This window comes from Staphylococcus auricularis, from assembly GCF_001500315.1.
Classification (GTDB): domain Bacteria; phylum Bacillota; class Bacilli; order Staphylococcales; family Staphylococcaceae; genus Staphylococcus; species Staphylococcus auricularis.
On the sequence record NZ_LLER01000007.1, the window covers coordinates 57,672 to 173,014 of the forward strand.

Consider the following 115,343-nt stretch of genomic DNA (forward strand, 5'->3'; position numbering starts at 1 on the left):
TGGCGATTCACTATAAAAATAACCTGTTGAGTTCGGCATCCATTTCTCAGGAGTTCGTAAATAATTCTGTAACCTCTTTATAGGAGTAGGATATAAACCAAAATGTATTTTCCATAATGTTTCTGTATCTAATGGACTTGCAGTAGAATCAATTGGGGTATTTTTATCTTCAACTCTTGTATAAATACTACCTGCATTGACTGTTTTGTTTTTTTTACTTTTTTGATCGGTTTCTGCTTTCTCCAGATAGTATGGTACATATCCTTTAGGATTTATTATAATGACATCTATTTCCTTTTCTTCATATTCAAATGTCATTAATGAGACCTTGGGGTGCCTACCCGCAGCAAATTTTTTTCCAGTAACAAATGATATTAATTCTTCTTGTTTTTTTCGGTTTGAATCACCTTCAATCCCCAGAATATGACCGTTATCTGCCACTCCTAAAATTAAATAGGCTTCTTGATTCAACAAGTTATTCGATAAACAAATTATATCATGTAATAATTCTGCTTTATCTTTATGATATTCTGCTTTAAAATCCCAATAACTCCCTTCTCTCTTTTCTTGTATTAAATTTATTATTTTATCCTTTAGCATCAAATTACTCTCCTTCTTTAAATTAATTATTCTATTTCAAAATCAATTCTTTATAGGTGAAGTTTATAAATTAGTAAAACTATCATTCATTACTTATTCAATCAATCTCTTATTCACATGCAAAACAAGAACAAATGTTCCCTTTATTACTGTTAATTCTACTTTATACTATAAATAATGTAAACATAACCAATAAAGCAAGTTTGAAAGGATAATTATTTTGAATTTTGAAAATTACAAATATTTTACTGGAAAAGATTTAATGCAGGAATGTAACTTGAGTGAAAAAATGTTTAAGAATAGTATGGATAAGCTTGAACGAGTTTATAAGTTAGATATAAACAGGTACAAATCAAACCCATCAGCAACCAATAGCGGTTACAGTTTTAACTTATTTGAATTAGAATTATTTAAAATTTTGCTAAATACTATTGAGGACTTTCCTGTTCCTACATCTGCTAAAAAATTTGATGACATAGATTTAAGAGAGGAGGCATTAAAGAAAAATAATAGTCAATTTATTAGCTATATTACTAATATCAGCGATTCAATTGATAATATTAAAAACGATGCATTAAAAGCGCAAATTTACGCATCTGAAAACTATTCTTATACTTTAGAATGGCTTAGTGCCCAGTCAAAATGTAATGATGCATTGTCTTCATTTTTTAATTATACAAATTCTCTAGATTTAGATAAGAGTTCAAAACTATATAGAAAATTAGCACATAGAATTGACGAGTTACTGTTTGAAACATTAATGGAAGATAATATGACATTTGATAATGACTTCAACTTCAAGCAACTATATAAAGTTCATCAATATAATAAAGAAAATAATCCCGAAAATTTTATTATATACAACCAAGTAGAACCTGATGATTCCAAGTGTTCGAATGTAAAGCATGAAGTAGCTAGATATATATCAAACGAACCAAGTATAGATGATTATAGTGAACGTACTGATAACAAATTATTAGATTTTTTCATTATTGATATATTAAACAAACTCTACCTTCCAAGTTTGAATAAAAGAATCAATCATAAAATTGTAACTTATGATATACAAAATGATGATGAAGCAAAAATCCGTGAAAAATTAAGAAAAAAAGAAATTGTAAAATATCCATTCAATGTTAATGGATACTTTCTCGGTATTGAAAACGACTTATTTTCTAACTATCAAAGAATTATTAATACTATAAACCGATATAAAAACAGCACTTATGAATTACAAAATTTTGAATCACGCATAGACAATATAATAAATAGCTCAAAGGCATTAATATCAAACGATAAGTTCCTCAATATTTATAAAGATTTTTATCTGTCATTGTCTAAATTTTCTAACCTATTTTATACTAATCGCCAATCCTATATTGATGATGGTATAAGTCCAAATCAAGTAGAGAGCTTCTTAAATGACTTGTATCGAATTCATTTTTTATTGGATAAATATTCATTTAATAAAGATATTGAGCCTCTTTCAAAAATAAACTTCACCGAATTAACGAACGCTTTCCACTTATTTGAAGAAATAAAATCTACTCAAATTAAAGACGAAATCGTCAGTAAACAAGTCAATGATTTATCTAGTTGGTCTATCGCAAAAGCTCTAAGTGAAACCTTAGATAATTTAAAATTTGAATAGCACTACCAAAGGAGGTCGTCCAATATTTTTGTTTATGGACGACCTCCTTATTTGCGTTTAATTCTCCTTTAATATGTATGTAGCAACACAAATTTAATGCTTATATAACAAAGGAGAGATTTATTATGAGTAACAACACCTTCGAGGAATATCCATACTGGTTAGATTCAACTGCATGGTATGAACTTATTCCAGCAAAGAACAAAAATGACGAAGATAAGATAATTCGATTATCTAGTCCAATCATCATAGAAAACAAATTTCTCGACCCTACTACAGGGGTTGAGAAATTGACTATCACGGATGGCAAAAATATTAAACGTATTGAAACGTCAGATATTCTAACTTCACAAAAGCTACCTGGATTAATTATGTTTAGCTTCAGCATCAATGAAAAGTACATTAAATCGTTAAGTAATGCCTTGCAATTAATGCGCCAATCACTACCACTGTCCTCATTGTATACAGGTGTTGGAGTCTTAAATACTGATAAAGGTATCGTCATTTCATTGGACGAACCTTATCTTTCAAATGAAATCAAACAGTCACAAGCTGACGAAATTATTTGCGAAACACAATATGATTTACAACCTAAAGGCACTTTTAAAGGCTGGTGGCAAATGTATCTTGATGAAGTAAAAGGGAACTTGTTGCTAGAGCTTGCCGTGGTATTTGGTGTTTCTTCTTTAGTGACTGCGTACTTAAAAGCAAAACATGAGGTTGAATTTGCAGGCACTATTTTCTCGTTTGTAGGCAACTCTAGTAGCGGTAAAAGTACTAGTGGTGCACTTTCAGCTAGTGTGGCGGGTAATGTAGACAAAGGCTCAAATACATTAATGAAATCACTTAACGGAACATGTAATGGAATAGAAAGTTACCTAAATGATAATCACGGTGTCCCTATTGTATTAGATGAGTTGTCCTCTTCCTCATTTCAAGATTCTACCGGACTTCTGTACAGTATTGCAGAAGGACTAGGACGACAACGTTCAGATATAAACGGCAAGGCTAAAGGTATCCGACATTGGGGAACTAGCATTATAGTAACAGGCGAACATAGTATTTTTAAAGACTCAGCAAAAAATGATGGGCTACGGGTTAGAACCATCGAAATTAACGAACATTTCACTAAAAGTGCTGAAAATGCTGATGCCATTAAAAAGGCAACATTAACTAATTACGGTCATGTGATGCCATTAGTCGCCGAGTACCTACTTAATCGTGAAGCAGAAGTCATTCAATGGTTCCGAACTGAGCATCAATGGTTCAAAACGCAACTAGAAAATGAAACGAGCAATACAGGTATCCGCATGTTTAAGCGCTACGCCACCATTACGACTTCAGCACTAATATTAGAACGTGTAATCGCGACACCTATCGATTTGAATGCAGTTAGAGACTACCTCATTAACTATCATTTAGATTCTGTTAGTGAAAGAGATCTGTCTTCCAAAGCTCTCGAAACTATCACCCAATTTGTGGCACAAAATAGAGGAAAATTCTCGGAAGACAATAAACTCTCAAATATGATCGAAAATTACGGGCTTATTGAACTGAAAGATGATCATATTCAAGTGAAAATACTGAAAGATGTTTTTAAACGCATGTTAGAAGAAAACCAATATCAAGATGTACAAAACGTCGTCAATTCACTGCGAAATAAAGGACATATTCAATCTGATCGTAACCGTAAAACAACTAAACGTAGTATCAAAGATGCAACGGGCAAATCAAAAACGATAGTATTCTATCATCTTAAATTGGATAAAGAACTTGCATCTATTTTTGGCTTAAGTTCCAATACAGAAACTTTCACACCACCGAAATTTGATGATAATACAAATCCAGATTTGCTTAATAATTTTATTAAACAAGCGAAAGAAAAAGAAGCAAGTGACGATTTAGAACTATAAATTTGAATATTATACCGCTACAACGCTCTATGCGTTGTAGCTCATTAAATCAACCGGAGGTATTAACTATGAATGTAGTTGCATTAGCACATAATATTACAGATGAAAGAGAAGACTACTTAGACGAACCTATTGATACTGTAAAAGCATATTGTAAAGAACATGGTTATAAAATCACAAAAGATTATAACGACGATAACCAATTAATAAATGATATTAAACTGAAGCACGTCAAACCTAAACGTATCGTCTTTTGGGGCATTTATGAAGATTATACTGAGTTGGAGCAAATCTGCTCAAAGCGAAAAATTGAGTTCATTACAATATTTCCAAAGTTGGTATAACACTTTTACTACTATCAAAGTCAATTAGGAGGAAGAATATGGACGAATTAATCACATTACTCGCTGATTTAGTGATTGAAGAAATCAATCACGCTGATGACTAAAGTTAATGCCCAACGCCTGATGGCGTTGGGCATATGCATAAATTCGTTCATAAATATATATTATCAATGTGGAAGGAGGAAATACGATGAAACAAGCAATAGGTTACTTACGACAGAGCACTACAAAGCAACAATCCCTAGCAGCACAAAAACAAACCATAGAGGCATTAGCCAAAAAACATAATATTCCATACATTACCTTTTATAGCGATAAGCAATCAGGACGTACTGATAAGCGGAATGGTTATCAACAAATTACTGAACTGATTCAACAAGGACAATGTGACGTATTATGTTGCTATCGTCTGAATCGACTTCATCGTAACCTAAAAAATGCATTAAAACTCATGAAATTGTGTCAAAAGTATCATGTTCATATCTTAAGCGTTCATGATGGCTACTTCGACATGGATAAAGCATTCGATCGGCTCAAACTTAATATTTTCATCAGCTTGGCCGAACTAGAATCTGATAATATAGGCGAACAAGTCAAAAATGGAATCAAAGAAAAAGCGAAACAAGGTAAAATGATTACAACACATGCACCCTTTGGGTATCACTATCATAATGGTACTTTCACAATAGACACAGTAAAAGCACCAACAATAGAAGCTGTGTTCAATTATTACCTTCAAGGTTATGGTTATAAAAAAATTGCGCAATACTTAGAAGCTGATGATAAATTCATTAATCGTAAGCCCTATCAAGTGCGTAATATTATCCTTAACCCTAATTACTGTGGCCGTGTTATCAATCAATACGGACAATATGAAAACATGTTCCCAGCTATTGTCAGTACAACGATATACGAAGAAGCTCAAGTTACCCGAACTCAGAAACAAGTCAAACGTAAGCCGTCAGAAAACCAACTCAAACAAAAAATCAAATGTCCTTATTGTGATTCAACACTAACTAATATGACCATTAGAAAAAAGAATCATACATTACGTTATTACGTCTGTCCCCAAAATTTGAATGCATCTCGTTTTGTCTGTGAATTCAAGGGGATCAACGCACAAGAATTAGAAACAAGTGTTTTAGCGACTTGTCAGGACTTCTTTCAAAATCAACAGCTCTATCCAAAAATAAACCATACTATTCAACAACGACTCAAAAAACAAAAAGACATAGAAGCTAAAAGTACAGTCACGCAAGAACAACTGATAGAAAAATGAGCCCAAGGCAAAATTGATGCAGAAACATTCAGAGAACAAACGCAATCATTTCGACAACAGTCAAAACCTATAACATCAATCCATACGCATCAAATTCAAAAAGCTTTACAAAATGTCATGCAACAACGTTTCACATTAAACATATTGTACCCTTACATTGATGAAATTCATATTACCAAAAATAAAACACTTACGGGTATCTATTTCAAAAACGAGCCCTTAAACATCGTCAATCAAAAAACGCAATCATCGATTGCTTAATCAGAAAGGATGAAAAAATATGAATGAAATGAAGAAGAAGAGAATCGGAGCGTACATTCGCGTGTCCACAGAGAGACAAGTAGAGGGTTATAGCATAGAGGGACAAATTACACAAATAGAGCAATATTGCCAATTTAATGGCTATGAACTTGTTGATATATATGCAGATCGAGGTATATCAGGAAAATCTATGAACCGTCCTGAATTACAGCGCATGTTAAAAGATGCTAAAAATGGAAAATTAGACTGTGTTATGGTTTATAAAACAAATCGTTTGGCACGTAATACTTCCGATTTACTTACAATCGTCGAAGAACTTCATCGCCAAAATGTTGAATTTTTTAGCTTGTCTGAACGCATGGAAGTCAAAAATTCAACAGGTAAGTTAATGCTCCAGATACTTGCAAGTTTTTCTGAATTTGAAAGAAATACAATTTTAGAGAATATTTACACCGGGCAACATCAAAGAGCTTTAGAGGGCTATTATCAGGGCAATCTTCCTTTAGGATATAATAACATACCTGATAATAAAAAAGAATTAATGATTAATCAACATGAAGCTAACATCGTTAAATATATCTTTGAATCTTATGCCAAAGGTCATGGTTACCGCAAAATTGCGAATGCACTCAATCATAAAGGTTATGTCACTAAGAAGGGTAATCCATTTAGTATTTCAGCTGTTACTTATATTCTCTCAAATCCATTCTATATTGGTAAAATTCAATTCGCAAAATACAAAGATTGGAATGATAAACGACGTAAAGGCTTGAATGATAAGCCAGTAATCGCTGAAGGTAAGCACGCCCCTATTATTGGCAAAAACTTATGGGACAAAGTACAAGCACGTAAAAAACAAGTAAGTGAAAAACCACAAGTGCATGGTAAAGGAACCAATCTATTAACGGGTATTATTCACTGCCCACAATGTGGTGCACCAATGGCAGCTAGTAACACAACGAACACATTGAAAGATGGTACCAAGAAGCGAATACGCTATTATTCTTGTAGTAATTTTCGAAACAAAGGCTCAAAAGTATGTTCTGCGAATAGTGTTAGAGCTGATGTTATAGAAAAATATGTTATGGATCAAATACTTGAAATTGTCAAAAGCGATAAAGTTCTCAAACAAGTTGTCGAACGTGTTAATCAAGATAGTCAAATTGATATAGCTGCACTTAACCATGATATCGCATATAAGCAACAACAATTTGATGAAATAAACACTAAACTAAAAAATCTAATTCAAACGATCGAAGACAATCCAGACTTAACATCTGCACTCAAACCAACTATTCATCAATATGAAACACAACTCAATGACATTACAAATCAAATGAATCAACTCAAGCACCAACAAAATCAAGAGAAACCATCTTATGATACGAAACAAATCGCTGCCCTATTACAACGAATATTTCAAAATATAGAATCCATGGATAAATCACAGCTCAAAGCTTTGTACCTAACGGTTATTGACCGTATTGACATTCGTAAAGATGAGAATCATAAAAAGCAATTCTACGTTACACTAAAACTTAATAATGAAATTATTAAACAACTTTTCAATGACACCCCACTCGACGAAGTGCTCCTCAGCACTTCGTCTTTATTTTTGCCTCAAACACTCTACTTTCAAATCTAATATCTATGTACTGTCCTTTCGTCATTCAATAACACCCATCTAACGAACCTTTTCAACATAATAACAAGTCACAACTCAATGTGAAGCTTATATTGTATGACGAAAGAACATCCCAAAATAAAATATGAACGGGATAGCAATGGGATTGGATAACTTCAAGTGACAGAAGGATTACGCAAGCGTAATCCCGAAATCCCATTATTATTTATAAATAAATAATATAAAAAAAAATAAGTCGTACTGACATCTACAAATCCAAATCATATATAAATATATAGCTATATTTCCCGAGAAATGAGCGGGATAACGGGATTTCCTTGTCATATCAACAATTGTTATGATTTTCGATTGGGATTTTCTCTTATTCCCACCGGGATCCGTAATAAATGACAAATCAAATATATATTATCTCAATGATGTATATGAATTACATCACTACCACAATATCTAGGAGGCAATGATATGGAAACAACCACCCAAGAACTCAAACAATATATAACTCGTCTATTCCAACTATCTAACAATGAAACATGGGAATGTGAAGCACTGGAGGAAGCAGCAGAAAATATACTTCCTACTCGTTTTGTAGAACATACTCCACTTGCGCATCTTACACTTGAAACTTATACCTACTATAACGATGAGCTACATGAGCTAAGTATCTATCCATTTCTAATGTACGCCAATAACCAACTCATCAGTATTGGTTATCTGGATCATTTTGATATGGACTTTCTGTACCTCACAGATACTAAAAATACGATTATTGATGAACGTCATCTACTAAAAGAGGGAGGGAATGACTATGAATAATTGGATCAAAGTGGCACAAATATCGGTTACAGTCATTAACGAAATAATTGACATCATGAAAGAAAAGCAAAATGGAGGAAAATAGTATGAAAATCAATCGATATATCACAAGAGGCATTAGTGAACACTTATCTCTAGACCTTCAAATCTTACTTTGGAATATGGTAAAAGAACGGGACAATCAACCTCATACAGATTACCTACACATTTTTAAACTGCAAGAAGATGAAAATATACTCACAATCACACATGAACAAGAACAACCCGCATACAAATTGGAATATCACTATACAAACTATATAAAAAATCAAAATGCATTACCTAAGAAAGTCTACGTCATCCGAGAAGATGATGTAGACGCTTTTTATTATGTGATGCTTTTGCCAGAAGAATACTAGAGGAGTGACGATATATGAATACAATCAAAAGTACGATCCACACAGAAGCTATATTTAGCGATGATGAACAACACCGATACTTACTCAAGAAAACATGGGATGAAAAGAAACCCGCTTGTACAGTGATAACGATGTATCCTCATTTAGATGGTGTATTATCACTCGATCTCACAACTGTTCTTATCCTCAACCAATTAGCTAATTCTAAACAATATGGCGCTGTATATCTTGTAAATCTATTCTCTAATATTAAAAGTCCAGAAAATCTCAAACACATCAAAAATCCATATGATGAGCACACTGATATTCACTTGATGAAAGCGATAAGTGAAAGTGACACAGTGATTTTAGCCTATGGTGCTTATGCGAAGCGATCTGTTGTCGTCGAACGTGTTGAGCAAGTGATGGAAATGTTGAAGCCTCACAAAAAGAAAATTAAAAAGCTCATAAACCCAGCAACAAATGAAATTATGCATCCACTGAATCCTAAAGCACGTCAAAAATGGACTTTGAAATAAAAGGAGGATTATCTATGAATCATGAAACCACTCAGTCAGACTGGCGAACGGTTGCTAGTTGTTTAGAATCGCAAAATTATATATCGATCGTAAAAGGACTAGTACACCACTTCACAACGATTGAAGATGAAGAAATACTTGATAAAATCTATGATGATTTTATAAATGATGACTCTATAACAACGGTACTTAACAATGATTTACAGACAATCATTAACCATTATCTATCAAAATAAAGTCTATACTACTTACAATAAAAATAGAGCATCCTTCACTTTGCGGTGAGGGATGCTCCATTAGTTTGTTTTTTACTAATTACTAGCCATAAGTTCTACTTGTTCTACAGTCATTTTTTAAATGATTATCTAACAGCTACGATCATTTTAACTTTAATCCTATAAGAAGGAGATTAATATGAAACTTAATCGATACACTACAAAAAGTATTATTAAAAATTCCTCCTCGATCTTCAAATCTTACTCTGAAACATGTTAAAAGAACAGAATAACCAACTTCAAACAGATTACCTGCATATTATTAGACTACAAGAAGAGTCTAATAAACTGTCAGTTACACATGAACAACATCGCTATCTACTTAAGAAAAAATGAGAAAGTGAAAAACAAACAATTACAATCATTACAATGTATCCACATTATGATGGGCTTCTCAACATCAACCTAACAACTCAGCTCATTATGAGCAAAGTTTCAAAAATGGAAGCGTTTGGTACAATCCATTTTGTGAACTTATATTCCAATATAACTACGCCAATCAATCTAAAACATTTGGAAAATGCCTATGATAAGCATACAGATATTCAAATTATGAAAGCAGTCAAAGAATCAGATGAAGTGATATTAGCTTGGGGCGCCTATGCGAAGAATCCAGTTGTTGAAACGAGAGTTAATGAAGTCTTAGAAATGTTGAAACCACATAAAAAGAAAGTGAAACTACTCATTAATCCAGTAACGAATGAAGTTATGCATCCACTCAACCCTATGGCACGCAATAAATGGACATATAAATAGAATTAATTAATTTTTTAAAAAAAGATTAGTAAAGCGGAGGAAGTTCTATTAATATAATTATATAGAATAACAATAATATTAAAAATAATTATTCGAATATGTAGTACATCAAAAATTAATAGTGAAAGGAATTGAATATTCTGAGTAATAGAATTAATTCTATAGGCAAAGGCATTGGAAAAGGCGTGTAAGCCACAGTATATTATTCAGTAGCTACTATTGGTGCAGCAATAGGCGTGATTTGGGAAACAACAAAAGATATAGGTATTATGAAAGACGCTCTAAATAAAATTTCTAATCAAGATTTAATAGAAATATATGAGATACACAAGAAAGATGTTGCTGATTATGATACTTATGTTGCTGCTAAATCATTACTAGAAGAAAGAGGCTTCTCTTATAATCACAAAACTAAGAAGTGGGAAAAATAATAAGGAGTGAAATAAATTTTCAGTACTGACTAATAACTAGTATTAAAAGAGTGAATTATCTCTATGATCCACTCTATGTATTTAAACTTAAAAAAATATAAAAAAAAGGAGAATTTATTATGAAAAAAATTATTAGGAGTATTGGCAGCAATTGCATTATTAGTAGTTATCGGAGCCGCAGGAGCATTTGGATGGAGTCAATACAAATCAATGGAATCAAAACAACAAGAATTAAAAAGTGAACAAAAGAAATTAGATAAAGTAGAGAAGAAAAAAAAAGAAAATAAAGATAATCAAAATCAATCAACAGACAACACACAAGAAGTAACTCAAGAAGATCAATCAAATGAAGTTAATCAAGATAATACAAACACATCAACAAATAATAATCAGGATCAATCAACAGAAAATTAAACAAATGATTCACAACCAAAAGGTGATGTGGGAATGGATACTGATCAGCAGCAAAAGAATATTGATGCAGCTAAAGCCGCTCAAGAGGAAGAAGGATATGTAACATATCCAACTGAAGACGAAGATATGAGCGAAGCATATGAAAGACAAAAAGAAATTTATGAAAAACAAGCAAGAGGAGAATTACCTCAACCAGGTGAAGGATTATAACTGAAAATTAAAATTAAAATATTAAAGGAGAATTTGAAATGAAAAAATTATTAAGTGTATTAGCTATATTAGCAGTATTAGCTATATTAGGATCGGCAGGTATTTTTGGTTATACAAAATACAAAGAGATGGAATTAAAACAGGAAAATTTACAATCTCAATTAGATGATAAAAATGATGAATCTGCTAATAATGAAGATTCTTATAGTGATCAAGAAAAAGTAAATGCAGATGAAGCGCAAACACAAGAAATTAATTCAACAGAAGAAAATGTAAGTGATGAACAACAAGTAACTAGAGATAATGTTTTTGATTATGCTATTGCAGCTGTAAATGAAGTGGGAGATGCTGATTTATTAAAGTTCCAAGAACCGGAATACAATGGTTCAGAATGGACAATTAATGCAAATAATAAATCAGGTGCTGGGGCTAACACCATTGTAGTTAAAGATGATGGAACAGTTCAAATATGGAATGGACCTAAGACATCTATGGACCATGAAACTAAAATTGAATTATAGTGAAAGCGATTAACAAACTCTACATCACTCGTAAAGGTGATGTAGAGCTTTCTTATCATATCAAGTTACTTTGCTATGAATACTAGTCGGGTTGAAAAATTATATGTAACATTCAAAACGTATTATGAAAATAAATGATATTCATTCATCACCAATAACCACAACGCTTACTTAAAACAAGATGAAACCATGAAAAATAATTTACCACAGTTATTATTATGTAAATGTATTACGAAGAGATCCTTACTCTAAGCTTAACGACACAATTAATTATGAACAAAATTCAGAAATGGATGAATTTGAATCAATCTATATTCTGATTTCACCCTACTTATTAATCTCCAAAATTTTGAAACCGTATAAACAAAAAGTTAACTGGCTCATTAACCCAGCAACCAATGAAATCATGCACCCCCTTAATCCGAAAGCACGTAGTAAATGGAGTTTGAAAGCATAACCAATATATGCAGGTCAATTATGACAGAATCAATATCGTTTCACTAAAAATGATAAAAACAGATATATTAAGTTATCTAAAAGATTGTATTCCCAGTCCTGAGGATGTTGCAGAAATTATACAATCATTTATTGTGAACTGTGACCTAGAACATCGCATTCTTATATGTATGAATAGAAAAATGAACCTCGTCATATTCAACCACTCCCTTTAGATTTATTAACCCAAAAGTGATACAAGCTAGCAATTACATTATAATATGTATGGATGATCAATTTTCCATTTATTATAGATTTCTTCAAATCTTTCAATCTCACCTTCACTATATATCTTTTTGGTTTTCAACCATTCAAAAAAACTAGGTAAAGAAGAATAATGCTTTGTACTTCTTGTTCTTGGATAATTTTGCCAATATACCTCAAATAATTCCTTACCTAAAAATTTAAATGGTCCATTACCTTCAATAAAATCATTAATATTGTTTGATTTAAAACTACCAATATTTTCCGTGTTACCTGATCCAGGTTTATCACCAGAAATTTTATGTTTTTCTTGTATAAAATACTTACTATTTATATATGGTGGTATAATATCTGCTATATTTTCAAATGAAGCTATTTGTCCTTCTATTGCATCAGGGTTTCGCTCATAAACAAAACCTATTACAAAATGATGCGTATATTGATCATATGGGAAACAAATGTTTTTAGTATTATTTCTCATAAAACTATTAAAAGAACCGAGAGTTATATTGTATTTTTTATTATACCTTTTTTATTTTTTTGCAAATAAGTTGTTTTTACATCAATTGCTATGTATTTTTTTACACCATTTTCAAAATATCCTATAGTAAAGTCAGGGTATATATTTTGACCTTCTGGTATGATATAATCGAGATTGTTTTTATCACAAAAGGATTTAATGCTAGGTGCTATAACTAATTCAAAAACCCTTCCAATTAATTTAGTATCTGTCCCTAAAGAATATACCTTACCAGTTTCATCAACTAAACCCTTTATATCCCATATAGGGTTTGAATTTGAAATTTCAACATTTAAATCTTTAATAAAGTTATCAAAATTATACATTTCACATTCCCTCCAACTATGAAAGCGAGTATGATATTATGAGTATAAATCAAAATTTTAATAAAGTCATCGTCCCACCAATAAAAATTCAAGGAATTAAAAGTAAATTAATTCCTTTTATTAATTCTTCAGTTAATTGGAAACACAATCAAGGAACTTGGATTGAACCATTTTTAGGTTCTGGAAGTGTGTTATTTAATATACAACCTTCTAAAGCAATTGTTGGTGATTCTAATCCACACCTCATAAATTTTTATAAAGATTTGCAAAGTAATAAAATAACTCCAGCAATGATACAAACTTTTTTATTCAATGAGGGTGCAAAATTAAAAGCTAGCGATGGCGCATATTATTATGAAGTAAGAGAAAGGTTTAATTCCTCTCCAAATTCATTAGACTTTCTATTTCTAAATAGAAGTTGCTTCAATGGCATGATTAGATTCAATAAAAAGGGTTACTTTAATGTTCCATTTTGTAAAAAACCTGACAGATTTCGACAAGCTTACATTACAAAAATCGTAAATCAAACAAAAAAAGTCAAACAATTAATACAAAATAATGACTGGACGTTTATAAATACAGATTGGGAAGATACAATTTCAAATGCAAGCCATAATGATTTTATCTATTTAGATCCTCCATATATAGGTAGAAGTACTGATTACTTTAATAATTGGACTGTAAATGAAGCAATGAAAATGGCACAAATAGTACAAAAAAGTAAGGCAGGTTGGGCATTATCAATGTGGAAATCTAATAAGTATAGATGCAACAACTATATAAATTACTGGGATGCTTATGAAGCAAATATAAATCATTTTTATCATTTGGGCTCTAGCGAAAAAAACAGAAATGAAGTAAATGAGGTTTTGCTCATAAAATATGGATACGAGCAACATGAATTTGACAAAATTACTGAAAACCTACAACTAAAATTCAAGATTTAACTTTTCTTTAGCTTTCGCCACATTTTAGAGAAACTTATTCGTTTGAATAAGTTTCTCTATTTTTTTTATAAAAACCGCATCATTTATGATATGCTTCTCCCTTCATAATCTTAAATGCACGATAGATTTGTTCTAGCAGAATCACGCGCATCATTTGATGTGGGAAGGTCATCTTACTAAATGAAAGGGCATAGTCACTGCGTGCTAAGACGTCTTGATGGATCCCATTTGAGCCGCCTATGACAAATACGAAATCGCTTTGGCCCTGAGTCATGCGTTGGTCTAAGTTTTGAGCAAGCTTTTCGGATGTCAGCATGTTTCCTTCAATCTCAAGTGTGATCACAGTTTGTTGTGGTTTTATCTTACCGAGTAGACGGTCCCCCTCTTTAGCTTTCACTTGTTCGATTTCTTTGTCACTCATATTTTCTGGCGCTTTTTCATCCGGAACTTCTATCAATTCCACTTTGGTGTATGCACTCAATCTTTTTTCATATTCTGCGATTGCTTGTTTCCAATATTTCTCTTTTAATTTACCTACAGAAAGTATCGTTATCTTCACTTTTGTGCCTCCAATTATGTAAAACAAGTAAGTTATTAGAGTTATCCACAAGTTGTACACTTGTTAACAGCTTTCCCTCTTATTATAGCAATAATGTATACAGATTATTAACTTATTTGGGGATTTTTAAGGATAAATAAGCTTTTTTGTTGTTTATTTGTGGATAACTCTGTGTATAATGTGGGTATTTTGCTGTGAATTGTGCACAACACTGAATAACTTTGTGCATAACTTACATGTTTTTGCGGTCTGTTTTACATAGTTATTCACAGGATTTACGTTTTCTATACATTTTTTACAGAAAAACAGCATTGTCTTCACGTTTTTTACTTAGTATGTTTATTCATTACTTATTATTTCAAATTTTCTCACCACCATTTTCGATAAATCACCTCTATACTGCGGTCACAATGACCTCCTTTTGTCCCGAAAAAAAGAGCCAGAAGTTAATTCTTCTGACTCGTCAAAAATGCGATTAGCACTCAATTTTAATAACTGAGTCTACCCGCTGTCTTATAATGTATAAATTGGAGTAGCCTCTGCTTTATCAGTATCACAAAGCAAGACTTCTTTATTTGTATCAATATCATGCTCATTGAGCACTTGACCGACACTCATGCGCGCTAAATCTTTCATATTGTTATCTTGAGATAAATGAGAGAGGTAAATACGTTTCGTATTTCCTGTGATAACATCCGTCATCGCTAGTCCTGCATCTTCATTAGACACATGCCCTGTGTCACTGAGTATACGTTGTTTCGTATTCCAAGGATAACGACACATGCGCAACATATCCACATCATGGTTGCTTTCAAACATAAAGCAATCACTACCCTGAATCATACCTTTCATACGGTCTGAGACATATCCTGTATCCGTTAAGATCGTAAATTTCTTATAGTTATTATGGAAAATATAAAACTGTGGATCTATCGCATCATGAGACACATTAAATGATTCAATATCAAATCCGGCGATATTTTGTGTTTCATATGGGTTAAAGATAAATTTTTGCTCCATAGGAATCTTATTATCTTTTTTCTCAATCGCTGACCATGTCTTTTCATTCGCATAGACAGGTAGGTGATATTTTCGAGCGAGAACGCCTAAACCTTTAATATGATCCACATGCTCGTGTGTCACTAGAATCCCGCTTAAATCTTCTATTTTTTTATCAATTTGCGCAAAGAGGCCTTCCATTTTCTTGCCGGTTAAGCCTGCATCCACAAGCAAGCTTCCTTTTTCACTTTCTACATAAGTGGCATTGCCTGTACTACCACTCGCTAACACACTCATTCGTATCAAGTAATTTCACCCTTTCTAGCCTTAAACAACGACATATATTTGATTTTTATACTACCGGCATACTTCCGGTTCACTTACTTGATTCTTTAACTATTCTATTATACCAGTATGTGTGTGCTATTTCTAAAATCTGCTACGGCGTCTTGTACTATTTTCGAAAAACCCTCACTACTCTTTCTCGTTAATTTTCCTTCACAACGTGGGGATCATTACCCACCGCTTCAACATAATAAGTGGTTGTCTTACCTTTATGTTTCACATCAATCGCCCAATTGGATTGAAGGACTTGTACATTAGGTTCTTTAACGACGGTGTAATAACCTAAATGGATATTGGATACTTCATCGTGACGTTCTAAATAACGATTAAAGTATAGTGTTTCAATTGCAGAACGTGCAGAGTTCACTTGTTCTGGTTCATTATTTTCACCATTTGAAGGCTTGATATGACTCATCAATGTTTGTTCAAAACGGGTTGCCTTACCATTTTCAATCTTGAACGTTAGACGTGCTTTACTATTATCCATCACTGGAAAGCCTTTGTGCACTTGTTCAAATACAGCTTCATCATCATTGATGCTTCTTAATTCATATGCCTTACCGTCATATATTTTATCGCGCACATACGCTTTAAGGTCATCTGTTTGGTCTTCGCTGACTTCAATCGTGCGATCGATATCGCCTTTGAGTGTAGTTCCGTCATTTTCTGTCGCCACTTTACTATGGCTCTTCGCATATTCTGAAAAATCGTTACTGCGAGCAGTGAGTAATTGGGTTTTTAGATTTTTCGTTGTAGGTAAATCACCCGGAATACTGATTTGTTCTTGTTTAAAATTGACTTTATTTTCTTGTTCACTGTCTTGAATATGAGACTGATTGACTTTATTCGCATAAATCACGATCAACATGATGTTGACTAAAATAAATACAAAGATAAATGCTGTCTTCGCGCGTTTCCAGTTCATTTATTTTAGCCCCCCATTTCCATCGTATTCGTGCCAGTCACCTTTATACTCGATAAACCAGCGTGGGATGAGTTCACTGTTACGTTGAATTTCAATATCGTTTTTATCAGGGTTATCGTTGATCGCATAACCAATCGTCATATTAGATACCGCTTCGAAGTTAATATTTGGGTTATTTGCGAGTGATGCACGTACTTTTTCTACCCCATCGAGTGTTTTCTCTTCGTCACCGCTATCGATGGTGATGTTCGTTTTCAACAGGGCACGGCTATAGCTAAAGATACCGTGGTCGCCCCAAGACACACGTAATGATTCTAAATCGTCTTCGTTAAATGTTGGACGGCCATTAAAGAACATTTGATACATCAGCTCACCGCTTTTGTCATCTTTATCAAAGAGACGGAAATCATCGGTAAAGCCGCCGTGATGGTTGATATAATCAAACGTACTTGGAATAACCTCTTTCATATTTTTCGAGCTGTTTCTGTCCTCAGATAAGTTTTTATATTGATATTTTTCACTTCGGTCGTTGTAGTTTGCGACGCCTGTATTATTATTGTACGTCGTCGTACCACTTTTCGCACTGCGCACCACCACAGAATCATTAAAGAGGATAGCGTTCATCGTATCCACACTAAAATGACTGTAAATCGTACGATATGATTTTAATTTTTGTTCTTCACTTGGCGCAAAAATGTGCGTCGCTTTATCTACAGTATCTTTATTCGTAATTATTTCCGCATACGGTTTCATTTTCTTGTCTAGGTTGTCGAGTGTATCGGAAAATTGAGTTGCTGATGCTGAGGATTTCATTTTCACCACATCATGACGGTCCTTACTAATCGCATACATTTGTAGTTTGCCGTTCTGATCCTCATTAATCAACAGACGGTTAAAGTTGAAGTCATTTGGCACTCTCGCCTCGATGTTCATCACTTGTCCGAGATACGTGGAGAGTGGCATGTCATAAGAAAAATCAAACACGACAAAGTCATCGCTCAAATCAGGAATAATCAAGTTATGCTCACTGTGCATATGTTGGGTATGCGTCACTTTCTGATCTTGAATGACTTTATTGATTTTTTTAACACTGTCACGATGTGCTTCCATCCCTTTAACGTCACCTTCATTAGAATGAATCAGTTGGTAAGGGGTGATGACTTCATCCATCGACACATTATTCGGTTTCCCAATCGTTTGAGACTGGTTCTCTGTTTTATCGTCTTCGGTCCGATCTACATCGGAGACATCTGGCGAGAAATTCCATGTCATATAGGTGAGGACGATGCTGAGAAGGACAAGTGCAATAAGTACGGCTGATTTAGCTATCTCTTTACTCGACATCCCAATCACCGTCTTCTATGACTTCACAAGGAAGTGTAATAAAGATTGACGTACCTTGTCCTTCGACACTATTCGCCCAAATACGTCCGTTATGTGCTTCGACAATTTCTTTAGAGATGGCAAGTCCAAGACCTGTACCACCCATTTTACGTGTACGTGCTTTATCTACACGGTAGAAACGATCAAAGATCTTGTTCACTTTGTTGAGTGGAATACCGATACCATTATCTTTGATGCGGATCGTCATACGGTTGTATAACGCATTTTGTTTCATGTGAAACTCAACGCGTTTGTCGCCGCGAGAGTATTTCATCGCGTTGGTGATAACATTATCAAACACTTGGGTCATCTTATCTGGATCGATTTCAGTGAAGATCGTATCATTTGGAATTTCACGTACAAATGTTGTATCTTTCGCTGACATTTCGTGGCGGTTAATAATTTTATTAATGAACATGTTGAAGTCGACAATTTCTTTAGTAATTTGATCTGATTCGTTATCCATTTTAGATAACTGTAAGAGATCGTTAACTAGTCGAATCATACGTTCAGTTTCTTCTCGTGTGACAGATAAGAATTGTGGTGCAATCTCTTCATCTTTCCAAGCACCTTCTTCAAGCGCTTCGATGTAACTATTCATGGATGTTAGTGGCGTACGCAATTCGTGTGAAACGTTCGCAACGAATTCACGACGTTCACGTTCGACTTGTTGTTGTTCGGTTACATCGTGTAACACGGCAATATAACCTGTAACAAAGCCAGTATCTTGCACGATGGTACTGAAGTTAACACGTACGATAATATTTTCTTCTTCGTTGATATCGAGCAAGAAGCTATCGCTATTTTCTTGGATTTCATCTAGTGAATAATCCGCTTCTAAATCTAAGACTTTCAACAAGTAATCGCCAATGACTTCATCTTTCGTCGTGCCAAGCATTTTCAGTGCCATATCGTTAATAATGCGCACACGGCCGCGGCGATCGGTTGCTAAAATACCATCACTCATATGTCTGATGACAGAGTCGAGTCGCCGTTTTTCACTTTCTGTATTAGCTTGTGCTTCTTGTACACGTTTGGATAGATTGTTGAAGGCGAGTGCGAGTTCACCAATTTCGTCATTACCGTAGATTTTTACACGTTGGGTATAGTTCCCTTTCGCCATTTCTACGGTTTGGTTACGCATATCTGTGATTGGTTTCGTAATCGTACGGGCAATGAAGAACCCGAGAATGATGGTGATAATAAGCGAAATCGCCGTACCTACGATAAAGATTTGGTTAATATTGCTGAGTTGGTTATATACATTGTTGATGTCGGCTTCGATATAAATGACACCCAATGTACCTTCTGCAGTCTTCACTGGTAAGTTATAGACCCACACACGTTGTTTCCCATTACCGTAATCTTTTAGAATCGTTTGGTTATTCGGTTCTCCGAGTGATAGGGTTTTCTGGATGGAGCTGTCGTTTGTTTTTTTGTATAAATAACGACTGCGGTTAGACTGCTTGGAGGTTGCCAGGATGGTTTGTTCTTTATCAATGTAGCGAATTTCTATAATTTCTTGACGGTTGGCATACTCATTAAGTAAGTTTTGGACTTCTTTCGAGACATTGACCTGACTGTCATTTTCATAAATTTTTTCTACGTTAATTTCAATTTGTTTCGCATATTGAGAGATATTATTTTTAAATGTTTGTGTCAGTTCTTTCTCTAAACTATTTGTGAAATACAATCCGATGATTTGCATCCCAATAATAATGAGCAAGACATAAACGATAACGAGTTTGGTGTGTAGAGATTGAAAGTGTTTAAGCCATTTCATTTAACGCAGCCTCTTAATCGTGCTGTTGTAAGAAGTATCCTACACCACGACGCGTTACAATATACTCTGGATGAGAAGGATCATCTTCTATTTTTTCACGTAAACGACGAATCGTTACGTCTACTGTTCGTACATCACCGAAATAATCATATCCCCACACCGTTTGTAATAGATGTTCACGTGTCATTACTTGTCCCATATGTTTAGATAAGTAATGGAATAATTCGAATTCACGATGCGTTAATTCAATGTCTTCACCGCGTTTTTTAATTGAATACGCATCTGGGAAAATTACGATATCTTTGATTGTTATTTCGTTAGATGTATCTTCTGTATCTGTCGCAGGTTGTGAATAATGACGACGTAAGTTTGCTTTCACACGTGCGATGAGTTCACGTGTACTGAATGGTTTTGTTACGTAATCATCTGCACCGAGTTCTAAGCCTAACACTTTATCAATTTCTGAGTCTTTCGCTGTAAGCATAATAATAGGCATTTCATATTTTTTACGAACCTCACGGCAGACTTCCATGCCGTCACGACCTGGAAGCATGATATCTAATAATACGATGTCAGGTTCTACCTCATATATTAAATCAATTGCATCGTTTCCGTCATAAGCACAATGCACTTCATAACCTTCTTTATTCAGATTAAATTCTAAAATATCAGCAATTGGTTTTTCATCATCGACTACAACAATTTTTCTAGCCATTTTTATAAACCTCATTTCTCGATTATGATGACAGTTAATGTTCTTTTTGTATTTTCTTCTACACTGTATAATTTACCATTTATAGTGGGTTAATTCTATGAAACTAAATAAAACATTATATTGCTATATTGTACCATATCATGACTATTTTTTAATTCCCTTAAAACTATGGTGACTACGGTAGGCCCTTCTTAGTTAACGAATATGAATCTATTAAGTGAACCTAGTTTCAAAATGAATGGTTATAGATGTATGCGTTGTTTGGAAAATGTACACAATGTCGCATATCTTGAGTAACACGCATCATTCAAAAATTTGCATACAAAAAGAGGATGACACGCGTCACCCTCGGATGAAAAATGAATGCATAAAAAAATGCCCATCCTATTGGAAGGGCAAGACGGTCCCGATGGGATTCGAACCCACGCTCTCCTGCGTGACAGGCAGGCGTGTTAACCGCTACACTACGGGACCTAAATTGAATGGTGACTCCTACGGGACTCGAACCCGTGTTACCGCCGTGAAAGGGCGGTGTCTTAACCGCTTGACCAAGGAGCCTGTCTCAAGCACAGAATTTATTATAGCAACAGTTCAGTAGGAACACAACCTTTTTTCGCAACTTTTTAAGTGGACTTTTATACATTAGTTGTATATTGAGTTAAATGTTAACGAAGTATCGTATTTGTTTTTATCGGTTTATTAATAAGTGGTTAAGCGCTTACGCTTTTTATTTCATTTTTCATTCATTTTATAAAAATGTATATTCATAAATGTTGATGATGTGAGGAAGTTGAGATATTTAAATTTGTTGTTAGACGGGTATATGTTGTTGTAAACTTATCAACTTTTTGTTTATTTGATAAACTAATACTAAAAGAGAGAGAACAGTTGTCCCTCCTGTATCTTGTAAATCAGAAGCTAATAGAGGTGTATTTACTATGCTAATCACTATTCTCATTATTTTAATATTAACTATACTTATTCCGACTATTTATTTTGGAATACAATACATTAAATTAAAAAAAGCCCATGCCTCAGATCAAAAATTCGAACATTTAACGGCTAATATGATGCGAGCAGACAGCATAATTATTCCTATCATGTTACTCCTCGTTGTATTGCTCTATATTTTCCATTAATATAAAAACCCGCTCCATTCGATCAACAATGAAGCGGGTTTTCTCTATTTATTTCAATTACCAAAGTTCTGTTAAAAGATTGGTTTGATTACGATCTGGACCAACTGAGAAGATTGAAATGTTTACGTCACAAAGTTCTGCAATGCGTTCTAAGTAGTGACGTGCATTGTCAGGTAATTCTTCTAAGCTGCGGCAACCTGTAATATCTTCGTTCCAACCTGGAAGTTCTTCAAAGATTGGTTTGCAGCGTTTTAGATCGTTTAAGTTTGCTGGGTACTCTGTAATTTCTTCCCCATCTAATTCGTATGCGGTACAAATTTTAACTGTATCTAAACCAGTTAACACATCAATAGAGTTAATAGAAAGGTCTGTAATACCGCTCACACGGCGAGAGTGACGTAATACCACAGAGTCGAACCAACCGACACGTCTTGGGCGTCCTGTTGTTGTACCGTATTCATGTCCGACTTCACGGATGTGGTGACCATCATCATCAAATAATTCAGTTGGGAATGGACCATCACCGACACGTGATGTATAGGCTTTACATACACCAATCACTTTAGAGACAAACGTTGGACCTACACCTGCACCCACTGTCACGTTACCAGCAACAGGGTTACTAGATGTAACAAATGGGTACGTACCATGGTCGATATCTAACATCACACCTTGTGCACCTTCGAAGAGTACTTTTTCATCTGCTTGGTGTGCATCATCTAACACTTTTGCAGTATCTGTAACAAACGGTGCGAGACGTTGACCTGCCGCATAATATTCCTCAAAAATGTCATCGAATGTTGGACAAGATTTACCAAACATACCTTGGAAATAGTCTTCTTTATATGCGAGGTTCGCTTTCAATTGTTCGCTAAATGCATCTTTATCTAGTAAATCTGCCATGCGAATACCCATACGTTGTGCTTTATCTACATAAGCTGGACCAATTCCTTTTTTCGTCGTACCAATTTTATTATCTCCGCGACGTTCTTCTTCATATTCATCTTGTTTTAAGTGATAAGGTAGAATCACTTGTGCGCGGTTTGAAATACGTAGATTATCAGTAGAGATGCCACGTTCGTTTAAACCATCTAATTCTTTTAATAATGCGACTGGATCAACGACCACGCCGTTACCAATCACTGCTAATTTATCTTTATAAAAAATACCTGATGGTACTAAGTGTAATTTATATGTTTCTCCGTCAAATTTAATGGTATGTCCTGCGTTATTACCTCCTGAAAAGCGTGTAATAACATCTGCCTGCTCTGCTAAGAAGTCCGTGATTTTTCCTTTTCCTTCGTCTCCCCATTGTGTCCCAACTACTACGATTGATGACATGTGAGCACCTCCAAGTTTTTGTCAATTTACCATTAAGTATTCTATCAATATCACCTTGATAATGCAAATAAAAATCGAACATTATTTATCGTGTGATTTCTTAATGATTTGTGAAATCTCAAAACCATCAAATTCATAATAAACGCCTTTATATAAAGGGTTTAGCCGTTTAAAGTTTATTTTCAATACACATACTTCTTCAAAAAATTGTACTTAGAATCAAAACGAAACCCACACATTAAATATATTTTAAATAAAAATGTACGGGTTTTAACCTATTGATTAAGATCCCATATCGGCATGCGCATAATCAATATCAGTAAATTTATTATATTGTTTCATGAAGTGTAATTTCACGGTACCAGTAGGGCCGTTACGTTGTTTAGCGATAATGATTTCTATCTCCCCGTTATCGTCATTCGTCTGTGGTTCAAAGCCGCCACCATCATCGTCATCTTCATCATCACCGCGGTTATAATAATCTTCACGGTATAAGAATGCGACGATATCGGCGTCTTGCTCGATCGAACCAGACTCACGAATGTCACTCATCATCGGGCGTTTATCTTGTCGTTGTTCTACGCCACGTGAGAGCTGACTGAGGGCAATGACCGGGCACTCTAATTCACGCGCAATCGCTTTTAATGTTCGAGAGATTTCAGATACTTCTTGTTGTCGGTTATCACTATAACGTGAGCCACTACCTTGGATGAGTTGTAGATAGTCAATGACAATCATATCTAAGCCGTGTTCTTGCTTTAAGCGACGGCATTTCGATCTGATGTCTGTTACACGGATACCCGGAGTGTCATCGATGAAAATTTTCGTCCGGGACAGCTTACCTACTGCGATGGTGAATCGGTTCCAGTCTTCTTCTGTCATTTCACCAGTACGCAAGCGGTTAGAGTCCACATTACCGGAACTACAAATCATCCGCGTTGCCAATTGGTCTGCACCCATTTCAAGTGAGAAAATACCGACCGTGTACTGTGCTTCGTTCGTCGCTACCTTTTGTGCGATATTCAGTGCGAAGGCAGTCTTACCTACTGATGGACGTGCTGCCAAAATAATTAAATCATTGCGATTAAAACCAGCTGTCATTTGATCCAAATCACGGTAGCCTGTCGGTATACCTGGTGTCTGTCCGCTATTTTGATCGAGTAATTCCGCATTTTCATAAACATCACCGAGAATGTCACGAATTTCTTTAAATCCTTCGCTCTGTCTCGTATTCGATAAGTCTAAGATACGTCTTTCTGCGTCACTCAATACAGAGTCTAAATCAAGTTCGTCATTGTAGCCATCTTTCGCGATACTGTCAGCAACTTGAATCAGTCTTCGTTTGGCTGCATGTTTATATACGATATCGATGTAATAATCTATGTTTCGCGTCGTTGGTACAACGGTAGAAAGTTCACCTAAGTATTCAGCGCCACCCGCTTCATTTAAACGTCCTTCTTGGATGAGTTTATCCATCAATGTCACCGCATCAATCTCACGTTCATCCTGGTTCAGTTCCATCATTGCTCTAAAGATATGTTGATGGGCTCCACGATAAAATGACTCAGGAAGCAGCACTTCCTGAGTTGAATTGATGAGTTTTGGATCTATGATAATGGCGCCTAAAACAGACTGCTCTGCCTCATTACTATGTGGCATTTGGTTTTGCTGGTTCATTTCATCCATTTTGATTACACCTCATATCTCCATTTCGTATTATTGTTCTACAGTGTGAACACGGATTGTACCTTCCACTTCTTTATCGAGTTTCACTGGTACGTTTGTATAACCTAATGCATGGATACCATTAGGTAAGTCCATTTTACGTTTATCGATTTTAATATCGTGTTGTTTTTGTAACGCTTGAGCGATTTGTTTAGTGCTCACTGAACCGAATAATTTACCGCCTTCACCTGATTTTGCAGTGACTTCAACTTCGATTTCAGCTAAGCGTTCTTTAAGAGCTTTCGCATCTTCAATTTCTTTTTCACGTTCTTGTTCTGCACGTTTGTTTTGTTGTTCAAGTTGTTTCAAGTTACCTTGGTTCGCTTCGATAGCTAAATTATTTTTGAATAAATAGTTGTTTGCGTAACCTACAGGTACATCTTTGATTTCGCCTTTTTTACCTTTATTTTTAACATCTTGTGTGAAAATTACTTTCATCATTCTTCACTCCTACTCATTTGTTCTGTAATTGCTTGTTGTAATTGTTCAATCGCTTCATCTACAGTTACATCTTTCAACTGGGTAGCTGCATTGGTGAGATGGCCACCGCCGCCTAATGCTTCCATTGTTAGTTGGACGTTCACTGAACCAAGTGAACGTGCTGACATACCTACGAGATTATCCTCTCGACGTGCGATGACATATGAAGCTTCAACACCATCTAAACTTAATAATTCATCGGCTGCTTGTGCGACAGTCACAGGATGGAAGATCTTATCATCTGGACCGTGCGCAATCGCCACACCGTGATCTTGTAATTTAACAGTACGGATTAATTCTGTACGGTTGATGTACGTATCGATATCATCTTTTAAGAAGTGTTGGGTCAAGATGGTATCGGCACCATGTGCACGTAAGTAACTTGCGGCATCAAACGTCCGTGAGCCTGTCCGCAAGGTGAAGTTACGCGTATCGACGATGATACCTGCGAACATCACTGTAGATTCTAAGCGAGTGAGTCGTTGCTCTGTCGCTTGATATTCTAACAGTTCTGTCACTAACTCGGCTGTAGAACTTGCATAAGGTTCCATGTATACGAGCAATGGACTTGAGATAAAGCTTTCGCCACGACGGTGGTGGTCGATAACCACTTTACGGTTTGCTTTATTCAAGATGTTTTCATCCAACACCATTTCAGGCTTATGCGTATCGACAATGACGACCGTTGTTTTAGACGTCATCATATCCCATGCTTCATCGGACGTTACAAATCGTTCTTTTAGTTCTGGTTTTTCATCAACGGCATCCATGACACGACGTAATGTCGGATCAATATCCGAATCATTTAATACGATATAAGCGTCTAAGTGATTCATCATCGCAAAGCGAGAAACACCGATCGCTGCCCCAATCGCATCTAAGTCAGGTCGTGTATGTCCCATCACGATGACTTTGTCACCTTCCATTAAGATGTCTTTCAATGCGTGAGAAATAACACGTGCTCTTACACGCGTACGTTTTTCCATAGGGTCTGTTTTACCACCATAGAAGCGCACATTACCATTGATGTGTTTGATCGCGACTTGGTCACCGCCACGTCCTAAGGCGAGATCAAGACCAGATTGTGATAAGTCCCCGAGATCGATGAGATTTTCTGAGCCTTCACCGACACCGATACTAAGCGTGAGTTGTGCACGATAGCCCACACTTTTTTCACGTAATTGTTGTAAAATGTCGAAATTATTTTCTTCTACTTCATTTAAAATGCGTTGATTTAAATAAGCGACGAATTGGTCTGAACTGTAGCGTTTGAAGAAAATATTATATTCTTGCGCCCAGCGACTAATAATACGCGTCACCATAGAGTTGATTTCAGAACGTTGTGTATCGTTCATATTTTGTGTGATTTCATCGTAGTTATCTAGGAACAACGTCGCAATAATCGGTTTAGAATCTTCATATAAATCTCTTGTTTCGACTTCTTCAGTGATATCGAAGAAATATAAAATGTGATCCGCTTCATCATAACGAACACGATAATGGTATTCGTTGTCCTCAGTTTCGATTTCTTGAGTTTTTTCTAATTGTTTTAAAATATTGGGATACACTTCATTGACCGGATCGGAAATCACATTGCGAGTTAAACGTTCAGACATGAACTGATTCACCCACTCGATATTGTCATTTTCATCTAATACGATCATCCCTATCGGTAAATGTTTGATCGCAGATTGACTTGCTGCCGATATGTGTCCACTTAAATCGTCAACATAATTATCCATTTTGAGCAAAGCTTGTCTTCCCATGATGATCGTTATAATAATCATCACGATCAGTGCGATTGCGGCAATCGTCGCGACAACTGGATTGAATACAAACCATACTGCAACGAGCGCAATGCCTGTCAGTACCATTAATATAAATGGCAACATTAAAGCTTTCTTAGTGGATTGACGGTTCATTGTCCCACCTCAAATCATTTTTTAATGCTTGATTTTAAATTTAACGCTAAGTCTATGACTCCCAATAATGCGACGAGATGCGTTACTGGATTGATGATAATACCTACTACGAGTATAGCTACTGTCACCGCGAATGGCAGTGATTTTGCCTTTCCAAAATAATGGATTAAACTCAATCCTTGAAGGAACATACAAAGTGATAAAATGTTTTCAAAGTTTAATAGAATACTTTGGAATGTACTTGGTTCTACCGCGAATAATACAAGTAATAATACAATGACATAAAGCACTAATAACACGCGCGGCATACGCCATAAGTACAATGGTTTAAATAATGGCGTTGCGACTTTAAATTTTCTTACGATTGGGAATGTGACAATCAAACTGATTAACACGAATAAGAAAATGCCTATAATGACAAGGCTCGGTAATTGAACTGACATTTGTCGAAAGCTTTCTTCAAGCATGTTCTGGTAATTGTCACCCATACCTGTCACTGTCACAGCTTCTTGCATGCGGTTTTTTAATGGCCGTATGATTGATTCTGAACTTGGCATCATTTTTGCTGCTTGTAAGACCATCATGACAATCACTGCGGCGATACCTGCAATTGTCGTACTGATGTATAAAATACGTTCTTTAGATGTACGTTCAAGTAATAATTGACCAATCACCAAGCTAAGTAGTAACAAAATGATCATGGTACTCAACACGAAAATGTTGCCGAGTAACACGGTTACTACTACAGAAATTACGGCTGCTAACCCAAATGAAGCTTTAGATTTATGCCATAATACTATACCCGGAATGGTTGCAAATAAGCTTAATATAATTCCAACTGGTGGAACGATATGTAAGACTAAAGCCACAACGAGGAGAGAAAGTGTACCTAAGATTGTCGCTTTAGCGTTTATTTTTGAAAACAAATTCGCCACTCCTATACTAATTTTGTCTATAAGGACTATTTTAACCTCTTTAAACGTTTTATACAATTATAGTTATTGCGTTTGGCCCTTGAGACATATGTGAATGCATCTCATGCTGTTGTCGCTATTCTAGATCATCGTTTTGCTTTCGTTACTTTTAGAAAATGATACAAGTTAGGTGCCCAATTATTGAAGTTTAACAAGAAACCGTCGTGACCGACATTGTCCGGCACAAAGAAATGGCAGTGGTATTTAAAGCGTGCGCCTGTCCGGTAAACTTGGTCATCTGGATACAATAAGTCATCGATAAATCCGATTGTTAACACTTTGGTGTCTAGAGAACGAAATACCTGATCGACATCTGTACGACCTCGATCGATGTGATGACTATCTAAGACGTCGAGCAGTGTTAAATAACATGCTAAATCAAAGTTTTCTTTGAATTTATCGCCTTGGTATTTTTGATAGGAAACGACTTCATCTGGTGAAAATCGCTCATCGTAACTTTTAGACGAACGATAGGTTAAGAAACCTAATTGACGTGCGATACTGAGACCCTCTTTACCTCCGAGATAAATCGCCTGTCTCGCAATTTCATTAAACGCGCGACTATAAGAAGATGTATGATCGGTAGCTGCCAGAATCACTGCTTTATCTACAGTAAAACTTCGATTGTATAACAGTTCAAGTGCCTGCATACCGCCGAGAGAACCCCCGATCAAAATATTAATATGTGTAAAACCTAACGCTTCAATACCGAGTTCTATCGCACGTACAATATCCCTGATTGTTAAGTGATCTGGAAAATGGTCGTCAGTCAATTTAGAGCTCGAGCCAAAAGGACTGCCTATCACATTAAAGGTGAGAAACTGATAATCGTTAATCGGTAAGTAACCCCCATCAATGATCTCGCGCCACCATCCCGGTTCCTCGTCTGTCCCATACGTTAAATGGTTACCTGTGAGCGCATGACATATCACGACTAAAGGTTGCCCAGGATAACCGACGTGTTCATAGCGCAGCTGTAAAGGGTCTATGATTTCACCAGATTCCGTTTCAAATCGTCCTAAATTTAATGTACTTACTGTATAGTGCGTCAACGTGATAACCTCCTTATAAAATCATCCACTAAGATTCCAGTTGTTTTGTAACAATTTTCAGTTTAATTCAATTTCATTGTGTCAATGATGTGCTGATGTCGGAGGGTTGAGATAGCCAATATTGCGTCACCGCTTCTCCCGTTTCATTAAGGCTGAGGCTGTCCCAAGATTGCGACGGTTCTCCATGTTCCATCGTTTTCAGTAGTTACCGAGGGGACTTCAAGATTGCAATTTCACTCTTTTTCATTGCATTAGGTCATCTAGATGAAAAAGCGTAAAATCGCAACAATGCCTAAGCCTCCGAGCACAGTGATGGTCATACTTTTAGTAAAAATGGCTAATAAGATGGTAGGAACAAGTGCAATCAAATACTGCACATCTAGCGTAAAACCAAAGCCATAATCACGCTGTTGAATGACCCCGTCCATAATCAATGCTGTAAACAAAGTAATAGGAATAAACGAGAGCCACTTTACAATAATCTCCGGCAACGAAATATGAGAAATGAGCACAAACGGTATGATGCGTGTGAGCCAGGTCACCAAACCACACACTAAGATCAAACTCACCATGTAAAGATCTGTCGTCATCGATCCATCACCACCCCTAATGCTGCCGTTATCGTAGAAGATAAAATGATTGCGACATAGGATGGCATGATGAGACTTAACAGCAACATCATGACGACGACACAACTCATCAGCACGAGATATTTCATAATTTTCGTCCGTTTCACAGTTTCAAATTGCGCAATCGTTAAAAAGACAAACATTGCCGTAATCGCAAAATCTAATCCGAGTGCTTCAGGATGTTGAATATAATCGCCAAACACTGCCCCTATTATAGTAGAAAAGGTCCAAAATAAATAAGCTGTGATATTAATACCATGCATCCATCGATCTGTGATCAACTCTCCTCTGATACGTGGTGTAATGGCAACGCCAAACGTTTCATCGGTCACAAGAAAGCCGAGCCCCACCCTATTTAAGAATCCATATGATTTAAATGTAGGGGCGAGCGTCATACTTAATAGGAACATTCTTGAATTCACAATGAAGGTTGTTAACACTATCGCTGAGAACGGCGTACCAGCGAGGAGTAATGTACAGATAATAAATTGTGCTGCACCTGCATAAACCAATAAACTGAGCAGTGTAATTTCTAAAATACTAAAATTAGCAGCTGCTGCGACAATACCAAACGATAAACCAATACCCGCATAACCTAATAAGGTTGGAATACATTCTTTAACCCCTTGCCGAAATGTGCTGTGCTCCATCCCATCGTCCTCCGTCTCAATTAAGCAGCATATGCTTTATACTCTGAAAATATCCGATAAGGTAAGACTTCGGGTTGTCTGTCGTTAGACTAACCGGTGTATTATTTTCCGCTACATTTTCGAATATTGAAACAATTTTAACACAATTCTGAGTTTTCTGATATATCTATTGAGAGATTCAATTGATAATCTTATGATGTGAAAAGATAACGGTTCCCCTCCCCTATCTTTAATTTCTGAGATGGCGCCCCGTCGGTTGAGAGTCTATAAGTGGGACTTCTTCTGTCATTTTGAATCACCTCATCTCTCCCTTTAAATATAAAAAAAGAGTTATTGGAAACTTAGGATAACTTGCTTCCAATAACTCTGATTTAAGTGTATATGAAGTGCTAGTGATTATTTCGTAGCTCTTTCAATTTTAGTTTTACCACCCATGAATGGTACGAGTGCTTCAGGGATTGTCACTGAACCATCTTCGTTTTGATAGTTTTCAACGATAGCTGCAAATGTACGACCTACTGCTAAACCACTACCATTTAATGTGTGGACAAGTTCAGGTTTAGAGTTTTTATCGCGTTTGAATCTCATGTTAGAACGACGTGCTTGGAAGTCTGTAATGTTTGAGCAAGAGCTGATTTCTTTATAATCATCATAACTTGGTAACCAAACTTCTAAGTCATATGTTTTGCTTGAACCAAAGCCGATGTCACCAGTACAGAGGATCACACGACGGTATGGTAAGCCAAGTTCTTCTAAGATTGATTCAGCGTGTTGTGTCATTTCTTCTAAAGCATCCCAAGAATCTTCTGGTTTTTCAATGCGAACCATTTCAACTTTGTCGAATTGGTGTAAGCGAATTAAACCTCTTGTGTCACGACCAGCTGAACCTGCTTCACTTCTGAAACATGCAGATTGCGCTGTGAATTTCGCTGGTAATACGCCAGGTTCGATGACTTCATCTCTATAGTAGTTTGTTAATGGGACTTCAGCAGTTGGAATTGTGTAAAGTCCTTCTTTTTCAACTTTGAAAAGGTCTTCTTCAAATTTAGGTAATTGGCCTGTACCGTACATTGAAGCACTATTTACGAGTTGTGGTACCATCATTTCTTTATAACCGTGTTGTGTTGTATGTTTAGTTAACATGTAGTTCATTAATGCACGTTCTAATTGAGCCCCTTCATTTGTTAAGAATACAAAGCGTGCACCTGATACTTTCGCAGCACGTTCAAAGTTAGCCATTTCTAATTCTTCAACTAAATCCCAGTGTGGTTTTGCTTCAAAATCGAATTGACGTGGTTCTCCCCAACGTTTTAACTCAACGTTTTCTTCGTCAGATTCACCTTCTGGCACATCATCATGGATTAAGTTTGGAATGCGTGATAATTTATCATTTAATTCATTTTCAACTTGTTTAAGTGAATTATCAGTGTCTTTGATTTTATCTCCAAGTTCACGCATTTCTTTAATGACGTCATCTGCATCTTCTTTATTACGTTTTTTCTCTGCAATTTCATCGCTCACTCTGTTGCGATCTGATTTCATTTCTTCAGTTTGTTTGATGAGGTCACGGCGTTGTTCGTCTAATTTTAAAACTTCATCTACTACTGAGCTATCCATCCCACGTTTTTCAACTTTTTCTTTTACGCGATCTGTTTCTGTACGAAATAATTTAATGTCTAGCATTGCTTCATTCTTCCCTTCTAAAATAATAATCATTTAGGATAAACAACGAAAAAAAGACCACATCCCAACCAAGGGACGTGGTCTACGCGTTGCCACCCTATTTAACAAACTTAATTTAAAAAATTAAGATGCACTCATTACTTAAAATAACGGTTAATACCGATTGTTCACATGAGTAGGTAGATTCATATTACGTTTGATTACTTGTTCACACCCTACACAAGCTCTCTGAAATCAAAGCTGTAATACTACTTAGCCTACGAACAATAATTTATTCATTTAATTAATTTTAATATAGCAAATTATATGACAATTTGCAAATAACTTTCGTAAAAAGTTTTTATTTTTATGTCAGATTAAACGGCTGAGTCGCTGTAAGCTTGGTCACGAAGGTATTGGCTCACCGCTTCAATATCTTTATGGAACTGACGGTCTTCTTTGATTGTTGAAACGATTTGACGCATTTCGTCATATTTTTTATGTGTTTTAGGAGATAATTTATCAACATCTTGATATTCCACAGCTTGTAACGCAATGATACATTCGATTGCTAGGACGCGTCTTGCGTTTTCAACCATTTGGTAGCCATGACGAGAAGCAATCGTACCCATAGAGACATGGTCTTCTTGGTTCGCTGATGACGGAATAGAGTCTACGCTCGCTGGATGTGCAAGTGTTTTATTTTCAGAAACAAGACTTGCTGCAGCATATTGCATAATCATCGCACCACTTTGTAGACCTGGCTCTGGACTCAAGAACGCTGGTAAACCATTGTTTAACTGTGGATTAACGAGACGTTCTAAACGACGTTCTGACACATTCGCAAGTTCACTGACGCCTAATTTTAAGAAGTCGAGTGCAAATGCGACAGGTTGGCCATGGAAGTTACCACCTGAGATGACAAACGTTTCATCGCCTTCGTCAAAGATCAGTGGGTTATCATTCGCAGCATTCATTTCAAATTCTAATTTTTCCTTCACGTAATTAAACACTTGGAAACTTGCGCCATGAATTTGTGGAATACAACGCAATGTGTACGCATCTTGAATACGCACTTCACCTTGGCGTGTCGTTAATTGTGAGTCTGCTAACCAGTCTCTCATACGTGCGGCAACATCGATTTGTTCTTGGAAATTACGCACGCGATGAACTTGATCACGGTAAGCATCTGTAATACCGTTTAAGGCTTGGTGTGTGAGTGAAGCAATCCACTCTGCTTGATAGCCTAACGCTTCAGCTTCTATGTAACTGATCACACCTTGTGCAGTCATCGCTTGTGTACCATTAATTAAAGCGAGACCTTCTTTCGCTTGTAATTGAAGCGGTTCGCGGTCGAGTTGTTTTAACACGTAGCGGCTGTCTACTTCTTCCCCTTTATAGTAAACATGACCTTCACCAATAAGGGCTAACGCTAAGTGTGCAAGCGGTGCTAAATCCCCTGAAGCACCTAATGAACCTTGTTGTGGAATCACTGGAATGATTCGATGATTGATAAAGTAGATGAGCTGATCAATCAGTTCAACGGTTGCACCTGAATGTCCTTTTAATAAAGTATTCAAGCGTAAAATCATCATCACGAGGGCTACCTCTTCAGAAAATGGTTTGCCGACACCACATGCATGAGAACGAATTAAATTCACTTGTAATTGGTTATATTGATCTTGATCGATCAATACATCACTAAATAAACCAAAACCCGTTGTAATACCGTAGACCGTTTCTTTATGATTGATAATCCGTTCCACGATCGCACGACTTTGTTTGACGTTTTGTAGTGCTTCATCACTGATTTCAACTTGATCTTCGTTATAAAGAAAGTGTCTAATATCTTGAATTGTAAGCTGGTTTCCATCTAATTGTAATACCATGATTTCAACTCCTCCTATACTCCCTATGTTGCTTAAAGTATACACTTACCTTCTTTTATAAACAATAACAATCCAGATATCCGTAACTCGCTAGCGTAGTAACATATTAACAAGCTAAAGTGTTTTACGTAGATTTTGTGAAACGGATGAAGCGTATATTAAGTTTTATAAATAGTTATTGACGAAAATAAAGGGCGGGTATATCATGCTATTATATTTGTAGCAAAAAGATTTAAAAACAATCAACATAAAATCAATCCCATTAAAAATGAAACAGAAAGTGAGGTCTTAGTCATGGAAACACTATCCTCTGTCAGTATCCCACCACGTAAGGATGAAACTCATAAAGGGGATTACGGCAGAATATTACTTATTGGAGGAAACGCGAGTATGGGAGGTGCCATCATGCTGGCGGCTCGTGCTTGTGTCTTTAGCGGTAGTGGTTTGATCACAGTAGCAACGCATCAAAATAACCACTCTGCACTACATTCACGATGCCCTGAAGCGATGGTCATCGATATTAATGATACGAAAATGCTTACCAAAATGATTGAAAGTTCGGATTGTCTCTTAATCGGTCCGGGCTTAGGTTGTGACTTCAAAGGTAATAATGCGATCACTTTCTTATTACAAAACATTCAAGAACACCAAACATTAATTATTGATGGAGATGCCATCACCATCTTTAGTAAATTGAAATTACAAATGCCAAATTGTCGCGTCATCATTACGCCTCACCAAAAAGAATGGGAACGTATCAGCGGCATTCCAATTTCTGAACAAACTTACGAGCGTAATCGTAAAGCTGTGGATGAACTCGGTGTCACTGTCGTGCTCAAACAACATGGGACTGAAATTTATTTTAAAGATAAAGAATACAAACTACCGATTGGTACACCAGCGATGGCGACTGGTGGTATGGGAGATACACTTGCAGGTATGGTGACAAGCTTTGTAGGTCAATTTGATGATACAAATGAAGCGGTTGCGACAGCGACTTACTTGCATAGCTACATTGGTGAACAACTTTCAGAAAAAATGTACGTTGTACCACCTTCTAAATTAATCGATGAAATCCCATATGCGATGAAATCCATCGAATCAGACTCATAAAAAAGAAGCTGATGCCTCTCACTTTGAAGAGCCATCAGCTTTTTTATGTGTTTATTTATCTTTTTGAGTGATTGAATTCAGGCTGCTGTTTTATTCGTCTGAATCATCATCTTGTTCTTGAATATCTTCATTCACACGATCCATGAAGTCTTGTCTTAACTCTGTTTGACGTTCATCGTCTGTATCCTCATCTGTGGTTTCATCTTCAGTATGAATGATACCATCTGGATCATCTGCATTTTCTACCACCGCTTCTGCATCTTCAGTGGATTGGGTCGCTTCCACACCTTCAGCTTCGATCGCTTCAGTATCCTCTGTTTGATCTTCAGTTTCTTCTTCAACGACTTTTGCGACAGTAGAAACGAATTGATTATCGCCGAGGCGAATTAATTTCACACCTTGTGCAGCACGGCCATTAACTGAAATATCTTGAACGTCGATTCGGATAATGACACCTTGGTTTGTCACAATCATTAAGTCTTCTTCACCTGTAACGGTAGTGATACATACGATTTTACCATTACGTTCTGTCACTCTCGCTGTCATCAATCCTTTACCGCCACGGTTCGTTACACGATACTCACTGAGTGCTGTACGTTTACCGAAACCATTTTCAGTCACCACAAGCATTTCTTGTTCGCTATCTTCATCCGCTACGTCTAAACCAATGACTTGGTCATCTTCACGTAGTGTAATACCTTTCACACCCGCAGCAATACGACTTAATGGACGTAAGCTTGTTTCTTTGAAGCGGATAAGTGATGCGTTTGCAGTACCGATTAAGACATCTTGATTACCCTCTGTTAAACGAACGGCAATAAGTGCATCGCCTTCTTTAAAGTTGATCGCAATCTTACCATTTCGGTTGATGTGAGAGAAGTTGCTTAATGCGGAACGTTTTACAGTACCGTATTTTGTCGCAAAGATGAGATAATGTGATTCGCTCGTTAAGTCTTTCACGGCAATCATCGTACTGATGCTTTCATCATTATCGAGCTCAATCGCGTTCACGATTGGGATACCTTTAGACTGACGGGAGAGTTCCGGCACCTCATAACCTTTCAGTTTGTAGACGCGACCTTTGTTAGTGAAGAACAAGATGTTGTCATGTGTGCTCAATGTTACGAGCTGACTCACGAAGTCTTCTTCTAACGTGTTCATACCTTGGACACCACGACCGCCGCGATTTTGTGCACGGTAGGTAGAGACAGGTAAACGTTTGATGTAGTTATTATGACTTAATGTGATGACGATTTGTTCTTCAGGGATTAAGTCTTCATCCTCGATGTTGTCTACACCACCGAGTTGAATTTCTGTTTTACGTTCATCACCATAACGATCACGGACATCGATGAGTTCTTCACGAACCAATTCAACAAGTTTTTCTTCGTCCGCTAAAATTTCTTTCAATTCTTCAATGTAAGAAATAAGTTCATCATATTCAGATTCGATTTTATCGCGTTCTAAACCTGTTAAACGTCTTAAACGCATATCGAGAATCGCTTGTGCTTGGCGTTCACTTAAATCAAAGCGTTCTTGTAAGCGTGACATCGCGAGTTTATCGTTATCTGATTCACGGATGATCGTAATAATTTCATCAATGTGATCAAGCGCAACTTTCAACCCTTCTAAAATGTGGGCACGGTCTTGCGCTTTTTTCAAATTATATTCAGTACGACGACGAACAACGACTTTTTGGTGATCTAAATAATGTACTAATGTTTCTTTCAGTGAGAGTAATTTAGGTCGACCATCCACTAACGCGATCATATTCACACCAAATGATGTTTGAAGTGGCGTTAATTTATAAAGATTATTTAAGATAACGCTAGAGTTCGCATCTTTACGAATATCGATGACTACACGCACACCCGTACGTAAACTTGTTTCATCGCGTAAGTCTGTAATGCCGTCAATTTTCTTATCGCGTACCAGTTCAGCAATTTTTTCAATTAAACGTGCTTTATTCACTTGGTACGGCACTTCGGTTACGACGATGCGTTGACGGCCGCCGCCACGTTCTTCGATTTCAGCACGAGCGCGCATTTGAACAGAACCTCGTCCTGTTTCGTAAGCACGACGGATACCACTTTTACCCATGATCAAGCCAGCTGTTGGGAAGTCAGGTCCTTGAATATCTTCCATGAGTTCAGCATTCGTGATGTCTTCGTTGTGACTTAGACTGAGTACACCGTTAATCACTTCAGTTAAATTGTGAGGCGGGATGTTTGTCGCCATCCCAACCGCAATCCCAGATGCACCGTTGACTAACAGGTTCGGGAAGCGTGCCGGTAAGACTGACGGCTCTCTTTCAGTTCCATCATAATTCTCGATGAAATCGATGGTATCTTTGTTTAAATCTCTTAACAATTCAAGCGTAATTTTCGTCATGCGGGCTTCGGTATAACGCATGGCCGCAGCACCGTCACCATCCATAGATCCGAAGTTACCTTGTCCATCAACTAAAGGATAACGATAGCTGAAATCCTGAGCCATTCTTACCATTGCTTCATAGATAGATGAGTCCCCGTGTGGGTGATATTTACCCATGACATCACCGACGATACGTGCTGATTTTTTATAAGGTTTGTCTGGTGTCATACCTTGTTCATTTAAGCCGTATAAGATACGACGGTGAACCGGTTTAAGTCCATCTCTTACATCGGGTAAAGCACGTGATACGATGACACTCATCGCATAATCTAGGAACGACTCACGCATCTCACTCGTTATATTTCGTTCATTAATTCTTGCTTCAGGTAATTCAGCCATCAAGCTAGTCCTCCTTCTAAATTCAGTTCATAACGTGCGTTAGAAATCCAACGTTGCATAAACTGCGTTATCTTCAATAAACTGTCTACGATCCTCTACAACGTCACCCATCAACATTTCAAATGTTTGGTCGGCATCAATCGCATCTTCTAACGTTACTTGCATCATGGAACGATTTTCTGGATTCATGGTTGTTTCCCATAATTGGTCCGCGTTCATTTCACCCAAACCTTTGTAACGAGAAATAGCTAATTTCGTTGTGTCGCCTAATTCTTCTTTAAGTTTATCGAGTTCACGATCATTAAAGACGTAATATTTTTGTTTACCTTGTGTCACTTTATAGAGTGGCGGTTGTGCAATGTAAACGTATCCCGCTTCAATTAACGGACGCATAAAGCGATAGAAGAATGTTAATAACAAGGTTCTAATATGTGCACCGTCAACATCGGCATCTGTCATGATAATGATTTTATGATAACGTGCTTTTTCAAGATTAAATTCGCCACCGATACCTGTACCGAAAGCAGTGATCATGGAACGAATTTCATTATTGTTTAAAATGCGATCTAAACGTGCTTTTTCGACGTTTAAAATTTTACCTCGTAGTGGCAAAATCGCTTGTGTTTCGGAATCACGTCCTGATTTCGTTGAACCACCTGCTGAGTCACCCTCAACTAAGAAGATTTCACTTTGGCTTGGGTCTTTACTAGAACAATCAGCAAGCTTACCAGGTAGATTTGTCACATCAAGACCTGATTTACGACGTGTCACTTCACGTGCTTTTTTAGCTGCGACACGTGCACGAGATGCCATAATTCCTTTTTCAACGATCAAACGAGCTTGTTGTGGGTTCTCATACAAGAAACGTTCAAAGAGTTCAGAGAATAATTTATCAACAACTTGTCGCACTTCTGAGTTACCTAATTTCGTTTTCGTTTGTCCTTCGAATTGTGGATCACCGTGTTTGATTGACACGATTGCTGTTAATCCTTCACGTGTATCTTCACCAGATAAACGATCTTTGTCGTCTTTGATGATGTTCGTACGTGTACCGTAATTATTTAATACACGAGATAAAGCACGTTTGAAGCCTTCTTCGTGCGTACCGCCTTCATACGTGTGAATGTTATTCGCATAAGTTAATAAGTTCGTCGCAAAGCCACTGTTATATTGAATTGCGATTTCTACTTCGATGTCATCTTTAGATTCGTGTAAATAAATCGGCTCTGGATATAACGGTTGTTTATTTTCATTAAGCATTTCGACGTAAGATTTAATACCGCCTTCATAGTGGTAAGTATCTTCACGAGGTTCCGCTTCTTCATCCTCGTTTGCTTCATCTTCACGTTCGTCTCTTAACGTAATTGAAATGCCTTTATTTAAGAAGGCAAGCTCTCTGATACGTTGTTGAAGTGTGGCATAGTCATACGTCGTTGTTTCTGTGAAAATTTCAGGGTCAGCTTTAAAACGAATCTCTGTACCTGTGTTATCATCGCTTGTTTCTCCAACAACTTTTAAATCGAATTGTGGGACACCACGTTTATAAGCTTGGTGGTAGATTTTATTATCACGATGAACATAGACCTCTAATGTTTCAGAAAGCGCGTTAACCACTGAGGAACCTACCCCGTGGAGCCCGCCTGAAACTTTATAACCGCCACCGCCGAATTTACCGCCAGCGTGAAGCACAGTTAAAATAACTTCTACTGCGGGACGGCCCATTTTTTCTTGTATGTCTACTGGGATGCCTCGCCCGTTATCTGTGACTTTTATCCAATTGTCTTTTTCGATGATAACTTCAATCTTGTCTGCATAACCAGCTAGTGCTTCGTCGATACTGTTATCCACGATTTCCCACACTAAGTGGTGCAAACCTTTTTCTGAAGTTGATCCAATATACATACCTGGTCTTTTTCGAACTGCTTCAAGACCTTCTAATACTTGAATTTGTCCGGCACCATAATTTTCCGTGTTGTTTACATCTGACAATGCTTCCACCTTCACTTTCCGTTACCTTTTAATTTCGCCTTGCTCAATGCGATAAAGTTTTGCGCTTTTCATTATGTCGTGGTCTATACCATCTACAGAAGTCGTTGTTACAAATGTTTGGACTTTATGTTGAATTGTGCTTAATAAATGAGACTGCCGTGAGTCATCTAACTCACTTAATACATCATCAAGTAATAAGATAGGATACTCTCCCACTTCAATATTCATCAATTCGATTTCTGCTAACTTGATGGATAATGCGGTTGTTCGCTGTTGTCCCTGAGAGCCATACGTCTGCGCATCCATCTCATTGACGTTGAATCCCAAATCATCTCGATGCGGACCATGCAAACAAACGCCTCGCTCAATCTCACGGTCTTGCTGTTCAGTGAGAAAATCAAGCACCGCTTCCAATTGATCTGCTTCATCATCAGAAGGCGGTGTTTCAAATTTAAGACTCGGTCTGTAGCGCAACCCGAGGGCCTCACTCTCATCCGTGATTCCCGCATGAATAGGTTTAGCTAGGGATTCTAACTCTTCGATAAAGTGCGCACGACGCTGAGTGATTTTTAATGCGTATTCAGCAAACTGCTGATTTAAAATTTCTAGCATTGTTTTATCTGTTTTTTGACCATACTGCAGTTGTTTTAAATAATTGTTTTTCTGCTTTAGAATGCGTTGATATTGTGCTAAGTCGTTAAGGTAGACAGCCGATATTTGACCGAGTTCCATATCGATAAAACGCCGTCTAACCTGCGGGGAACCTTTCACAATATTTAAGTCTTCCGGTGCGAATAACACAACGTTGAGATGGCCGACGTATTGTGTTAAACGATTCTGTTCTAAGTGATTGACTTTAACTTGCTTGCCTTTTTTGGTTATAAACATGGTAAGCGGCATCTTGCCAAATCTATAACTCAACTCACCTTCTATTTTAGCATATTCACTCCCAAATCGTATAAGCTCCTTATCGTTTGAGGTTCTATGACTCTTGGCGAGCGCGAGTGTATAGATAGATTCAAGCAAATTCGTTTTACCTTGGGCATTTTCACCAATCAGAATATTGACTTCTGGATGACAATCTAAATGAATTGACTCATAATTACGATAATCTTCTAATTGGAGGGACGTTAGCTTCATTCTTCACCTTGATGAAGTATTAGGAATGAGCCAACTTCTTCAACGTCAATTTGATCATGGTGATGTAACTTTTTACCACGTCTTACTTCTCTTTCTCCGTTGAGTAAGACTTCAAAGTCTTGTAAAAACCATTTAGCTTGGCCACCTGATTCAATGATGCCTTCATTTTTCAAGAATTGTCCTAAAGTGATTTCCCCTTCAACACTTATTTCTTCGACCACATCAATCACTCCATTTCCTTAGGATCACTATACTATTATACCGTTTTTTGCCAAAAATTTCATGTGTAAAGGGCGTAAGTTAAGCGTTTTTATTTGTGTAATGACTTAAAAAATTGTTATTCTTATCGATTACGCTTGCAACAATGCACTTTTTACTTCGCGTTGTCGTATTTTAATTTAACACGGAGTGTAAGTTGTAAATACTGTTCAGTGCCTCATAAATACCCCATATTTGCTTGTTTTTATATTTCCTATACTTTTTACTTATCTTTACTTTTTATGCTACTACGTGCTTATTTAAGACGATATATTGCGAATTAACTACAAATTCGACACTCATGACTACTTTGGATGACCCAGCCCAAAGTAATGGTTTAATCTTTCTCTCAATCTTATACACGTTCCAACTTCGAAAATGACTCTAAAAAATTCACACGATAGTTTAAGATTGCTATACCAAAATTTAAAATGTTTAAAGAATATGAAAAGACTAGGATTTAATATCCTAGTCTCATTAATACTATTAAAATGATTGTATTGTTTAATTTAATTTCTGTACCAAGCTGTTTTAGGCCAATTTTTATGTTTAGGTTTTCCTTTCCACGATGAACAATCTTTAACTCCTTTTTTCTTGACATTCAACCCGTCACATTTCGTCATTTTTCCTAAAGATGAACATTTATATGCTTTTGCATGATACCAGCAGTCACTTTTATAAAAATCTACGTAAGCCTTTGGATGTTTTTTTGACCAATATCTATGATCAGACTTTGTCCCATTAAAGCGATTACAATGTACATGAGTTCCCTTTTTTACTTTTTGTCCGTCTTTCTGTCCCTTGTATGCTCTGTTTGAATCTGAATTTTGAGATGTTACTTCACCATCCATATTTCCAATAAATTCAGAAAAATTAACAACCTCGATGTTGTTTTCTCTATTTCCATTAGAATTTTGCCCTTTAGGATTGGGTAATATATCTTCAATCACTACTGTATTACCATTTTGAATAACATGAAATTCACTATCTTCTTTTTCAATACTTTTCAATTGTGTCATAGTATTAGAATCAACTTGAGACTTACTATATGTTCCTACTAGTTTAATATTCTGAGGTGGGGTACTTTCATTTTCCGAGGCATAAGCGCTATTTAACTGAAAGCCATTTATTCCGATACTTAAAACTAAAATTTCAACAACGACTAATTTCGCAATTTTTTTCATTTTAACACTCCTAATAAAATTACTTATAAATTTACAAAATCTATCTATCTTTATGTTACCATTAATTTATAAAAATAATAATCAAATTAAAGGTGCGTTTATGAAAAAGTCTGCTTATATCATTAGTTTAATCATTATCTTAGTTATTTGTTATATTTTTGTGAACTTTTTTTTCTTTGATAAATGGGTTGGTTATTCTTCCGAGAAAAAAATTAATAATTATATAGCTAAGCATGATACAAAAAGTTTAAATAAAATATCTGCAAATCATAAAACTTCTCATTTTTTGAAAAATACTCAAAAAGTTTCGATTACACTACTTTCTGATAATCAAGGTAGTGATGACAAGGGGTATTATAATATCAAAATCAATAATAAACCTGCGCATATGGTGATAAAAATAGATCATCCATTTTTACCTGAAACGCCTGAACTAGAATCAATTAAGTTGGAAGACCATAACAACTCATAACTATTTGCAACAAAAAACTCAGCCATCTCATAAAAGTGGCTGAGTTTTTTTATGTTATTTAATTTTATTAATAAAGCGGTTGTGGACAAACCATAAATTTTATCGATTAATAAGTTCTGATTGGCAAGATTAATTGTGTCACTGAGTCGTCTTCTTTTGGTTTTAAGATAAATGGTTTCATCGTACCGAAGAATTCGACATCGACTTCATCACTGTCAATGGCTTTTAACGCATCCATCATGTATTTAGAGTTGAATGAAATTTTCAAGTTGCCACCCTCAACATCAGTAGCACTCACTTCTTCTTTAACCGTACCAATTTCAGGAGAAGTAGAAGAAAGTTCAACTAAATCATTGCCTGTGCTTAGTTTGATGACGTTGTTACCACCTTCACGTGCAAGCAATGACGCACGATCAATGGCATGATAGAATTCAGTATTTTCAATGCCTAATTTGATTTCGTAGTTTTCAGGGAACAAGCGAGACGTATCTGGATAGTGACCTTCGAGTAAACGAGAAATAAAGTTTACGTGCCCTACTCTAAACAATACTTGGTTTGAAGCGAAGAAAATATCAATATCTTCGTCGCTATCGCTCATAATTTTATTTAATTCTGAGAGTGCTTTACCTGGAATGATGACATTTTTATCTTCTGATTCATCTGCAAGCGCAAGTTTTCTTACGGCTAAGCGGTGTGAGTCTGTAGCTGTGCATATTAATTCATTGTCTTGTATAAGCCAGTTGACCCCAGTGAGTACTGGGCGTGTTTCTGAGGTGGACACCGCGAAATTCGTTTGTGCGATGATATTTTTCAATACTTTGACTGAAAGCTGAATCGCGTCATCGCGGGAAACTTCAGGTAGTAATGGGTATTGATCTGGATCTAACCCACTAAGGTTGAATTCAGAATGACCTGAAGTGATCAGTGTTTGGAATTGTGCGTTTGTAGATAATTTAACGTCGTCACCTGGTAATTTTTTAATAATATCTACGAAGAAACGACCAGGAAGTACGACTGAACCAGATTCACTGATTTCAACAATATCTTCTCCGTCAACTTGTGTTGGAATTGTGATCTCAATTGAGATTTCAGAATCTGAACCAGTAAGAATCACTTCGCTATCTTTAGCGTCGATCTTAATACCAGTTAGGATGGGTAATGTTGTACGGGGTGAAATTGCTTTTAGTGTGTCATTAAGTTGATTGATAAAATAATCTCTTTTGATTGTAAATTCCATTAAGTATAACTCCTTCCAGTCGTTATATATAAAATTATATAGGTTTTAAAGTCGTAGTAGTAGTAGTAGAGCTTGTGAATTAGTGGATAACTTGATTCATCGCAACGTGATCATAGTTTAAGTCGTGTGGATAACCTGTGCATGGTGTGTACAACTTTTACACATTATCCACAGTTTATAATAAACGAAATGCGAACATTTTGTACGTAAACTGTTATAGTACAGTGTTATTGTTTGCGAATTTCTTTTTCTAAATTCTCCACTTCTTCTTTGAATGTTGGATCTTCTTGCATGTCTTTCACAATTTTATTGTAGGCGTGAATGACTGTGGTATGATCACGGCCGCCGAATTCTTCACCAATTTTAGGTAAAGAAAAATCAGTAAGCTCGCGTGAAAGATACATTGCAATTTGGCGCGGATAAGCGATGGATTTCGTTCTTTTTTTCGCACTGAAATCTTCTATTCTTACGCTATAGTAATCTCCTACCACTTTTTGGATATCTTGAACGGTAATTTTCTTAGATTTTGGCGCTTGAATAATATCTTTAAGTGCTGCTGCAGTAAGTTCAGTTGTGATTGGTTCGTTTTGCAGTTTTGAAAATGCGATGACACGTGTAAGTGCGCCTTCTAATTCACGCACGTTGGATTCGATTTGGTTTGCGATGTAAGTCAACGCTTCAGTCGGAATTTCGAGATCTTCTTCAGCTACTTTTTTCTGTAGAATCGCCATTCGTGTTTCATAATCGGGTGGCGTAATATCTACGAGTAAGCCCCATTCAAAGCGAGAACGTAAACGATCTTCTAATTTCGCAATTTCTTTTGGCGGGCGATCGCTTGAGATAACGATTTGTTTATGTGCTTGGTGCAACTCGTTGAAGGTATGGAAAAATTCTTCTTGGGTTTGAATTTTATCCTGAATAAACTGGATGTCGTCGATTAACAGAATATCGATATTACGGTATTTATCTCTGAATTGTTGTGCTTCATTTTCACGAATAGATTTAATGAATTCGTTCATAAATTTTTCGCTTGAAGTATAGAGTACTTTCGTATCAGGATGTTCGTCTAAAATAAATTGACCGATCGCATGCATTAAATGCGTTTTACCTAAACCTACGCCGCCATAGATAAAGAGCGGATTGTAAGCTTTCGCAGGTTGTTCAGCGACAGCTAAACTTGCTGCGTGTGAAAATTGGTTACCTGGTCCGATGACGAAGGTTTCGAAGGTATTATGCTCGTTGAATTGAGCACGGCCAATTTCGGCTTCATCTACATTTTTGAATTGTGATGTTTCTGGTTCAGGTTGGGGCTGAGTTTTTGATTCTTCATTGAGACTTTGAAGTTGATCTTTAGAATAGAATTTCGGCTCAACTTCGTGGCCAATGACATCATAAATAAATCCTTTAATCACGTCGGTGTAGGATTTTTCAAGCCAACCTGCAGTAAAGTCTTCGTCCGTGACGATGACTGCTTGTTCATCTGTTAAAGAATAAAGTTCTGTTCCCTTGATAAAAGTATTGTAGCTTGGTGCGGCAATTTCTTTTTCAGCAGTTTCTAGTACTTTATCCCAAATTTCTTGTTCTGACATATTAATAACTCCAATATTAATTAATTTTAAAAGTTATACACAGAAATCACAGCAATGATTAAAAGATAATCACACCTGTGAGTAATTATCCACAAGTTAATCACAAACAGTGGATAACTTTAAGTGATTTATAGTTTATACACAGTGATTTTGGTTATAATATTAAAAAATAAATCCTAGATACATCAATCATTAGAGGACTTATCCACATAATTATACTTTTTAACATCTGATAATGTCAACTTGCTGTGAATATGTGGTTAAGTATGAGGAAATAATGTGTATTTAAAATAGTTATCCACAGTAAAAGATGTTTCTATTGTGTATAAATTATGGGAGGGACTAGGGACGAAAAATCATAAAAATGAGCTTGGGAAATAATTTATGAAGCTGTATAAAATATGTATATAGCGAGAAAAGAATGTTGAATAGAGCCATTCACAAAGCGATGCTAAAGCTCAACATGAAGCGGTTTATACAAAGGGATAAAGATACCAAAAACTATTAAATTGCTACTTGCTTTATAAAAAGTATTTTGTTATATTGTAGTAGTTGCTTGAATTATGACTAGATATTTATTGAGTTAAATCAAGATGTGTAGCAAAAACGAAAATAGATCTATTAATTTAGATAAAAGTTTTTCGACGATGTGTTTGAAACATGTTGTTTCAGCTATTGAGTTAGCATATTGATTTGATATCAGTGTTTGATTCAAATCATAACGCAACGTGACAAACGCCACATGAAAAACATATGAAATGATAGATAGTTGAATTAAAGATGGAGGTGTTTTTGCATGGTAAAACGTACTTATCAACCAAATAAACGTAAACACAGTAAAGTGCATGGTTTCAGAAAACGTATGAGCACTAAAAACGGTCGCAAAGTGTTGGCGCGTCGTCGTCGTAAAGGCCGCAAAGTTTTATCTGCATAAGATCACTGACTCATCAGTGGTCTTTTTTTTGCATTTAACTATTAAAATACAAATGACCCACGTTTAAAATCTGGCTGTGTGTGTAGAAATAAGAGATACAATTCAAGGACACATTCTATGTCCCTACCTTATTTGTGCACATGCTTGAGATGGAACGTTTGCGGAAAAATGTGAGAAGTAAGCAGGTGAAACAGAATGGAAAAAGCATATCGAATTAAGAAGAATAGTGATTTTCAAAATATCTATAAAAATGGCAAGTCAGTCGCCAACAGACAATTTGTTATATATTCTAAGGAAAATAATGAATCACATTTTCGTCTCGGAATTAGTGTTTCTAAAAAACTAGGTAATGCAGTGACACGTAATCGTATTAAACGTGGCATTAGAGAAAACTTTAAAGTACATAAAGCAGATATCCATGCGAAAGATATTATCGTGATTGCAAGACAACCTGCGAAAAATATGAGTACTTTAGAAATCCAAAGTAGTTTGGAACATGTGATGAAGATTGCGAAGCTCTTTAACAAGCGGATAGGGTAGGGGATAAGACACCATTCAGTATTACCTCACACAACCCGAAGTCTAACCGATTAGATGCATGCTTTAACTGTACAAGATGTTCGCAATTTAGCTCAATAGAAGATACAATATTGTAATGATTAAACGACCTATTAAGGAGGGGAGTATATGGATTTAGATACAATAACGAGTATATCCACACCTATGGGTGAAGGTGCCATCGGTATTGTGCGTATGTCTGGTGAAGATGCGATAGACATTGCAGACAAGTTATATAAAGGAAAGCAAATGTTAAAAGATGTCGCATCTCATACGATTAATTATGGCCATATCATCGATCCTGAAACAAATGAAACGGTGGAAGAAGTCATGGTTTCCGTATTACGTGCACCTAAGACGTTTACGCGTGAAAACATCGTTGAAATCAATTGTCACGGTGGTATTTTAACGATCAATCGTGTGCTTGAATTAACGATGACATATGGAGCACGCATGGCTGACCCAGGTGAATATACAAAACGGGCGTTCTTAAATGGACGTATTGATTTATCTCAAGCCGAAGCAGTTATGGACTTTATCCGTTCTAAGACTGACCGGGCGTCTAAAGTAGCGATGAATCAGCTCGAAGGCCGATTAAGTGATATGATTAAACGACAGCGACAATCCATCCTCGAAATTCTCGCACAGGTCGAAGTTAACATCGATTATCCTGAATATGATGATGTCGAAGATGCGACGTCAGACTTTTTACTCGAACAATCTCAACAGATTAAGAAAGAGATTAATCAACTGTTAGAAACGAGTACCCAAGGGAAAATCATGAGAGAAGGACTATCTACTGTTATCGTAGGTAAACCAAACGTAGGTAAGTCTTCGATGTTAAATAATCTCTTGCAAGATAATAAAGCGATTGTCACTGAAGTTGCTGGTACAACACGTGATACATTAGAAGAATATGTCAATGTACGCGGTGTTCCGTTACGTCTTGTGGACACAGCAGGTATCCGTGACACAGAAGATATCGTTGAACGTATCGGGGTTGAACGTTCTAGAAAAGCACTCAGTGAGGCAGACCTCGTGCTCTTCGTATTAAATTATAACGAACCGTTAACTGAAGAGGATCGTCAATTATATGAAGCAGTTAAAAATGAGGATGCCATCGTTATTATTAATAAGATGGACTTAGAACAACGTTTAGATATAGATGAAGTTAAATCGTTAATTGGTGATATGCCGCTTATTCAAACTTCAATGTTAAAACAAGAAGGTATAGATGAATTAGAATTACAAATTCGTGATTTATTCTTTGGCGGTGAAGTTCAAAATCAAGATATGACCTATGTTTCTAACTCTCGTCATATTTCATTATTGAAACAAGCACGCAATACGATACAAGATGCAATAGATGCTGCAGAAGCAGGTGTACCAATGGATATGGTACAAATCGACTTAACACGCACATGGGAAATTTTAGGCGAAATCATTGGCGAATCAGCTAGCGATGAACTCATCGATCAACTCTTTAGCCAATTCTGTCTAGGTAAATAATTAAGGAGGCTAAAACATGGCTCAAACATATGATGTCATCGTCATAGGTGCAGGACATGCTGGTATCGAAGCTGGCTTGGCATCTGCACGACGTGGTGCTAAAACGTTAATGCTGACAATCAATTTAGATAATATCGCGTTTATGCCTTGTAATCCATCAGTAGGTGGACCCGCAAAAGGTATCGTGGTACGTGAAATCGATGCACTCGGCGGACAAATGGCAAAAGCGATTGATAAAACACATATTCAAATGCGTATGTTAAACACAGGTAAAGGACCTGCCGTACGTGCGTTACGTGCCCAAGCAGATAAAGTGCTTTACCAACAAGAAATGAAACGCGTCTTAGAAGAAGAAGACAATTTAGACGTCATGCAAGGTATGGTAGATGAACTCATCGTAGAAGATGATGAAGTGAAAGGTGTGCGTACAAATATAGGTACAGAATACTGGGCTTCAGCGGTAGTTGTGACTACCGGTACCTTCTTACGTGGTGAAATCATTTTAGGAACACTCAAATATTCAAGTGGTCCGAACCACCAACTTCCATCTATTCCATTATCTGATAACCTCAGATCACTCGGCTTTGAAGTTGTGAGATTCAAAACAGGTACACCACCACGTGTGAACAGCAAAACAATCGATTATTCTAAAACTGAAATTCAACCCGGTGATGATGTAGGTCGTGCATTTAGTTTTGAAACAACAGAGTACATTTTAGACCAACTTCCTTGTTGGTTGACTTACACAAATGGGGATACACACCAAGTCATCGATGATAATTTACATCTCTCAGCGATGTATTCAGGCATGGTTAAAGGTACAGGTCCTAGATATTGCCCTTCTATTGAAGATAAATTCGTGCGTTTTAATGACAAACCACGTCATCAACTCTTCTTAGAACCTGAAGGCCGTCATACAAACGAAGTGTACGTTCAAGGTTTATCTACGAGTCTTCCTGAACATGTACAACGTCAAATGCTAGAAACCATCCCAGGTTTAGAAAAAGCAGACATGATGCGCGCAGGCTACGCGATTGAATACGACGCACTTGTACCTACACAATTGTGGCCAACGCTAGAAACGAAAAAAATTAAAAACCTTTATACAGCAGGTCAAATCAACGGTACGTCTGGTTATGAAGAAGCGGCTGGACAAGGCATTATGGCTGGTATTAACGCTGCGGGTAGAGTGCTCGGTACTGGAGAAAAAATACTTAGCCGTTCAGATGGCTATATCGGCGTATTAATCGATGACCTTGTTACAAAAGGTACGAACGAACCATATCGTCTACTTACTTCAAGAGCTGAATATCGTTTATTATTACGTCATGATAATGCAGATTTACGTTTAACAGATTTAGGTTATGAACTCGGTATGATTTCTGAAGAACGTTATGCACGTTTTAACGAAAAACGCGATATGATTAATGAAGACAAAGAACGTCTAGGAAAAATTCGTGTGAAACCACATGACCATGTTCAAGAAATTATTGAACGTGAAGGCGGTTCACGCTTGAAAGATGGTATTTTAGCCATTGACTTATTAAGACGTCCAGAAATGACTTATGATGTCATTCTAGAAATTTTAGAAGAAGAACATCGTTTACCAGAAGCGGTAGAAGAACAAGTCGAAATTCAAACAAAATACGAAGGTTATATCAATAAATCACTTCAACAAGTTGAAAAAGTAAAACGCATGGAAGAAAAACGTATTCCAGAAGACTTGGATTACAGTGTGATTGATAGCTTAGCATCAGAAGCACGTGAAAAACTCGCACAAGTTAAACCGTTAAACATCGCACAAGCTTCACGTATTTCAGGTGTAAATCCTGCAGATATTTCAATATTACTGGTATATTTAGAACAAGGAAAACTTCAAAGGGTGAAAAGCTAAAATGAGTGTTGAATGGCTAACTGAGAAATTAAGTGAACATGGAATAACATTGTCACAAGAGCAACAAGACCAATTTAATACGTATTATCAATTACTTGTTGAGTGGAATGAAAAGATGAATTTAACAAGTATTACAGACGAACATGAGGTTTATCTCAAACATTTTTATGATTCTATTACTGCAGCCTTTTACTATGACTTTGATCGTCCGCTCAGCATCTGTGATGTCGGTGCTGGGGCTGGCTTTCCTAGCATTCCGCTTAAGATTGTTTACCCAGAGTTGAAAGTGACCATCGTGGATTCATTGAATAAACGCATTCAATTTTTAAATCATCTTGCGGATGACCTGCAGTTAACAGGTGTTAGTTTTGTGCATGACCGAGCTGAAACATTTGGTAAGGGAGACTACCGGGAGTCTTATGATGTCGTGACTGCACGAGCTGTCGCACGCCTTTCAGTGTTAAGCGAATTATGCTTACCGCTTGTGAAAAAAGGTGGTCACTTCATCGCTCTGAAATCTTCGAAAGGTAAAGAAGAGTTAGAAGAAGCTGATTTTGCTATGAGCGTGTTGGGTGGTAAACTCAAAGAATCATTTATGTTTGAACTGCCAGAAGATGCTGGAGAACGACAAATGTTTGTCATTGATAAACGTTGGAAAACACCGAAGAAATATCCACGTAAGCCAGGGACACCGAATAAATCTCCTCTGTTAAACGAATCGAAATGAGATAAAACAATTAATTTAGAGGGAGCGCATAGATATGAAAAAACCTTTTTCTAAATTATTTGGTTTGAAAAATAAGGAAGATATCGTTGGTTATCAGGAAGATGATCATAAAAATGTAGAAACGATACAAACCGAACGCATCGTCCCCAATCGTTATCAACCGAGACAGGTCTTTGAACCAAATAAGATAAAAGAACTTGCAGACTCTATCGAAGAACACGGCTTATTACAACCGATCGTCGTTCGACCAATCGAAGAAAATATGTTTGAAATCATCGCTGGGGAACGCCGCTTCAGAGCGTTACAGCAGTTGCAAAAACCCTTTGCAGAGGCGCTTATTCGTCACCTTAATGATGAAGAGACGGCAGTGGTCTCATTGATTGAAAACATCCAACGTGAAAATTTATCTGTGGTAGAAGAAGCAGAAGCTTATAAAAAATTATTAGAAATTGGTGAAACAACGCAGAGTGAACTCGCAAAAAGTGTAGGTAAAAGCCAAAGCTTTATTGCGAATAAACTTCGCCTTCTTAAACTCGCACCGAAAGTACTTGAAAAGTTAAGAGAAAATAAAATTACTGAACGCCATGCCAGAGCGTTATTAAGTTTATCTGACGAAAAACAAGAAGAACTCGTTGATACGATTATTCAACAGAAATTGAATGTGAAACAAACAGAAGCCCGTGTAAAACAACTTGTAGGCCCGGAAAAAGTAAAAGCGCAAACATTTGATTTTGCGAAAGATTTAACGCAAGCGCGCGAAGAAGTTGGAAAAAGTATCGAAAACATTCAACGTAGTGGTGTACGGGTCGAACAAAAAATGAAAGATCACGAGTCTTACTACGAAATTAAAATTAAACTGTATAAACATTAAGATATTAAGAAAAGGTCAGGACCAGTTAGAGTCCTGACCTTTTTTAGTTATGGTGTGTCTTATTTGTTCGCTTCATTTTTACGTTGACGTCTGTTAAAGAAGAATGAGCCAACTAAACTGATGAGTGCGAGACCAAATGCTGCGGCAAAGACAACATAGTTTGATTCAGTATCACCACTTGTTTGTGGGTTCGTAGCTTGTTGACTATTAGATCCACTTTGAGCTGAATTATTCGAAGCATCAGATGTTGTTGATGCTGCTGGTGATGTACTGTTGTCAGATGTAGCATTGTTTGTCATCGTACCGTCTTGACCTGAAGCAGTGTCGCTAGGTGTTGTTGCAGCGTCAGATGAAGTACCAGAACCACCATTCATATCGTTTGATGCGTTGCTAAGTACTGTATCTTGTTCTGCATTACCATTACCTTCAGTTTGATCAAATGCGTCATTTGAATCAGAAGCCATTTGACCCATTTCTGGAACTGCTTTTTCTAAAAGAATTTGCGTTGTGTAATGGTTGTCATAGTTAATACCTGGAACAACGATGTGTACTTTCGCATCGAACTGTTCCATACCTGGTTGAACTTCAACGTGTACAGTACGCGTATCGTTTTGTTCTTTCACAGTTGTCATCGGTAATTTTTGACCGTTGTGATAGATATCAAATGCTTTCCACCATGAGGCATGGTCGATCGTAAATTCAAGGTATTGTTTACCATCTTTAGTTACGAGATGTGCTGGATGCTGCATATAGCCATCCATCACAGAAATTTGATTTGTACCATTCTTAACGACTTTGAAGTTAATTGCTTGTTGATTAACGTCTTGTTGTTTTTGATCTGGTTTTTTATTGTTTGTTGCATCGTTATGTTGGTGATGATTGTTTTGATTTGTACCATTCATGTTAGTTGCATCTGTATCATGTGAATGATGATGTTTCGAAGGTTTATCACCTTTTTGATGCTCATGATTTGATGACGGTTTATCTGGTTTTTGTTCTGAAGTAAACCCTTCATCTGATGATGGTTTGTCGCCTTGTTGATCGTTTGTTGAAGGTGCTTCGTTGTTAGAAGGTTTGTCGCCTTCATCTTGTTGTTCGTCTTTAGCTGGAGCGTCTTTTTCAACTTCAGGAATCGCTTGGTCAAATTCGAGTTGAGTTGTGTAATGGTTATCGTAATGTAAACCAGGTACACCTGTTACAACGATATGCACTTTAGAATTTAATACTTTTGTGCCTGGTTGCACTTCGAATTCGATGAGACGTTGATCATTTGCTTCTGAAACTGTACGGATATCTAATTTTTTACCGTCTTCATACAGTTCAAATGCTCTCCACCATGAAGCATTGTTTAAGTTCACTTGGACATATTGTTTACCATTTTTAGTGATTAATTTAGCTGGGTGCGTCATGTACGTATCCATTACAGACTGTTCTTTCGTACCATCTTTATGCACTTGGTAACCAATGTTTTGTACTTTTTGAGCTGCTTCGTTTGCTGAATCTTCTTTTTTAGGCGGATTTGTCGATGGTGCAGTTGGTTGTGTTGCTTGGTTGTCTTCCGCCGGTTTATCTACTTCGTTGTCAGCCGGTTTATTGCTGTCTTCTGCCGGTTTGTCCGCATCGTTGTCTGATGGTTTGTTGCTGTCATCTGATGGTTTGTCTGCATCATTGTCAGCCGGTTTATCTCCCGGATTGTCTGAAGGCTGTTCTGCGCCGTTATCTACAGGTTTATTGCCGTCTTCAGATGGTTTTTCAGCTTCGTTATCTGAAGGTTTGTTGTTATCTTCAGCTGGTTTGTCAGTCTCGTTGTCAGCAGGTTTGTCTGTTTCTTCTGAAGGTTTGTCTGTGTCATTGTCGGCAGGCTTGTTGCCATCTTCCGAAGGTTTGTCAGCGTCATTGTCAGCCGGTTTATTACCGTCTTCTGAAGGCTTTTCAGCTTCGTTGTCCGCCGGTTTATTGTTATCTTCCGAAGGTTTATCCGCATCGTTGTCAGCCGGTTTGTTACCGTCTTCTGAAGGCTTGTCTCCTTCGTTGTCCGCAGGTTTGTCGCTGTCTTCCGAAGGTTTATCTGCGTCATTGTCTGCCGGTTTGTTGCCGTCTTCCGAAGGTTTATCCGCATCGTTGTCCGCCGGTTTGTCTGTTTCTTCTGAAGGTTTGTCTGCGTCATTGTCGGCAGGCTTGTTGCCATCTTCCGAAAGTTTATCCGCTTCATTATCTGCAGGTTTATCTCCCGCATTATCAGAAGGCTGTTCAGCGCCGTTATCTACAGGTGGTGTTGTTTCGTTGTCTGTAGGTGGTTGTGTATTTTCTTCTGGTTTTTCTTCTTCATTCACAACTGGTGCAGGTACTGGAGATTTGAAATGAATTTGTGTCGTATATTTATGGTTATAGTTCAGGTTCGGAAAACCAGTCACGATGATGTGGACTTTAGAATTTAAGTCAGTCGTACCTGGTGTGATTTCAGCACAGACCACACGTTTATCATTTTCTTTATCTTCCACAACCACTTGTGTCGGTAATTGACGGTCACCTTCGTATAATTCAAATGATTTCCACCAGTCTGCATATTGGAGTGTGAAGTCTACGTATGTTTTACCATTCTCGTGAACGAGTTTGGCAGGTTTTTCCATGTAGCCATCCATGACAGATGTTTGTGTTGTACCATCTTTATACACTTCGTAGTCAATTGTTTCTTGACCTACTGCTGGATTTGCTTGTGACGTATCAGATGGTGCAGTCGGTGTTGCTTCGTTTGCGCCGTTGTTACCTTCTGCAGGTGTAGTACCTTGATCAGCAGGTGCTTCTGGTGTTGCATTGTTCGTATTGTCAGGTGCTGGTGTTGTTTCACTAGGTGCGTTCCCTGCGTTGTCATTTGTATTTGGTGCAGTAGTCTCTTCAGGTTGAGTTGGTGTTTCCTGATCGGCAGGTGCATCTACTTTAATATAAGTTGTGTGTTGCATTAAGCCCATAGGACCTGCATTAATGCCTACTGTTGCTTGGTATAAGGCTTGATCTTTATTGTATGGGAACATTACGGTTTTCGTATCATTTGCTTCGTCTAAAGCAATCGCGTTTACCGATTGTAAGCCTTGGCCACTATCTACCTTGAAATCTTGCCAAAGTTTTTGTCTTGTAATGGTTAACACGACCATTTTTTGACCATTCACTTCTACGATCTTACCAAAAGTTGTGTCCATTGAACGTTGCATAGAAGAGACATCTTGTTGATTCTCTTTCAGCACGGTAAATGATACGGGTTGTGTTTTACTTTCATCAAAGTTTTGGGGTGTAATTTGATGGAAAGCAGGATCACCTGCATTATTTTCTGCTGCTAGTACATGGCCATTAAGCCCAAATGATGTACCGATGGCTGGATGTTGGGTAAGAGTTGTAGCGACTAAAGTTGTGGCTACTAACGTTTTCCAGGATTTACTCATTAATTGTCACCTCTGTTGTATTTTCTGTTGACGAATAGGGTCATGATGAATAGGATGAGCGCGACTGCTGGTACTGCGTAGAAATACATAGGGAGGCCTGCTGATGTTTGTGGGTTTTCTACGGCTTTTTCACTGCTTCCAGATTGTGGTGTTGCAGATGAAGAGGAAGCGGTCGTTGTATCGCTAGATTCTTTATCAGTAGTTTGATCTGATGTTGTAGCTGTAGCTGCTGCTGAGTTGTCATCTCCTTTGAATAGATATGTAATGTTGTAATGATAGTCGTATTTGAATGGTTTGCCATTAACTTCTTCATCGATATAGACATCTATCGTGCCTTGAACTTTTCCTGATGTTTTACTAATTTCATAAGCTGTTGTACGTTCATCTTTGGCTTTATCTTCGTTAATGACAGTCCCTTTCTTTCCTTCAATGGTCATGCCAGTAATCCAGTGGGCATGATTAACGGTAATGAGGACTTTGCCATCGTCAGTGATTTTAGCGGGTTTGTTAAAATAATCATTGGCGATCGAGGTATCCTCAGTATTGTATTTCAATACTTCGTAGTTCAAATCTTTCTCTGCTGCTGAGACATTTGGGTTCAGTCCTATGAAGGCGAGAACTGTAAAAATGATACTCATGACTAACAAGCGTTTTGCTCTACTCATACACATGCTCCTTCCTGATGCTTAAGAAAAAATTACACCTCTGCTTTAATATTATTGAAAACGATTCTCAAAGTCAACAAAATTTTTAATAGTTTGAAAACGATTTAGGCATTGTCATGACGGGTATTTAACTACTTCATGAGATCCATTAAGGATTAAGGTACTTTTTATATATAAAAATAAATAGTCTACAACATAGAATTAACCACTTTAACCTCTTGTTTTAATAAGAATTGGGAAACCTGTTAAAATGTTTCACGTTAAACATTTTGAGGGAAGGTTTCATTTTCTAAAAATGTGTGACTGCGGGCATGTTTAAAAGTGAAAAATAAAACGGAGGTCTCTCTGAGGGAATACTTCAACACGCCATCGTGATAGAGTTATTTTAAGTTGATATTTAAATACGATATAATTAAGCAAATGATGACGTGAAATGGAGGAGAAAATATGACTGAAGAAGCTAAACCAGCTTTAAGCTATGACAAAGTGAAAAGTGTGGTCCCTTTTGCGAATGGAGAAGATCAAATTCAAACTGTAACAGCTGAACCGTGGCTTAAAATTGCAGATGAAGGTGTACAGTTAGAAGGATTGTGCTTCGATAGAGAAGAAAACTTGTATTTATGTGAAGTATTCGGTGGTAAAATCTACCGCGTTGATCTACCTGAAAAAACAGTTTCAAATGTCTTTACCTCAACAAAAGAAAAACCCGCTTCAGTAAAAATTCATAAAGATGGTCGTCTATTTATCAGTTATTTAGGTGACTTCAAAAGTTCAGGTGGCATCTATGCCGTAAAACCAGATGGTTCCGCATTTGACGATATCATTTCTGATATCAATACAGAATATTGTGTGGATGATTTAGTATTTGATAGTAAAGGTGGTTTCTACTTTACTGACTTTAGAGGCTATTCAACTAATCCAATCGGTGGTGTTTATTACGTTGATCCAGACTATCAATCTGTGACACCTGTGATTCAAAATATCGCAGTCGCAAATGGTGTCGCGTTAAGTAAAGATGAACGTGTGCTCTGGGTAACAGAAACGAATGCGAATCGACTACATCGTATTGAGTTAGAAGATGACGGCGTGACTGTTGCCCCATTTGGTGCCTCTATACCATATCGTTTCACAGGGCATGATGGTCCAGACTCTTGTTGTATCGATGATGACGATAATTTATACGTTGCAATGTATCAACAAGGTCGTGTAATGATGTTTAACGATCGTGGTAACCCTATCGGACAAATCTTAATTCCAGGGCGTGACGAAGGTCATATGTTACGTTCAACGCATCCAGCGTTTATTCCTGGCACAAACCAATTAATTATCTGTTCTAACGATATGGATAATGACGGCGATTCATGGCTGTTTACTGCCCAAGGTTTTGGTAAAGCGCACAACAGTTATCAATTTCATTAATGACAAATGATTATATTAAAACTTAAAAAAGAGGCAAGGATTATGACATCCTTGCCTCTTTTTATAGTTAATTTGGATGGTTACACATACCAGGAATAAGGAATATGTCTACGATTAACCATAGCCATAGTATAGGTAGAATGATGTGACCTATGAGAATCACTGTGGTTGCGTATCCGATCAGTGCGAGTAATAGCTGAATCACTGCTGTACCGTTTTTACCGCAGTAGAAGCGGTGGACACCTAATTGTCCTAGAAAGAACCATAATACATAAGCGATCACCTTGTTACGTGGTTCGGGTTGAGCATTTTGTTGTGCCATGATTGATCCCTCACTATAATGATTATTTTTATTTATATTCTCTATTAAAATGTGAATTAAACATCAGTATTGTATTATTGATGTATTCAAAAATTAATCATAACAAATTTTAACAAAACTATCATTTTAATGCTTTACTAAACGTATGGTACAAGGCTTTAGCTTCATTGGCATCATCTGTACCATAAATATTCATCCGACCATCACGGAATAATGTCAGCTGATAATCATCGTAACGCATTAATTTCACATAGTCGTTTTGTTTAGTAATTTTTCCTGGGAAATAATCGGCATAATCAAATACGGTAGAATCAAAACGGCACAAGAATGTACGTCCACATAATTTTTGTAGATGCTGTTGCTGTGGTTGATTTAACAATTCATAATTTCCTTGTTCACAAACAGGACAATCCGCTTGTTTTAACACATCGATATTCATCGTTTGATAGCGCAACTGAAAAGCATCTAACATGATTAATTTTTTAGAGAAACCGTGACCACTCACAAAGCGCATGAGTTCACTTACTTCGGTACTCGCAACTTGGTAAATCGCAGGTGGAATGACCCCATTAATCGCACAGCTTTCGCCTGTTTCAGGCATCGTACCGAGTACACATTTTAAACAAGGGCCTGTAAAGTCAATCGCATACACGGTGCCTTTACTTCCTACAGCAGCACCATAAATCCACGGAATGTGGTGTTTATGGCATGCTTCGTTGATTAAATAGCGGATTTCAAAATGATCCATGCCATCTAATACAATGTCGGGTTGGTGCTCAGTTAATAGTGCTTCGATGTTTGTTGGAGTTAACTCTTGATAGAGTGGGGTCACTGTGACCTCCTCATTAATACGTTGTAATTTCTCTGTTAACGCAGTCACTTTTGGTCGCAATTGTTCTGCATCATCTTCATCATATAACGCTTGGCGATGTAGATTAGAGCGTTCCACAATATCCATATCAATGATCGTGAGTTGACCGATGCCCATTCGTACTAAGAGTTCAGCAATATGGCTGCCTAACGCACCTGCACCCATGACCATGACATGTGTTTGCATCAATTGTTGTTGACCCGCTTCACCAAACGGCGCATAACGCACCTGGCGATTATACCGATCAATCATAAGAACCCGATACCTTCTGTCGGACTAGATGCTTCTGCCGTATATTTCACTGGGATACGTCCAGCTTCGTAGCTCAAACGGCCCGCTTGAATACCGAGTTTCATCGCTTCAGCCATTTTAACAGGATCTTCTGCTTTAGAGATTGCAGAATTAAGTAAGATACCATCTGCACCTAATTCCATAACTTGGCAAGCATCTTTTGGTGAACCGATACCTGCATCTACAATGACAGGTACATTCACACGTTCTACGATGTAACGTAAATTCAACGGATTGTTGATACCGCGTCCAGTTCCGATTGGTGAAGCAAGTGGCATGACTGCATGTACACCTAGTTCTTCTAAACGTTTGGCTAATACGACATCATTAGAAATATAAGGACAGACAATAAAGCCTTTATCTAATAAAATTTTACATGTTTCGTAAGTTGCGAATGGATCTGGAAGTAGTGTATCATCGTCACCAATAATTTCTACTTTGATCATGTCACATACGCCAGCATGGTCTGCAATTTCTGCAATGCGCAACGCTTCTTCAGTCGTTTTAGCTCCTGCTGTATTCGGGAATGTCACAAATTTTGATAAGTCCACATCAGCAAGTGGATTAGGTAAATTTTTGTCATAAAGGTTCATACGGCGTACAGCGAAGGTTAACACGTCTGTTTCAGAAGCTTGAATCGCTTTTGATTGTGTTTCTTCATCCGCAAATTTACCAGTACCTAATAATAAGCGTGAATTTAATTTAAATGGTCCAATGTTTAACATATTAACCGCCTCCAACTAATTCTAGTAATTCTAACGTATCTGCATCTTTGACGATGCGTTGATCAAATTGATCTTTTTTAATTAAATCCTTATTGTGTTCGACGATGATGCGTTGTCGATCTAACTCTAAATGTGTGATGATGTCATCTACAGATAATTCATGATCAAACGTAAATTCATCTCCGTTAATTGTGCATTTCATGGCGTTCACCTCGCTTAAATTGAAAATCTGTGAATGATTCTGGACGTTCATGGTTGAGCACCCATTCACTCATTAACTGACCGATTAAAGGTGAGAGCAGGATGCCGTTCCGATAATGTCCAGTGATGACGAATAAACCAGGTTGTATTTCATCCATAATCGGCTGTTCATTCCGTGTATAAGGTCGAATACCTGACCACGTTTTCAATATCTGACTCTGCGCGATGTCTGGAATATGTTTAATTGTATGTGACAAGAGCCAATCCTTACCTTCGTTAGAGACGCCAACCGAATAATCATTTACATAACTGGTTGCACCGATGAGGAAGCGGTGTTTTGCTTTCGGAACGATATAACAACCATTGGTCATAAAGATGGTTGTGTCTAATTTGAGATCTTTATGTTCCACAAGTACGACTTCCCCTTTCACGCCTGTGACGGCTTTATCGAGTTCAGGTTCATTTACCAACTCGTTACTCCAAGCTCCGCCTGCGACGATGACTTGTTTTGCGGTCAGGATACCATGTTGATCAGTATGAACTTGATATCCTGTATCTTTCGCTTCGACTTGCGTCACTTCTGTTTGATAATAGCGCTCCACACCATTTTGAATGATCGATTTCAGTAATGCTTTCGTATACTTATTCGCATTGATTTGATGATCGGTTGGAATATGCATTGCTGCTAGGTGAGGTGCTGTTACGGTATGGTGAGTAATGTCACTGAGCTCATGTTCAGAGAGCAGTCTTACCGCAGGGTGATAACTGTGTAGAAAAGCTTGTTGTTGTAAGACTTGCTCGTTATCTTCTGGCGCTGCTGCTAACTTAATTAACCCACTTTGTTGATATTCGATATCTATCCCTGTCTGTTGTTTTAATTCTGCTTGAAGCGGTTCGAATAAACGTTGAGCTCTCAGTGCAAGACGAAACAGGGTGCTGTCATAGGTGAATTCGTTTTGTGCACCTAACATACCGCCAGCTTTATAAGAAGCATGCATACCTGGGATATCTCGATCGATGACTACGATATTGAGATCAGATTCACTGAGTGATTTGGCGACAGATAAACCCATCACTCCAGAACCTATAATGATTACGTCATACATCATTTATGCCACGCCTTTCTTAAATCAGTAAGCGTCGTCAAGTTTTGAGTGGCAAAGAGAGAAATCGCTGCAATACCACTAAAACCGCTTGGCACTTGATTGATTGTTTTCGTATTAATACCACCTAACGCGATGATTGGAATGTCTTGAATCTCGAGTGCTGCTTGTATTTCAGTCTCACTTCTTGGAGCCTGACCTGGTTTTGAAGCTGTGTTAAAAAGATGGCCGAATAACACAAAGTCTAGTTGGTCATTACTTGCTTGCTGGATACTTGTTGCGTGGTGAGTCGCTTGGCTGACAATCACATCTGGATGTTGCTGTTTATACCGTGCTGCACGTGGATCACCTTCTCGAAAATGAATACCAGTCAAATGACACTGTGCTAACACTTTTTCATCACTATGTATCATCAATTTATCTTTGGGAAAGCCATGAGCGAGGGCTTGGTTTACCCAATGAACGAGTGATTTTGTATCCATTGGTGTACGTAGGATTAGATAGTCAATGGCAGGTGCAATGGCTGTATAGTGTTTCGCATCCGCTTCAGTAAGTGCTTGATAACGGGTAATAGCTACGAACATTTTAAATCACTCCAAATAAAAAAACGTTATTTTCCTCAGTAGGAAAATAACGTTGAGATCGATGTTATATATTGATGAAAACGACACTTTCCTACGCCAGTATAAACTGGATCAGGTTCCAGGAATCCCAAAGTCGCTACTTTAATCTCAGCCTTTAACAAAGGCACTTCCAGTGGTTTTATACTCTATTTAATTTGTTTCTATCAAAAAGATAGCGCTAACGTATTTGACAGTTATAATATATCGCAATGGTGATAGCGTTGCAAGCTAGGCGTCATGTTATTTTACACCTCAGAGTGTTGTGCTGTGGATAATTGAAGCAGTTGTTTTGTCAGCGGCTGGGTGTGTTCATAAACACTTTGATAGATGTCAAAATAACGCATATAGTTATCGTGATTGGCTTGATTTGGCGTGAACGACTTGTCGTATTCAATCCATGTATTGACGCATGATTCAATACTCTCAAACCAACCAACGCCCTTCGCTGCGATCATCGCTGCGCCCATCGAAGGACCTTCTTCGTATTTCAATTTACTGACGTGTGTATTGAACACGTCGGCTTGTAATTGTAACCAGAATTCACTTTTTGCGCCGCCACCAATAGAAACGATATGGGACACATCTTTTCCAAGTGATCGGATATATTCCACTGCGTCATACAGTGAATAGGTAATACCTTCGATGACTGCTCGTGCTAAATCAGCAGAAGTATGTAAATGACTAAGCCCGATAAAGCTACCTCGAATGGAAGCATCGCCATGAGGTGTTCGTTCTCCTGATAAGTAAGGTGTAAATACAAGCCCTCGTGCGCCTATCGTAGACCGACTCGCAAGTTCAACGATATTGCTAAAGCTGGTATCAGGTAAAACCGTTTGTTTAAACCAACTGAGACTGTCCCCTGCTGCCAATGTGACAGCCATTGCGTAAGACATATCATCGACACTATGTTGGAATAAATGAATGTTACGGCGATAAGTTGTTTCATGTTCGTCATCACAAATTAAAAAGACGCCAGAGGTACCAATACTGCACAGCGCTTCGCCATTACGAATGACGCCTGCCCCTACAGCACCTGCTGCATTGTCGCCACCGCCCGCAAAGACAGCCACATGATTATTTAGTCCTAGTTCATCGGCAACATTCGGTTTGATTGTACCTACACATTGTTGTGAAGAGACGAGTTCAGGATAAATATCGTGAATTCCAAACTGTTCACCGATGGATTTGTCCCATGTCTTGGTATCTGGGTCGAGTAGTAATGTGCTAGAAGCATCTGCATATTCCATGTGAAGTTCTCCGGTTAAAGCGAAGCGCACATAATCTTTGGGCAATAAAAAGACACTCACTTTATGCCAAAGATCCGGTTCGTTTTGTTGGACCCACAACATTTTCGTTAATGTGAACCCTTCTAATACGGGATTGTCTAAAACATAATCTCCAAGTTGTGCTTTGATCGTTTCGCACTGTGGTGTTGAACGGGTATCGTTCCACAATATCGCATTACGCAGCGGACGGTGACTCTCATCTAGTATGACCAGACTATGCATTTGGCCAGAAAATGAAATACCTTCGATTTTTGTATGGTCAATCGAAGGATCGTCGACTAATTTACGTATGTTAGCTTTAGTAGCTGCTACCCACGCGTCAGGATGTTGTTCACTGTAACCTGATTGTTGATGTTCTATAGTTAAAGGTTCACTGACACTCGCGAGTACTGTACCTTGTTGATTAACAGCTATGGTTTTAACTGAGCTTGTACCGATATCGATACCTAATACAATGTTATCCATACATCTCTTCCTTTTTGATCATTCACTCAAATTCTATACGTTTTTACTTTTAAGATATAACAATAAAATTTAACACTTTGCAAGCTGGAACCGTTATAAGAATAAGATAGATTATAAATGAGATTTAAAAAATAGGGGAGGGGAGATCAAATCTTTAGAAACACTGTCATATCAACTTTTTAACTCTATAGGTAAGGCTAACGGTTCAGAGAACGAATACAAACAGATGTCTAAATTTAATACGAATATTGTTTATATAACCGTTTTATATAAAAGTCGTGTTATGATTTGTAGTGAAAAGAAAGGAGCGTGCGTGATGAAAATTCTCATTGTCGAAGACGATTTTACCATTGCTGAAAGTTTACAAAATGAACTTAGTAAATGGCACTATGATGTAATGATCGCCGAAGATTTTAATGAAATCATGAGTCTTTTTCAATCATATGACCCACATCTCGTTGTGTTAGATATTACGTTACCATCATTTAACGGTTATCATTGGTGCCAAGAAATACGTAAAACGTCCAATGTGCCGATACTCTTTATTAGTTCACAATCGGATGATATGGATAAGATCATGGCGATACAAATGGGAGCCGATGACTATATCGAAAAGCCGTTTAGTTTATCTCTCGCAACGGCGAAAATCCAAGCGCTCATACGACGGACTTATAATTTTGCAGTCGACAAAAATGAACTCGAAGTGAAAGGTTGTATCTTATCACTCGATGAAGCAAAAGTGTCATACGAAGATCAAACTGAACAACTATCATTTACAGAATTACAAATTCTGTCATTATTATTCCAACATGAAGGTCAGTATGTAAGTCGTACCGCACTCATCGAAAAATGCTGGGAATCTGAGTATTTTATCGATGACAATACGCTTGCAGTAAACATGACACGGTTACGTAAGAAATTACGTCGTCTAGGGTTAGAGGACTTTATTCAAACAAAGAAAAATGTAGGGTATAAAGTGTAGGAGCTGGATCGTCATGAAATTTATAAACGAGATTAAAAATGAAATCATCATCGCTATCGGAATTTTAATCCTATTTTTAGTGATCTTTTTCGTGTTTTCGCTGCCAATGGAGGCTTTCTTTTTAGGGGCTGCTATCGTGCTCTTTATACTAATCATTTACTGGGTCATTCAGTTCATGAATTTTAAAGAAAAATTGCGTTTGAAAACACAAGTGGATCAATTAGAAGATCAGTTAGAAACGATGCGACGCGAACAAATTGAGTATAAAAATGAAATAGAAGCTTACTTTTTAACGTGGGTACACCAAATTAAGACGCCGATTACCGCTTCTAAACTATTACTCGAACAAAATCATGAAGATACAGTCAATCGTGTGCGACAAGAAATCTTACAAATTGATAACTACACGAACCTTGCACTCAGTTATTTAAAATTAATTAACCAACAGACCGATATGGTATTGATGAAAGTATCGATTGATGACCTAATTCGCACGCTCATTAAAAAATATTCAATCCAGTTCATTCAAAACCATACTAAAGTCCATTATGAAAAAGTGACAGATGAAGTGTTAACTGATGCGAAATGGGCTTCGATCATGATCGAACAAATTCTCAACAATGCGTTGAAATATGCGAGAGGAAAAGATATATGGATTGATTTTGATTCACAACAAAACCAACTCAAGATTGCGGATAACGGTATTGGTATCAGCCAAGCAGATAAACCTAAAATATTTGATCGCGGATATTCCGGCTATAACGGTCGTTTAAATGATAAATCGAGTGGCATTGGGTTATTTATCGTGAAACAAATTGCGAATCGTCTTCAACATAAAGTAGAAGTTGAGTCTGAGTTAAATGAAGGGGCGACGTTTACCATCACTTTCCCACAACAAACAACGTAACCTTACAATATTGTAAGACGAGGGTGCCAGATTGAAAGGAATCATAAATGTGCTATAACCGTAAAGGGAGTAACATAGGTATTGAGTAAAAGGGGCGAGACAGATGTTATTAGAGGTCGAAAATGTAAAAAAGATATTTGGTAGAAGACTCAATGCAGTCACAGCACTTAAAGATCTATCGTTTACGGTAAACGAAGGAGAATTCGTCGCAATCATGGGCGAGTCAGGCTCAGGTAAGTCTACGTTGCTTAATTTAATCGCAACCTTTGACCAACCGACTGAAGGGTCAATTACGATTCATGGGCAAAATTTAGATCAGCTGAAACATAAACAAATTGCACAGTTTAGAAGAAATATGCTTGGATTTGTCTTTCAAGATTTTAATATGCTGACGACGATGACGAATAAAGATAATTTATTGATGCCACTCGTGTTATCTAATGAAAAGCCACAGACAATGAACGAACGTGTCGAAGTCATCAGTGAAGAATTAGATATAAAAAATATACTCGATAAATACCCGCATGAAGTCTCCGGGGGCCAACAGCAACGTGTAGCGATTGGTCGGGCAATCATCACACAGCCGAAACTCATTCTGGCAGATGAACCGACTGGCGCACTAGATTCAAAGACCTCTGAAGATATTATGAATTTATTTAGAAAGATGAATCACGATCAACAAACGATTTTAATGGTGACCCATTCTACGGTCGATGCTTCATTTGCGAAACGTGTGCTATTTATTAAGGATGGACGCGTGTATCATGAAATCTATCGTGGCGAAGAATCACGAGCCGTTTTTCAAAAGCGCATTTCAGAAAGTCTTACCATTTTAAATGAGAGGGCAGACTGACATGACACTATGGTTAATGTGGAAACTCGTCATTAATAACTTCAAAAGCATTCGCATGATGGTCGTGCCGTTCATCTTGTCTCTAAGTTTCATCTTTGGCTTACATTTTATTCTGTTGTCCATCAGTATGAATGATTATTTTCACCGAGAAGCTGAGATGATTACGACGTTTGCGATTGTCGCTCAGTTTATCTTGTTTCTCTTAAGTGTGTCCTTTGCGCTATATGCGAACCAGTTCATGATGCATCACCGGAAGAAGAACTTTGCGTTAAGTATGATGTTTGGCATGGAAAAGAAACATCTCTGCTTTTTGCTGTTGATAGAAAATATCATTGAGTTTGTGATTATTGCCGTAATTTCTGTTATCGGTGGCTTTCTCTTTAGTCTGCTCATGTTTATGTTTTTAAATAAAGTATTACAACGGCATCATCATGTGACATTAGCGGATTTCACTTTGAATATGAATGTCGTGTGGTTGACGTTATTAATCTTAATTTTAGTGATGGGGCTCATTTTCTTAGTTAATATCGTCAAAGTCACATTGCAAAATCCTATCCAGCTCGTGCAAAAAGAAAATAATCAATCCCAACGCATCAAGAAAGTCCGTCTCATTATCTTACTTGTGTTAGGTCTAGTTTTACTCGGCTCAGGTTACTATCTAGCACTTACAACTCAAGGAATCTTCCATTCTCTCCTTACAATTTTTGAGGCGATGTTACTCGTATTCGTCGGAACATACTGTTTGTTTATGTCGCTCAGTTTGTTTACGTTAAAAGGGTTACAGCGTATTCCACGTGTGTATTATCATCCGGTGCTTTTCTTTTCTATAAATGGTATGATTTCACGCATGAAAACAGATGCGATTAGTCTGGCCAACATGTCAGTCATATGTACGTTCTTAATCGCAACGATTGGCTTGACGATTATGACCTATCAAGGTGCACCTAATCTCGTCAAAACACTGACTGACCAACGAGATTATACGACGGTTATTACAGTAGAAAATGAAAAAAATAAATCATTGAAAGCAAAAACAGAAAAAGTCTTGGACGATGTTCAAAAATATGCGACGATTTCTCAACTCAAGCAGCGCTATTTTGTGATATTGGGCATTGATATTAAAGATAACAACGTGTTTGATGTTGCACACAATGATCAAAAGGCAACGGTTCAATTTACGCCTGAAAAAGAATATAACCGTGTCTTTAACAAAAATTTGAAACTTGCACCAAACGAACTCGGCATCACTGAAAATAGTAATAAACTTGGAAAACAAAAATCGATTCAAATTGGAGACCAAATGTATAGTCGTGTCGATTTGAAAGATACGAGAGCGATGATTAGATCGACGATGGAGTCAGATATCTTTGTGGTCGTACCTGATGAGCAACAATTAGACCAAATCTTACATACACTTTTACCAGCTGATAAAAATCTCCAGAATTATAAGCGAGTTGATTTAGCATTTAATGTAGATGAAGGTAAACACGCACTCGAACAACATAGTATGGATATATTGAAAAAGGATCATGTTCAACTCACGAATACGAAAGAAATGTCACGCCTCGTGTATCAATTGGATAGTGGCTTAATTTTTCTAGGTGTCATTATCTCAGCTGCGCTCATCACGATTCTGTTCTTGATTTTATACTATAAACAGATGGTTGAAGCGGATGAGGATCAAAAAAGGTACGCACTATTATCACAACTCGGCGTGGAAGGCACGACGATTCGCAAAGTGATCAATCAACAACTGCGATGGCTCTTTACGTTACCCGCACTGGTCGCAATCATTCACACGTTAGTGGCGACAAAAATTATTTATAAAGTAATCAGTGTGCTCGGGGTCCAAAATATGTGGCAATTCGCACTCGTTTATTTCGGTGTACTCGTCATCGTTGTCGTTTGTTATGGCCTGCTCTGTATAGGCGTCTCAACGATTTATTATAATATTGTATATCGCGGACTGAAGCGGCCCCATGAGTGAAGTACCAACCTTTTGATGTTGAGTGGGTTGGAGGTCTATGACGCGTATCTAAAATAAAAAGAGGCAAGCACCTGTGAAGTGTGCTTGCCTTTTGTATATTGTGAGAGAAATGGGTAAGTGTGATATCCCCTTAATATACGTCTCGTTGATAACGACGTTCTTTTAACATTTTTTTAAGGTAATGATCTGCTTCCTCGTCACTTAAGTCTCCTTCTTTTACTAGGATTTGGTGAAGGGCTTCGCTGACACCTTGTGCCATTTTTTCCTTGTCACCACAAACAAAGAAACAAGCGCCGTTTGTGAGCCAGTCATAGACTGTTTCACTGTTTTCTAATAAGCGGTCTTGGACATATACTTTATGTTCAGAATCTCTTGAAAATGCCAAATCAAGTCGATTTAAAAATCCTTGATCTTGCATATCCTCGATTTCTTCTTGGTACAAATAATCGTGGTTGCGATATTGGTTACCGAAGATAAGCCAGTTATCACCTGAATAACCGACGTGCATACATTCTTGAAGATATGCTCTAAATGGCGCTATACCTGTTCCAGCACCCACCATAATGACAGGTGTGGATGCATCGAATGGGAACTTAAAGTTTTTATTTTTTCTAAAGTAAATTGGCAATGTGTCCCCAGGTTCAGTCCGCTCAGCTAATTGGACAGAGCAAACCCCTTTACGGTCACGTCCATGTGCCTGATAGCGTACCGTGCTCACCGTAATGTGGACCTCGTCTGTATTGAGCTTGTTACTGCTAGCGATTGAATATTCTCGCGGCGGTAACTTTCTCAACAAGTCCGTGAGCTGTTTCGGTTCTAATGTGCGTGGTGGGAAATCAGTCACTAAATCTAAGAAATCGCGACCTTCAATATAATCATTGAGCCAATCTTGATCAGCTACTTTCGCGGTAAGCGTGTCGTTACCGAATAACGTTGCTGCTGTTTCAACGAGATTTGGATTGAGCTTGGTGATTTCAAAATGATGGGTTAACGCATCTTTTACATTCACTGTCGTATCATTTGCATCTGAAATCTCTGTGTCTGCTTGAGCGTCCCACCCAAGCGTTTGAATGATATTTGCGACGAGTACCGGATCATTTTCAGGAATGACGCCTAAAATGTCACCTGGTTCATAAGTGTTGTCGTTATCTTCAATCTCTAATTCGATATGACGGACTTCTTTTTCAGCTTGACTACCACATAAATTAAAGTTTGTGAGTACTTTTGCTTGGAACGGATTTGCTTTCGTATAGTACTCAGATGGTGTAGTCGTGTTGCTTTCAGTGATGGTTGTGTCTGCTTCATCTTCAAAATCGAGTGTCACTTCTTCTGCAGTGCTGTCAATCGTCTTTGACGAACTAGACGCATCGTTTTGAATTTGTGTCAGCAATTCTAATACTTCTGTCATCCACTGATTAGCCGTTTCTTCATAATCAAAGTCACAGTCGACACGCGCTTTCATACGGTGCGCGCCGAGTTCACCAATGATGTGGTCAAAGTCTTTACCTGCTTGGCAGAAGTTCGCAAAGTCTTGATCACCTAGTGCTAATACTGAAAAGTTAACACCCTCTAGACTTGGCGCATCATCGCTGTGTAGATATTCATATAAGTCTAAAGCATTGATCGGTGGTTCGCCTACACCTTGTGTTGAACAGATGACAAACACGTATTGTTGTTCTGCTAAATCAGCAGGTTTAAAGTCATCCATGTCATAGAGTGACACGTTAAAGTTTTCAGCTTTCAACTTGTCGTAAAATTGTTCTGCGACGAATTCCGCATTACCTGTTTCAGTTCCAAAGAGAATGGTTACATCCAGTGGTTCAGCGTCCGATGCTGAAACGGATTCACTTTCAGAACTGGAGGTTTCTTCTTGCGTTGCTACGTCAGAAGTCGAAGCAGATATGTCATTTGACACTGGTTGGTCTTCTGATTCTGGAGAAGCGGTTGCTTCATTTTGAGCCCTTTGACTCTGACCCATTAAATAGCCACTCACCCAGTATTGTTGTTCGGGTGTTAACGTGTTGATGAGCTCATCGAGTAACTTGCGTTGTGTTTCGTCTAATGGGCTATAATTTGTGTTTGGTTCCAACTCTTTCACCTCTGTTTCTGCGATCTATGTTGTCGATATATATTTAGACGGCGCTCAGACTTCCCTCTAGGAAAATGCTGAGTCAAACCGTGATTGCGTAGATTAAATTCTAGTCTCAATTATAACGTGATTCCTCAAGATTGTTAAAGTTTAACAACTATAAAGCTCCTCCTGCAAAATGAGAATCATTATTTTACAGGAAGAGCATGTAAAACGGCTATATGATGTTATTTCAATTATGAAAATGCGGTGTGCGATCGTTTTGTAAATGAGACAATTTAAGGTTTAATCGCAAACGCACGTACTGGGAATCCGGGTGCATCTTTCGGTTTCGGGCTAATCGCATAAATGATTGCACCTCGAGTCGGTAGCTGATCTAAGTTAGTCAGCGATTCAACCTGATACGTATCTTGCCCTAATACATAACGTTCACCGACGATGTCTCCATTTTTCGCAACATTTACAGAGGCATCGGTATCAAAAGTTTCGTGTCCTACTGATTTGACGCCGTGTTCTTCGATTAAGAACTGTAATGCATCGAGGCCCCAGCCGGGTAAGTGTTGGTTTCCTTCTGCGTCTTTATTTTCAAACGCTTCGACGTCAGGCCATCGTTTAGACCAATCCGTGCGTAAAGCGACAAAGGTATCTGGCTCGATTGTACCGTGTTCTTTTTCCCAAGCAATCAGATGGTCACGCGTCACGATAAAGTCTGCATTCTCTTTCACTTCTTCACTAAAATCTAACACGATTAATGGTAAGACGAGTTCTTTTAAGTCTAATTGATCTAGATAACGTTGATTTTCAACAAAGTGGATCGGCGCATCAATATGTGTACCGTACTGGGTCACAAGATTCCAACTTTGAACGTAAAATCCATGTTCTTTGACAGTGAAGAGCGTTGACACTTTTGCTTTTTCAAAATCGCTAAAACGAGGAATCGATTCATCAAATGTGTGTGTTAAATCAACCCAGTTTGCATTTTTAAGTTGTGCTAATTGATCCCATAATGGGTAAGCCATGCTTATCACCTGCTTATTTGAATTTTATGATACTTGAGCGTCTTTGTCTTCGCGTAATTTTGTTACTGCACTAACGAGTGTTGTTAATGCGGCAACCACTTCATCTTCTTTACGTGTTTTCAATCCGCAGTCTGGGTTCACCCAGAAGAGAGAACGGTCAATTTGTTGTAAACCACGATTGATCGCAGTCGTAATTTCATCTTCTGTTGGAATACGAGGGCTGTGGATGTCATAAACACCTAAGCCGATACCGAGATCATATGTGACATCTTCGAAGTCTTTAATTAGGTCACCATGACTACGAGACGTTTCAATTGAAATCACGTCTGCATCTAAGTCGTGGATCGCATGGATGATTTGACCGAATTGAGAATAGCACATATGCGTATGAATTTGCGTTTCATCTGCCACAGACGATGTTGCGAGTTTGAATGAGTACACTGCTTGTTGTAAGTATGTTTCATGGAATTCAGAACGAAGCGGTAAGCCTTCACGGAGTGCTGGTTCGTCTACTTGGATGATCGCAATGCCAGCTTTTTCAAGCGCGAGTGCTTCTTCATTAATCGCTAAGGCAATTTGGTCTTGAACTGTTTCACGTGGGATATCTACACGTTCAAATGACCAGTTTAAAATGGTTACCGGACCTGTAAGCATACCTTTCACAGGTTTGTCAGTTAAGCTTTGTGCGTAAACGGTTTCTTCTACTGTTAATGGTTCAGTCCATTTCACATCGCCGTAAATAATTGGTGGTTTAACCGCACGTGAACCGTATGATTGTACCCAACCAAATTTAGTTACGAGGAAGCCTTGTAGTTTTTCACCGAAGAATTCCACCATGTCGTTACGTTCGAATTCACCATGAACAAATACATCGAGGCCGATATCTTCTTGAATGTCGATCCAACGAGAAATTTCATGTTCTAAGAATTCACGATATGCTTCATCAGAAATGCGGTTATTTTTCCAATCTGCGCGGTATTTACGCACTTCTCTTGATTGAGGGAATGAACCGATTGTTGTCGTTGGTAAGTCTGGTAAGTGTAAGCGATTGTTTTGTGCTTCTTTACGTACAGAGAAGTCTGATTGACGTGATGTACGCACGCTGTCAAAGTCGTATGAGACGTTTTTGAAAGCTTGGTTTTGGAAGCGGTGATAACGTTCTTTTAACTCGTTATATGCCGTGTCATCATTTTCATTAAAGTAACGTTTTAAGGCATTGAGTTCGCCTAATTTTTCAGTAGCAAAGCTGAGACCTTCCGCAATGGATTCATCCAGTGATTCGTCATCGAGTGATACTGGCACGTGTAATAATGAAGATGATGGTTGGATGACAAGTTCATCTGTATAAGATTGTAATGTTTCGATGAGTTCTTTTTTCGCTTCGATATCTGCAGCCCACACGTTACGGCCGTCGATGATTCCTGCGTATAATGCTTTGTCTTTATTGAGGTGACCGTCTTGAATTTGTTGTAAGTTGTGGCCGTGATCATGAACGAAATCTAAACCATAACCTTTTGCTGGCAAAGTATTTAAGAATTTCAAGTCTACACGTTCGAAATAAGTTTGAATGACTAAGTATTGGCTTAAGCCAGCTTCTTCAAAGTAGTCATACGCTTTCTTAGTGATTGCTTCGAAGTTTTGACTTTCATCTGTCACGAGGACAGGTTCATCGATTTGAATATAAGACGCACCCGCATCTACTAATGATTGGAGTACTTCTTTATACAGTGGAAGCAACGTTTCGACTTTTTCTTCAAACGATTGATTGCCACCTTTTGATAATTTAACGAAAGTGACTGGACCTACGATGACTGGATGTGCTGGAACGTTTAGTGATTTCGCAAAGTTGAAGCGTTCGAGTAAAATGTTGTCATTTACTTTAGGTTCTACGTTATCCCATTCAGGAACGATGTAGTGATAGTTTGTGTTGAACCATTTGATGAGGGCACTTGCGACATGCTCTTTGTTACCACGTGCGATATCAAAAAGTAAATCTACATCGACGTCACGATCTTGGAAACGTTCTGGAATGATGTTGAATAATAATGACGTGTCTAAGATGTGGTCGTATAGTGAGAAATCACCAACAGGTACGCTATCTAAATGTGCGTGCTTTTGAAGTAATAAGTTTTCTTTGTGTAATGCCTCTAATTGTTCAGTTAATTCCTTTTGTGAAATTTGGCCTGACCAATAATTTTCAATTGTTTTCTTCCATTCTCTTTTTCTACCTAGTCTTGGAAATCCTAAATTTGATGTTTGAATTGTCATGATATTGCCTCCTGTTTAGTTGAAGTGATAGATTTTGAATACTGTGCAAGTTCAAGCGTGATATCTACATTTTGGAACGGTGTGATGAGATACAAACCGTTAAAGTACTGATGGACGGTATCGATGAGTTCTTGTGATAAAGATAAGCTATACGCTTTTGTTTTCTCTTTATCGCCTTTGAGTGCTTCAAAGCGCTCGAGTACTTCATCTGATAATTTAATGCCTGGCACTTCGTTATGTAGAAACAGCGCATTATTGTAACTTGTAATCGGCATGATACCGATGAAAAATGGGACGTCTAAATGTTTTGTTGCTTCGTAAATTTCTTTGATTTTGTCGGTGCTATAAACGGGTTGAGTGATAAAGTAGTTGGTCCCGTGTTTAATTTTCTGCTCAGCGCGTTTTACAGCAACTTCGAGTTTACGTACATTCGGGTCGAAAGCAGCAGCGATGTTAAAGTTTGTCTTTTTCTTCAGTGCATCACCATCTGTATTGATCCCTTCATTGAAACGTAAAGCAATCTCGGTTAAGCCTTTAGAGTTCACGTCATATACATTCGTTGCGCCTGGGAGGTTCCCCATACGAGAAGGGTCTCCTGTAACAGCGAGTATTTCGTTCACACCGATGAGTGACAGTCCGAGTAAGTGAGATTGTAATCCGATTAGATTGCGGTCACGACAGGTGACGTGGACGAGTGGCTCGATGTTGTATTGTTGCTTGATGATACTTGCAGCGGCTAAATTATCTATACGTACTGTTGCAAGTGCGTTATCCGCCAATGTGATCGCATCGACCCCTTCTTCATCCAATTTTTTCACGTTGTCGAAAAACGTTGTCGTATCGAGATGTTTCGGTGTGTCGAGCTCGACGATGATGGTCGGCCGTGTTTTCACGAGATGCGTTAAATTATTGCGGTTTTCGTTGTTGGTGCCTTTTGATTTACGTTGCGTCATCGGCACGACATTTTTATGTGATACAGGTTTTAAACCTTTCACTGATTCTTTGATAAAATGAACGTGTTCTGGTGTTGTGCCACAACAACCGCCGATGAGTCGCACGCCTTCGTTGATAAGTTTTTGTGCCATTTGACCGAAGTATTGCGCGTTATCGCTGTATTGGATCGTGTCATTTTCGATATCGAGTAGACTCGCATTCGGATAACAAGATAAGTATGCGTTTTTCGGTAGCTCGATATGTGAAAATGAGTGCACCATATGATGTGGGCCGTGGTGACAATTGAGTCCTACGATATTAGCGCCGCTATCGATGACTGCCTGAATGGCTTCGTTGATCGGCTGGCCATCTTTCAAATAGTTCGTGTTTGAAGCGGTTAACTGTGCAATAATCGGAATGTCGTATTTCTGACGCGTCAGTTTCACGATATTCGTTAGTTCTTCTAAGTCATAGTATGTTTTGAAAAGCAACGCATCGACGCCTGCTTCAACGAGCGTATCGACTTGAACTTCGGTGTGGTATTGAATCGTCGATAGCTCAAGTTTGGTCTGAGTGATGTTTCGAAATCCGCCCACCGTACCGAGAATGAATGTTTCTGGTTTTGCTGCTCGTTTTGCGATAGCGACTGCTGCTTGATGGATTTGTTTAATCTTGTGTTCGAGACCAAAGGCTTTTAATTTTTCAAAATTGGCGCCGTACGTATTCGTTTGAATCACATCTGCGCCTGCTTCGATATAAGCGCGATGGATCTTTTCGATTTTGTCGGGATGCGTGAGATTATAAGCTTCGGGACAGGTATCGATGCCTTCTGAGTAAAGGAGGGTACCGATTGCACCGTCAGCCACTAATATGTTGTCTTTGAGTTGGGTTAGGAATTGGCTCATTAAAGACCTCCTCTAGCGCATGTTGTATGTCTGCGATTAATTCTTCAGGTTGTTCTAAACCAACGCTCAATCTAAAGAGACCAAAGGTTATATTACGTTGTGCTCTCACGTCAGCTGGAATCGCTGCATGTGACATCGTCGCTGGGTGAGAGAGAATCGTTTCGACACCGCCTAAGCTGACTGAAACGAGTGGGAGTGACAATGCATCTACAAAGGCTTGGGCTTGTGATTCATCTTTTAAGCGAAAGCCAATCACTGCACCACCGTGTTCTGCTTGAGATAAATGAATCGGATCATTTCCTGGGTAATACACTTCTGCAATTTCAGGACGATTACTTAGAAAATCAACCAATTGTTGTGCATTGGTTACGGATTGTTGAAAACGAACAGCTAACGTTTTCAAGTGCTTGAACAATGTCCAACTATCATGTGCAGATAATGCAGTACCAGTCCCGTTTTGAAGTAAGTACAGTGCATCTGCGATTGTGTCGTTATTTGTGATTGCTGCACCAGCAATGATGTCACTGTGACCACTTAGGAATTTCGTTGCACTGTGGACAACGACGTCTGCACCTAATGCGAGTGGTGACTGGCCAAGTGGTGTCATAAAGGTATTGTCGACAGCTAAATACAGGTCGTGACGTTTGGCGATTTGGGCAACAGCACGAATATCCGTGATCTTAAATAACGGATTGGATGGTGTTTCAATGTAAATGAGTTTTGTGTTGTCCTGAATTGCTTCTTCGATTTGTGAAACGTCAGTTGTATCAACAGTTGTAAATGAAATATTGAAACGTGTCAGTATTTGAGACGTTAAGCGAAAGGTACCACCGTAGACGTCATCCGGTAAGATGACATGATCGTTTGCGTTGAGTGTAAGTAATACGGCTGAGATTGCCGCAATTCCTGAGGCAAAAGCGAAACCGTGCGTGCCCCCTTCAAGTTTGGCAAGCATTTGTTCTAATAGATCTCGGTTTGGATTACCACTTCTTGCATAATCATAAGATGTTTCGCCACCTAAAACGTCTTGATGAAAGGTGGATGAGTCATAAAGCGGTGGATTGGCAGAAGGGTAAGCCGCTCTACTGTGTGCGTCAAAGACCACTTCAGTCGCTTTGGATAACTTCATGAAATCACCTCTTCTTTCGCGTGTTCTAACGCTTGAATTAAATCTGCTTCAATGTCGCTATAATTTTCAACACCGACAAATAAACGAACTAAGTAAGCATCGATGCCGCGTTTTGCACGTTCGGGTTCAGGCATATCAGCATGTGTTTGCGTATAAGGGAAAGTCACGAGTGTTTCAGTACCTCCAAGACTTTCAGCGAAGATACAAATTTTTAAATTTTCTAAAAATTTTGCAACGCTATAATTGCGGTTGAGACGTAAACTTAACATGCCGGTATGTCCGCTATAAAGTACCTCGTTAATCGAGTCTAAGTGACTACATCGTTCAGCGAGTAAACGTGCGTTTTCTTCAGAACGATCCACGCGTAAATGTAATGTTTTTAATCCGCGTAATAACAAGTAACTATCAAACGGTGAAAGTGTTGCGCCAATCATGTTGTGTAACTCGTCTAAACGCGTTGCGAGTGTTTCATCTTTCACGGTGACGACTCCAGCGAGTACGTCGTTATGCCCACCGATGTATTTTGTTGCCGAATGAAGGACGATATCTGCGCCATCTTCTAACGGTGTAGATAAATACGGTGTTAAAAATGTATTGTCGATAATCATTAATAGGTTGTGTTGTTGCGCTAAGCGATAATACGGTTCTAGTTCTACTTCGATCATTTGCGGGTTAGAAATCGGTTCGATGAATAAAGCGACGGTTTGCGGGGGGATCGCGTCCGCAATGCTTTCGTAGTCTAAAAAGTCTACATATTTGAAATGAATGCCATATTGCTGTTCGTAGTAATCAAAGAGTCTGAACGTTCCTCCATATAAATCAAACGAGACTAGAATTTCGTCGTTCGGTTTGAATAAGTTACAAATGAGTTGTATGGCAGACATGCCACTCGCTGTTGCGAATGAAGCGGTCCCTCGTTCGAGTTTCGCAAATGCTGTTTCAAATGCACTTCGTGTTGGATTTTTCGTTCGTGTGTAATCATAGCCTGTCGATTCACCTAGTGTTGGGTGTTGATAAGCTGTGGATAAGTATATTGGATTCGCGATTGCGCCAGTTGTATCATGTGTTAATGAAATTTGAGCAAGTTCAGTATGTTTCATCGACTGAGACCTCCTTGTACAAAATAAAAAGGCTTCCCTCCTCTAAACCCGATAAAATATCGGATGTAAAGGACGAAAGCCTACTTCGTGGTACCACCTTTATTTATTACTCTATCACTAGAGCAACCTTAATCAGTACGCCATTTGCTGATGTATTGTGTTGAAATATACATGTTGAAGAAACTTTGCATACGTCGTGCAGCAAATATTAATACTGTGTCGCTATAACGGGCGATCCCGTTGATATCTCATATTGATATCACCACTCAAAGGCCATTTTCAAACTTGCTTGCTGTATCTCGTTTCAGCAACTCGAGACTCTCTGTGCCAGTAGTGTAAGTTTTACTTTCCTCGTTATCGTGTTTCGGTTAATCTGTTTGGTTGTTTCTTAGCTTACAGAGTGATTTCCCATTTGTCAACCACTTTTCTGAAAATTTTGAGTCGACTGTTATTTTATGAGTTGTGAAAATGTGCGTGAGGATTGGAAATACATAGACTTTAACGCTGTTATTTTTTACAATTAAAGACAGTAAATCATTTTAAAGAAGGTGGTTGTAATCGCTATGGCAGATGACCAGCGCACAAAGCGTCAAGATAATGAAACGGTTCAAATGATCGATCTAGATCAGATTCGCGCAAATCCATATCAACCACGTAAGTTATTTGACGATGATAGATTAGAAGATCTCGCACAATCGATTATGCAACACGGTATTCTGCAACCGATTGTGTTACGTAAAACCATCAAAGGCTATCACATTGTTGCGGGCGAACGTCGTTTTCGTGCTGCGCAAAAGACAGAGATGACACAAATTCCAGCCATCGTTAAAAAGTTGACTGACGCAGATATGATGGAACTTGCGGTGATAGAGAATTTACAACGTGAAGACTTGAATGCGATTGAAGAAGCGGAAAGTTATAAACAGTTGATGGAACAACTCGATTTAACCCAACAAGAAGTCGCGAAACGCTTAGGAAAATCTCGCCCCTATATCGCAAACATGTTGCGCTTATTACAACTCCCTCAATCCGTGAGACAGATGATTCAACGTGGGGATATCTCAGGTGGCCACGGTCGCGCATTACTCCCTATCAAAGACCCGACTCAATTAAAACAAATCGCTCGGGCAGTGTGCCGGGAGTCTTGGAGTGTGCGATACTTAGAGAAACATGTGAGTGAGTTGGCTCAACACGAGACAACCAAACAGCAGAAGAAAAACAATTCAGCCGCTCCATCTAAACCGAAGATGATACAACAACAAGAACGTCAGTTAAAAGAACAATACGGGACTGAAGTTTCAATCTCCACCGCGAAACAAAAAGGACGAATCACATTTGAATTCGGTTCTGAAGACGAGTTTAAAGCGCTAATACGTCAGCTCAATCACAAATACAGATAGAAGGTTAGTATTTGGTTTTGGTGCGAACGATTAAATACTGTGCTTTCTCTATGAAAAATACCGTTTTTTTAGATGAATATGTGATATTTTCACGCGAGTGATGCGGCGATTTAAAGGCATATCATAAGTGAGTAGAGTGAAATTTTCTACAAACATTTTACTTTCACAAACGGGACAGACAATATAAAATGAAAACTTGATCTTCTCAAGTGAAATCGACATATCATTTCATACGTGAAGCGAGGAATTAAAGCATAGGAGGCACCGTTGTTGAATCAAATTAAAACGATATTAACATCCATTATAGAACCGTTTACTCAACCTGAAACATATACAAAACTCGCAACTAACATCATCATGATCTTGATTTATATCGTGGTGGCTTGGGTCGCAATTAAGGTGATAAACAAGATTATCGCCGAGTTCTTTAAAATGCATAACAAGTCTAAAAAAGGTAATAAAAAACGCTCAAAAACATTAGTTTCATTGATTCAAAATATAGTGAAATACATCATTTGGTTTATTATCGTCACAACGATATTAAGTAAATTTGGTATTAGCGTCGAAGGCATTATCGCCAGTGCCGGCGTCGTCGGTATCGCAGTCGGCTTTGGTGCGCAAACTGTCGTCAAAGATGTGATTACAGGATTCTTTATTATTTTCGAAAATCAATTTGACGTCGGCGATTATGTTAAAATAAATAGTGCTGGCGCAACCGTCGCTGAAGGTACCGTATCCTCTATTGGATTGCGTTCAACGAGCATTAAAACAATCAGTGGTGAATTAACTGTGTTACCAAATGGCAGTATGGGTGAAGTCACGAACTATTCAGTTATTGAAGGAACATCAATTGTCGACTTACCGATTGCTGTAGATGAAGATATTGATAAAGTCGAAACGTTATTAAATGAATTTCTAGCTACACTGACATCAAAATATTATCTATTTGTCTCAGCACCGACCGTATTAGGTGTCGATGATATTACCCGTGATCAAATGACCTTACGCATTACGGCAGAAACTATTCCGGGTGAAGGCACGACGGGTGCGCGTATTCTACGTAAAGAGTTGCAACGTTATATGAAAATGAAAAATATTAAAGCACCCCAACCACTCATGGTACAATATGATACGGGTCAACAATCAAACGCATAATCTATTCGGAGGGGGAAAGACATGAAACTAAATTATGGTTTAAATGATATTGTAGAAATGAAAAAACCACACGCTTGTGGCAAAAATGAATTTAAAATCATAAGAATGGGTGCAGATATCCGAATGAAATGCGAACATTGTCAACGAAGCATGATGATTCCGCGACAAAAATTTGATAAAAATATTAAAAAAATATTGGTATCCAATCAAGATACTGAGAGTAAGGAGAATGATTAATGGCATTAACAGCAGGTATTGTAGGCTTGCCAAACGTCGGAAAGTCTACGCTATTTAACGCAATCACAAAAGCAGGCGCGCTCGCCGCAAACTACCCTTTCGCTACGATCGATCCTAACGTCGGCATTGTAGAAGTACCCGATAGTCGTTTATCTGTATTAACAGACATGGTTGGACCTAAAAAAACAATACCAACTACATTCGAATTTACAGATATTGCCGGTATCGTTAAAGGTGCATCTAAAGGTGAAGGACTTGGTAATAAATTCTTATCTCACATCCGTGAAGTAGATGCGATCTGCCAAGTTGTGCGTGCGTTCGACGACGATAATGTGACACACGTATCTGGTAAAGTGGATCCTATCGATGATATCGAAATCATCAACATGGAACTTGTCCTTGCAGACTTAGAATCTGTTGAAAAACGTTTACCTAAATTAGAAAAAATGGCACGTCAAAAAGATAAAAATGCTGAAAACGAAGTACGCATTTTAACAACGATCAAAGAAGCGTTAGAAAATGGACAACCTGTGCGCAGTATTGATTTTAATGAAGAAGATAAAAAATACGTGAAACAAGCACAATTATTAACGTCTAAAGAAATGTTATACATCGCAAACGTTGGTGAAGATGAAATTGGCGATGACGATAATGAAAAAGTGAAAGCTATCCGTGAATACGCTGAAAACGAAGGTTCACAAGTCATTGTTATCAGTGCGAAAATCGAAGAAGAAATTGCGACGTTAGATGAAGAGGATAAAGCGATGTTCTTAGAAGACTTAGGTATTGAAGAACCTGGATTAAATCGCTTAATCCGCATTACTTATGACTTACTAGGCCTTGCGACATTCTTCACTGCAGGTGTAGAAGAAGTTCGCGCATGGACATTTACAAAAGGTATGACAGCACCACAATGTGCGGGCGTTATTCATACTGACTTTGAACGTGGCTTCATTCGTGCAGAAGTGACAAGCTATGAAGATTATGTTGAACATGATGGTGAACATGGTGCGAAAGAAGCGGGTAAACAACGCTTAGAAGGTAAAGAATACATCATGCAAGATGGCGACATCGTTCACTTCAGATTTAATGTATAAGTGAATTGTGTTGATTGGAATGCGATAAACATATAGAAAAACACGCCCTTTAGACTGCGGTAAGTCTAGAAGGCGTGTTTTTTAAGTTTAATTACTTTTAGATTTTTTAGTGAACCAACTTGGTTTAACGTCAGGTGAAATGTAGCTAGCATCAACATTTTGATCTAATATTTTAGAGTAATATTCATCTGTATATTGCCATAGTACGTGTGGGCTTTCTGGACGTGTTGTATAATTTGCTAACCAGACACCATCATATTCTTGAGCTGCTGATTCAGCATGGTTGAGCATGAAGTTTTCATAAGAATAGAATAAGACTTTTTTCTTACCTGCTAAACTTTTCATTTCATCATACCAAGCAGCTGTTGCTTTATTAGATGAACCGGATGTTACTGAGTCTGTTTCAAAATCATTGATGTAGAAACTTGCTTTAGGTGCACGATTATATAAGGTTTGTGCTTCGTAACGTGCATCAGCTATATTTTCGTACATACTGTATGAGTAGACACCGAATTTCATATTTTGTTTATCTAATAAATTTGAATTATGTTCAAGGACTTCGTCGACATATTCTGATCCGTATTGACCACGAATAATAATGAAGTCATATTCTTTTTTCAGTTTTTTAACTTGTTTTTTAGTCAACTCGCCTTGCCACTCAGATAAGTCCAAGATACGTTCTCCATTTTCAGATTCAGTGGTGTTTGATGACCCGGCTGATCGATCTTGCGTATTCGGAGCGGCTGCTTCAGGGTGTTGCTGTAGGTATTCCTTGTAGCCAGATCCCATTGTACCTCTTTCGGATTGTTCAGCAGAGGCTTGCGTTGTTGTGAATGGAATGGCTGCTACCAATATTGCGATGATTAACACGATGCTCTTTTTCAAAAAAGCGCGCACAGTGAAATCCTCCTTTTTGTATGTATAGTGGATGCATTTTTGTAAATAATGAAAAACAAAATTTGCATAGTTCAAATGTTAAATGACATGAATGGATTCTTCAACCAACTTCAGCATAGGCAAGGTGATGATGAGCGATCGGAATTAATAAAAATCATTGTAAAAAGTAATGTGCTGTGCTATAATATCGGAATGTGAGTAATTAAAAATTATTCCTTGCTTGTTTGTAATTAAGACAAGCCGTATAGACCATAAGGAGGTGCAAGAAATCATGAGAACATACGAAATTATGTACGTAGTTCGTCCGAATATGGAAGATGATGCTAGAAAAGCAGTTGTAGAACGCTTTAATGGTATCTTAGCTTCTAAAGGATCAGAAGTTTTAGAAGAAAAAGATTGGGGCAAACGTCGTTTAGCATACGAAATCAATGATTTCAAAGAAGGTTACTACAATATTGTACGTATCCAAACTGATAACAACGACGCAACAGATGAATTCCAACGTTTAGCTAAAATTAGCGATGATATCATCCGTTACATCGTGATCAATGAAGACGAAGATAAAACTAGAAAATAAATTTAACGGGGGTGCTTAAATGATAAATAGAGTTGTATTAGTCGGTCGTTTAACGAAAGATCCAGAATATAGAACAACACCCTCAGGCGTGAGCGTTGCGACATTTACGCTTGCTGTAAACCGTACGTTTACGAACGCACAAGGTGAACGTGAAGCAGATTTCATTAACTGTGTGGTATTTAGAAAACAAGCAGATAATGTAAGCAACTACTTATTTAAAGGTAGTTTAGCTGGCGTAGATGGACGTTTACAATCACGTAGTTATGAAAACCAAGAAGGTCGACGTATCTTTGTGACAGAAGTTGTATGCGACAGTGTTCAATTCCTTGAACCTAAAGGTCAAAACCAAAGACATTCACAAGATGGAAACAACAATTTCCAAAACTTTGGTCAAAACAACTTTGGCGGACAACAATCCGGTCAAAATACGTCATCTTACTCAAACAATAACGATAATGGTGGATCACAATCTGATAACCCATTCGCAAATGCTAATGGACCTATCGATATCAGTGATGACGATTTACCATTCTAATAGAAACGCATTAAATTAATATATTTAAAGGAGGCAGCAAACCATGGCAGGTGGACCAAGAAGAGGCGGTCGTCGTCGTAAAAAAGTTTGCTATTTCACAGCAAACGGAATTACACACATCGACTATAAAGACACAGACTTATTAAAACGTTTTATTTCAGAACGCGGTAAAATCTTACCTCGTCGTGTTACAGGTACTTCAGCTAAATATCAACGTATGTTGACTACAGCTATCAAACGTGCACGTCATATGGCATTATTACCATACGTTCACGAAGATCAATAATAAATATTGATGTGAAAACCCCTGTAGGGAGCAGCCCTACAGGGGTTTTTTTGGTTCTATACTTTTGTCGGTTGATGAGTAAAATCATCATCCGACTTTATTGTAAAGAATGCCATCAATCCTTTACAGCTCGCTCTCCGTATATTCAACCTAAATCTTTAATTTCTAGTAGTGTTAAATTAATTTATTGCAGAAAAAGCAGCTGAAGTTCGCTCTGAAAAAGCAATAGCTGAAGATGTACTTGTCTCACCCTCCACTGTTCATAGAAAGATGAATGTGTTAGCTAAGCAAGTGAAACCCAAAGTCACTACCTTGCCTTCATATCTTACTTTTGATAAATTTAAATCTACTAGAGATGTTTCAGCTGCGATGAGTTTTATTTATTGTGAGGCTGAAACACATAAAATTGCTGATATTTTACCAGATCGTAGATGACGCCAACTCACAGAGTATTTTTCGCATTTTTACTCGTACTCGCAAAGTCAGGTGAGCAGGTTTTTGAGTGTCTACTTTTAAAGGTTTAGCATTATTTAAATAAAAACTAAAGTATAAAATAAAGATAAAAACAAGCACTAAAAATACACATAGATTAAATATCTTCATTATTAAGGTCCAATATTAAATCATTATACTTTTTAGAATATCTTACAAAGTCTTTAGTATTATTAAAAGCTAACCAAAGTCCTCTATCATCATACAAATGATATATTAAATTTTTATTATTACTAATTATATATATTTCAGAATAATTGTAATCCTGATTGATATTAGGAATTAACCCTTTAAAATCTTGATTGGAAATAGCTTTTAATAATTTTTTATATTTTATGTCTTTTATGGAACAATTATAGGAAAACTCCTCGCACAAAATATTATCATCATTTGCTTTTGTATATTCTTTAAAGTAAGATAATTTGTCTATAGTTAATGATGTAAATTTTTTTATAACATTCGTTTTTTTGTAAGGGTTATTATAAATATATACAACATGAACAAAATTTATAGAATCCGAAGGTGAGAATAAATCTTCAAAAATGTTTATTGCATTTTTATATACAGTTAAAAAATAATCATTATTAATAGTCTTGCCATCTTCTAAAAACTGGTACTTACCTTCGTTTAAATTTAAATGAATTGCATTTTTTACAACTCTAAAATTTAACTTTTTGATATTCAAATCATTTATATCAAAGTACATAATTTATAGCACCTTATTCCCTCAAAATTTTTCCATCTTTAGTCAAAGAGACCTTTCTTTGTCCTTTGTTATTTATTAACTTCCAATAAGATCTACCATGTGGCTTTCCTTTATTTTTAGAAATAGTCCATTTAGGTTTCGGATCTCTCCATGTAGGATTTTTCCTTTTAATTTTTGAGTAAATTTACCAATGTTCATACCTCTATCGTTCAGTAAACTTTTATTAATACTTTTAGCTATATTATGAGTATTAGATTTTACAGCATCATCATCCTTAGTAAAAGTTGTTGTTGGTAAACTCTATTTTACTGGAATTTTGATTATAGGGCACATTTTTATGTGTTGCACTTAAATTGTAAATTCATCAATAAAAGAGGCCGCGCACGTAGGTGACCTCTTTAAAACAGGAAGCATGAGCGCATTATCTTGGCGCATCTTTATAGTCTGTGAATATAGCTTTGTGGTTGTATTTGAGATAAATTTTAAAGTATTTAAACAAGGCACGGCTTACTTTATAGCATACTGGAATTAAGATGATTCCTATAGCAAAAAATCCAAGACTAAGTAGCAATTCAAATAGTTCGAACGGTTGTATTTGTAAAAACACAGTGACTAAATAGACGAACGGACTTAAGGTGAAGATTACCACTAGTGACCACATAATGAGAATAGAGCTTAAAGCAACTAAAATCACAATAGAAAATAATAGCACGTTAAATACGATTGATCCAAACAAAGCGAAATAATTCATCTTTTTATCCTCCTTCTCTTCAGAAATCCCATTAATTAGATATTCTAAGGGAACATCATAGATTGAACTCAGAGCTTCTAATACATAGACATTTGGTAAAGTGACACCTTGAAATAGTTTGACGTGTGACAAATAATTTTTGGGCTACGTCCTCTTGGGTTAAATCTTTGCTTTCTCTAGCCTCTTTTAAATATTCTGCTAACATAAGCTTGCCTCCTTGTTTCTACACTTTCTATTTTTAACACATTGAGATCAAAAGCAAAGCATAATCAAAGCAACAACCCTGTTACATGTAGGACATAATAGGGTTTATTGAGTATTTGATGAGAAAATATATATTGAAATTTTCGGTAGAGCACAGAGAAGGATGCGTGGAGGTGAGACTACCCGCACGCTTAATATAAGTAATAAATGAATACTTTTGAGAGAATATAATCATAATAAAATAATGAATTAAATTTTGTGTTATTATAAAACTGAAAGATATAACTGGAAGGTTAAAAAATGCAGAAAAATGATGCGAAAACACTTAAAGTTACGTTCTCTGGGTTAGCTACATTTCTCTTTTTTATTTCAGGATTATATTTTATTGCTCTGTTTTGGTTTATTCTTACAGTCGTATTTGCAGGACAAAACACAACAACAAACAAATAAAAATAAATTAGGAGTGAAGGGTGAAATAAATGTCCTTACCTGAAATTGTCATATATGCTTATGCTGCAATAGTAATTATATTTGTTATTGTTTGGGAGGTTATATTGAAAAAATCAGTCGTATACACATTTATTGCATTATTTAGTGCTTTTATCGTATCATTTTTAATCAAATATTTCTGGATAAATCAATCATTGAAAACAGCTTTTTGGTATACATTCGGCCCTCTTATACCTACTATTATTGTTTTTGTTATCATTTATTTAGCTGATAAAGTATATAAAAATGAAGACTAGCTGACTTTGGTTTTATTGATTTGATTAACGACTTAAACTTTTATTTTTCGACTTTTTCTAACCCAATGATGAAGAGGAGAAGTACAGGCAATAACATAAATGGCGCGAAGAGAGAAAAGAATAAAAATCCAGCGATCATGATAAGATATGTTTCGTCTATTTTATAGTTTCCGATTCTCATAAGACTATCCCCTTTTCATATCATTTTAAGAGATGGAGAGCGATGTGATCCCTTAATAGGCACCTGATTTATCGTTCTCTCTTTACATCTTCATAGCAAATACCGACACCCACTGCCAAACTACTCATTTGAAAATCCATTTTAACTATTTCGATATGCACATTTTCTTGTAAAAATTCATTCACTTTATTGTCGAGGCTTGAAGATGATAATGCGACAAAGTTTACAAATTTCATGACGCTCTCTCTCCTTTTATTTTTTTAACCTCTGCATTTTATAAAAATTATAATTAGTGTTAATCACAACATAACATATTTTGTACAATTACACTTCGTATATCCCTTTTAGATATAAAATAATAGAATTGAATTTGGACCCTGCTACTCTGATATTTTAGACGCCCAGCACACTCCCCTTATGCTCACTATGTGTTTTAAATATATCTCACTGGTTATAGTGTTATGTGAAAATAAGTACTTTTATTTAAAATACAGATAGAGAGAGGATATTAACTAATGAGCCAAAATGAAGAACAATTAAGCAAACAACCGCAACCTGATCAAGCGGAAGATCAAGCATTCTTCCCGTCTCCGTTTTCTTTAAGTCAGTATACTGGCCCTAAGACAGATTTCGATGGTGTGAATTATAAAGACGCTTACCAAGGTGACAAATGGAAAATTTTAGTCATCGCAACAGAGGAACGTTATGTATTTTTAGAAAATGAAAAGATGTTTTCTACAGGTAATCATCCCGTAGAAATGTTATTACCGTTACATCATATGATGGAAGCAGGTTTCGACGTAGAAATAGCTACAATCACAGGATATCCAGTTAAACTTGAGTTATGGGCTATGCCTCAACAAGATGAAGCAGTTATGCAAACATATGAACAACTCAAACCGAAATTGAAACAACCTAAAGCATTAAAAGAAGTTATCACAAATGAACTTGGCGCTGATTCAGATTACTTAGCTGTGTTTATACCTGGTGGTCATGGTGCACTCGTAGGCTAACCTGAGAGTACAGAAGTTCAACAAACGTTGGATTGGGCTCTAGAACAAGATAAATATATGATTAGTATTTGTCATGGCCCAGCCGCGTTCTTATCAGCTTCACTTAACCGTGAAAGTAATCCATTTGATGGATATGCGATGTGCGTATTCCCGGATGCTTTAGATGAAGGTGACAATGTCGATATGGGTTACTTACCAGGTAAACTCAGATGGCTACTTGCGGATGCATTAACAAAACAAGGCGTGAACGTGTTAAATGACGACATGTCTGGTCAGACACATCAAGATCGTAAACTACTCACAGACGACAGCCCACTTGCTTCTAATGCCCTCGGTAAAATGGCTGCAGAAGTATTAGTAAAAGCAGTCAATGAATAATTAGATTCATAATTTAAATAGCGAAACTAGGGCCATAAGGGTCCTAGTTTTTTATTATTTGAAGCAAAATATAAGTGGCTTATTTTCCGTATTCATTATATAATTATGCTAATTAATTTTACACATTTGATCTAATGTTAATCATGGAATATAAATAGCAAACATAACAACTAAAATTGTGCTAATTTTCCAAAAATAAGGAGGGTTACGATGCAAGAGAATCAACAGAAACAAAACTATATATTAGGTTTAGATATTGGTATAACTTCAGTCGGTTATGGTCTGATTGATAGTAAGACAAGAGAAGTCATTGATGCTGGCGTTCGCTTATTTCCAGAGGCCGATAGTGAAAACAACAGTAATCGTCGTTCTAAACGCGGTGCACGGCGTCTAAAACGAAGAAGAATACATCGTTTAGATCGTGTTAAACAGTTGCTAACAGATAACCAATTAATGGATTTAAATGATGTACCCAAAAGCACAGATCCTTATACCATTAGAGTGAAAGGGTTACGAGAACAATTAACTAAAGACGAGTTCGCGATTGCATTACTTCATATTGCGAAAAGACGTGGCTTGCACAACATTAGTGTATCAATGGGTGATAAAGAACAAGATAATGAATTATCTACAAAGCAACAATTACAAAAGAACGCACAACAATTACAAGATAAGTATGTATGTGAACTCCAATTAGAAAGATTAACTAACATAAATAAAGTTAGAGGCGAGAAAAATCGTTTTAAAACTGAAGACTTTGTTAAAGAAGTTAAACAGTTATGTGAAACGCAAAGACAGTACCATAAGATAGATGATCAATTTATACAACAATATATCGATTTAATTTCTACCAGACGAGAATATTTTGAAGGTCCTGGCAATGGGAGTCCGTACGGCTGGGATGGAGATTTATTGAAGTGGTACGAGAAATTAATGGGTAGATGTACATATTTTCCAGAAGAGCTGCGTAGTGTTAAATATGCCTACTCTGCTGATTTATTTAATGCACTTAACGATTTAAATAATTTAGTAGTTACACGGGATGACAATCCGAAATTAGAATACTATGAGAAATATCATATTATTGAAAATGTCTTCAAACAGAAGAAAAACCCAACTTTAAAGCAAATTGCTAAGGAAATTGGTGTTCAAGACTATGATATTAGAGGTTATCGTATTACTAAATCAGGTAAACCACAATTTACGTCCTTTAAATTGTATCATGACTTGAAAAATATTTTCGAACAGGCTAAATATCTTGAAGATGTGGATATGTTGGATAAAATTACCAAAATTTTAACTATTTATCAAGACGAAATAAGTATTAAAAAAGCATTAGATCAATTACCTGAACTATTAACAGAAAGTGAAAAATCGCAAATAGCGCAGCTTACTGGTTATACAGGAACACACCGATTGTCGTTAAAATGTATTCATATAGTTATTGATGAGTTATGGGAGTCCCCTGAAAATTAAATGGAAATATTTACAAGATTGAATTTGAAACCGAAAAAGGTTGAAATGAGTGAAATTGACTCCATTCCAACAACATTGGTAGATGAATTTATCTTATCCCCTGTAGTGAAACGTGCATTTATTCAATCCATAAAAGTGATTAACGCTGTAATTGATCGATTTGGCTTACCAGAGGACATTATAATTGAATTAGCAAGAGAGAAAAATAGTAAAGATAGGCGGAAATTTATAAATAAACTACAAAAACAAAATGAGGCTACACGCAAAAAGATTGAACAATTACTTGCAAAATACGGAAATACAAATGCGAAATATATGATAGAAAAAATAAAATTACATGACATGCAAGAAGGTAAATGTCTATACTCACTTGAAGCGATTCCTATAGAAGATTTACTATCAAATCCTACACATTATGAAGTAGATCATATCATTCCACGTTCTGTATCATTCGACAATTCACTGAATAACAAAGTGCTAGTTAAACAATCAGAAAACAGTAAAAAAGGGAATCGGACACCTTATCAATACTTAAGTTCAAATGAATCAAAAATATCGTACAATCAATTTAAACAACATATTTTAAATTTATCCAAAGCCAAAGACCGTATTTCTAAGAAAAAAAGAGATATGTTGCTTGAAGAACGTGATATTAATAAATTTGAAGTTCAAAAAGAATTTATTAATCGTAATTTAGTCGACACGCGATATGCTACAAGTGAACTATCCAATTTATTAAAAACTTATTTCAGCACAAATGATTACGCAGTTAAAGTGAAAACGATCAATGGAGGATTTACAAACCATCTTAGAAAGGTATGGGATTTCAAAAAACATCGTAACCATGGTTATAAACATCATGCAGAAGATGCATTAGTTATCGCAAATGCAGATTTCTTATTTAAGACGCATAAAGCACTTAGAAGAACGGATAGGATATTAGAACAACCAGGATTAGAAGTAAATGATACTATTGTAAAGGCGGATACTGAGGAAAAATATCAAGAACTTTTTGAAACACCAAAACAAGTTGAAAATATAAAACAGTTTCGTGATTTCAAATATTCACATCGTGTCGATAAAAAACCGAATCGCCAGTTAATCAATGATACATTATATAGCACTCGTGAAATAGAGGACGAAACTTATGTAGTTCAGACATTAAAAGATTTATATGCAAAAGATAATGATAAAGTAAAGAAACTATTTACTGAAAAACCTGAAAAAATTTTGATGTATCAGCATGATCCTAAAACTTTTGAAAAATTAATGACTATCATTAATCAATATGCTGAAGCTAAAAATCCATTAGCTGCTTATTATGAAGATAAAGGTGAATATGTTACAAAATATGCTAAAAAAGGAAACGGTCCAGCTATTAATAAAATAAAATATATAGATAAAAAACTGGGAAGCCACTTGGATGTCAGTAACAAATATCCTGAAACGCAGAATAAACTAGTTAAGCTTTCTCTTAAATCGTTCCGTTTTGATATTTATAAGTGTGAACAAGGTTATAAAATGGTTTCTATCGGTTATTTAGACGTGCTAAAAAAAGATAATTATTACTATATTTCTAAAGATAAATATGAAGCAGAAAAGGAAAAGAAAAAAATAAAGGAAAGTGACGTGTTTATTGGCAGTTTTTACTATAATGACTTGATTATGTATGAAAGAGAACTATTTAGAGTTATTGGTGTTAATAGTGACATAAATAATTTAGTTGAATTAAATATGGTAGATATCACTTATAAAGATTTTTGTGAAGTTAATCATGTTACTGGTGAAAAAAGAATTAAAAATAGGCAAAAGAGTTGTTTTAATTGAAAAATATACGACAGATATATTAGGAAATTTATATAAAGCCCCACTTCCCAAAAAACCTCAGCTTGTTTTTAAACGAGGTGAATTATAATGGGATGGCGTATTATACATGTGACTGATGTAAATCACATTGCGCTCAATCTCAATAGTTTAAAAATCACTAAAGGGGACTTAGAGGTTAAAGTCCCTTTAGGTGATATTTTTGCTCTCATCATAGAAGACTTAACCGTTACAGTATCGACACGTTTATTGGTTGAACTCTCTGATTATAATATACTGGTAATTCTTTGTAATCAGAAACACTTGCCGGAATGTGTTATACAACCTATTGCAGGACATTTTAATCAATATAAACAAATAAAAGAACAAATAGATTGGAATGATGATTTCAAAAAGATTCTTTGGCAACAAATTATAAAACAAAAAATAATGAAGCAAATTGGCTGTTTGAAGTTTATTCAAATAGATATAAAGCGTATAGAAAAAATGAAAGAACTACAGTCATTAGTACAAGTTGGCGATACACAAAATATTGAAGGCCAAGCAGCTAAGTATTACTTTAATAGCTTATTTAAATCATTCAATAGAGATGATGATGAATTGCTAGAGAACGCAGTCTTGAATTATGGTTATACGATTTTGAATGCAGCAGTAGCTCGTACGATTGTAGCAAAGGGGTTGCTGCCAGCTATTGGTATCCATCATATTGGCAGTCGCAATCATTTTAATTTAGCTTCAGATATCGTGGAACCTTTTAGACCTTTAGTTGATTTATTTTTGGTTAAACATCCACCTGTAGATTTTCTTACGAAAGATTACAGAGTGAAGCTGATTAATCTAATGCATGCTCGCATACTGATAGATAACAAAATGGAGACGGTTATTCGAGCAATAGAAATAACAATTCAATCTATCATAGATTATTTTAAAACAGGTGATATCGAAAAAATAAAATTACCAAGCATAAAAAGATACGAATATTATGAGCTATAGATTTATGAGGGTTTTCATTATGTTCGATTTGCCTGTAGAAACTAAAAAACAACGAAGAGTTTACAGTAAATTCCGGAAACGCTTAACTGAAGAAGGATTTTTGATGATGCAATATTCTATTTATATTAAAAGTGTCATTAATAAAGATGCGGCAAAAACAACCATTGCCAATGTGAATCGCTATCTTCCTACAGAAGGTCAGGTGAGAGCACTCGTCATTACTGAGAAACAATAATTTAGTACTCTGTGATTTTAAGTATGAATGAAACAATTTAATGTATTTTCAGTCGTTGATGCAAGTTTTAGTACTCTGTGATTTTAAGTATGAATGAAACCTCTAGCTTTTTCGAATCTAACTGCCTCAAGGTTTCTATAATTAAAACTGTAGATCCGTTTTAAAATAATACTCTATATAATATAAAAGCTGGGCTTGTAGAATGTACGTCCTCTCCACAAAATGGAAGTAATAATTTGTTATTCATCATCGCCATTGAGCGGTTGGTTCGTACATTTATTAGGAATTGTCGGATTATACACTATAACCCAAAATATTTTCAAACTTTTCTAAAATCTTTATTGACTTTCTTGATTCGATAGCTTATACTTAATGTACAATATATATTGTATTTATACTTAAAATCACAGTATCTACTAAAACAAGACTATATGTCGTGTTTATCCCGTCAATTTATTGGCGGGATTTTTCGTTGTGACTGTGTTCATGCTCGCATTCATTGATTTAACGCAACTTCCACCTATCATCTCTCTAAATAAAAAGGGAAAGGCGAAAACCAATGGGGGTTTTCGCCTTTAATGATTGGAAATGAATTATAATAGTGAATTGTTATGCTTAAATATGGAGGATTTAAGAATCCATTATTTTTTATTGTTATTACGGATTGAACAATATATTTCTAACTATATAAGGATGAATTTGTTACGTCATAAAAGTTATAAAAAGTCGGGAACATGTACTTTTTATAATTTGAGCAACATTTTTTGATTTTTAACATCATTTTTCAACTATGGCCAACTGTATTTCTTACAGTTGTGTACAAAGGTTTGTTATGCAAAAGGATTTAGCGTGAACTAAATCTTGTTACTTAGGGGTGACATTTTTATTCGCTGTGATATTAGAGCGGGGACCTCTATTTCAGATGTATCTCCTCGTCTAACAGTTCTGACTAACGACACAATAGATCATCTATCTATTTGAGTTCATGTGATAAGTGACTATCGTATTGTATTTCAAAATCCAAAAATTGATTGGAAAGCTTTTATTATCAACCCTTTCTAGAATATATTTAGGTTAACCTAAATATTATTTTACATCATCCTAACTAATTGTCAAATGATATAAGCACTAAAAATTTTATAAAATGAGAGAGCCTGAAATGATGGTGATTTTGCCTATTTTTTTAATTTCAGCACCTTATTTCTCCAGTTTCTCAAAATCCGCGACCTTCTCTTCCAATCCTTCAAAACTACACTCGGCCCTTCAAAATTAACCGCTAATTTCTTCCTCATCCACAGATATTTTATATCTCCCAATTTTCAAAAACTGCACCCGACTCTTTTTAATTAACCAATAATTTTTCCACTCCCTCATTTTTTCAAAAATGCGTCAAACTCTAGCAACTAAACCCATTCTTTCCTCCCGCTCACATTTTTCTCTTCATTTTTCAAAAACGGCGCCAACATCTTTCACCCAAATTCATTCTTTCTTCCTATCCGCATTTTCTCCCACTTTCCACAAAATTTTCACCTAAAATCCTCAAAAATTCCTTTTTAGTTGTCTGCAAATTGCAAGAAATTTGAAATTTTTGTAGAAATCTAATATTTTAATACGTAATATATAGACTTTTCATAAAAAACTTTAATATAATGGAAGCTATGAATTTGAAATAAATAAGGAGCGTTACATAAATGAATTTAAAGCAGAGGATGTTTCAAAAGGAAGACCCTAAGCAGTATCAACAGAAAGATATCCATTTGACGAGAACATTACGGACGAGAGATTTATTGGCACTTGGGGTAGGTACGATTGTCTCTACAGCAATTTTCACCTTACCTGGGGTTGTAGCGGCACAATATACAGGTCCTGCTGTGAGTTTATCTTTTCTCTTGTCAGCAGTCGTCGCAGCTTTAATCGCCTTTGTGTATGCTGAAATGGCGGCTGTCATGCCCTTTGCTGGATCAGCTTACACGTGGATTCGCATTCTCTTTGGAGAAGGATTAGGATGGCTCGTCGGTTGGGCGCTCATTGCAGAGTACACCATCGCGATCGCGTTCGTTGCCTCTGGTTTTTCAGCTAACTTAAGAGGTTTGATGGCATCGTTCAATCTTTCTCTTCCAGCATCGTTATCGCAACCGATGGGGAGTGAAGGCGGTGTGATCGATTTAATCGCGGCCATCAGTATGATATTAACCGCCATCTTGTTATCACGTGGGGCTTCAGAAACGTCACGTGTTCAAAATGTTTTAGTCGTATTAAAAGTGATGGCGATTTTACTCTTCGTTGTCGTGGGTGCGACAGCGATTCACCTTGATAACTACATTCCATTCCTTCCTGAATATAATCCGGATTCAGAAGGGACGTTAGGTGGTTGGCAAGGGATCTACGCTGGGAGTGCGGTGATTTTCATTTCCTACATCGGATTTGATTCGTTGGCAGCGAATTCCGCAGAAGCGATTAACCCTGGTAAAACGATGCCACGTGGTATCTTAGGTTCACTCGTCATCGCGGTGTCTCTATTTATCATCGTGTCACTTGTGTTAGTCGGCATGTTCCATTACACAGCTTATGAAGGTAATGCTGAGCCAGTTGGATGGGCATTACGCAATAGTGGTCACCCTGTTGTAGGAGTCATCGTTCAAGCAATTTCCGTCTTCGGTATGTTTACCGCACTTGTCGGTATGATGCTTGCCGGTTCACGTTTGATTTACTCATTTGGTCGTGATGGCATTTTCCCTAAATGGGTAGGACAACTCAATCGTAAGTTCTTACCGAATCGCGCATTATTGATAGTGACAATCGTTGCGGTTATTGTCGGATCTATGTTCCCATTTGATTTCTTAGCCGAACTGATGTCTGCCGGCACACTTGTCGCATTTATGTTTGTGACATTGGGTCTCTTCAGTTTACGTCGTCGTGAAGGGAAAGATTTACCAGTCCCTTCATTTAAATTCCCGTTATATCCTGTCTTACCTATCATTACGTTTATATGTATTTTTGCGATATTCTGGGGCTTAAGTGGAGAAGCGAAATTCTATACGGGTGTGTGGTTTATCCTAGGTATTATTTACTACGCATTTTACTTAATACGGACACGACATCGAACGGTTTAGCTGAAAATGAACACTTCAATTCAATCACGCAATATAAAAAAATAGCGCATCGAATTTCAATTCGATGCGCCTTTTTTGTGCTTTATTTTAACGTATTACCAAACCAGTAAAGCTATTGTTTAGACTTAGGTGGGAATGGCCACCAGTTACCTCTACCAAAGCTGTGCACGATAGCAGGGATGAATAGAGGCAAGATGAGTATGTTGTAAATGAGTAAGCCAATGATGAGTATCGTCGCAATTTGCATCAATGTGAGTGCACCAGATGTGTAAAGTGCGGCGATCGTACCGATGATAATGATACATGCGGTCACGATGACGGTACCCATTTTAGTCATAGCTGTATGCAGTGCTGCGCCAATTGGTTGCGTATCTGCTTCTTCATTGAAGCGGTTGAGTAAGAAGATCGCATAGTCGATACCGAGCGCGAACAAGATTACGAGACTAAAGAATGGTGTGACGAGCAAGATTCCTTTTGTTTGTAAAATGTCATCAAAGATCAAGTTACCGAGTGACATGGATACATAGTATGTGAGTAAGATTGATGCGATCATGTACAACGGCATGATAATTGAACGTTTAAAAATCACTAGTGCGATAAATGTTAGTAATGACATCAACGCGATGATTTTAACCATGTCGTCGTTGATGGTATTTTCAAGGTCTAAGTTGATTGAGGTAATACCACCAAATTCAATTGTACTATCTTTAAATGCGCTGTCTTTTGCTTCGTCATTGACGGTTTGTTTAATTTGACTCACTGTTTTAAATGCGTCTTTACCGTAAGGGTTTTTATCTAAATCAACATCAATGCGAACGAATTTACCGTTATCCTCACTATATTGATCAATGGCTTCTTTCATGTTGTCATCTTTTAACATATCGTTTGAAATGTAGACACCTGAATCATTTACGTTATCATCATTTGCGATATCGTCTAAGTATTGTTGAAGTTGTTCTTGACCTTCAGTCACTTGTCCAATACCTTGTTGTGCTTGTGTTAAGCCTTGTGATAACGCAGAAGCTTGTTGGGTAATACTTTGTCCCGCAGCTTCAGGTGATTGCATGCCTTGCATCATGAGTGCTTGAACCATTTCCGCTTGGGTGAGCGGTTGAACTTGTTGATTCATTTCACCTAAACCATTGTCGACTTCATTTAAGCCCTCATTTGCGTCCGTTAAGTTTTTCTGGATTTCATCTAACTGATAAGTCGCTGAGAGTTGTTTGATAGGCTCACCAGTTGGACGTGTAATCGTATTGACGTTTTTAACACCATCAATATTTTCTAGTTTTTTATAAAGTGATTCTAAATCGCTGATTCCTTCACTTGTTGTTAACTTATCATCATCTTTAATACCGACGTTCACAGGGAAGGCTTCACCTAATGCGAATTTATCTTTAATGATGTTGAGGCCTTTCACTGAACTATAGTCATCGCTGATCTCGTTGGTATTATCATATGTCGTATCATTTGGAATGAAGTAAATGATTGGCACACAGATGAGTAAGACAGCGAGGATTGTTACGAATGAGTATTTTTGTGTGAAGTCGTTTAATTTACCCCAAATTTTATTATCTTTATGTGAAGCGGTTTGTTTACTAGGCCAGAAGAGTTTGTGTCCGAGTAATGTCATGAGTAACGGTAACAATGTGTAAATCACGACGAGTAAACAAATAACACCGATACCAATACCGACTGCAGATTGGAATAGATCGAATTTCGCAAAGAATAACGTTGCGAAGGCTAAGACAATCGTAAGACCACATAGGAGAATGGTTTTACCGCCACTCGTAAATGTGTTGTAAGTTGCGGTTGTTACGTCATCTACACTGGATAACTCTTCTTTAAACCGGTTAATCAGCAAGATACAGTAATCGGTACCTATACCAAAGAGCAACGCGACTAAGAATGGTTGAATGTAAATAGAAACTGGTAAATCTAAGTATTTCACCATGAATGCGATTAACGCAGAACTGAATAAGTATGAAATACCGACGATAAAGAGTGGTATAATCGGTGTAACGATAGAACGGAACACGATGAGTAAGATAATAATGATGAGCACAACAGTTACAATTTCTGTCATTTGTAAGCCTTCGTTCGTACTTTCATCGATATCACTATTCACGAGTTCGTTACTTGTTAGATCAACACTCTTGAAGTTTTGATCGATGTCGTCGATTGATGAAGCAATATTGACGGCATCATTTTTCGATAATTCAATCGGCAACATGATGTTTTTATGATCATCGGAGACGATTTTATCGTAGACTTCATCTTCCGCAAATGGCGAGATCACGTCATCCACACCATCTACGTCTTTGACTTTATCTATGTAATTCTCTAAATCTTTATCTCCGTCTTTACTGAGCGGGGAGTCTAACTGGACGACTGCGACAATACTATTATTGTTTGCGCCGAGGTCATCTAGCATCTCGTCATATTTTACAGATGTGGAATCTGAAGGCGGTTCGATATCGCCTTTTTCTTGTGCTAATTGTGATAAATTAGGTGCGAAGATTAGTGATAGGACTATAATAATAATCAACGCAATAGAAATAGGCCATTTGAATTTCAAAATCGTTTTCATGTGTACGCTCCTTCATTTTATAGTCAATATTCAATCGCGTCGTGCTGATTGTTGCTGAGACAACCATTCAGAAAATGCATAGCTATGTAGTTGTAAAGGTGCTTTGAAAGTACTGGTAACTGTAAACTAACCGTGCCTTATTTGTGCTATTTTGGGAAAATGAGAACCCTGATTGGTTGTGTTACGAAAGGTTTGAATCGTACATATTATCTTTCGCAAATCAATCATTCGAAAATATTTTAGTAATAAGACATAAAGATAGACCTCATTATTACATACCCGAAATTTTAATGAGTTACTTGTAAAATGTGGGCATTATTTTAACAATTGAGATCTTAACTATATATGGGTCTATGAAACAAAATAGCATAGTTGCGCTAAAAAATCTAGTGAGAATAGAAAACTTCATTTTAATAAGAACAAAATAAAAAGACTTACCGAACGTGTTGAACGGTAAGTCTGTAGTTTTCGAAGCTCATATAGCTCCCTTTGGAATAGGTTATGCGAATATATTAATAAAGGCTAAAATCACTGGGAAACCGACTAAATCGACTAAGAATGCGCCGACGATAGGTACGACCAGATACGCTTTTGGTGATGGACCGTGTTTTTTCGTAACGGCTTCTAAGTTTGCCATAGCGTTAGGTGTTGCACCTAAACCGTGACCGATGAAGCCACCCACCATGACAGCGGCATCGTAGTCTTTGCCGAGACCCCAGAATGCGATAAAGACTGAGAATAAGATAATAAATACGACTTGTACGAGTACAATAATGATCAATGGTATTGCGAGATGATAAATATCTGTTAATTGAATACTCATTAATGCGATAGACAAGAAGAGACTCAATGCGACGTCACCAATGTTATCGATGAGCTTCAAGTCGAGCATTTGTACATTACTGTATTCGAAAATGTTTCTGACAATCACAGCGATAATCATCGCTCCGGTATATATTGGAATGTTTAAACCAGTTAAATCAGAGAATGTATTACCGATATACGTACCAATTGCCATACAAATCACAATAATTGTGAACTGAATTAAGAATAGTTGTGGTGAACCAAAACGTTCATGTAGACGTTTGTTTTGTTCAAGTTGACCATAGTCTTTCTCAGTCGCATTAGCGTCATGCGGTTTTAAGTTAAATTTATTTATCAAGAAATTAACGACAGGACCACCGATTAAACCACCTGCAACGAGACCAAGTGTGGCCGCAGCAAGTGCCGCAGTGAGTCCGGAATCGATACCCATGTCTTGAATTGTTTTACCATAAGCAGCCGCGTTTCCGTGACCACCTTCCATAGACATAGACCCAGCAGTTAAGCCGAGCAATGGATCAATATGTAATAGTTTTGCTAATGAAACACCGATGATATTTTGACCGATTGCCAAAACACCACAGAACATTAAATAGATGATTAACACTTTACCACCGAGACGTAACAGTTTCATTGATGCTCCGAGACCGATTGTAGTAAAGAAAACTAACATAAAGAAATCTTGTAAGTCTTGTGCGTTTAATTTAATTGTTACTATATTTGTCGAGTCTAATACTGCAACCAATACCGCGAATAACAATCCGCCAATAACCGGTGCAGGGATACATATACGTTTTAACGCAGAAATATGATTGACGATAAACTGCCCTAAGAGATATAGCACACATGCTACACACAGGGTTGTAATAGGATTCAGTTCAATCATGGTTAAAACCCCCTCTAATCAAAAAATATCCTATTCCAAATTTATTTATACTCTCTTTGTCACATCACTTAGTAAAGTGTGTACAAAAGCCCATGCTATCCATTATAAATATAAATTAAATATAAATCCAGAAAAGAATTTTTTGCTAAGCACAAAAGCGTTGATGTGATAGGGTTTATCGTAGCAAAATTTTATTTTAATTTACAAATTATCACAGAAAAAGCACACATCGAACTTATATGTTTAGTTCGTGTGTGCGAAATGAGTTTAGCTCATCACTTATTAGAGGAAGAAGTATATTAATAACAAACTGATTGCAGGAAGTAAATTATTAAGGAAATGGACGAGTATTGAATCCAATATATTGTGTCGTCTAGCATAAGCTAAATAAAAGATGGCCCCCATGCATGTATACAGTAGGAATGAGAAAAACTCGGTAGGTGCCTGGAGTATATGGAGAGAACCAAAAATGATAGAAGATACGATTAATGGTAACCACATACGCCCATATTTAAATAATTTTGATGTGATAATGCCTCTAAACGTTATTTCTTCAAGGATTGGCGCAACAATACTTATTGATAGTATCAATGTTAAGAAAGGTAAGAATGAATCAGAATAATTTGCTAATTGAAATATTGCGTTATCATTACCTGTTGTTTTATTGCCAGTAAACATATTATTCAGCGTTGTTCCTAAGTAAGCAATGACTTGAATGATGACAAAAAATAGAACCATGAATCCAACATCTTTAAGATGAATTCGTTTAATGCGTTCTCCGGAATATGTCTTATAACGATTCCAAAAGAAACGTATTAGAATGAAATATAGAGCTAAAAAGATAACAAAGATGATAGCTTGAACCCATATTGGCAAATGGTATTCATGTGAAGCCCATATAAAAACATCTGAGAATGATGCTGGTGTTATAGCTAAAATAATAAATCCTACGACTTTCAAGATATTAACAAATTGATTACCTGAGTTTCTCATTGGAATTTCTTTCTGTTTTTCTTCCATGGTTAAAACACTCCTCTATTCTTTATAAAATTTATTCGTTTTGACGTAATAGTAAACGATGTTTATAAGAAACAATAAAATTAAACAAGTAATGGTAAATAGTTGGTTTGACTGAGTGATTGAAGAATATAGTGCGGTGAAACAAATAAGGAATAATATTCCTATAATATTGATGTTAAAAATTTTAAATAATGCGGAGAACATAATATGTCTATCTCCTTCATCATAAGTTTGAATCAATTTATCCATGTAATGTGGTTCATTATATTTTGGTGCTTTCGAATTAATATGAGGTAAGTAAATGCTGATAATTACTGTTAAAAACATATTAATGAATAATGGAAGTAGTGAAAATATAATAGTTGGACCTATGAGAGAAGCTCCTACATTAATTAAAATTAAGTTGACAAAACTAAGAATATATCCACTTAAGTTTAACCAATTACTGTTTATAAAATGTTCGTTCAATTTGCGATCATAAATGTCCGCATTTTCTTCTTCGGCGATAGATAATTTATTAAAATTTTTAGCTTTCTGAAGCTGTTTAACCATTAATAAATTACATAAAATTACAAGAGCGGAAAAAATAATACTGATTACAACTACTTCTGTATTACTTAATACGTTTATCTTATCTACGAACGGAAAGTATTTGATAAGATATCCGACGACCCCTCCAGCGAGTGCTGATAAAATAATAACTCCTATGTATCGTACCGTTTTATTCATAATCTTCCTCCTTTAAGATAAATACATTTTCGATGCTTTCTCCAAAAATACGTGCAATTTTTGCGGCGGTGAGCACAGAAGGCATAAAATCATTTCGTTCGATCAATGAAATTGTTTGACGTGAAACACCAGCTTTTTTAGCAAGTTGTGTTTGATTGTATCCATCTCGTGCTCGTAATTCTTTTAAGCGTGTTTTCATTTTTGACCTCCCTTGTCTATTAACATATACGATATACGTCATTTTGACAAGTATATTTGTCAAAAAGATTATTAAAGTAGTTAAAATATGACCGTTGTGAATTCCCTGATAGGTGGATTTGGAAGGGACACAGCCACATTTGATAAAATATAAATATTTTTAAATGTAAGATATAAATCGTAAACATAACTGATTAGGATTTGTTAAAATGGAGTTGAAATGTTAAGAAGAGACTTTAAAACCGCGAACTATCTATTGATGTAATAGAATTGTCAATTAAAGCTTTAAAATCTAATTGTAAAGCTGAAAAATAAAGTAGATACTATAATTAATTAAGCTAATAGATGCGAGAGAGGAGGATTAGCTATGATGGTATTTATCATGTTCTCACCTTTATTAATCGTATTATTTATCGTTATGGGTATTATTGAAGAACGTCGAAGATCTAAGAAGAAAAAAGAAAAAGAAGCTAAAGAAATCGCCTCTTTTGATCAATGGGAAAAAGAGGGACAAGATCGCAGTAAAAATGACTACGAACAATTTATGAAAGATACAGATCAACAACAAAAGGATCCGAACAAGTAATTTTATATCACTAAACTGTTGTTGTTTATATAAATATATAATATTAAGTTAATTACTAAAGCTATTAAGAGATGTCTCCTAATAGCTTTTTATTTTGTGAAATCTGAGGCATCTTTTTAAGAATCCGTTATTCATCAGGTTCAAATGAATAAATATCTAATTATAGAAAAAGCGAAATGTTAAGTAGCCGGGCACTCTACCTGCAGACAACCTGTAGTGTGACCTCTAACAAGGAATAAAATATAGCGCAAAGCCTGATGAATCTTGAGATAAGTAAGGGTGGTTATAACGCTAAAATTCACAGAATTTAAGAAATCGACTCCAAAATATAGAACATATGTTCGTGTTATGATAGACTATATTTACAGACGAACTGGAGATAGTGGAAATTATAATAATGAGGTGATGCCTATTTACAAGGACAAGAAAGAAGGTCGAATGGCATGAGCGACTATGAAATACTCATGATTATATTAACTGTCTTAGGATTACTAATCACAACGAACGAATCAAAAAAATAACTATCCAACTCGCCACAAGTTGAATGGTTTATAGACTTTAACGTATCATTCAGCCACTATCTTCAAAGTGGTCTGTCTAGAGGCTGGAACCAACGCTTGATTTACATTGCATCTTAGAAAGGGTGCTTTGTTCATAAAAACGTTGCTGTTCTGGCCTTTTTCTTAACTCAAATATAGCAATATTTCCCAAAATAGTCAAAATATTACACGTTTGTTCATAATAGTGATATGACTTAAGACATGCTATGATCATGATAAATAGATGAGTTTGAAAAGGAGTTGCTCAAAGATGGAAGTCGTTTATCTTGCTGGAGGGTGTCTCTGGGGCGTTCAAGCGTTCGTAAAAACATTACCTGGCGTTGTTGAAACGGAAGCGGGAAGAGCAAATGGAAGCACACAGCAATTAGATGGCCCATATGATGGTTATGTAGAATGTGTGAAAACCATATTTGATCCTGAGGTCGTTTCAGTAACAGATTTAATGGACTATTTATTTGAAATCATTGATCCGTATAGTGTGAATCAACAAGGAGAAGACGTGGGCGAAAAATATCGTACAGGCTTTTATAGTGAAGCAGAGGCACACTTAACTGAAGCTCAAGCTTTCATTAACCAAAGAGAAGACCGGGACCAAATCGCTGTAGAAGTGAAACCGTTAAGTAATTATGTACGGAGCGCCGAAGAACATCAAGATCATTTAGCTGAGCACCCAGATGATTATTGCCATGTGCCAAAAGCACTATTAAACAAATATAAATGAGCGGGGAAAGCCAAAGTGAGGTTAAAGATATGAAATGGCTTATTTGGATCATTAATTTACTGAACTATGTGATTCTAGCGGTATTGATCGTTATTAATTATGATCAATTGTCTTATATTGGGTTCTATATTATTGAATATTTTTGGATTGCTTGTTCACTCTTAATGGTCATTTCGATCATTGTTTATTTTGTCACAAAGAAAGAAGCATTTCTCGTGAGTACGTTGCTCAATCTTTTTAATATCGTCGTGATCGGTACGTTGTTATTAGTCTTTTTATTTTAAACATCGAGGATACGCTAGGATTGCACAAATACGTTTCCAAACCACATAAGTTTTGAAATAAAAAATTTTCTTGGTGAATTATTTGGATTAATGGAACAAAAAATATATATTAATAAAGGGAAATTTTTAAATCACCAAGGAGATTTGCTTCATGGCGCTATTTATCATTGAAATCCTTATTATGATATTAGCTATTATTTTAGGATTACGTATTGCAGGTGCATTGGGCTGCGGTATTCTTGCGATTGTGATGCAGCTCGTCATGATCTTTGGGTTCGGTTTAGCGCCCGGAGACTTACCTGTCACAGCAGTATTAATTATTTTATCTATCGGGATTGCTGGCGGTACGTTACAAGCGACCGGAGGAATTGACTATCTCGTTCATCTTGCGAGTAAAATTATTGAGCGATTCCCAAAATCAATTATCTTCATATCACCTATGATTGTCTTTCTATTTGTCTTTGGTATCGGAACTTCAAATATTGCGTTGTCGTTAGAACCGATTATCGCGAAGACAGCGTTGAAGGCAAATATTTCACCGAAAAAACCACTCATCGCTTCTGTGCTTACTGCTAACTTAGCGTTGTTGTGTAGCCCAGCTGCTTCAGCAACGGCCTACATTATTTCGGTATTAGCAAATCATGAAATTACAATGGGTCAATATTTATCAGTGGCGCTACCTACTGCGTTGATCAGTATGCTTGCGCTAAGTACGTTTTGTACATTGGTTGGGAGAAACCATTTTGACCGTGATCGAATGACTCAAGTCGTTGAAGCGGAAGTTGCACAAATTGAGGATACATATTTTTCACCACGTGTGAAGTTAGGTGTTGCTGCATTCTTATTTGGCGTAGGATGTATTTTAATATTTGGGATGTTTCCAGACCTGCTGCCAACATTTAACGTAGACGGTGAAACAGTGAGCTTAGAAATGACTGAGATTGTGCAGTTATTTATGTACTTGAGTACTGCGATTAATTTATTATTAATGAAAATAGATCCAAACGACATTTTATCTACACGTATTACCCAATCTGCTATAGGTGCGTTATTTGCAGTTTTAGGACCAGGTTGGTTAGGTGCCACTATTTTTAATGCACCCGAAAATATGAAAATCATGAAAGAAGATATCGGTGGACTAATTGCGCAAATGCCATGGCTCGTCATCATTTTAGTCGCTGTCGTAACAATGATTGTCATCTCTCAAACGGCCTCAGCTTCTATTATGGTGCCAATTGTGATGAGCTTAGGCGTCCCACCTATGAATTTTGTTGCGATGGTTCAAACGTTAAATTATAACTTTGTCATACCTGCGCAACCTACACTACTATTTGCAGTGAGCTTGGATGAAACACGCCAAACACGGGCGACAAGCTTTATTGTGCCAGGAACGGTAACCATTACTGTCTCCGTACTTGTTGGATTTTCAATTAAATGGCTATTAGGCTATTAATTTTTTTAACATCAGAAAATAAGATTTTAACTTCTTTTGTAGCACGGATGATCGAAAAACTGAATATATAGTAAGGACGAACAGGACTAATTGTTGTTTCTCTTAGTCCTATTCATTTTGTTTTATATTGTATAAAATATGTTTTGAAAGCGCTTTGTTATTTGAAACGCAATTAATTAGATTATTAAAGATAAAGTTCTCATACATTTTGGATAAATTAATTATTACCGTATTACTAAGTTTTAAAAAATAAATTAGCTTAAAACTAGCATGAATATAACAATATATTAAGGTAATTTAAACACGTTAAAGTTTGTTGAAATAAATATTGTAGTTTAATCAATAAATTTGTGATATATTTTTAGATGGCGGAATTTTTTCAGCCATAATTATTAAATTTTTAACTAACAAACGTTCTAAATTCAGTATTCGCAAATTCTCAGTGGGCACAGCCTCAATATTAATCGGATCAACATTAATATTTGGCGTAAACCACGACGCATAAGCAGCAGAAAGCGAAGAATCTAATGCACCACATACGACTGAAACTACTGAAAACAGTTCAGCAGATGATGCAGCAGAAGACCAAGTTGAACCCAACAACGCAAGTCATTCAACTGATGAAGCTTCTACTGATAACGAAGCGTTAGATCCTGAATTTAGTGTTGTTGACAGAGAAGACAGCAATGAAGAATCAGAAGCTAGTGAATCTGAGGACACAACAGCCGACAGTAACGAAGCAACAGAAAGCGAAGCAACAGAAACAGACGATAGCGACGCAAATAGCGAAGAAACTTCAACAAATGAAGCAGCAGAATCAGCTGAAGATTCAGAATCAACTGAAGAAGCTGAATCAAACGAAACACCTGAATCAGAAACTGAAAAACCTGCAGCAGAAAACGAAGCAGCAGATAAAGAAACACCTGAAGTAGATAACAAAGAAAATGAAGCAGCAACTTCAAATGAAACTGAAAAACCAGCAACTGAAGCAACAAATCATGAAACCCCTCTAAATCATGAAACAGATCATAACGAAGAAGCAGTAGAAAACGAAACTGCAGATAAAGAAGAAAACATCGAAAATACGAACGAAGCAGCTGAAAATGAAACAGCTGAAGATGAAGCAGCAGACACAGAAGAAGCTGCTGAAACCCCTGAAACAGAAGAAGCAGCAGATAATGAAGCAGTCCCAGCTAACAAATTATCTGATGATGTAACTGAAGCAACTTCACCTAAACACCAACATGTTGCAGCTACAGAATCTAGCTCAACTACAAACAATAATGATACATCAAATGAAAACGCGGCTACATCTCCACGCGTTAATACAAGAGCAGCAACTCCTGTAGAAGAAAACAGAGATGAAGCGGAAGAAACACAAGGTAATAACGTTAATGACCAAATTAATGTAAATCGTTTTGAACTTGATAACCATAGTTTCGACCCTAACCAATCTGAAAACACTGGTATGCACACAGACTTCACTGTAGATGGTCAAGTTAATAGTGGTGACTACTTCACTGTTGAATTACCTAAAACACTATCTGCAGAAGGTGACGGTGACTATAGTAAAGTCAATAATACGATGAACCTTTCACCATTGAAAAATGCTAACGGCGATGTCGTTGCTTTAGGTACGTACAATACAATTGATAAAACAATCAAATATGTATTTACAGACTATGTCAATGGTAAGAAAAATGTGAGAGGTCAATTCAAACTTCCAGTATTCACAGATAGAAAAAATGCACCAGTATCTGGAAGATATGAAGCTGACTTTAACGTAGCAGGTAATACTTATGAAGATGAAGTAGAATTAAATTACAGTACACCGTTTGCAAGTCAACCACAACCATACGGTACCGGTATCAGTTCACAAATCACTGATATTGATGATTACTCTGGTCAAAGAACTTATAAACAAAGTATTTATGTTAACCCAATGGGTAAAAGTTTAACTAATCCAACTGTAACTATTCGTGGTTTCCATAAAGACCCTACAACAAGCAGTACAATCATTGACGAAGATAACACTAACTTAAGAATCTTCAGAGTGAAAGATAGAAATAAACTTGCTGATAGTTATTATGTGAATCCAGAAGATCCTAACTTAGAAGAAGTTACGGATGACTTTAATGATTCAATTGAATTTAATAACGATACAAATTCAGCTAAAATTAATTTTGCTAGTACAAGTGAATCATTCGTAGTCCTTGTAGATGGTCATTTCGATGATTCAGGTCACAATGTTAAAACGACTGTAAGTGAAAACAACACAGATATGTCTGGTTACACTACAAGTGGTTATGACTGGGAAAATGAAAACTTTGTAAGTAACGGTTCTGGTTCAGCAGATGGTGACGAAGACGGCGACGCAGATGCCGATGCTGATTCAGATGCGGACGCTGACGAAGAAGAATTACCAGATACAGGTAATAACAATGCACAAAATGGCACATTACTTGGTAGCTTATTTGCAGCGCTTGGTTCATTATTCTTATTCGGTAAACGTCGTAAAAACAATAATGAAGAAAAATAATAGCTAACTGATAAAAGCCAGGTCTCCTACATGGAGCCTGGCCTTTTTTTATCTAAATTTGAAAGCGTGAACATTTTGTGACGTTAACGATTGTCGAATGACTGAAATAAAGCAATTGATTTTGCATTTTAACTCATATATACATATAATTATCTTTGCAGTATTTTGAAATTATTATTTGTGTGAAATTGGTTAAATCAATGTTCTATATATTTAATAAGTAAATATTTGAAAAGGTACTTATTTTAAAATACAGCCATTCAAATCTTAAATGAAAGCGAAGTCATATCTTTCATTTATAAGATTTTGATTTAACCATTATACATATCACTCAGCACAATAAATCGGATATAGGAAAGGCAGGGGATAATTTGAAAAGACGTGTATTGATCGTTGCAACGCTCTTATTCGGTATCGTCTTCTCTTTTTTTATTACCAATGAACAAGCTTCCGCACATGCCACACTAGAAACGACAACACCTCAAACAGATGGGGTGGTAACAAATCACCCTGACAAGATCGAATTGAAATTTAATGAACCCGTAAATGCTAAGTATTCCGGGATCACATTATATGATGATGAGGGTAATAAGATTACTGATTTAGACCCTGAAACAGAAGGATCCTCAGCGACATTATCTTTTTCTACGGATGATGTAGGTGAAGGGACCCACACTGTAGAATGGCACGCGATGTCAGCGGATGGACACGAAGTCGGTGATCAGTTCCAATTCTCAGTGGGAGAGGTTACGGCATCTGATGTCGATACATCGGTTCCGTTTTATCAAAAAGCAGACTTTTGGTTTGGTGTCACACGCTACCTTTCTCAAGGTGCATTAATAGGTCTCATCGGTTTGTTTTGGATGAATGAACTGGTTCGTCGTCGTGATTTACCAACTTATCAAGTCATTCCAGAACAAAAAGGCTTTACGGGTATTCTCATGATGCTAACAGGCGTCACACTGGTAACTTATTTAATGACGCTTACTTCAGATATTTTGGCAGATATCTTTGCCTTTAAAATGGATACAATCACGCAATTCCCATTCATATTGAGCTCTCTCGCGATCATTATTTTACTCGCGTTGCTTATGATTACGAATATGATGCGTGCTTGGTATATTCTCGTTACATTTGGCATCATTTTAGCTTTAAGTATGTCTGGGCATGCATGGTCACAAAGTGTGCCGGTATGGTCCATCCTTATTCGTTTTGCTCACCTGGTAGGGATGACGCTGTGGATTGGTGCGCTCATTTACTTGAGTTGTTACGCCATTAAAGACAGAGCTAAGCAAACAGCGACGGTTCGTCCGTTATTGCTTAAAGTTAATATTACAGCTGTAGCGATGATTATCATCTCTGGTGTCCTTATGACGATAGATGAGACTGATATTTTAGCGATATGGCAAAACATACAAACTTGGAGTGCGTTACTCATTGTTAAAATCATCGTTACAATCGTTATGATGGGCTTAGGTTTCTATCAAACGACCCGAGCACTTAAGAAACAACATCGCGTTAATAAAGCAAGTTTATTTATAGAATTAGGTCTCGGCATTCTACTCATTGGCGTAGGTGTCGTGATGAGTCAAATTAACTTACCAAAATAAGGAGATAGATTATGTTTAAAAAATTTTTACTCACAAGTATTATTTTATTTGCATCATTAAGTTTTTCTAAAGTGGCAGATGCTCACGTGACTTTAAATCCTGATCAAAGTGAACCAGGTTCATACGATAAATATGATGTGCGTGTTCCTGTTGAAAAAGACGCTAACACAAACAAAGTTGAATTAAACGTACCTGATGGCGTGAACGTCGCAAACGTACAACCTGTTGATGGTTGGAAACATAAATTAGATAAAGACAGTGATGGTAATATTAAAAAAATCACTTGAACAGCAGAAGGTAAAGGTATTGGTCCAGATGAATTCACAGAATTTCCAATTGTAGTGGCGAATCCAGAAGATGAAGGCACATTCAAATGGAAAGCAATCCAATCTTACGATAACGGTGAAAAAGTAAAATGGACCAACGAAGATGAGGATAGCGAAACACCTGCACCCGCTACTGAAGTGAAAAAGGGCGTAGAAGATGAATCTTCTAATGGTGGCTTTGGTACAACAGCATTATGGATTGTATCTATTGTAGCCATTATCCTATCTCTCATCGCATTATTTAAAAAACCTTCATCTAAATCATAATTAATAAATATGAAATTGAAAGCAGTGACAACCTTTAACGAGGTTTGTCGCTGCTTTTTTATGATTACGGGAATGAAATCTTAAATGCGTTTGAGCATTTCATTAGGTCTCCTTTAACCGCTGATGTAAGATAACGATATCAAAAATACAGGAGGCAACTTTTTAATGAAAGAATTTGATTTGGTCATTATCGGATTTGGTAAGGCCGGGAAAACATTAGCGAAGTTTGCAAGTCAACAAGGTCAAACGGTTGCTGTGGTTGAACAGTCCCCTGCAATGTATGGTGGGACTTGTATTAATATAGGATGTATTCCGTCTAAAACACTTGTTAAAGAAGGTTTAAAAGGACACGATTTTACGACAGCGATGTCACGCAAACGAGACGTGGTCGAAGCGCTTAATCATAAAAACTATCATAATTTAGCAGATGAAGAGCATATTACGGTGTTTGATCATCAAGCACGATTTAAATCCAATACAGAAGTTGAATTATTGAATTCATCTGGAGAAGTTGAAGATGTAGTCACTGCCCCTCACATCGTCATCAACACAGGAGCTAAAGCGGTCATTCCTGACATTGAAGGTGTCGCAACCTCCCAACGGTTGTATGATTCTACAGGCATTTTAAATTTAGCAACGCAACCGAAACACCTAGTCATTGTAGGAGGAGGTTATATTGCATTAGAATTTGCTTCTATGTTTGCGAATTTCGGTTCAGAAGTCACAGTGTTAGAACGTGGCAATACCATTATGGCACGTGAAGATCAAGAGATCGCAGCTGAAGTGGTCAAAGATTTGGAAAACAAAGGGATTCGCATCATAACAAATGCTGAGACACAAAAATTTGTAGATGAAACGGAAACGACAGTGGTTCAAACGACACAAGGTAACTTTAATGCAGATGCGGTGTTGCTCGCTATCGGGCGTCAACCGAATACTGAGCTTGGTCTAGACCATACAGACATTGAGCTCGGTTCACGTGGCGAAATTCAAGTCAATGAACGTTTACAAACCACAGTGGACCATATTTATGCAGTCGGAGATGTGAAGGGTGGGCTACAATTCACATACATTTCACTAGATGATTTCCGTATTGTGAGAGACCAACTCTTTAATGATGGCACACGTACCACTGAAAACCGTGGAGAAGTTCCTTATACTGTATTTATCGATCCCCCATTGTCTCGTGTAGGTCTTACCGCCAAAGAAGCTGAAGACCAAGGTTATGACATCAAAGAAGGTAAAATCTTAGTGAGCCAAATACCTCGTCATAAGATCAATAATGACCCACGCGGTATGTTTAAAGCTGTGGTTGATCGTAACACGAATCGCATTTTAGGCGCGACATTATATGGGGTCGAATCTGAAGAAATCATTAATCTGATCAAATTAGCCATTGACCAACACATCAGTTATGAAGTGTTGAGAGATAACATTTATACGCATCCAACGATGATCGAATCATTGAATGATCTATTTAACATTTAATAAAAATACGCATAAAAATAAAGCGTTACTGAATACAGTGGGAGATACACGTGTTCGGTAATGCTTTTTATTATGAACGAAAACCTTCTATATTAATTGTCGTTTGAGGTTACCAATTGTTTGTCTTTTAATTCACCTTCGATGGCATGGATACGGTAGTCTATTTTTTCTCGTTCTGCCTTTAATACTTTGAGATGAGCTAAAAGGATATCATCAACAGTCATGGTCTGGCTTGTAATACGTTCAATGTCTACTTTAATTTGTTTTAATGGAATGTTGAGATTCGTAAAGCACAAAATTAACTTAATCACTTCGACATCTTTATCTGTATAAAGTCGTTTATTATTGCGATCACGTTGAATATTTTGCAGCAAACCGTGTTTCTCATAATAACGCAGTTTACTTTTAGGTATGTGACACTGTTCAGCTACATCTTGGATATAGTATGTGTTCACGTGAGCAACTCCCTTCTCTTAAACTATGGTTTAACTGATAATCTATAATACGTAAGTTAAGAATACAAACATTGTGATTTTGAGAGAGGAGAAATGCACAAATGGCAGAGTTAGATGACGTAATTGTAAACAGAAGATCTGTAAAAGAGTTTGACCCAGATTATAAAATTCCTCATGAAGAAATGTATGAAATGATGGAAAAAGTAGTAGAAGCGCCTTCTTCTATTAATATGCAACCTTGGCGCTTTGCAGTCGTTGAAAGTTACGAAGCTAAAGAAAAAATCCGTCCGTATGTTAGATTTAATACAATACAAAATGATACATCTTCTGCAATGATTATCGTGTTCGGTGATTTAGAATGCTATAAAGAAGGCGAATACATTTATAACGAAGCGGTAAATCATGGCCATATGCCTGCAGAAGTCCGTGACCAAACATTGCCTTTTGCGGTAGAAAGCTATAAACAATTAACACGTGAAGAAATGGACAGCATTATCCGTGTTGACTGCGGATTAGCTGCGATGCAACTCATGCTTGTCGCAAAAGAATATGGCTACGATACAAACCCAATTGGTGGTTTTGAAGAAGACCAAATTGGTGAAGCAATTGGTTACAGTTACGATCGCTATGAACCAATGTTAATCGTTGCGATTGGTAAAAAAGCAAAAGAACCGCACACTTCATTTAGAATGCCAGTAGATAAAGTCGTCAATTATCTATAATACGTGAGCTGTAAAAGCTCTAATCAAATATGATTCATGCTGTTCGGGAGGGAACGAAATCTTTGGTAAATCGAAGGTTTTGTTCCCCTTTTTAATGTACAAACGAACAGATGTACAATGAAATAAGACACAACTTAATTGCTTTTGTAAGCATCATTAAGTGAATATTGCGATTAATATATGTTGAAAATGTAAATCTCCACAATGCTTCTCAATCCGCCTTTTCACGTAAAAATAGTATTCAATCATTCATCATGCTAAGTGTTTTGAAATCCTTTTAATCCCCTAGTAATATATACATTGTAGAATATAAAGTGATGTTACATACATACGTTTTAAAGATAATTTGATTATACCAATAAAGTTAAGAAATATTATGATTGATGTAATTTTATTGATAATTTTAATGTGTAGTATTGCTATATAGTGGTATTGATATATAATGAAAACATCGCTATGACACTAGAATTCATGTGAAGAAGGGGCTAATGATATGAAAAAGAAATTAGACTTTTTACCGAACAGAGAAAACAAGTATTCTATTCGTAAATTTACTGTAGGGACAGCTTCCATACTGATTTCAAGTTTATTATTTTTAAGCGCAAATGGCGTAGCAGATGCTGCCGAAGATAATCAAGCAAATAGCGAACATAAACAAACTTCTACTACAAAAGATTCAGAACAATCAGAGCATGATCCTGATGAGAAAGACATCCAACGCCAAAAAGAAATTGATGAACTCGAACACGAAGAGTCAGAAGTGACTGTTGACGATGCCGAAGATACAGACGAAGCAGCTCATACAGACAATGATGATGAAAATATAGAAGACGAATCAGCAGAAGAAACTGAAACAGAGCCAAGTGCAGAAGAGAATAACGAAAACGATGCAGATGATTCAGATGACGAAGCGCAACGTCAAAAAGAAATCGACGAACTTGAACATGAAGAGTCAGAAGTGACTGAAGAAGAAGGTGACGAATCAGAAGAACCTTCACAAGAAGCAACGGATGATACAGAGGAAGCAACGACAGACGAAGATGAAGCTACCAAAGAAGAAGAAAATGAAGCTTCAGATGAAACATCTAACGAAGAAGAATCAACTAACGAAAACGAAAACACAGATGAAAATGTAGACGAAACAAGCGATTCAGAGGATGAGGGTGAAGAAGCACCGGCCGATGAAGGCTCAAATGAAGCCACAACAGATGAAAACAATCAATCCGAAACACAAGATGATGACGAAGCAGACCATCAACCCGTACATAAAT

101 protein-coding genes, 2 tRNA genes, 7 pseudogenes, 1 riboswitch and 2 other annotated features (2 of these 113 cut by a window edge) are annotated in these 115,343 nt (G+C 36.9%); of the genes and pseudogenes, 52 read left to right on the forward strand and 58 right to left on the reverse strand.

Translation table 11 applies throughout. The features are described 5' to 3' along the window. Nucleotides 1–600 carry the 5' portion of an AlbA family DNA-binding domain-containing protein gene (locus tag APS80_RS04065; protein ID WP_059107008.1) on the reverse strand. 564 nt of this gene lie to the left of the window's left edge, so only the first 600 of its 1,164 coding nucleotides appear in the window; it begins with the start codon at nucleotides 598–600; its stop codon lies off the left edge, out of view. Between the two features lie 220 nt (nucleotides 601–820). Here APS80_RS04065 and APS80_RS04070 point away from each other — a divergent pair, with 220 nt between their 5' ends. The 14 genes and pseudogenes from APS80_RS04070 to APS80_RS10990 all read left to right on the forward strand — a co-directional run bounded on the left by APS80_RS04070 (nucleotide 821) and on the right by APS80_RS10990 (nucleotide 12,029). After that, nucleotides 821–2,251, forward strand: coding sequence for a DUF6038 family protein (locus APS80_RS04070; protein ID WP_059107009.1), 1,431 nt, complete (start codon nucleotides 821–823; stop codon nucleotides 2,249–2,251). Between the two features lie 125 nt (nucleotides 2,252–2,376). After that, nucleotides 2,377–4,164: a cassette chromosome replicative helicase gene (cch1, locus tag APS80_RS04075; protein WP_059107010.1), complete on the forward strand. Its 1,788-nt coding sequence runs from the start codon at nucleotides 2,377–2,379 to the stop codon at nucleotides 4,162–4,164. 68 nt (nucleotides 4,165–4,232) lie between these two features. After that, on the forward strand, nucleotides 4,233–4,508 hold the full coding sequence (locus tag APS80_RS04080) for a recombinase family protein (RefSeq protein WP_059107011.1): 276 nt from the start codon (nucleotides 4,233–4,235) through the stop codon (nucleotides 4,506–4,508). A 190-nt stretch (nucleotides 4,509–4,698) separates the two neighbouring features. Further along, a pseudogene (gene ccrA / locus APS80_RS04085) lies at nucleotides 4,699–6,048 on the forward strand (cassette chromosome recombinase CcrA). Between the two features lie 19 nt (nucleotides 6,049–6,067). Then, nucleotides 6,068–7,693 (forward strand): cassette chromosome recombinase CcrB, encoded by a 1,626-nt coding sequence (gene ccrB, locus APS80_RS04090; protein ID WP_059107012.1) that lies wholly within the window; start codon nucleotides 6,068–6,070, stop codon nucleotides 7,691–7,693. 462 nt (nucleotides 7,694–8,155) lie between these two features. Next, nucleotides 8,156–8,506: an SAUGI family uracil-DNA glycosylase inhibitor gene (locus APS80_RS04095; RefSeq protein ID WP_059107013.1), complete on the forward strand. Its 351-nt coding sequence runs from the start codon at nucleotides 8,156–8,158 to the stop codon at nucleotides 8,504–8,506. Nucleotides 8,507–8,592: 86 nt separating this feature from the next. After that, a complete protein-coding gene (locus APS80_RS04100; RefSeq protein WP_059107014.1) occupies nucleotides 8,593–8,904 on the forward strand; it encodes a DUF960 family protein in 312 nt (103 codons plus the stop codon). Between the two features lie 14 nt (nucleotides 8,905–8,918). Beyond that, nucleotides 8,919–9,422, forward strand: coding sequence for a DUF1643 domain-containing protein (locus APS80_RS04105; RefSeq protein ID WP_059107015.1), 504 nt, complete (start codon nucleotides 8,919–8,921; stop codon nucleotides 9,420–9,422). 14 nt (nucleotides 9,423–9,436) lie between these two features. After that, nucleotides 9,437–9,658, forward strand: a complete 222-nt coding sequence (locus APS80_RS04110) for a hypothetical protein (protein ID WP_059107016.1) — start codon at nucleotides 9,437–9,439, stop codon at nucleotides 9,656–9,658. 291 nt (nucleotides 9,659–9,949) lie between these two features. Then, nucleotides 9,950–10,453: pseudogene (locus APS80_RS04115) on the forward strand (DUF1643 domain-containing protein). 236 nt (nucleotides 10,454–10,689) lie between these two features. Beyond that, complete coding sequence (locus APS80_RS04120) at nucleotides 10,690–10,884, forward strand: hypothetical protein (RefSeq protein WP_228451371.1); 195 nt, start codon at nucleotides 10,690–10,692, stop codon at nucleotides 10,882–10,884. A gap of 141 nt (nucleotides 10,885–11,025) precedes the next feature. Then, complete coding sequence (locus APS80_RS04125) at nucleotides 11,026–11,298, forward strand: hypothetical protein (RefSeq protein ID WP_059107017.1); 273 nt, start codon at nucleotides 11,026–11,028, stop codon at nucleotides 11,296–11,298. Nucleotides 11,299–11,331: 33 nt separating this feature from the next. Beyond that, complete coding sequence (locus APS80_RS10730; RefSeq protein ID WP_157064348.1) at nucleotides 11,332–11,508, forward strand: hypothetical protein; 177 nt, start codon at nucleotides 11,332–11,334, stop codon at nucleotides 11,506–11,508. Between the two features lie 38 nt (nucleotides 11,509–11,546). After that, nucleotides 11,547–12,029, forward strand: coding sequence for a hypothetical protein (locus APS80_RS10990; protein ID WP_232234381.1), 483 nt, complete (start codon nucleotides 11,547–11,549; stop codon nucleotides 12,027–12,029). A 709-nt stretch (nucleotides 12,030–12,738) separates the two neighbouring features. Here the strand turns inward: APS80_RS10990 and APS80_RS11100 are convergent. After that, nucleotides 12,739–13,209: a type II restriction endonuclease gene (locus APS80_RS11100; protein ID WP_059107018.1), complete on the reverse strand. Its 471-nt coding sequence runs from the start codon at nucleotides 13,207–13,209 to the stop codon at nucleotides 12,739–12,741. A gap of 23 nt (nucleotides 13,210–13,232) precedes the next feature. Further along, a complete protein-coding gene (locus tag APS80_RS11105) occupies nucleotides 13,233–13,574 on the reverse strand; it encodes a type II restriction endonuclease (RefSeq protein ID WP_059107019.1) in 342 nt (113 codons plus the stop codon). A gap of 38 nt (nucleotides 13,575–13,612) precedes the next feature. On the opposite strand from APS80_RS11105, the gene APS80_RS04145 reads away from it, so the two are divergent. Then, nucleotides 13,613–14,521, forward strand: a complete 909-nt coding sequence (locus APS80_RS04145; protein WP_059107020.1) for a DNA adenine methylase — start codon at nucleotides 13,613–13,615, stop codon at nucleotides 14,519–14,521. 79 nt (nucleotides 14,522–14,600) lie between these two features. Here the strand turns inward: APS80_RS04145 and rlmH are convergent, their stop codons facing one another. The 18 genes from rlmH to hutH form a co-directional block, all read right to left on the reverse strand. Further along, entirely contained in the window at nucleotides 14,601–15,080 is a 480-nt protein-coding gene (gene rlmH / locus APS80_RS04150) for a 23S rRNA (pseudouridine(1915)-N(3))-methyltransferase RlmH (protein WP_059107021.1), read from the reverse strand. 513 nt (nucleotides 15,081–15,593) lie between these two features. Further along, the gene (locus APS80_RS04155) at nucleotides 15,594–16,376 is read right to left on the reverse strand and encodes an MBL fold metallo-hydrolase (RefSeq protein ID WP_103170835.1); all 783 of its coding nucleotides are present in this window, start codon (nucleotides 16,374–16,376) and stop codon (nucleotides 15,594–15,596) included. A gap of 190 nt (nucleotides 16,377–16,566) precedes the next feature. Continuing rightward, entirely contained in the window at nucleotides 16,567–17,349 is a 783-nt protein-coding gene (locus tag APS80_RS04160; RefSeq protein ID WP_059107023.1) for a two-component system regulatory protein YycI, read from the reverse strand. After that, nucleotides 17,350–18,693, reverse strand: coding sequence for a YycH family regulatory protein (locus APS80_RS04165; RefSeq protein WP_059107024.1), 1,344 nt, complete (start codon nucleotides 18,691–18,693; stop codon nucleotides 17,350–17,352). Next, nucleotides 18,683–20,515, reverse strand: coding sequence for a cell wall metabolism sensor histidine kinase WalK (gene walK, locus APS80_RS04170; RefSeq protein ID WP_059107025.1), 1,833 nt, complete (start codon nucleotides 20,513–20,515; stop codon nucleotides 18,683–18,685). The genes APS80_RS04165 and walK overlap by 11 nt, the downstream gene beginning before the upstream one ends. Nucleotides 20,516–20,528: 13 nt before the next feature. Continuing rightward, complete coding sequence (gene yycF / locus APS80_RS04175) at nucleotides 20,529–21,230, reverse strand: response regulator YycF (protein WP_059107026.1); 702 nt, start codon at nucleotides 21,228–21,230, stop codon at nucleotides 20,529–20,531. 401 nt (nucleotides 21,231–21,631) lie between these two features. Then, nucleotides 21,632–21,704 (reverse strand) — tRNA-Asp (locus tag APS80_RS04180). A 9-nt stretch (nucleotides 21,705–21,713) separates the two neighbouring features. Further along, nucleotides 21,714–21,788 (reverse strand) — tRNA-Glu (locus tag APS80_RS04185). A gap of 638 nt (nucleotides 21,789–22,426) precedes the next feature. After that, the gene (locus APS80_RS04195) at nucleotides 22,427–23,710 is read right to left on the reverse strand and encodes an adenylosuccinate synthase (protein WP_059107028.1); all 1,284 of its coding nucleotides are present in this window, start codon (nucleotides 23,708–23,710) and stop codon (nucleotides 22,427–22,429) included. 282 nt (nucleotides 23,711–23,992) lie between these two features. Next, on the reverse strand, nucleotides 23,993–25,396 hold the full coding sequence (gene dnaB, locus APS80_RS04200) for a replicative DNA helicase (RefSeq protein ID WP_059107029.1): 1,404 nt from the start codon (nucleotides 25,394–25,396) through the stop codon (nucleotides 23,993–23,995). A gap of 30 nt (nucleotides 25,397–25,426) precedes the next feature. Continuing rightward, complete coding sequence (rplI, locus tag APS80_RS04205) at nucleotides 25,427–25,873, reverse strand: 50S ribosomal protein L9 (protein ID WP_059107030.1); 447 nt, start codon at nucleotides 25,871–25,873, stop codon at nucleotides 25,427–25,429. Continuing rightward, nucleotides 25,873–27,837: a DHH family phosphoesterase gene (locus APS80_RS04210; RefSeq protein WP_059107031.1), complete on the reverse strand. Its 1,965-nt coding sequence runs from the start codon at nucleotides 27,835–27,837 to the stop codon at nucleotides 25,873–25,875. Before APS80_RS04210 ends, rplI begins: the two co-directional genes overlap by 1 nt. Before the next feature lie 14 nt (nucleotides 27,838–27,851). After that, the gene (locus tag APS80_RS04215) at nucleotides 27,852–28,778 is read right to left on the reverse strand and encodes a DUF2232 domain-containing protein (RefSeq protein ID WP_180991918.1); all 927 of its coding nucleotides are present in this window, start codon (nucleotides 28,776–28,778) and stop codon (nucleotides 27,852–27,854) included. Nucleotides 28,779–28,897: 119 nt separating this feature from the next. Then, a complete protein-coding gene (metX, locus tag APS80_RS04220; RefSeq protein ID WP_059107033.1) occupies nucleotides 28,898–29,863 on the reverse strand; it encodes a homoserine O-acetyltransferase MetX in 966 nt (321 codons plus the stop codon). Nucleotides 29,864–30,123: 260 nt separating this feature from the next. Continuing rightward, entirely contained in the window at nucleotides 30,124–30,453 is a 330-nt protein-coding gene (locus tag APS80_RS04225; protein ID WP_059107034.1) for an AzlD domain-containing protein, read from the reverse strand. Further along, entirely contained in the window at nucleotides 30,450–31,142 is a 693-nt protein-coding gene (locus tag APS80_RS04230) for an AzlC family ABC transporter permease (RefSeq protein WP_059107035.1), read from the reverse strand. Before APS80_RS04230 ends, APS80_RS04225 begins: the two co-directional genes overlap by 4 nt. Before the next feature lie 396 nt (nucleotides 31,143–31,538). Next, a complete protein-coding gene (serS, locus tag APS80_RS04235; protein WP_059107101.1) occupies nucleotides 31,539–32,825 on the reverse strand; it encodes a serine--tRNA ligase in 1,287 nt (428 codons plus the stop codon). A gap of 68 nt (nucleotides 32,826–32,893) precedes the next feature. Further along, nucleotides 32,894–33,099, reverse strand: a binding site (T-box leader). An 82-nt stretch (nucleotides 33,100–33,181) separates the two neighbouring features. Further along, on the reverse strand, nucleotides 33,182–34,693 hold the full coding sequence (gene hutH / locus APS80_RS04240; RefSeq protein ID WP_059107036.1) for a histidine ammonia-lyase: 1,512 nt from the start codon (nucleotides 34,691–34,693) through the stop codon (nucleotides 33,182–33,184). 294 nt (nucleotides 34,694–34,987) lie between these two features. Between hutH and APS80_RS04245 the strand changes: the two genes are divergently transcribed. Continuing rightward, on the forward strand, nucleotides 34,988–35,806 hold the full coding sequence (locus tag APS80_RS04245) for an NAD(P)H-hydrate dehydratase (RefSeq protein WP_059107037.1): 819 nt from the start codon (nucleotides 34,988–34,990) through the stop codon (nucleotides 35,804–35,806). Between the two features lie 90 nt (nucleotides 35,807–35,896). On the opposite strand, the gene gyrA is transcribed toward APS80_RS04245, so the two are convergent. The 5 genes from gyrA to APS80_RS04270 all read right to left on the reverse strand — a co-directional run bounded on the left by gyrA (nucleotide 35,897) and on the right by APS80_RS04270 (nucleotide 43,149). After that, the gene (gene gyrA / locus APS80_RS04250) at nucleotides 35,897–38,578 is read right to left on the reverse strand and encodes a DNA gyrase subunit A (protein ID WP_059107038.1); all 2,682 of its coding nucleotides are present in this window, start codon (nucleotides 38,576–38,578) and stop codon (nucleotides 35,897–35,899) included. Nucleotides 38,579–38,617: 39 nt separating this feature from the next. Further along, the gene (gyrB, locus tag APS80_RS04255; protein ID WP_180991917.1) at nucleotides 38,618–40,576 is read right to left on the reverse strand and encodes a DNA topoisomerase (ATP-hydrolyzing) subunit B; all 1,959 of its coding nucleotides are present in this window, start codon (nucleotides 40,574–40,576) and stop codon (nucleotides 38,618–38,620) included. A gap of 12 nt (nucleotides 40,577–40,588) precedes the next feature. Then, nucleotides 40,589–41,707 (reverse strand): DNA replication/repair protein RecF, encoded by a 1,119-nt coding sequence (recF, locus tag APS80_RS04260; protein WP_059107040.1) that lies wholly within the window; start codon nucleotides 41,705–41,707, stop codon nucleotides 40,589–40,591. Next, complete coding sequence (gene yaaA, locus APS80_RS04265; protein WP_059107041.1) at nucleotides 41,704–41,928, reverse strand: S4 domain-containing protein YaaA; 225 nt, start codon at nucleotides 41,926–41,928, stop codon at nucleotides 41,704–41,706. The genes recF and yaaA overlap by 4 nt, the downstream gene beginning before the upstream one ends. Before the next feature lie 546 nt (nucleotides 41,929–42,474). Then, complete coding sequence (locus tag APS80_RS04270; RefSeq protein ID WP_180991916.1) at nucleotides 42,475–43,149, reverse strand: hypothetical protein; 675 nt, start codon at nucleotides 43,147–43,149, stop codon at nucleotides 42,475–42,477. 52 nt (nucleotides 43,150–43,201) lie between these two features. On the opposite strand from APS80_RS04270, the gene APS80_RS04275 reads away from it, so the two are divergent. After that, nucleotides 43,202–43,621, forward strand: coding sequence for a hypothetical protein (locus APS80_RS04275; protein WP_338418861.1), 420 nt, complete (start codon nucleotides 43,202–43,204; stop codon nucleotides 43,619–43,621). A gap of 106 nt (nucleotides 43,622–43,727) precedes the next feature. Here APS80_RS04275 and dnaN read toward each other — a convergent pair whose 3' ends face one another. Continuing rightward, a complete protein-coding gene (dnaN, locus tag APS80_RS04280; protein WP_059107043.1) occupies nucleotides 43,728–44,858 on the reverse strand; it encodes a DNA polymerase III subunit beta in 1,131 nt (376 codons plus the stop codon). 227 nt (nucleotides 44,859–45,085) lie between these two features. Continuing rightward, on the reverse strand, nucleotides 45,086–46,447 hold the full coding sequence (gene dnaA / locus APS80_RS04285) for a chromosomal replication initiator protein DnaA (RefSeq protein ID WP_059107044.1): 1,362 nt from the start codon (nucleotides 46,445–46,447) through the stop codon (nucleotides 45,086–45,088). Nucleotides 46,448–47,243: 796 nt separating this feature from the next. On the opposite strand from dnaA, the gene rpmH reads away from it, so the two are divergent. The 6 genes from rpmH (at nucleotide 47,244) to APS80_RS04315 (ending at nucleotide 52,940) form a co-directional block, all read left to right on the forward strand. Then, entirely contained in the window at nucleotides 47,244–47,381 is a 138-nt protein-coding gene (gene rpmH, locus APS80_RS04290; protein ID WP_000240855.1) for a 50S ribosomal protein L34, read from the forward strand. A 195-nt stretch (nucleotides 47,382–47,576) separates the two neighbouring features. Next, nucleotides 47,577–47,921, forward strand: a complete 345-nt coding sequence (gene rnpA / locus APS80_RS04295) for a ribonuclease P protein component (RefSeq protein ID WP_059107045.1) — start codon at nucleotides 47,577–47,579, stop codon at nucleotides 47,919–47,921. A 147-nt stretch (nucleotides 47,922–48,068) separates the two neighbouring features. Then, complete coding sequence (gene mnmE / locus APS80_RS04300; RefSeq protein ID WP_059107046.1) at nucleotides 48,069–49,448, forward strand: tRNA uridine-5-carboxymethylaminomethyl(34) synthesis GTPase MnmE; 1,380 nt, start codon at nucleotides 48,069–48,071, stop codon at nucleotides 49,446–49,448. Between the two features lie 16 nt (nucleotides 49,449–49,464). Then, nucleotides 49,465–51,342 carry a tRNA uridine-5-carboxymethylaminomethyl(34) synthesis enzyme MnmG gene (mnmG, locus tag APS80_RS04305; RefSeq protein WP_059107047.1) on the forward strand — a complete coding sequence of 626 codons (1,878 nt, stop codon included), beginning with the start codon at nucleotides 49,465–49,467 and terminating at the stop codon, nucleotides 51,340–51,342. 1 nt (nucleotide 51,343) lies between these two features. Continuing rightward, on the forward strand, nucleotides 51,344–52,069 hold the full coding sequence (gene rsmG, locus APS80_RS04310; protein ID WP_059107048.1) for a 16S rRNA (guanine(527)-N(7))-methyltransferase RsmG: 726 nt from the start codon (nucleotides 51,344–51,346) through the stop codon (nucleotides 52,067–52,069). Nucleotides 52,070–52,103: 34 nt separating this feature from the next. Next, nucleotides 52,104–52,940: a ParB/RepB/Spo0J family partition protein gene (locus APS80_RS04315; protein ID WP_059107049.1), complete on the forward strand. Its 837-nt coding sequence runs from the start codon at nucleotides 52,104–52,106 to the stop codon at nucleotides 52,938–52,940. Between the two features lie 59 nt (nucleotides 52,941–52,999). Here the strand turns inward: APS80_RS04315 and APS80_RS04320 are convergent, their stop codons facing one another. After that, on the reverse strand, nucleotides 53,000–56,377 hold the full coding sequence (locus APS80_RS04320; protein ID WP_059107050.1) for an NEAT domain-containing protein: 3,378 nt from the start codon (nucleotides 56,375–56,377) through the stop codon (nucleotides 53,000–53,002). Beyond that, the gene (isdC, locus tag APS80_RS04325; RefSeq protein WP_059107051.1) at nucleotides 56,377–57,042 is read right to left on the reverse strand and encodes a heme uptake protein IsdC; all 666 of its coding nucleotides are present in this window, start codon (nucleotides 57,040–57,042) and stop codon (nucleotides 56,377–56,379) included. Before isdC ends, APS80_RS04320 begins: the two co-directional genes overlap by 1 nt. A 447-nt stretch (nucleotides 57,043–57,489) precedes the next feature. Between isdC and APS80_RS04330 the strand changes: the two genes are divergently transcribed. Beyond that, nucleotides 57,490–58,461, forward strand: coding sequence for an SMP-30/gluconolactonase/LRE family protein (locus APS80_RS04330; RefSeq protein ID WP_059107052.1), 972 nt, complete (start codon nucleotides 57,490–57,492; stop codon nucleotides 58,459–58,461). A gap of 67 nt (nucleotides 58,462–58,528) precedes the next feature. Here the strand turns inward: APS80_RS04330 and APS80_RS04335 are convergent, their stop codons facing one another. From APS80_RS04335 to xylB, 7 genes are all read right to left on the reverse strand, one after another. After that, nucleotides 58,529–58,783: a TM2 domain-containing protein gene (locus APS80_RS04335; protein WP_059107053.1), complete on the reverse strand. Its 255-nt coding sequence runs from the start codon at nucleotides 58,781–58,783 to the stop codon at nucleotides 58,529–58,531. Nucleotides 58,784–58,904: 121 nt separating this feature from the next. Next, entirely contained in the window at nucleotides 58,905–59,903 is a 999-nt protein-coding gene (locus APS80_RS04340; protein ID WP_059107103.1) for a ThiF family adenylyltransferase, read from the reverse strand. Next, entirely contained in the window at nucleotides 59,903–60,670 is a 768-nt protein-coding gene (locus APS80_RS04345; RefSeq protein ID WP_059107054.1) for a thiazole synthase, read from the reverse strand. Before APS80_RS04345 ends, APS80_RS04340 begins: the two co-directional genes overlap by 1 nt. Nucleotide 60,671: 1 nt before the next feature. After that, nucleotides 60,672–60,872, reverse strand: a complete 201-nt coding sequence (thiS, locus tag APS80_RS04350; protein WP_059107055.1) for a sulfur carrier protein ThiS — start codon at nucleotides 60,870–60,872, stop codon at nucleotides 60,672–60,674. Then, nucleotides 60,856–61,977, reverse strand: a complete 1,122-nt coding sequence (gene thiO, locus APS80_RS04355; RefSeq protein WP_059107104.1) for a glycine oxidase ThiO — start codon at nucleotides 61,975–61,977, stop codon at nucleotides 60,856–60,858. The genes thiS and thiO overlap by 17 nt, the downstream gene beginning before the upstream one ends. Next, nucleotides 61,977–62,558: a thiamine phosphate synthase gene (locus APS80_RS04360; protein WP_059107056.1), complete on the reverse strand. Its 582-nt coding sequence runs from the start codon at nucleotides 62,556–62,558 to the stop codon at nucleotides 61,977–61,979. The genes thiO and APS80_RS04360 overlap by 1 nt, the downstream gene beginning before the upstream one ends. A 71-nt stretch (nucleotides 62,559–62,629) precedes the next feature. Next, nucleotides 62,630–62,739: riboswitch (TPP riboswitch) on the reverse strand. Between the two features lie 103 nt (nucleotides 62,740–62,842). Next, nucleotides 62,843–64,348: a xylulokinase gene (gene xylB, locus APS80_RS04365; protein WP_059107057.1), complete on the reverse strand. Its 1,506-nt coding sequence runs from the start codon at nucleotides 64,346–64,348 to the stop codon at nucleotides 62,843–62,845. 316 nt (nucleotides 64,349–64,664) lie between these two features. Between xylB and APS80_RS04370 the strand changes: the two genes are divergently transcribed. The 4 genes from APS80_RS04370 (at nucleotide 64,665) to APS80_RS04385 (ending at nucleotide 69,077) form a co-directional block, all read left to right on the forward strand. Beyond that, nucleotides 64,665–65,330: a response regulator transcription factor gene (locus APS80_RS04370; protein ID WP_059107058.1), complete on the forward strand. Its 666-nt coding sequence runs from the start codon at nucleotides 64,665–64,667 to the stop codon at nucleotides 65,328–65,330. A 13-nt stretch (nucleotides 65,331–65,343) separates the two neighbouring features. Then, a complete protein-coding gene (locus APS80_RS04375; RefSeq protein WP_180991909.1) occupies nucleotides 65,344–66,237 on the forward strand; it encodes a sensor histidine kinase in 894 nt (297 codons plus the stop codon). 103 nt (nucleotides 66,238–66,340) lie between these two features. After that, nucleotides 66,341–67,090 (forward strand): ABC transporter ATP-binding protein, encoded by a 750-nt coding sequence (locus APS80_RS04380; protein WP_059107060.1) that lies wholly within the window; start codon nucleotides 66,341–66,343, stop codon nucleotides 67,088–67,090. 1 nt (nucleotide 67,091) lies between these two features. Beyond that, nucleotides 67,092–69,077: an ABC transporter permease gene (locus tag APS80_RS04385; RefSeq protein ID WP_059107061.1), complete on the forward strand. Its 1,986-nt coding sequence runs from the start codon at nucleotides 67,092–67,094 to the stop codon at nucleotides 69,075–69,077. A gap of 130 nt (nucleotides 69,078–69,207) precedes the next feature. On the opposite strand, the gene APS80_RS04390 is transcribed toward APS80_RS04385, so the two are convergent. The 6 genes from APS80_RS04390 to APS80_RS04415 all read right to left on the reverse strand — a co-directional run bounded on the left by APS80_RS04390 (nucleotide 69,208) and on the right by APS80_RS04415 (nucleotide 78,520). After that, nucleotides 69,208–71,166, reverse strand: a complete 1,959-nt coding sequence (locus APS80_RS04390; protein WP_059107062.1) for a diflavin oxidoreductase — start codon at nucleotides 71,164–71,166, stop codon at nucleotides 69,208–69,210. A gap of 278 nt (nucleotides 71,167–71,444) precedes the next feature. Beyond that, on the reverse strand, nucleotides 71,445–72,185 hold the full coding sequence (locus APS80_RS04395; RefSeq protein ID WP_059107063.1) for a cyclase family protein: 741 nt from the start codon (nucleotides 72,183–72,185) through the stop codon (nucleotides 71,445–71,447). A gap of 24 nt (nucleotides 72,186–72,209) precedes the next feature. Then, complete coding sequence (gene metE / locus APS80_RS04400; protein WP_103170820.1) at nucleotides 72,210–74,456, reverse strand: 5-methyltetrahydropteroyltriglutamate--homocysteine S-methyltransferase; 2,247 nt, start codon at nucleotides 74,454–74,456, stop codon at nucleotides 72,210–72,212. Further along, entirely contained in the window at nucleotides 74,450–76,291 is a 1,842-nt protein-coding gene (locus tag APS80_RS04405; RefSeq protein ID WP_059107065.1) for a bifunctional homocysteine S-methyltransferase/methylenetetrahydrofolate reductase, read from the reverse strand. Before APS80_RS04405 ends, metE begins: the two co-directional genes overlap by 7 nt. Further along, nucleotides 76,245–77,420, reverse strand: coding sequence for a cystathionine beta-lyase MetC (metC, locus tag APS80_RS04410; protein WP_059107066.1), 1,176 nt, complete (start codon nucleotides 77,418–77,420; stop codon nucleotides 76,245–76,247). The genes APS80_RS04405 and metC overlap by 47 nt, the downstream gene beginning before the upstream one ends. Further along, a complete protein-coding gene (locus tag APS80_RS04415; RefSeq protein ID WP_059107067.1) occupies nucleotides 77,417–78,520 on the reverse strand; it encodes a PLP-dependent transferase in 1,104 nt (367 codons plus the stop codon). Before APS80_RS04415 ends, metC begins: the two co-directional genes overlap by 4 nt. Before the next feature lie 65 nt (nucleotides 78,521–78,585). Then, nucleotides 78,586–78,887, reverse strand: a binding site (T-box leader). 190 nt (nucleotides 78,888–79,077) lie between these two features. Here APS80_RS04415 and APS80_RS04420 point away from each other — a divergent pair. The 4 genes from APS80_RS04420 to ychF all read left to right on the forward strand — a co-directional run bounded on the left by APS80_RS04420 (nucleotide 79,078) and on the right by ychF (nucleotide 82,409). Beyond that, a complete protein-coding gene (locus tag APS80_RS04420) occupies nucleotides 79,078–79,920 on the forward strand; it encodes a ParB/RepB/Spo0J family partition protein (protein ID WP_059107105.1) in 843 nt (280 codons plus the stop codon). Nucleotides 79,921–80,190: 270 nt separating this feature from the next. Then, a complete protein-coding gene (locus tag APS80_RS04425) occupies nucleotides 80,191–81,075 on the forward strand; it encodes a mechanosensitive ion channel family protein (protein WP_059107068.1) in 885 nt (294 codons plus the stop codon). Nucleotides 81,076–81,096: 21 nt separating this feature from the next. Then, the gene (locus tag APS80_RS04430) at nucleotides 81,097–81,312 is read left to right on the forward strand and encodes a DUF951 domain-containing protein (RefSeq protein ID WP_059107069.1); all 216 of its coding nucleotides are present in this window, start codon (nucleotides 81,097–81,099) and stop codon (nucleotides 81,310–81,312) included. Beyond that, nucleotides 81,312–82,409: a redox-regulated ATPase YchF gene (gene ychF, locus APS80_RS04435; protein ID WP_059107070.1), complete on the forward strand. Its 1,098-nt coding sequence runs from the start codon at nucleotides 81,312–81,314 to the stop codon at nucleotides 82,407–82,409. The genes APS80_RS04430 and ychF overlap by 1 nt, the downstream gene beginning before the upstream one ends. A gap of 87 nt (nucleotides 82,410–82,496) precedes the next feature. On the opposite strand, the gene APS80_RS04440 is transcribed toward ychF, so the two are convergent. Then, nucleotides 82,497–83,306, reverse strand: coding sequence for a GH25 family lysozyme (locus APS80_RS04440; protein ID WP_059107071.1), 810 nt, complete (start codon nucleotides 83,304–83,306; stop codon nucleotides 82,497–82,499). Between the two features lie 271 nt (nucleotides 83,307–83,577). On the opposite strand from APS80_RS04440, the gene rpsF reads away from it, so the two are divergent. From rpsF to rpsR, 3 genes are read left to right on the forward strand one after another with little or no spacing between them, the layout of a single operon-like run. Next, entirely contained in the window at nucleotides 83,578–83,883 is a 306-nt protein-coding gene (rpsF, locus tag APS80_RS04445; RefSeq protein WP_059107072.1) for a 30S ribosomal protein S6, read from the forward strand. A 19-nt stretch (nucleotides 83,884–83,902) separates the two neighbouring features. Next, entirely contained in the window at nucleotides 83,903–84,418 is a 516-nt protein-coding gene (ssb, locus tag APS80_RS04450) for a single-stranded DNA-binding protein (protein WP_059107073.1), read from the forward strand. Between the two features lie 43 nt (nucleotides 84,419–84,461). Next, nucleotides 84,462–84,704, forward strand: coding sequence for a 30S ribosomal protein S18 (gene rpsR, locus APS80_RS04455; protein WP_059107074.1), 243 nt, complete (start codon nucleotides 84,462–84,464; stop codon nucleotides 84,702–84,704). A 589-nt stretch (nucleotides 84,705–85,293) separates the two neighbouring features. Here rpsR and APS80_RS04460 read toward each other — a convergent pair. From APS80_RS04460 to APS80_RS10820, 6 genes and pseudogenes are all read right to left on the reverse strand, one after another. Next, entirely contained in the window at nucleotides 85,294–85,902 is a 609-nt protein-coding gene (locus tag APS80_RS04460) for a DUF3885 domain-containing protein (RefSeq protein WP_059107075.1), read from the reverse strand. A gap of 13 nt (nucleotides 85,903–85,915) precedes the next feature. Continuing rightward, a pseudogene (locus APS80_RS10910) lies at nucleotides 85,916–86,166 on the reverse strand (SAR2788 family putative toxin); the annotation flags it as partial. 157 nt (nucleotides 86,167–86,323) lie between these two features. Then, entirely contained in the window at nucleotides 86,324–86,653 is a 330-nt protein-coding gene (locus APS80_RS04465; protein ID WP_059107076.1) for a DUF1700 domain-containing protein, read from the reverse strand. 55 nt (nucleotides 86,654–86,708) lie between these two features. Further along, entirely contained in the window at nucleotides 86,709–86,858 is a 150-nt protein-coding gene (locus APS80_RS11155; protein WP_083498162.1) for a helix-turn-helix transcriptional regulator, read from the reverse strand. Nucleotides 86,859–87,643: 785 nt separating this feature from the next. Beyond that, nucleotides 87,644–87,784 (reverse strand): hypothetical protein, encoded by a 141-nt coding sequence (locus APS80_RS10815; RefSeq protein ID WP_169791246.1) that lies wholly within the window; start codon nucleotides 87,782–87,784, stop codon nucleotides 87,644–87,646. A 68-nt stretch (nucleotides 87,785–87,852) separates the two neighbouring features. After that, nucleotides 87,853–88,020, reverse strand: coding sequence for a hypothetical protein (locus APS80_RS10820; protein ID WP_169791247.1), 168 nt, complete (start codon nucleotides 88,018–88,020; stop codon nucleotides 87,853–87,855). 279 nt (nucleotides 88,021–88,299) lie between these two features. Here APS80_RS10820 and hchA point away from each other — a divergent pair. From hchA to APS80_RS04495, 6 genes and pseudogenes are all read left to right on the forward strand, one after another. Next, nucleotides 88,300–89,175: pseudogene (gene hchA, locus APS80_RS04475) on the forward strand (glyoxalase III HchA). A gap of 210 nt (nucleotides 89,176–89,385) precedes the next feature. After that, nucleotides 89,386–92,295, forward strand: a pseudogene (gene cas9, locus APS80_RS11000) (type II CRISPR RNA-guided endonuclease Cas9); the annotation flags it as partial. Between the two features lie 21 nt (nucleotides 92,296–92,316). Beyond that, entirely contained in the window at nucleotides 92,317–92,478 is a 162-nt protein-coding gene (locus APS80_RS11135) for a hypothetical protein (protein ID WP_332262515.1), read from the forward strand. 87 nt (nucleotides 92,479–92,565) lie between these two features. Then, complete coding sequence (cas1, locus tag APS80_RS04485) at nucleotides 92,566–93,468, forward strand: type II CRISPR-associated endonuclease Cas1 (RefSeq protein ID WP_059107078.1); 903 nt, start codon at nucleotides 92,566–92,568, stop codon at nucleotides 93,466–93,468. A 4-nt stretch (nucleotides 93,469–93,472) separates the two neighbouring features. Next, entirely contained in the window at nucleotides 93,473–93,703 is a 231-nt protein-coding gene (gene cas2, locus APS80_RS04490) for a CRISPR-associated endonuclease Cas2 (RefSeq protein ID WP_169791250.1), read from the forward strand. A gap of 1,691 nt (nucleotides 93,704–95,394) precedes the next feature. Beyond that, complete coding sequence (locus tag APS80_RS04495) at nucleotides 95,395–96,816, forward strand: APC family permease (RefSeq protein WP_059107079.1); 1,422 nt, start codon at nucleotides 95,395–95,397, stop codon at nucleotides 96,814–96,816. A gap of 112 nt (nucleotides 96,817–96,928) precedes the next feature. Here APS80_RS04495 and APS80_RS04500 read toward each other — a convergent pair whose 3' ends face one another. The 5 genes from APS80_RS04500 to APS80_RS04520 form a co-directional block, all read right to left on the reverse strand. After that, a complete protein-coding gene (locus APS80_RS04500; protein ID WP_059107080.1) occupies nucleotides 96,929–99,406 on the reverse strand; it encodes an MMPL family transporter in 2,478 nt (825 codons plus the stop codon). Nucleotides 99,407–99,905: 499 nt separating this feature from the next. Continuing rightward, nucleotides 99,906–101,114: a sodium/glutamate symporter gene (gene gltS, locus APS80_RS04505; RefSeq protein WP_059107081.1), complete on the reverse strand. Its 1,209-nt coding sequence runs from the start codon at nucleotides 101,112–101,114 to the stop codon at nucleotides 99,906–99,908. Nucleotides 101,115–101,396: 282 nt separating this feature from the next. Continuing rightward, the gene (locus APS80_RS04510; protein ID WP_059107082.1) at nucleotides 101,397–102,134 is read right to left on the reverse strand and encodes a CPBP family intramembrane glutamic endopeptidase; all 738 of its coding nucleotides are present in this window, start codon (nucleotides 102,132–102,134) and stop codon (nucleotides 101,397–101,399) included. 15 nt (nucleotides 102,135–102,149) lie between these two features. Continuing rightward, nucleotides 102,150–102,863, reverse strand: a complete 714-nt coding sequence (locus APS80_RS04515; protein WP_059107083.1) for a DUF3169 family protein — start codon at nucleotides 102,861–102,863, stop codon at nucleotides 102,150–102,152. Beyond that, entirely contained in the window at nucleotides 102,856–103,062 is a 207-nt protein-coding gene (locus tag APS80_RS04520; RefSeq protein ID WP_059107084.1) for a helix-turn-helix transcriptional regulator, read from the reverse strand. Before APS80_RS04520 ends, APS80_RS04515 begins: the two co-directional genes overlap by 8 nt. Nucleotides 103,063–103,428: 366 nt before the next feature. Here APS80_RS04520 and APS80_RS04525 point away from each other — a divergent pair, with 366 nt between their 5' ends. From APS80_RS04525 to APS80_RS11160, 5 genes and pseudogenes are all read left to right on the forward strand, one after another. Beyond that, on the forward strand, nucleotides 103,429–103,647 hold the full coding sequence (locus tag APS80_RS04525) for a hypothetical protein (RefSeq protein WP_059107085.1): 219 nt from the start codon (nucleotides 103,429–103,431) through the stop codon (nucleotides 103,645–103,647). Nucleotides 103,648–104,457: 810 nt separating this feature from the next. Then, nucleotides 104,458–104,928: a peptide-methionine (S)-S-oxide reductase gene (locus APS80_RS04530; protein ID WP_059107086.1), complete on the forward strand. Its 471-nt coding sequence runs from the start codon at nucleotides 104,458–104,460 to the stop codon at nucleotides 104,926–104,928. Nucleotides 104,929–104,957: 29 nt separating this feature from the next. Further along, complete coding sequence (locus APS80_RS04535) at nucleotides 104,958–105,212, forward strand: hypothetical protein (RefSeq protein WP_059107087.1); 255 nt, start codon at nucleotides 104,958–104,960, stop codon at nucleotides 105,210–105,212. A 151-nt stretch (nucleotides 105,213–105,363) separates the two neighbouring features. Further along, a complete protein-coding gene (locus APS80_RS04540; RefSeq protein WP_059107088.1) occupies nucleotides 105,364–106,665 on the forward strand; it encodes an anaerobic C4-dicarboxylate transporter family protein in 1,302 nt (433 codons plus the stop codon). 373 nt (nucleotides 106,666–107,038) lie between these two features. Continuing rightward, nucleotides 107,039–107,161 (forward strand): annotated as a pseudogene (locus APS80_RS11160) (YSIRK-type signal peptide-containing protein); the annotation flags it as partial. Nucleotides 107,162–107,274: 113 nt separating this feature from the next. Here APS80_RS11160 and APS80_RS10835 read toward each other — a convergent pair. Together APS80_RS10835 and APS80_RS04550 are read right to left on the reverse strand one after the other, a co-directional pair. After that, nucleotides 107,275–107,604, reverse strand: a complete 330-nt coding sequence (locus APS80_RS10835; RefSeq protein WP_145959334.1) for a hypothetical protein — start codon at nucleotides 107,602–107,604, stop codon at nucleotides 107,275–107,277. An 87-nt stretch (nucleotides 107,605–107,691) separates the two neighbouring features. Next, the gene (locus APS80_RS04550) at nucleotides 107,692–108,141 is read right to left on the reverse strand and encodes a hypothetical protein (RefSeq protein WP_142382006.1); all 450 of its coding nucleotides are present in this window, start codon (nucleotides 108,139–108,141) and stop codon (nucleotides 107,692–107,694) included. Between APS80_RS04550 and APS80_RS04555 the strand changes: the two genes are divergently transcribed. From APS80_RS04555 to merA, 4 genes and pseudogenes are all read left to right on the forward strand, one after another. After that, a complete protein-coding gene (locus tag APS80_RS04555; RefSeq protein ID WP_059107091.1) occupies nucleotides 108,134–109,204 on the forward strand; it encodes a fibronectin-binding protein FnbA in 1,071 nt (356 codons plus the stop codon). The genes APS80_RS04550 and APS80_RS04555 overlap by 8 nt on opposite strands. Before the next feature lie 371 nt (nucleotides 109,205–109,575). Continuing rightward, on the forward strand, nucleotides 109,576–110,814 hold the full coding sequence (locus APS80_RS04560) for a copper resistance CopC/CopD family protein (protein ID WP_169791251.1): 1,239 nt from the start codon (nucleotides 109,576–109,578) through the stop codon (nucleotides 110,812–110,814). 11 nt (nucleotides 110,815–110,825) lie between these two features. After that, nucleotides 110,826–111,407, forward strand: a pseudogene (locus APS80_RS10575) (YcnI family copper-binding membrane protein). A gap of 165 nt (nucleotides 111,408–111,572) precedes the next feature. Beyond that, nucleotides 111,573–112,895 (forward strand): hypothiocyanous acid reductase MerA, encoded by a 1,323-nt coding sequence (gene merA, locus APS80_RS04575; RefSeq protein ID WP_059107095.1) that lies wholly within the window; start codon nucleotides 111,573–111,575, stop codon nucleotides 112,893–112,895. A gap of 92 nt (nucleotides 112,896–112,987) precedes the next feature. Here the strand turns inward: merA and APS80_RS04580 are convergent, their stop codons facing one another. Continuing rightward, nucleotides 112,988–113,350, reverse strand: coding sequence for a MerR family transcriptional regulator (locus APS80_RS04580; protein WP_059107096.1), 363 nt, complete (start codon nucleotides 113,348–113,350; stop codon nucleotides 112,988–112,990). A gap of 101 nt (nucleotides 113,351–113,451) precedes the next feature. On the opposite strand from APS80_RS04580, the gene APS80_RS04585 reads away from it, so the two are divergent. Beyond that, nucleotides 113,452–114,072, forward strand: a complete 621-nt coding sequence (locus APS80_RS04585) for a nitroreductase family protein (RefSeq protein WP_059107097.1) — start codon at nucleotides 113,452–113,454, stop codon at nucleotides 114,070–114,072. Nucleotides 114,073–114,565: 493 nt separating this feature from the next. After that, nucleotides 114,566–115,343: part of a YSIRK-type signal peptide-containing protein coding region (locus APS80_RS04590; RefSeq protein ID WP_059107098.1), annotated on the forward strand (this coding region is incomplete at its 3' end). The annotated region continues 10,664 nt past the right edge of the window; the window shows 778 of its 11,442 annotated nt.

What these genes read in the sequence shown, in the direction of transcription:
- cch1 (WP_059107010.1), top strand. Translation starts at nt 2,377, where the DNA reads ATGAGTAACAACACCTTCGAGGAATATCCATACTGGTTAGATTCAACT.
- APS80_RS04080 (WP_059107011.1), top strand. Translation starts at nt 4,233, where the DNA reads ATGAATGTAGTTGCATTAGCACATAATATTACAGATGAAAGAGAAGAC.
- ccrB (WP_059107012.1), top strand. Translation starts at nt 6,068, where the DNA reads ATGAATGAAATGAAGAAGAAGAGAATCGGAGCGTACATTCGCGTGTCC.
- APS80_RS04095 (WP_059107013.1), top strand. Translation starts at nt 8,156, where the DNA reads ATGGAAACAACCACCCAAGAACTCAAACAATATATAACTCGTCTATTC.
- APS80_RS04100 (WP_059107014.1), top strand. Translation starts at nt 8,593, where the DNA reads ATGAAAATCAATCGATATATCACAAGAGGCATTAGTGAACACTTATCT.
- APS80_RS04105 (WP_059107015.1), top strand. Translation starts at nt 8,919, where the DNA reads ATGAATACAATCAAAAGTACGATCCACACAGAAGCTATATTTAGCGAT.
- APS80_RS04110 (WP_059107016.1), top strand. Translation starts at nt 9,437, where the DNA reads ATGAATCATGAAACCACTCAGTCAGACTGGCGAACGGTTGCTAGTTGT.
- APS80_RS10730 (WP_157064348.1), top strand. Translation starts at nt 11,332, where the DNA reads ATGGATACTGATCAGCAGCAAAAGAATATTGATGCAGCTAAAGCCGCT.
- APS80_RS10990 (WP_232234381.1), top strand. Translation starts at nt 11,547, where the DNA reads ATGAAAAAATTATTAAGTGTATTAGCTATATTAGCAGTATTAGCTATA.
- APS80_RS11100 (WP_059107018.1), bottom strand. Translation starts at nt 13,209, where the DNA reads ATGAGAAATAATACTAAAAACATTTGTTTCCCATATGATCAATATACG.
- APS80_RS11105 (WP_059107019.1), bottom strand. Translation starts at nt 13,574, where the DNA reads ATGTATAATTTTGATAACTTTATTAAAGATTTAAATGTTGAAATTTCA.
- APS80_RS04145 (WP_059107020.1), top strand. Translation starts at nt 13,613, where the DNA reads ATGAGTATAAATCAAAATTTTAATAAAGTCATCGTCCCACCAATAAAA.
- APS80_RS04155 (WP_103170835.1), bottom strand. Translation starts at nt 16,376, where the DNA reads ATGAGTGTGTTAGCGAGTGGTAGTACAGGCAATGCCACTTATGTAGAA.
- APS80_RS04160 (WP_059107023.1), bottom strand. Translation starts at nt 17,349, where the DNA reads ATGAACTGGAAACGCGCGAAGACAGCATTTATCTTTGTATTTATTTTA.
- APS80_RS04165 (WP_059107024.1), bottom strand. Translation starts at nt 18,693, where the DNA reads ATGTCGAGTAAAGAGATAGCTAAATCAGCCGTACTTATTGCACTTGTC.
- walK (WP_059107025.1), bottom strand. Translation starts at nt 20,515, where the DNA reads ATGAAATGGCTTAAACACTTTCAATCTCTACACACCAAACTCGTTATC.
- yycF (WP_059107026.1), bottom strand. Translation starts at nt 21,230, where the DNA reads ATGGCTAGAAAAATTGTTGTAGTCGATGATGAAAAACCAATTGCTGAT.
- APS80_RS04195 (WP_059107028.1), bottom strand. Translation starts at nt 23,710, where the DNA reads ATGTCATCAATCGTAGTAGTTGGGACACAATGGGGAGACGAAGGAAAA.
- dnaB (WP_059107029.1), bottom strand. Translation starts at nt 25,396, where the DNA reads ATGGATGAAATGAACCAGCAAAACCAAATGCCACATAGTAATGAGGCA.
- rplI (WP_059107030.1), bottom strand. Translation starts at nt 25,873, where the DNA reads ATGAAAGTAATTTTCACACAAGATGTTAAAAATAAAGGTAAAAAAGGC.
- APS80_RS04210 (WP_059107031.1), bottom strand. Translation starts at nt 27,837, where the DNA reads ATGAACCGTCAATCCACTAAGAAAGCTTTAATGTTGCCATTTATATTA.
- APS80_RS04225 (WP_059107034.1), bottom strand. Translation starts at nt 30,453, where the DNA reads ATGACGACAGATCTTTACATGGTGAGTTTGATCTTAGTGTGTGGTTTG.
- APS80_RS04230 (WP_059107035.1), bottom strand. Translation starts at nt 31,142, where the DNA reads ATGGAGCACAGCACATTTCGGCAAGGGGTTAAAGAATGTATTCCAACC.
- serS (WP_059107101.1), bottom strand. Translation starts at nt 32,825, where the DNA reads ATGCTAGACATTAAATTATTTCGTACAGAAACAGATCGCGTAAAAGAA.
- hutH (WP_059107036.1), bottom strand. Translation starts at nt 34,693, where the DNA reads ATGGTATTACAATTAGATGGAAACCAGCTTACAATTCAAGATATTAGA.
- APS80_RS04245 (WP_059107037.1), top strand. Translation starts at nt 34,988, where the DNA reads ATGGAAACACTATCCTCTGTCAGTATCCCACCACGTAAGGATGAAACT.
- gyrA (WP_059107038.1), bottom strand. Translation starts at nt 38,578, where the DNA reads ATGGCTGAATTACCTGAAGCAAGAATTAATGAACGAAATATAACGAGT.
- recF (WP_059107040.1), bottom strand. Translation starts at nt 41,707, where the DNA reads ATGAAGCTAACGTCCCTCCAATTAGAAGATTATCGTAATTATGAGTCA.
- APS80_RS04270 (WP_180991916.1), bottom strand. Translation starts at nt 43,149, where the DNA reads ATGAAAAAAATTGCGAAATTAGTCGTTGTTGAAATTTTAGTTTTAAGT.
- APS80_RS04275 (WP_338418861.1), top strand. Translation starts at nt 43,202, where the DNA reads ATGTTACCATTAATTTATAAAAATAATAATCAAATTAAAGGTGCGTTT.
- dnaN (WP_059107043.1), bottom strand. Translation starts at nt 44,858, where the DNA reads ATGGAATTTACAATCAAAAGAGATTATTTTATCAATCAACTTAATGAC.
- dnaA (WP_059107044.1), bottom strand. Translation starts at nt 46,447, where the DNA reads ATGTCAGAACAAGAAATTTGGGATAAAGTACTAGAAACTGCTGAAAAA.
- rpmH (WP_000240855.1), top strand. Translation starts at nt 47,244, where the DNA reads ATGGTAAAACGTACTTATCAACCAAATAAACGTAAACACAGTAAAGTG.
- rnpA (WP_059107045.1), top strand. Translation starts at nt 47,577, where the DNA reads ATGGAAAAAGCATATCGAATTAAGAAGAATAGTGATTTTCAAAATATC.
- mnmE (WP_059107046.1), top strand. Translation starts at nt 48,069, where the DNA reads ATGGATTTAGATACAATAACGAGTATATCCACACCTATGGGTGAAGGT.
- mnmG (WP_059107047.1), top strand. Translation starts at nt 49,465, where the DNA reads ATGGCTCAAACATATGATGTCATCGTCATAGGTGCAGGACATGCTGGT.
- rsmG (WP_059107048.1), top strand. Translation starts at nt 51,344, where the DNA reads ATGAGTGTTGAATGGCTAACTGAGAAATTAAGTGAACATGGAATAACA.
- APS80_RS04315 (WP_059107049.1), top strand. Translation starts at nt 52,104, where the DNA reads ATGAAAAAACCTTTTTCTAAATTATTTGGTTTGAAAAATAAGGAAGAT.
- APS80_RS04320 (WP_059107050.1), bottom strand. Translation starts at nt 56,377, where the DNA reads ATGAGTAAATCCTGGAAAACGTTAGTAGCCACAACTTTAGTCGCTACA.
- isdC (WP_059107051.1), bottom strand. Translation starts at nt 57,042, where the DNA reads ATGAGTAGAGCAAAACGCTTGTTAGTCATGAGTATCATTTTTACAGTT.
- APS80_RS04330 (WP_059107052.1), top strand. Translation starts at nt 57,490, where the DNA reads ATGACTGAAGAAGCTAAACCAGCTTTAAGCTATGACAAAGTGAAAAGT.
- APS80_RS04335 (WP_059107053.1), bottom strand. Translation starts at nt 58,783, where the DNA reads ATGGCACAACAAAATGCTCAACCCGAACCACGTAACAAGGTGATCGCT.
- APS80_RS04345 (WP_059107054.1), bottom strand. Translation starts at nt 60,670, where the DNA reads ATGTTAAACATTGGACCATTTAAATTAAATTCACGCTTATTATTAGGT.
- thiS (WP_059107055.1), bottom strand. Translation starts at nt 60,872, where the DNA reads ATGAAATGCACAATTAACGGAGATGAATTTACGTTTGATCATGAATTA.
- thiO (WP_059107104.1), bottom strand. Translation starts at nt 61,977, where the DNA reads ATGTATGACGTAATCATTATAGGTTCTGGAGTGATGGGTTTATCTGTC.
- APS80_RS04360 (WP_059107056.1), bottom strand. Translation starts at nt 62,558, where the DNA reads ATGTTCGTAGCTATTACCCGTTATCAAGCACTTACTGAAGCGGATGCG.
- xylB (WP_059107057.1), bottom strand. Translation starts at nt 64,348, where the DNA reads ATGGATAACATTGTATTAGGTATCGATATCGGTACAAGCTCAGTTAAA.
- APS80_RS04370 (WP_059107058.1), top strand. Translation starts at nt 64,665, where the DNA reads ATGAAAATTCTCATTGTCGAAGACGATTTTACCATTGCTGAAAGTTTA.
- APS80_RS04375 (WP_180991909.1), top strand. Translation starts at nt 65,344, where the DNA reads ATGAAATTTATAAACGAGATTAAAAATGAAATCATCATCGCTATCGGA.
- APS80_RS04380 (WP_059107060.1), top strand. Translation starts at nt 66,341, where the DNA reads ATGTTATTAGAGGTCGAAAATGTAAAAAAGATATTTGGTAGAAGACTC.
- APS80_RS04385 (WP_059107061.1), top strand. Translation starts at nt 67,092, where the DNA reads ATGACACTATGGTTAATGTGGAAACTCGTCATTAATAACTTCAAAAGC.
- APS80_RS04395 (WP_059107063.1), bottom strand. Translation starts at nt 72,185, where the DNA reads ATGGCTTACCCATTATGGGATCAATTAGCACAACTTAAAAATGCAAAC.
- APS80_RS04405 (WP_059107065.1), bottom strand. Translation starts at nt 76,291, where the DNA reads ATGAGCCAATTCCTAACCCAACTCAAAGACAACATATTAGTGGCTGAC.
- metC (WP_059107066.1), bottom strand. Translation starts at nt 77,420, where the DNA reads ATGAAGTTATCCAAAGCGACTGAAGTGGTCTTTGACGCACACAGTAGA.
- APS80_RS04415 (WP_059107067.1), bottom strand. Translation starts at nt 78,520, where the DNA reads ATGAAACATACTGAACTTGCTCAAATTTCATTAACACATGATACAACT.
- APS80_RS04430 (WP_059107069.1), top strand. Translation starts at nt 81,097, where the DNA reads ATGAAACTAAATTATGGTTTAAATGATATTGTAGAAATGAAAAAACCA.
- ychF (WP_059107070.1), top strand. Translation starts at nt 81,312, where the DNA reads ATGGCATTAACAGCAGGTATTGTAGGCTTGCCAAACGTCGGAAAGTCT.
- rpsF (WP_059107072.1), top strand. Translation starts at nt 83,578, where the DNA reads ATGAGAACATACGAAATTATGTACGTAGTTCGTCCGAATATGGAAGAT.
- ssb (WP_059107073.1), top strand. Translation starts at nt 83,903, where the DNA reads ATGATAAATAGAGTTGTATTAGTCGGTCGTTTAACGAAAGATCCAGAA.
- rpsR (WP_059107074.1), top strand. Translation starts at nt 84,462, where the DNA reads ATGGCAGGTGGACCAAGAAGAGGCGGTCGTCGTCGTAAAAAAGTTTGC.
- APS80_RS04460 (WP_059107075.1), bottom strand. Translation starts at nt 85,902, where the DNA reads ATGTACTTTGATATAAATGATTTGAATATCAAAAAGTTAAATTTTAGA.
- APS80_RS04465 (WP_059107076.1), bottom strand. Translation starts at nt 86,653, where the DNA reads ATGAATTATTTCGCTTTGTTTGGATCAATCGTATTTAACGTGCTATTA.
- APS80_RS11155 (WP_083498162.1), bottom strand. Translation starts at nt 86,858, where the DNA reads ATGTTAGCAGAATATTTAAAAGAGGCTAGAGAAAGCAAAGATTTAACC.
- APS80_RS10815 (WP_169791246.1), bottom strand. Translation starts at nt 87,784, where the DNA reads ATGAGAATCGGAAACTATAAAATAGACGAAACATATCTTATCATGATC.
- APS80_RS10820 (WP_169791247.1), bottom strand. Translation starts at nt 88,020, where the DNA reads ATGAAATTTGTAAACTTTGTCGCATTATCATCTTCAAGCCTCGACAAT.
- APS80_RS11135 (WP_332262515.1), top strand. Translation starts at nt 92,317, where the DNA reads ATGTATGAAAGAGAACTATTTAGAGTTATTGGTGTTAATAGTGACATA.
- cas1 (WP_059107078.1), top strand. Translation starts at nt 92,566, where the DNA reads ATGGGATGGCGTATTATACATGTGACTGATGTAAATCACATTGCGCTC.
- cas2 (WP_169791250.1), top strand. Translation starts at nt 93,473, where the DNA reads ATGAGGGTTTTCATTATGTTCGATTTGCCTGTAGAAACTAAAAAACAA.
- APS80_RS04495 (WP_059107079.1), top strand. Translation starts at nt 95,395, where the DNA reads ATGAATTTAAAGCAGAGGATGTTTCAAAAGGAAGACCCTAAGCAGTAT.
- APS80_RS04500 (WP_059107080.1), bottom strand. Translation starts at nt 99,406, where the DNA reads ATGAAAACGATTTTGAAATTCAAATGGCCTATTTCTATTGCGTTGATT.
- gltS (WP_059107081.1), bottom strand. Translation starts at nt 101,114, where the DNA reads ATGATTGAACTGAATCCTATTACAACCCTGTGTGTAGCATGTGTGCTA.
- APS80_RS04510 (WP_059107082.1), bottom strand. Translation starts at nt 102,134, where the DNA reads ATGGAAGAAAAACAGAAAGAAATTCCAATGAGAAACTCAGGTAATCAA.
- APS80_RS04515 (WP_059107083.1), bottom strand. Translation starts at nt 102,863, where the DNA reads ATGAATAAAACGGTACGATACATAGGAGTTATTATTTTATCAGCACTC.
- APS80_RS04520 (WP_059107084.1), bottom strand. Translation starts at nt 103,062, where the DNA reads ATGAAAACACGCTTAAAAGAATTACGAGCACGAGATGGATACAATCAA.
- APS80_RS04525 (WP_059107085.1), top strand. Translation starts at nt 103,429, where the DNA reads ATGATGGTATTTATCATGTTCTCACCTTTATTAATCGTATTATTTATC.
- APS80_RS04530 (WP_059107086.1), top strand. Translation starts at nt 104,458, where the DNA reads ATGGAAGTCGTTTATCTTGCTGGAGGGTGTCTCTGGGGCGTTCAAGCG.
- APS80_RS04535 (WP_059107087.1), top strand. Translation starts at nt 104,958, where the DNA reads ATGAAATGGCTTATTTGGATCATTAATTTACTGAACTATGTGATTCTA.
- APS80_RS04540 (WP_059107088.1), top strand. Translation starts at nt 105,364, where the DNA reads ATGGCGCTATTTATCATTGAAATCCTTATTATGATATTAGCTATTATT.
- APS80_RS04555 (WP_059107091.1), top strand. Translation starts at nt 108,134, where the DNA reads ATGCACACAGACTTCACTGTAGATGGTCAAGTTAATAGTGGTGACTAC.
- merA (WP_059107095.1), top strand. Translation starts at nt 111,573, where the DNA reads ATGAAAGAATTTGATTTGGTCATTATCGGATTTGGTAAGGCCGGGAAA.
- APS80_RS04585 (WP_059107097.1), top strand. Translation starts at nt 113,452, where the DNA reads ATGGCAGAGTTAGATGACGTAATTGTAAACAGAAGATCTGTAAAAGAG.